Annotated in this window: 116 protein-coding genes and 2 tRNA genes (2 of these 118 only partly in view); 61 read left to right on the top strand and 57 right to left on the bottom strand. The window is 65.4% G+C overall.

Annotation, left to right across the window (positions count from 1 at the left end; genetic code table 11):
* Window positions 1-357 carry the 5' portion of a DUF7344 domain-containing protein gene (locus BLR57_RS05100; protein ID WP_089694781.1) on the bottom strand. The gene continues 189 nt to the left of window position 1, outside the view, so the window shows 357 of its 546 coding nt (coding positions 1-357); its start codon is at window positions 355-357; its stop codon lies off the left edge, out of view.
* 328 nt (window positions 358-685) lie between these two features.
* Here BLR57_RS05100 and BLR57_RS05095 point away from each other — a divergent pair, with 328 nt between their 5' ends.
* The 8 genes from BLR57_RS05095 to BLR57_RS05060 all read left to right on the top strand — a co-directional run bounded on the left by BLR57_RS05095 (window position 686) and on the right by BLR57_RS05060 (window position 8,019).
* A complete protein-coding gene (locus BLR57_RS05095) occupies window positions 686-1,705 on the top strand; it encodes a SipW-dependent-type signal peptide-containing protein (RefSeq protein WP_089694779.1) in 1,020 nt (339 codons plus the stop codon).
* Between the two features lie 9 nt (window positions 1,706-1,714).
* Window positions 1,715-2,212 (top strand): signal peptidase I, encoded by a 498-nt coding sequence (locus tag BLR57_RS05090; protein WP_089694777.1) that lies wholly within the window; start codon window positions 1,715-1,717, stop codon window positions 2,210-2,212.
* A 57-nt stretch (window positions 2,213-2,269) separates the two neighbouring features.
* Window positions 2,270-3,394 carry a signal peptidase I gene (locus tag BLR57_RS05085; protein WP_089694776.1) on the top strand — a complete coding sequence of 375 codons (1,125 nt, stop codon included), beginning with the start codon at window positions 2,270-2,272 and terminating at the stop codon, window positions 3,392-3,394.
* Window positions 3,391-3,951: a hypothetical protein gene (locus BLR57_RS05080; RefSeq protein ID WP_089694774.1), complete on the top strand. Its 561-nt coding sequence runs from the start codon at window positions 3,391-3,393 to the stop codon at window positions 3,949-3,951. Before BLR57_RS05085 ends, BLR57_RS05080 begins: the two co-directional genes overlap by 4 nt.
* Window positions 3,948-4,226, top strand: a complete 279-nt coding sequence (locus BLR57_RS05075) for a hypothetical protein (protein ID WP_139173279.1) — start codon at window positions 3,948-3,950, stop codon at window positions 4,224-4,226. The genes BLR57_RS05080 and BLR57_RS05075 overlap by 4 nt, the downstream gene beginning before the upstream one ends.
* A gap of 65 nt (window positions 4,227-4,291) precedes the next feature.
* Entirely contained in the window at window positions 4,292-5,680 is a 1,389-nt protein-coding gene (gene purB / locus BLR57_RS05070) for an adenylosuccinate lyase (protein WP_089694769.1), read from the top strand.
* Window positions 5,681-5,815: 135 nt separating this feature from the next.
* Window positions 5,816-6,967 (top strand): multicopper oxidase domain-containing protein, encoded by a 1,152-nt coding sequence (locus BLR57_RS05065; RefSeq protein WP_089694767.1) that lies wholly within the window; start codon window positions 5,816-5,818, stop codon window positions 6,965-6,967.
* Window positions 6,964-8,019, top strand: a complete 1,056-nt coding sequence (locus BLR57_RS05060; protein ID WP_089694765.1) for a halocyanin domain-containing protein — start codon at window positions 6,964-6,966, stop codon at window positions 8,017-8,019. The genes BLR57_RS05065 and BLR57_RS05060 overlap by 4 nt, the downstream gene beginning before the upstream one ends.
* A 178-nt stretch (window positions 8,020-8,197) precedes the next feature.
* Here the strand turns inward: BLR57_RS05060 and BLR57_RS05055 are convergent, their stop codons facing one another.
* The 6 genes from BLR57_RS05055 to dapA are packed head-to-tail and all read right to left on the bottom strand — an operon-like array spanning window position 8,198 to window position 13,987.
* On the bottom strand, window positions 8,198-9,310 hold the full coding sequence (locus BLR57_RS05055; protein ID WP_089694763.1) for a M20 family metallopeptidase: 1,113 nt from the start codon (window positions 9,308-9,310) through the stop codon (window positions 8,198-8,200).
* Window positions 9,307-10,191 (bottom strand): diaminopimelate epimerase, encoded by an 885-nt coding sequence (dapF, locus tag BLR57_RS05050; protein ID WP_089694761.1) that lies wholly within the window; start codon window positions 10,189-10,191, stop codon window positions 9,307-9,309. Before dapF ends, BLR57_RS05055 begins: the two co-directional genes overlap by 4 nt.
* Complete coding sequence (gene lysA / locus BLR57_RS05045) at window positions 10,188-11,453, bottom strand: diaminopimelate decarboxylase (RefSeq protein ID WP_089694759.1); 1,266 nt, start codon at window positions 11,451-11,453, stop codon at window positions 10,188-10,190. Before lysA ends, dapF begins: the two co-directional genes overlap by 4 nt.
* Entirely contained in the window at window positions 11,454-12,296 is an 843-nt protein-coding gene (locus BLR57_RS05040) for a 2,3,4,5-tetrahydropyridine-2,6-dicarboxylate N-succinyltransferase (protein ID WP_089694758.1), read from the bottom strand. It lies immediately after the preceding gene.
* A gap of 21 nt (window positions 12,297-12,317) precedes the next feature.
* A complete protein-coding gene (gene dapB / locus BLR57_RS05035; RefSeq protein WP_089694756.1) occupies window positions 12,318-13,079 on the bottom strand; it encodes a 4-hydroxy-tetrahydrodipicolinate reductase in 762 nt (253 codons plus the stop codon).
* Window positions 13,076-13,987: a 4-hydroxy-tetrahydrodipicolinate synthase gene (gene dapA, locus BLR57_RS05030; protein WP_089694754.1), complete on the bottom strand. Its 912-nt coding sequence runs from the start codon at window positions 13,985-13,987 to the stop codon at window positions 13,076-13,078. Before dapA ends, dapB begins: the two co-directional genes overlap by 4 nt.
* 355 nt (window positions 13,988-14,342) lie before the next feature.
* Here dapA and BLR57_RS05025 point away from each other — a divergent pair, with 355 nt between their 5' ends.
* Both BLR57_RS05025 and BLR57_RS05020 read left to right on the top strand, forming a co-directional pair.
* Window positions 14,343-14,840 carry a LabA-like NYN domain-containing protein gene (locus BLR57_RS05025; protein ID WP_089694751.1) on the top strand — a complete coding sequence of 166 codons (498 nt, stop codon included), beginning with the start codon at window positions 14,343-14,345 and terminating at the stop codon, window positions 14,838-14,840.
* 52 nt (window positions 14,841-14,892) lie between these two features.
* Entirely contained in the window at window positions 14,893-15,363 is a 471-nt protein-coding gene (locus tag BLR57_RS05020; RefSeq protein WP_089694750.1) for a PUA domain-containing protein, read from the top strand.
* 15 nt (window positions 15,364-15,378) lie between these two features.
* Here BLR57_RS05020 and BLR57_RS05015 read toward each other — a convergent pair whose 3' ends face one another.
* The 4 genes from BLR57_RS05015 to BLR57_RS05000 all read right to left on the bottom strand — a co-directional run bounded on the left by BLR57_RS05015 (window position 15,379) and on the right by BLR57_RS05000 (window position 18,407).
* Entirely contained in the window at window positions 15,379-16,425 is a 1,047-nt protein-coding gene (locus BLR57_RS05015; RefSeq protein ID WP_089694749.1) for a presenilin family intramembrane aspartyl protease PSH, read from the bottom strand.
* Between the two features lie 43 nt (window positions 16,426-16,468).
* Window positions 16,469-16,696, bottom strand: coding sequence for an H/ACA ribonucleoprotein complex subunit GAR1 (locus BLR57_RS05010; protein WP_089694747.1), 228 nt, complete (start codon window positions 16,694-16,696; stop codon window positions 16,469-16,471).
* Window positions 16,696-16,974 carry a signal recognition particle subunit SRP19 gene (srp19, locus tag BLR57_RS05005; protein ID WP_089694745.1) on the bottom strand — a complete coding sequence of 93 codons (279 nt, stop codon included), beginning with the start codon at window positions 16,972-16,974 and terminating at the stop codon, window positions 16,696-16,698. Before srp19 ends, BLR57_RS05010 begins: the two co-directional genes overlap by 1 nt.
* Window positions 16,975-17,267: 293 nt before the next feature.
* Complete coding sequence (locus tag BLR57_RS05000) at window positions 17,268-18,407, bottom strand: PGF-CTERM-anchored ABC transporter substrate-binding protein (RefSeq protein ID WP_089694743.1); 1,140 nt, start codon at window positions 18,405-18,407, stop codon at window positions 17,268-17,270.
* A 60-nt stretch (window positions 18,408-18,467) separates the two neighbouring features.
* Here BLR57_RS05000 and btuC point away from each other — a divergent pair, with 60 nt between their 5' ends.
* The gene (btuC, locus tag BLR57_RS04995; RefSeq protein WP_089694741.1) at window positions 18,468-19,574 is read left to right on the top strand and encodes a vitamin B12 ABC transporter permease BtuC; all 1,107 of its coding nucleotides are present in this window, start codon (window positions 18,468-18,470) and stop codon (window positions 19,572-19,574) included.
* Window positions 19,571-20,848 carry a heme ABC transporter ATP-binding protein gene (locus BLR57_RS04990; protein ID WP_089694739.1) on the top strand — a complete coding sequence of 426 codons (1,278 nt, stop codon included), beginning with the start codon at window positions 19,571-19,573 and terminating at the stop codon, window positions 20,846-20,848. Before btuC ends, BLR57_RS04990 begins: the two co-directional genes overlap by 4 nt.
* Window positions 20,849-20,875: 27 nt before the next feature.
* Here the strand turns inward: BLR57_RS04990 and BLR57_RS04985 are convergent, their stop codons facing one another.
* Complete coding sequence (locus tag BLR57_RS04985; RefSeq protein ID WP_089694737.1) at window positions 20,876-21,163, bottom strand: hypothetical protein; 288 nt, start codon at window positions 21,161-21,163, stop codon at window positions 20,876-20,878.
* A 96-nt stretch (window positions 21,164-21,259) separates the two neighbouring features.
* Here BLR57_RS04985 and BLR57_RS04980 point away from each other — a divergent pair, with 96 nt between their 5' ends.
* From BLR57_RS04980 to BLR57_RS04965, 4 genes are all read left to right on the top strand, one after another.
* Window positions 21,260-22,552 (top strand): FtsZ/tubulin family protein, encoded by a 1,293-nt coding sequence (locus tag BLR57_RS04980; protein ID WP_170830559.1) that lies wholly within the window; start codon window positions 21,260-21,262, stop codon window positions 22,550-22,552.
* A 137-nt stretch (window positions 22,553-22,689) separates the two neighbouring features.
* Window positions 22,690-23,235 (top strand): DUF7344 domain-containing protein, encoded by a 546-nt coding sequence (locus BLR57_RS04975; RefSeq protein WP_089694733.1) that lies wholly within the window; start codon window positions 22,690-22,692, stop codon window positions 23,233-23,235.
* 47 nt (window positions 23,236-23,282) lie between these two features.
* The gene (locus BLR57_RS04970) at window positions 23,283-24,269 is read left to right on the top strand and encodes a class I SAM-dependent methyltransferase (protein ID WP_089694731.1); all 987 of its coding nucleotides are present in this window, start codon (window positions 23,283-23,285) and stop codon (window positions 24,267-24,269) included.
* Between the two features lie 111 nt (window positions 24,270-24,380).
* Window positions 24,381-24,453, top strand: a tRNA-Thr gene (locus BLR57_RS04965).
* A 73-nt stretch (window positions 24,454-24,526) separates the two neighbouring features.
* Here BLR57_RS04965 and BLR57_RS04960 read toward each other — a convergent pair.
* Window positions 24,527-25,021, bottom strand: coding sequence for a GNAT family N-acetyltransferase (locus tag BLR57_RS04960; RefSeq protein WP_089694729.1), 495 nt, complete (start codon window positions 25,019-25,021; stop codon window positions 24,527-24,529).
* 115 nt (window positions 25,022-25,136) lie between these two features.
* Here BLR57_RS04960 and BLR57_RS19840 point away from each other — a divergent pair, with 115 nt between their 5' ends.
* The 3 genes from BLR57_RS19840 (at window position 25,137) to dph5 (ending at window position 26,402) form a co-directional block, all read left to right on the top strand.
* Entirely contained in the window at window positions 25,137-25,265 is a 129-nt protein-coding gene (locus BLR57_RS19840; protein ID WP_280140440.1) for a hypothetical protein, read from the top strand.
* A 72-nt stretch (window positions 25,266-25,337) separates the two neighbouring features.
* Window positions 25,338-25,571: a hypothetical protein gene (locus tag BLR57_RS04955; protein ID WP_089694727.1), complete on the top strand. Its 234-nt coding sequence runs from the start codon at window positions 25,338-25,340 to the stop codon at window positions 25,569-25,571.
* A 57-nt stretch (window positions 25,572-25,628) separates the two neighbouring features.
* Window positions 25,629-26,402, top strand: a complete 774-nt coding sequence (gene dph5, locus BLR57_RS04950) for a diphthine synthase (protein WP_089694725.1) — start codon at window positions 25,629-25,631, stop codon at window positions 26,400-26,402.
* Between the two features lie 44 nt (window positions 26,403-26,446).
* On the opposite strand, the gene artA is transcribed toward dph5, so the two are convergent.
* The 3 genes from artA to BLR57_RS04935 all read right to left on the bottom strand — a co-directional run bounded on the left by artA (window position 26,447) and on the right by BLR57_RS04935 (window position 31,328).
* Window positions 26,447-27,400 carry an archaeosortase A gene (gene artA / locus BLR57_RS04945; RefSeq protein WP_089694723.1) on the bottom strand — a complete coding sequence of 318 codons (954 nt, stop codon included), beginning with the start codon at window positions 27,398-27,400 and terminating at the stop codon, window positions 26,447-26,449.
* 150 nt (window positions 27,401-27,550) lie between these two features.
* Window positions 27,551-30,163 carry a BGTF surface domain-containing protein gene (locus BLR57_RS04940; protein ID WP_170830558.1) on the bottom strand — a complete coding sequence of 871 codons (2,613 nt, stop codon included), beginning with the start codon at window positions 30,161-30,163 and terminating at the stop codon, window positions 27,551-27,553.
* 373 nt (window positions 30,164-30,536) lie between these two features.
* On the bottom strand, window positions 30,537-31,328 hold the full coding sequence (locus tag BLR57_RS04935) for a VOC family protein (protein WP_089694719.1): 792 nt from the start codon (window positions 31,326-31,328) through the stop codon (window positions 30,537-30,539).
* 125 nt (window positions 31,329-31,453) lie between these two features.
* Here BLR57_RS04935 and BLR57_RS04930 point away from each other — a divergent pair, with 125 nt between their 5' ends.
* The gene (locus tag BLR57_RS04930; protein WP_089694718.1) at window positions 31,454-32,896 is read left to right on the top strand and encodes an MATE family efflux transporter; all 1,443 of its coding nucleotides are present in this window, start codon (window positions 31,454-31,456) and stop codon (window positions 32,894-32,896) included.
* Between the two features lie 45 nt (window positions 32,897-32,941).
* Here BLR57_RS04930 and BLR57_RS04925 read toward each other — a convergent pair whose 3' ends face one another.
* On the bottom strand, window positions 32,942-33,409 hold the full coding sequence (locus tag BLR57_RS04925) for a TIGR04206 family protein (protein ID WP_089694716.1): 468 nt from the start codon (window positions 33,407-33,409) through the stop codon (window positions 32,942-32,944).
* Between the two features lie 6 nt (window positions 33,410-33,415).
* Window positions 33,416-34,525 carry an OBG GTPase family GTP-binding protein gene (locus BLR57_RS04920; RefSeq protein ID WP_089694714.1) on the bottom strand — a complete coding sequence of 370 codons (1,110 nt, stop codon included), beginning with the start codon at window positions 34,523-34,525 and terminating at the stop codon, window positions 33,416-33,418.
* 181 nt (window positions 34,526-34,706) lie between these two features.
* On the opposite strand from BLR57_RS04920, the gene BLR57_RS04915 reads away from it, so the two are divergent.
* The 8 genes from BLR57_RS04915 (at window position 34,707) to BLR57_RS04880 (ending at window position 40,711) form a co-directional block, all read left to right on the top strand.
* The gene (locus tag BLR57_RS04915; protein ID WP_089694713.1) at window positions 34,707-34,907 is read left to right on the top strand and encodes a VNG_1110C family protein; all 201 of its coding nucleotides are present in this window, start codon (window positions 34,707-34,709) and stop codon (window positions 34,905-34,907) included.
* A 45-nt stretch (window positions 34,908-34,952) separates the two neighbouring features.
* Window positions 34,953-35,336 carry a DUF7541 family protein gene (locus tag BLR57_RS04910; protein WP_089694711.1) on the top strand — a complete coding sequence of 128 codons (384 nt, stop codon included), beginning with the start codon at window positions 34,953-34,955 and terminating at the stop codon, window positions 35,334-35,336.
* Window positions 35,337-35,481: 145 nt separating this feature from the next.
* Window positions 35,482-35,886: a DUF6684 family protein gene (locus tag BLR57_RS04905; RefSeq protein ID WP_089694709.1), complete on the top strand. Its 405-nt coding sequence runs from the start codon at window positions 35,482-35,484 to the stop codon at window positions 35,884-35,886.
* Window positions 35,887-35,984: 98 nt separating this feature from the next.
* A complete protein-coding gene (locus tag BLR57_RS04900) occupies window positions 35,985-37,727 on the top strand; it encodes a cbb3-type cytochrome c oxidase subunit I (protein ID WP_170830577.1) in 1,743 nt (580 codons plus the stop codon).
* 328 nt (window positions 37,728-38,055) lie between these two features.
* Window positions 38,056-38,331, top strand: coding sequence for a DUF7520 family protein (locus tag BLR57_RS04895; RefSeq protein WP_089694705.1), 276 nt, complete (start codon window positions 38,056-38,058; stop codon window positions 38,329-38,331).
* Window positions 38,332-38,356: 25 nt separating this feature from the next.
* Window positions 38,357-38,758 (top strand): universal stress protein, encoded by a 402-nt coding sequence (locus tag BLR57_RS04890; RefSeq protein ID WP_089694703.1) that lies wholly within the window; start codon window positions 38,357-38,359, stop codon window positions 38,756-38,758.
* 90 nt (window positions 38,759-38,848) lie between these two features.
* Window positions 38,849-39,601 (top strand): GNAT family N-acetyltransferase, encoded by a 753-nt coding sequence (locus BLR57_RS04885; protein ID WP_089694701.1) that lies wholly within the window; start codon window positions 38,849-38,851, stop codon window positions 39,599-39,601.
* A gap of 117 nt (window positions 39,602-39,718) precedes the next feature.
* Window positions 39,719-40,711, top strand: coding sequence for an NAD-dependent epimerase/dehydratase family protein (locus BLR57_RS04880; protein ID WP_089694699.1), 993 nt, complete (start codon window positions 39,719-39,721; stop codon window positions 40,709-40,711).
* Window positions 40,712-40,740: 29 nt separating this feature from the next.
* Here BLR57_RS04880 and BLR57_RS04875 read toward each other — a convergent pair whose 3' ends face one another.
* Window positions 40,741-41,433, bottom strand: a complete 693-nt coding sequence (locus BLR57_RS04875) for an HD domain-containing protein (protein WP_089695537.1) — start codon at window positions 41,431-41,433, stop codon at window positions 40,741-40,743.
* Window positions 41,434-41,673: 240 nt separating this feature from the next.
* Between BLR57_RS04875 and BLR57_RS04870 the strand changes: the two genes are divergently transcribed.
* Complete coding sequence (locus BLR57_RS04870) at window positions 41,674-42,420, top strand: alanyl-tRNA editing protein (RefSeq protein ID WP_089694696.1); 747 nt, start codon at window positions 41,674-41,676, stop codon at window positions 42,418-42,420.
* Between the two features lie 11 nt (window positions 42,421-42,431).
* On the opposite strand, the gene BLR57_RS04865 is transcribed toward BLR57_RS04870, so the two are convergent.
* A complete protein-coding gene (locus BLR57_RS04865) occupies window positions 42,432-43,238 on the bottom strand; it encodes an FkbM family methyltransferase (protein WP_089694694.1) in 807 nt (268 codons plus the stop codon).
* A gap of 111 nt (window positions 43,239-43,349) precedes the next feature.
* Here BLR57_RS04865 and BLR57_RS04860 point away from each other — a divergent pair, with 111 nt between their 5' ends.
* Window positions 43,350-43,658, top strand: a complete 309-nt coding sequence (locus BLR57_RS04860; RefSeq protein ID WP_089694692.1) for a non-histone chromosomal MC1 family protein — start codon at window positions 43,350-43,352, stop codon at window positions 43,656-43,658.
* Between the two features lie 158 nt (window positions 43,659-43,816).
* On the opposite strand, the gene BLR57_RS04855 is transcribed toward BLR57_RS04860, so the two are convergent.
* The 12 genes from BLR57_RS04855 to BLR57_RS04805 all read right to left on the bottom strand — a co-directional run bounded on the left by BLR57_RS04855 (window position 43,817) and on the right by BLR57_RS04805 (window position 56,406).
* Window positions 43,817-44,071: a hypothetical protein gene (locus BLR57_RS04855; protein ID WP_089694690.1), complete on the bottom strand. Its 255-nt coding sequence runs from the start codon at window positions 44,069-44,071 to the stop codon at window positions 43,817-43,819.
* Window positions 44,072-44,564: 493 nt separating this feature from the next.
* A complete protein-coding gene (locus tag BLR57_RS04850; RefSeq protein WP_089694688.1) occupies window positions 44,565-45,398 on the bottom strand; it encodes a hypothetical protein in 834 nt (277 codons plus the stop codon).
* Window positions 45,395-45,661: a hypothetical protein gene (locus BLR57_RS04845; protein ID WP_089694686.1), complete on the bottom strand. Its 267-nt coding sequence runs from the start codon at window positions 45,659-45,661 to the stop codon at window positions 45,395-45,397. Before BLR57_RS04845 ends, BLR57_RS04850 begins: the two co-directional genes overlap by 4 nt.
* Complete coding sequence (locus BLR57_RS19590) at window positions 45,648-46,637, bottom strand: hypothetical protein (protein ID WP_139173277.1); 990 nt, start codon at window positions 46,635-46,637, stop codon at window positions 45,648-45,650. The genes BLR57_RS04845 and BLR57_RS19590 overlap by 14 nt, the downstream gene beginning before the upstream one ends.
* Before the next feature lie 442 nt (window positions 46,638-47,079).
* A tRNA-Gln gene (locus tag BLR57_RS04835) sits at window positions 47,080-47,152 on the bottom strand.
* Between the two features lie 54 nt (window positions 47,153-47,206).
* Window positions 47,207-47,371, bottom strand: a complete 165-nt coding sequence (locus BLR57_RS19250) for a hypothetical protein (protein WP_170830525.1) — start codon at window positions 47,369-47,371, stop codon at window positions 47,207-47,209.
* 42 nt (window positions 47,372-47,413) lie between these two features.
* On the bottom strand, window positions 47,414-47,848 hold the full coding sequence (locus BLR57_RS04830; RefSeq protein ID WP_089694682.1) for a metal-dependent transcriptional regulator: 435 nt from the start codon (window positions 47,846-47,848) through the stop codon (window positions 47,414-47,416).
* Entirely contained in the window at window positions 47,845-48,342 is a 498-nt protein-coding gene (locus BLR57_RS04825) for a rubrerythrin (protein WP_089694680.1), read from the bottom strand. Before BLR57_RS04825 ends, BLR57_RS04830 begins: the two co-directional genes overlap by 4 nt.
* Before the next feature lie 290 nt (window positions 48,343-48,632).
* Window positions 48,633-49,844 carry a Fe-S cluster assembly protein SufD gene (gene sufD, locus BLR57_RS04820; RefSeq protein WP_089694678.1) on the bottom strand — a complete coding sequence of 404 codons (1,212 nt, stop codon included), beginning with the start codon at window positions 49,842-49,844 and terminating at the stop codon, window positions 48,633-48,635.
* A complete protein-coding gene (sufB, locus tag BLR57_RS04815) occupies window positions 49,845-51,275 on the bottom strand; it encodes a Fe-S cluster assembly protein SufB (RefSeq protein ID WP_089694676.1) in 1,431 nt (476 codons plus the stop codon).
* A gap of 25 nt (window positions 51,276-51,300) precedes the next feature.
* The gene (locus BLR57_RS04810; protein ID WP_089694674.1) at window positions 51,301-52,212 is read right to left on the bottom strand and encodes an ABC transporter ATP-binding protein; all 912 of its coding nucleotides are present in this window, start codon (window positions 52,210-52,212) and stop codon (window positions 51,301-51,303) included.
* A 198-nt stretch (window positions 52,213-52,410) separates the two neighbouring features.
* Complete coding sequence (locus BLR57_RS04805; RefSeq protein ID WP_089694672.1) at window positions 52,411-56,406, bottom strand: DNA polymerase domain-containing protein; 3,996 nt, start codon at window positions 56,404-56,406, stop codon at window positions 52,411-52,413.
* A 210-nt stretch (window positions 56,407-56,616) separates the two neighbouring features.
* Here BLR57_RS04805 and BLR57_RS04800 point away from each other — a divergent pair, with 210 nt between their 5' ends.
* Genes BLR57_RS04800 through BLR57_RS04795 form a run of 3 tightly spaced genes read left to right on the top strand, consistent with a single transcriptional unit; the run spans window position 56,617 to window position 57,801 of the window.
* Complete coding sequence (locus BLR57_RS04800; RefSeq protein ID WP_089695533.1) at window positions 56,617-56,802, top strand: DUF7331 family protein; 186 nt, start codon at window positions 56,617-56,619, stop codon at window positions 56,800-56,802.
* A gap of 47 nt (window positions 56,803-56,849) precedes the next feature.
* Window positions 56,850-57,353, top strand: coding sequence for a DUF7322 domain-containing protein (locus BLR57_RS18855; protein ID WP_139173276.1), 504 nt, complete (start codon window positions 56,850-56,852; stop codon window positions 57,351-57,353).
* Window positions 57,354-57,378: 25 nt separating this feature from the next.
* A complete protein-coding gene (locus BLR57_RS04795) occupies window positions 57,379-57,801 on the top strand; it encodes a DUF7346 family protein (RefSeq protein ID WP_089694670.1) in 423 nt (140 codons plus the stop codon).
* An 8-nt stretch (window positions 57,802-57,809) separates the two neighbouring features.
* Here the strand turns inward: BLR57_RS04795 and rad50 are convergent, their stop codons facing one another.
* The 4 genes from rad50 to BLR57_RS04775 are packed head-to-tail and all read right to left on the bottom strand — an operon-like array spanning window position 57,810 to window position 62,601.
* Window positions 57,810-60,503, bottom strand: coding sequence for a DNA double-strand break repair ATPase Rad50 (rad50, locus tag BLR57_RS04790; protein ID WP_089694668.1), 2,694 nt, complete (start codon window positions 60,501-60,503; stop codon window positions 57,810-57,812).
* Entirely contained in the window at window positions 60,500-61,915 is a 1,416-nt protein-coding gene (mre11, locus tag BLR57_RS04785) for a DNA double-strand break repair protein Mre11 (RefSeq protein ID WP_089694666.1), read from the bottom strand. Before mre11 ends, rad50 begins: the two co-directional genes overlap by 4 nt.
* Entirely contained in the window at window positions 61,912-62,298 is a 387-nt protein-coding gene (locus BLR57_RS04780; protein WP_089694664.1) for a DUF7966 family protein, read from the bottom strand. Before BLR57_RS04780 ends, mre11 begins: the two co-directional genes overlap by 4 nt.
* 42 nt (window positions 62,299-62,340) lie before the next feature.
* Window positions 62,341-62,601, bottom strand: coding sequence for a MarR family transcriptional regulator (locus tag BLR57_RS04775; protein WP_089694662.1), 261 nt, complete (start codon window positions 62,599-62,601; stop codon window positions 62,341-62,343).
* Window positions 62,602-62,738: 137 nt separating this feature from the next.
* Here BLR57_RS04775 and pan1 point away from each other — a divergent pair, with 137 nt between their 5' ends.
* Window positions 62,739-63,956: a proteasome-activating nucleotidase Pan1 gene (gene pan1 / locus BLR57_RS04770; protein ID WP_089694660.1), complete on the top strand. Its 1,218-nt coding sequence runs from the start codon at window positions 62,739-62,741 to the stop codon at window positions 63,954-63,956.
* A gap of 74 nt (window positions 63,957-64,030) precedes the next feature.
* On the opposite strand, the gene BLR57_RS19835 is transcribed toward pan1, so the two are convergent.
* Window positions 64,031-64,165 carry a hypothetical protein gene (locus BLR57_RS19835; RefSeq protein WP_280140438.1) on the bottom strand — a complete coding sequence of 45 codons (135 nt, stop codon included), beginning with the start codon at window positions 64,163-64,165 and terminating at the stop codon, window positions 64,031-64,033.
* 41 nt (window positions 64,166-64,206) lie between these two features.
* Window positions 64,207-66,651 (bottom strand): glycosyl hydrolase, encoded by a 2,445-nt coding sequence (locus BLR57_RS04765; RefSeq protein ID WP_089694658.1) that lies wholly within the window; start codon window positions 66,649-66,651, stop codon window positions 64,207-64,209.
* A gap of 185 nt (window positions 66,652-66,836) precedes the next feature.
* Between BLR57_RS04765 and nth the strand changes: the two genes are divergently transcribed.
* Together nth and BLR57_RS04755 are read left to right on the top strand one after the other, a co-directional pair.
* On the top strand, window positions 66,837-67,523 hold the full coding sequence (gene nth, locus BLR57_RS04760; protein WP_089695529.1) for an endonuclease III: 687 nt from the start codon (window positions 66,837-66,839) through the stop codon (window positions 67,521-67,523).
* Window positions 67,524-67,570: 47 nt separating this feature from the next.
* Window positions 67,571-67,798: a hypothetical protein gene (locus BLR57_RS04755; protein ID WP_089694656.1), complete on the top strand. Its 228-nt coding sequence runs from the start codon at window positions 67,571-67,573 to the stop codon at window positions 67,796-67,798.
* A gap of 103 nt (window positions 67,799-67,901) precedes the next feature.
* Here BLR57_RS04755 and BLR57_RS04750 read toward each other — a convergent pair whose 3' ends face one another.
* Complete coding sequence (locus BLR57_RS04750; RefSeq protein WP_089694654.1) at window positions 67,902-68,381, bottom strand: DUF7321 family protein; 480 nt, start codon at window positions 68,379-68,381, stop codon at window positions 67,902-67,904.
* Between the two features lie 97 nt (window positions 68,382-68,478).
* On the opposite strand from BLR57_RS04750, the gene BLR57_RS04745 reads away from it, so the two are divergent.
* The 7 genes from BLR57_RS04745 (at window position 68,479) to BLR57_RS04715 (ending at window position 72,670) form a co-directional block, all read left to right on the top strand.
* A complete protein-coding gene (locus BLR57_RS04745; protein ID WP_089694653.1) occupies window positions 68,479-69,366 on the top strand; it encodes a DUF7319 domain-containing protein in 888 nt (295 codons plus the stop codon).
* Window positions 69,367-69,429: 63 nt separating this feature from the next.
* Window positions 69,430-70,002, top strand: a complete 573-nt coding sequence (locus BLR57_RS04740) for a plastocyanin/azurin family copper-binding protein (protein ID WP_089694651.1) — start codon at window positions 69,430-69,432, stop codon at window positions 70,000-70,002.
* On the top strand, window positions 69,999-70,388 hold the full coding sequence (locus tag BLR57_RS04735) for a DUF7318 family protein (RefSeq protein ID WP_089694649.1): 390 nt from the start codon (window positions 69,999-70,001) through the stop codon (window positions 70,386-70,388). The genes BLR57_RS04740 and BLR57_RS04735 overlap by 4 nt, the downstream gene beginning before the upstream one ends.
* 3 nt (window positions 70,389-70,391) lie before the next feature.
* A complete protein-coding gene (locus BLR57_RS04730) occupies window positions 70,392-71,192 on the top strand; it encodes a cytochrome b (protein WP_089694647.1) in 801 nt (266 codons plus the stop codon).
* A gap of 4 nt (window positions 71,193-71,196) precedes the next feature.
* Entirely contained in the window at window positions 71,197-71,967 is a 771-nt protein-coding gene (locus BLR57_RS04725; protein WP_089694644.1) for a cytochrome b family protein, read from the top strand.
* A gap of 18 nt (window positions 71,968-71,985) precedes the next feature.
* Entirely contained in the window at window positions 71,986-72,402 is a 417-nt protein-coding gene (locus BLR57_RS04720) for a DUF7315 family membrane protein (RefSeq protein WP_089694642.1), read from the top strand.
* Complete coding sequence (locus BLR57_RS04715) at window positions 72,395-72,670, top strand: DUF7314 family protein (RefSeq protein ID WP_089694640.1); 276 nt, start codon at window positions 72,395-72,397, stop codon at window positions 72,668-72,670. Before BLR57_RS04720 ends, BLR57_RS04715 begins: the two co-directional genes overlap by 8 nt.
* Window positions 72,671-72,706: 36 nt before the next feature.
* On the opposite strand, the gene BLR57_RS04710 is transcribed toward BLR57_RS04715, so the two are convergent.
* The 6 genes from BLR57_RS04710 to proS form a co-directional block, all read right to left on the bottom strand.
* Window positions 72,707-72,916: a heavy-metal-associated domain-containing protein gene (locus BLR57_RS04710; RefSeq protein WP_089694637.1), complete on the bottom strand. Its 210-nt coding sequence runs from the start codon at window positions 72,914-72,916 to the stop codon at window positions 72,707-72,709.
* Between the two features lie 428 nt (window positions 72,917-73,344).
* Window positions 73,345-73,788 carry a DUF7313 family protein gene (locus BLR57_RS04705; RefSeq protein WP_089694635.1) on the bottom strand — a complete coding sequence of 148 codons (444 nt, stop codon included), beginning with the start codon at window positions 73,786-73,788 and terminating at the stop codon, window positions 73,345-73,347.
* Between the two features lie 24 nt (window positions 73,789-73,812).
* Window positions 73,813-74,523 (bottom strand): NAD(+)/NADH kinase, encoded by a 711-nt coding sequence (locus tag BLR57_RS04700; protein WP_089694633.1) that lies wholly within the window; start codon window positions 74,521-74,523, stop codon window positions 73,813-73,815.
* A gap of 98 nt (window positions 74,524-74,621) precedes the next feature.
* Window positions 74,622-75,926, bottom strand: coding sequence for a M28 family peptidase (locus BLR57_RS04695; RefSeq protein WP_089694631.1), 1,305 nt, complete (start codon window positions 75,924-75,926; stop codon window positions 74,622-74,624).
* 176 nt (window positions 75,927-76,102) lie between these two features.
* Window positions 76,103-80,644, bottom strand: a complete 4,542-nt coding sequence (gene gltB, locus BLR57_RS04690) for a glutamate synthase large subunit (RefSeq protein ID WP_089694629.1) — start codon at window positions 80,642-80,644, stop codon at window positions 76,103-76,105.
* Window positions 80,645-80,834: 190 nt separating this feature from the next.
* Window positions 80,835-82,313 carry a proline--tRNA ligase gene (gene proS, locus BLR57_RS04685; RefSeq protein ID WP_089694627.1) on the bottom strand — a complete coding sequence of 493 codons (1,479 nt, stop codon included), beginning with the start codon at window positions 82,311-82,313 and terminating at the stop codon, window positions 80,835-80,837.
* 153 nt (window positions 82,314-82,466) lie between these two features.
* On the opposite strand from proS, the gene BLR57_RS04680 reads away from it, so the two are divergent.
* Window positions 82,467-83,024 carry an HTH domain-containing protein gene (locus BLR57_RS04680; RefSeq protein ID WP_139173275.1) on the top strand — a complete coding sequence of 186 codons (558 nt, stop codon included), beginning with the start codon at window positions 82,467-82,469 and terminating at the stop codon, window positions 83,022-83,024.
* On the opposite strand, the gene BLR57_RS04675 is transcribed toward BLR57_RS04680, so the two are convergent.
* Window positions 83,005-83,493 (bottom strand): DUF7984 family protein, encoded by a 489-nt coding sequence (locus BLR57_RS04675; RefSeq protein WP_089694623.1) that lies wholly within the window; start codon window positions 83,491-83,493, stop codon window positions 83,005-83,007. The two genes, BLR57_RS04680 and BLR57_RS04675, sit on opposite strands and share 20 nt — an antisense overlap.
* Window positions 83,494-83,742: 249 nt before the next feature.
* Here BLR57_RS04675 and BLR57_RS04670 point away from each other — a divergent pair, with 249 nt between their 5' ends.
* The gene (locus BLR57_RS04670) at window positions 83,743-85,668 is read left to right on the top strand and encodes a beta-CASP ribonuclease aCPSF1 (RefSeq protein WP_089694621.1); all 1,926 of its coding nucleotides are present in this window, start codon (window positions 83,743-83,745) and stop codon (window positions 85,666-85,668) included.
* A gap of 70 nt (window positions 85,669-85,738) precedes the next feature.
* Window positions 85,739-86,104, top strand: a complete 366-nt coding sequence (gene mgsA, locus BLR57_RS04665; protein WP_089694618.1) for a methylglyoxal synthase — start codon at window positions 85,739-85,741, stop codon at window positions 86,102-86,104.
* 30 nt (window positions 86,105-86,134) lie between these two features.
* On the opposite strand, the gene BLR57_RS04660 is transcribed toward mgsA, so the two are convergent.
* Window positions 86,135-86,932, bottom strand: coding sequence for an endonuclease III domain-containing protein (locus tag BLR57_RS04660; RefSeq protein WP_089694616.1), 798 nt, complete (start codon window positions 86,930-86,932; stop codon window positions 86,135-86,137).
* Window positions 86,933-86,989: 57 nt separating this feature from the next.
* Complete coding sequence (locus tag BLR57_RS04655) at window positions 86,990-87,406, bottom strand: DUF371 domain-containing protein (RefSeq protein WP_089694613.1); 417 nt, start codon at window positions 87,404-87,406, stop codon at window positions 86,990-86,992.
* Window positions 87,407-87,752: 346 nt separating this feature from the next.
* Here BLR57_RS04655 and BLR57_RS04650 point away from each other — a divergent pair, with 346 nt between their 5' ends.
* The 4 genes from BLR57_RS04650 (at window position 87,753) to BLR57_RS04635 (ending at window position 91,467) form a co-directional block, all read left to right on the top strand.
* Entirely contained in the window at window positions 87,753-88,664 is a 912-nt protein-coding gene (locus BLR57_RS04650) for a coiled-coil protein (protein ID WP_089694612.1), read from the top strand.
* A 100-nt stretch (window positions 88,665-88,764) separates the two neighbouring features.
* The gene (gene sppA / locus BLR57_RS04645; protein WP_089694610.1) at window positions 88,765-89,763 is read left to right on the top strand and encodes a signal peptide peptidase SppA; all 999 of its coding nucleotides are present in this window, start codon (window positions 88,765-88,767) and stop codon (window positions 89,761-89,763) included.
* A 47-nt stretch (window positions 89,764-89,810) separates the two neighbouring features.
* Window positions 89,811-90,920, top strand: coding sequence for a DUF373 family protein (locus BLR57_RS04640; protein ID WP_089694608.1), 1,110 nt, complete (start codon window positions 89,811-89,813; stop codon window positions 90,918-90,920).
* Window positions 90,921-90,969: 49 nt separating this feature from the next.
* Window positions 90,970-91,467, top strand: coding sequence for a hypothetical protein (locus tag BLR57_RS04635; RefSeq protein ID WP_089694606.1), 498 nt, complete (start codon window positions 90,970-90,972; stop codon window positions 91,465-91,467).
* Here BLR57_RS04635 and BLR57_RS04630 read toward each other — a convergent pair.
* From BLR57_RS04630 to BLR57_RS04615, 4 genes are all read right to left on the bottom strand, one after another.
* Window positions 91,436-91,621, bottom strand: a complete 186-nt coding sequence (locus BLR57_RS04630; RefSeq protein ID WP_089694604.1) for a DUF7333 family protein — start codon at window positions 91,619-91,621, stop codon at window positions 91,436-91,438. The genes BLR57_RS04635 and BLR57_RS04630 overlap by 32 nt on opposite strands.
* A gap of 73 nt (window positions 91,622-91,694) precedes the next feature.
* Entirely contained in the window at window positions 91,695-92,447 is a 753-nt protein-coding gene (locus BLR57_RS04625) for a hypothetical protein (RefSeq protein WP_089694602.1), read from the bottom strand.
* An 84-nt stretch (window positions 92,448-92,531) separates the two neighbouring features.
* Window positions 92,532-93,314 (bottom strand): aldo/keto reductase, encoded by a 783-nt coding sequence (locus BLR57_RS04620; RefSeq protein WP_089695526.1) that lies wholly within the window; start codon window positions 93,312-93,314, stop codon window positions 92,532-92,534.
* A gap of 316 nt (window positions 93,315-93,630) precedes the next feature.
* Window positions 93,631-94,104, bottom strand: coding sequence for a redoxin domain-containing protein (locus BLR57_RS04615; RefSeq protein ID WP_089694600.1), 474 nt, complete (start codon window positions 94,102-94,104; stop codon window positions 93,631-93,633).
* 437 nt (window positions 94,105-94,541) lie between these two features.
* On the opposite strand from BLR57_RS04615, the gene BLR57_RS04610 reads away from it, so the two are divergent.
* The 3 genes from BLR57_RS04610 (at window position 94,542) to BLR57_RS04600 (ending at window position 95,921) form a co-directional block, all read left to right on the top strand.
* Entirely contained in the window at window positions 94,542-94,745 is a 204-nt protein-coding gene (locus BLR57_RS04610; protein ID WP_089694598.1) for a DUF8027 family protein, read from the top strand.
* A 117-nt stretch (window positions 94,746-94,862) separates the two neighbouring features.
* Window positions 94,863-95,546 carry a DUF6517 family protein gene (locus BLR57_RS04605; RefSeq protein ID WP_089694596.1) on the top strand — a complete coding sequence of 228 codons (684 nt, stop codon included), beginning with the start codon at window positions 94,863-94,865 and terminating at the stop codon, window positions 95,544-95,546.
* A gap of 39 nt (window positions 95,547-95,585) precedes the next feature.
* Window positions 95,586-95,921, top strand: a complete 336-nt coding sequence (locus tag BLR57_RS04600; RefSeq protein ID WP_089694594.1) for a hypothetical protein — start codon at window positions 95,586-95,588, stop codon at window positions 95,919-95,921.
* A gap of 134 nt (window positions 95,922-96,055) precedes the next feature.
* Here the strand turns inward: BLR57_RS04600 and BLR57_RS04595 are convergent, their stop codons facing one another.
* Both BLR57_RS04595 and BLR57_RS04590 read right to left on the bottom strand, forming a co-directional pair.
* Window positions 96,056-96,919, bottom strand: coding sequence for a 2-oxoacid:ferredoxin oxidoreductase subunit beta (locus BLR57_RS04595; protein ID WP_089694592.1), 864 nt, complete (start codon window positions 96,917-96,919; stop codon window positions 96,056-96,058).
* Window positions 96,916-98,661, bottom strand: a complete 1,746-nt coding sequence (locus tag BLR57_RS04590) for a 2-oxoacid:acceptor oxidoreductase subunit alpha (RefSeq protein WP_089694590.1) — start codon at window positions 98,659-98,661, stop codon at window positions 96,916-96,918. Before BLR57_RS04590 ends, BLR57_RS04595 begins: the two co-directional genes overlap by 4 nt.
* A 159-nt stretch (window positions 98,662-98,820) precedes the next feature.
* Here BLR57_RS04590 and BLR57_RS04585 point away from each other — a divergent pair, with 159 nt between their 5' ends.
* The gene (locus BLR57_RS04585) at window positions 98,821-99,459 is read left to right on the top strand and encodes an FAD-dependent oxidoreductase (protein ID WP_089694588.1); all 639 of its coding nucleotides are present in this window, start codon (window positions 98,821-98,823) and stop codon (window positions 99,457-99,459) included.
* Between the two features lie 52 nt (window positions 99,460-99,511).
* On the opposite strand, the gene BLR57_RS04580 is transcribed toward BLR57_RS04585, so the two are convergent.
* Window positions 99,512-99,697, bottom strand: coding sequence for a hypothetical protein (locus tag BLR57_RS04580; protein ID WP_089694585.1), 186 nt, complete (start codon window positions 99,695-99,697; stop codon window positions 99,512-99,514).
* Window positions 99,698-99,794: 97 nt separating this feature from the next.
* Between BLR57_RS04580 and BLR57_RS04575 the strand changes: the two genes are divergently transcribed.
* The 6 genes from BLR57_RS04575 to BLR57_RS04550 all read left to right on the top strand — a co-directional run bounded on the left by BLR57_RS04575 (window position 99,795) and on the right by BLR57_RS04550 (window position 106,739).
* On the top strand, window positions 99,795-101,495 hold the full coding sequence (locus BLR57_RS04575) for an acyl-CoA mutase large subunit family protein (RefSeq protein WP_089694583.1): 1,701 nt from the start codon (window positions 99,795-99,797) through the stop codon (window positions 101,493-101,495).
* Between the two features lie 238 nt (window positions 101,496-101,733).
* Window positions 101,734-102,009, top strand: coding sequence for a winged helix-turn-helix domain-containing protein (locus BLR57_RS04570; protein ID WP_089695523.1), 276 nt, complete (start codon window positions 101,734-101,736; stop codon window positions 102,007-102,009).
* Window positions 102,010-102,213: 204 nt separating this feature from the next.
* On the top strand, window positions 102,214-104,199 hold the full coding sequence (acs, locus tag BLR57_RS04565; protein ID WP_089694581.1) for an acetate--CoA ligase: 1,986 nt from the start codon (window positions 102,214-102,216) through the stop codon (window positions 104,197-104,199).
* A gap of 155 nt (window positions 104,200-104,354) precedes the next feature.
* The gene (locus BLR57_RS04560; protein ID WP_089694579.1) at window positions 104,355-104,798 is read left to right on the top strand and encodes a DUF4212 domain-containing protein; all 444 of its coding nucleotides are present in this window, start codon (window positions 104,355-104,357) and stop codon (window positions 104,796-104,798) included.
* Window positions 104,795-106,474: a sodium:solute symporter family transporter gene (locus BLR57_RS04555; RefSeq protein ID WP_089694577.1), complete on the top strand. Its 1,680-nt coding sequence runs from the start codon at window positions 104,795-104,797 to the stop codon at window positions 106,472-106,474. The genes BLR57_RS04560 and BLR57_RS04555 overlap by 4 nt, the downstream gene beginning before the upstream one ends.
* Window positions 106,475-106,523: 49 nt before the next feature.
* Entirely contained in the window at window positions 106,524-106,739 is a 216-nt protein-coding gene (locus BLR57_RS04550) for a DUF8119 family protein (RefSeq protein WP_089694575.1), read from the top strand.
* Between the two features lie 86 nt (window positions 106,740-106,825).
* Here the strand turns inward: BLR57_RS04550 and BLR57_RS04545 are convergent, their stop codons facing one another.
* Together BLR57_RS04545 and BLR57_RS04540 are read right to left on the bottom strand one after the other, a co-directional pair.
* Window positions 106,826-108,331: a sodium:solute symporter family transporter gene (locus tag BLR57_RS04545; RefSeq protein WP_089694573.1), complete on the bottom strand. Its 1,506-nt coding sequence runs from the start codon at window positions 108,329-108,331 to the stop codon at window positions 106,826-106,828.
* A gap of 74 nt (window positions 108,332-108,405) precedes the next feature.
* Complete coding sequence (locus BLR57_RS04540; protein ID WP_089694571.1) at window positions 108,406-108,654, bottom strand: DUF7576 family protein; 249 nt, start codon at window positions 108,652-108,654, stop codon at window positions 108,406-108,408.
* A gap of 180 nt (window positions 108,655-108,834) precedes the next feature.
* On the opposite strand from BLR57_RS04540, the gene BLR57_RS04535 reads away from it, so the two are divergent.
* Window positions 108,835-110,157, top strand: the 5' portion of a protein-coding gene (locus tag BLR57_RS04535; protein WP_089694569.1) for a long-chain-fatty-acid--CoA ligase. The gene runs 288 nt beyond the window's last position; the window shows 1,323 of its 1,611 coding nt (coding positions 1-1,323); its start codon is at window positions 108,835-108,837; its stop codon lies off the right edge, out of view.

The raw sequence follows: 110,157 nt of genomic DNA, 5'->3' as shown, positions 1-110,157 counted from the left end.
GTACTCCGCCCACGTGATGCCGTACTTCGTCACCACCTCCATGTAGAGGTCGACCTGTCTGACCTCCCTTCGCAGTGCGACCGTCTTTCTGTTCTTGTCGTAGTCGACGACGCCGTACGCGTCGAGTTTCGGCAGATGCGTCTGATGCAGCGAGTTGTAGACGCTGTCGCGGATACGCCGCGGCGGCGGCGATTCGCCCGTCTCCAACTCGGCGATGGTCTCCGCGAGCGCGCGGACGGTCACGACGCCGACGCGCTCCTGTAACTGTTTGAGCACTCGTCGCCGCCGCGAGTTCCGCAGTAGTTCGTGAATCTCCCCCTCCGTGATGTCCGATTTGCGCGTGGTCAGTTGGTTCATCGAATCGTTCACCGCCGCGTCACCCCCGTGACTGTCGGCACGTACAGGTCTGCGATACCGATGCATAGCTAATGTCTACTTTAGCGACGTTCGGCCAGCCATAACAGTCGTCAACGAGTGACACACGCCCGAATAATCACTGCTCTAGGCTTCTAAACCGCGGATTTAGCCCGAAATAACGGCTCCCATGCTATCCGAACGGCGGCGAGAACGACGACGAACGAGACCGATTTCATGTCTCTCGGCTGTTAACTAATGCGGCATCGCTCGTCGGTGAAACCACGTCCGACCCACTCAGGACGGGTGGCACTCGGATGGGTGAAGACCAATGTCCAAGAAGAAACTCAAACTGTCCCGGCGCAATATGCTCGCCGGGCTCGGCACGATCGGTATCGCATCGGCAGGCGCGGGCTTCGGAACGTGGGCGGCCTTCAGTGACACGGAAGAGGCGACGACGACGTTCACTGCAGGCGAGCTCGACGGTCACGTGGGCTGGTACGCGTCGTACAACGGTGAAGAAGTCAGCCAGGGAGACGAGATCGAGGTTCAAACCGGCGAGGACAACGGCACTCAGCATCTCGCGTACAGTTTGGATGATGTCAAGCCTGGCGACTACGGCTCCATCGTCTTCGAAATCGAGGTCGAGACCAATCCGGCGTGGGTGTTCTCGTGTCTCGACTTCGACAACAACGACGACAACTCCATCGAGGATCCGGAAGACGAGGTGGACAACGGAGCGATGAAGGAAGCCGAGGTGAGCGCGAATACCTACAACAACGACACCGTCACGGTCCAGTACGGCAACGGCGAACTCGCCGACAACCTCTACGTGCTTCCTTTCTACGACTCGAACAAGAACTCGAGCTTCTTCGACGGCGGCTTCCAGGGGAGCTTCAACCCGACCAGTCAGGGCGTGACCTCGCCCGCGTACTGGGACAACGCGACGGGGAGTCTCGTCCCTCGACCCCTCAGTGGGGCAGTCTTCTCACAGCTCGACCAGGGGACTGTCGGCTTCAACGACGACGGTGAGACGTACACGACGCCCGCCCCGGTCAACCGGCGCTACGCTGGCTGTATCCTCCTCAACGGCGAACAGAACGGAGATACGAACAACGAGCAGGGCTTCAGCCCGCTCCAGCCGGAGGGAACGATTCGGTTCGGTTACGACTGGTCGCTGCCGTTCAACGTCGGCAACGAGGCGCAGACCGACAGCATCGACATCTACTTCGGCTTCGACTTCCAGCAGGTCCGCCACAACGAGAGCCCCGCGCGGCCGTACATCTCGACGCCTGGCTACAGAGCCCAGGGTGAGCCGACCGAGGGAGACGCTGACAACGGCGGCGACTGACGGAGCACGATGGGCGCACGACGGCAGCTACACGGTGTCGTGCTCGCCCTCTGGCTACTCTCGAGTCCGTTTCTCGTCGTCGTACAGCCCGGATTGGTCGGTGCAGACGCTGGGTACGCGGTCGCATCCGGCAGTATGGAACCGGAGATCAAACGAGGGAGCCTCGTCCTCGTCGAGGCGGTCTCCCCCCGGACCGTCGAGGTGGGTGACGTCATCACCTTCCGTGGCGAGGGCAACGTTGGTCCGACGACGACTCACCGCGTCGTCGGTATCCAGCGAAACGACGCTGGGTTCGCCTTCGTCGTCAAGGGCGACGCAAACCGGTCGCCGGACAACGAACCGGTCGATGCTTCGCGGGTCGTCGGCCGAGTCACGGCGACTATCCCCTGGGTCGGCTATCCCGTGTTGGCTACCGACATCGGGAGCGCGCTCGTCTTCCTGTTCGTCGTGCCCGCGGCGACGCTGGCACTCGAGCGAGGCCAGTATCTCCTCTCAGCAGTCGAATAAGTCGGCCACGGTGGCCCTGAACCGACGGAAGACCACGACTACGATACGACTATTTCCATGACACGACCCAGACGAGCCGAACAGACGGCCGCCGAAGGCGACGCCAGCCGTGGGTGGGCGAGTTCTCGAACCGTACTCCACGCACTCGGCGTCCTCTTGCTCCTCGCCGTTCTCGCACCCTTCGTCGTCCAGGCGGTCCCACAGACCGTCGGTGCCGACCAGAGCTACACCGTCCTCTCGGGTAGCATGGAGCCATCCATCAGCCCAGGCGACGTCGTCGTCGTCGACGACGTCGGTGCCTCGACGCTCGAACGCGGTGACGTCATCACGTTCCGTCGAGACGGCGAGACGAAACCGACCACGCATCGCATCGTCGAGATACGCGAGACGGAGACCGGCCGGGCGTTCGTGACCAAGGGTGACGCCAACGAGGCCCGCGACGGCCCGACAGTCGCCCCCGAGAACGTCGTCGGCGAGGTGCTACTCGTCATCCCGCTCGTCGGCTACGTCGTCCAGTTCGCCGGGACGCGACTCGGCTTCGCCGCGCTCGTCGGCGCGCCCATCGCCCTGCTCGTCGTGAGCGAGGTCTGGAAAGTCGTCACGTCGTCGTCGGCCGAAGCAACCGACGGTCGGACTGACGAAGCCCAGCCGACGACCGACACTGGGGCGGCCGACCCAAGCGACTCGAACGACCCGGAGGACCCGAACGACAGCGACGAGTTCGAACTCGAACTGCCCGATCTCCGTGTCGCGCTCGTCCCGTTGGTCGCGCTCACGGTGTACAGCGCGGTGATGGCCTACACGACCCGAACGCCGTGGTCCGTCGCCGTCGCCGTCGCGTCCGGTGGGTTCCTCCTGCTCGGTGGCGGCCTCTCACGGATGGCAGAGGAGGTCGAAGAGGTCGAGGAGGACGACCCGATGGCGCGGGACGTCGAGACCTCACCACGCGACACGTCGCTCGTCCCGGTCACGGACGCGTCGCTTCCCGACGGCGGTCCGCGGCGGGTCGTCGTCGACTCGGCGGTCTCGCTGGTCGACGTCGCCGCCGAGTGCGGGCGGCCGATACGCCGTGACGAGGCGGGCGAGCGGCTCTTCGTGCGGGACGGCGCGCTCGTCTTCGTCTGGGACGGCACGCCCCCGGACGACGCCTCGCCGCCGGCCGACCGGGGTGAGGCGGGATGACCGACCCCGACCCGTTGCCCCGACTCGGCGTCCTCGTCGCCGTCGTCGTCGTGTTCGCGGCCAGTGCGGTCGGCGGCTACACCACGTACGCCAGCTACACCGACGAGGAGACGGCCAGCGCGACGTTCCAGGCGGCGGCGAACTTCGACGCGGCGGGTGCCGGGAACGTCGGGTCGCCGAATGCTGGGAACGCGGGATTGCCGAATGCCGGAAACACGGACACAGCGTCCGGGCTGCCGAGTGCCGGAGGCCAAGAATCGGGAGGCGGACCGTCGGAAGACGGTGAAGAGAGTTCCGACGGCGGGACCGACGGGGGGTCCGACGACGGCGAGCACAGCCGGGGGAGTGGACTCACCGCAGCAGGCAACAGCGAGGGTGAGCCGTCGACGCCCGAGGGAGGCGCGGACGGCACGGCCGGGACGGAGACTGTCTCGGATGACTCGTCCGGAGCCGCAGGAAACGCACCGAAGAACGACACCGCAGCGGCCGTACGGACGACGTTGCTCGGCGCGCCGACGGCTGGGACCGCCGTCGGTGTCGACCCGCTGGACCGATGATGCGGGCCGTTCCGACGTGGCTCACGGCGAGCGTCCGACGGTGTGAACGGGTCGTCTTCGTGCTGCCGGGGGTAGTCCCGCACGCACCGCGACGAAACGCGATCGTCGGTCTCCTCTATCTCCTCCTCCTGTTCGTCGCGATCAACGTCGTCTCCGCGGTCCTCGCGGTCTCGGCGACCACACCGGTCACAGTCCGACTCGGAGACGGACCGAGACGCGAGGCCTATACGTGTTGGTGTATCGTCGCCGGTTCTATCTCGGTGTTGTTCGGGTAGAAACGCCACGTACGTGCACACATTTCATCGACACGCTTTTGCGGCCACCTGTGGCACCTCCAGACATGACAGACCTGCCGCGGAGCGACCCACTCGCCGCCGTCTCGCCGCTCGACGGCCGGTACGCAGGCCGAACCGCACCGTTGAGTCCCTACGCCAGCGAGTCCGCGCTCATGCGTGCTCGCGTGCGTGTGGAAGTCGACTACCTCCTCGCACTCGCCGACCTCGACGCGACGCCGCTCACGCTCGACGAGGCCGAACGCGCCGACCTGCGCGCGCTCTACGAGGAGTTCGACGCCGACGACGCTCGGCTCGTCAAGCAGATCGAAGTCGAGGGCACAGAAGCGTTCTCCGCGACCAACCACGACGTGAAGGCCGTCGAATACTTCCTCCGCACGGCCGTCGACGAGTCGGTCTACCCGTGGATTCACTTCGGGCTGACGAGCGAGGACGTCAACAACCTCGCCCAGCGGCTGCTCGTCAAGCCCGCCGTCGAGGAGGTCCTGCTCCCCGCGCTCGCCGAGGTCCGCGACGAGCTGACCCAGTTGGCGCAGGACAACCGCGACCTGCCGATGCTCGCCCGCACCCACGGTCAGCCCGCGACGCCGACGACGTTCGGCAAGGAGATGGCCGTCTACGCCGCCCGCCTTGGGAAGGCGATGGCCCGCACGAACGAGGCCGCCGAAGAGCTATCTGGCAAACTCGCCGGGGCGTCGGGCACCTACGCGGCCCACGTCGCCGCCTACCCCGACGTCGACTGGCGGGCGTTCTCCCGCGAGTTCGTCACCTCGCTCGGTCTCGACCACACCGCGCTGACGACGCAGGTCAACCCGTGTGACGACCTCGCGACCCTCTTCGACGCGCTCCGCGGCGTCAACAACGTCCTCGTCGACCTCGACCGCGATATGTGGCTCTACGTCTCCGACCGCTATCTCGGCCAGCGCACCGTCGAGGGCGAGACCGGCAGTTCGACGATGCCGCACAAGGTCAACCCCATCGACTTCGAAAACAGCGAAGGCAACCTCTCGAAGGCGAACTCCGACCTGACGTTCCTCGCGGACTACGTCACCACCTCCCGGCTCCAGCGTGACCTCTCGGACTCGACGGTCAAGCGCAACATCGGCGCGGCCTTCGCGCACTGTCTCATCGGCTACGGCAAGACCACCAAAGGCCTCGACAAGGTCGTCCCCAACGAACAGGTCATGCGCGACGAACTCGAATCCACGCCCGAAATCATCGGCGAGGCCGTCCAGACCATCCTCCGTCGCGAAGGTGACACCGCTGCCTACGAGCGCGTCAAGGAACTCACCCGCGGCCGCAACGTCACCATCGAGGACTTCCACGACCTCTTCGCCGACCTCGACGTCGACGAGAGCGTCCGCGAGGAACTGCTCGCGCTGACACCAGCGACCTACACCGGCGTTGCGAGTGACCTCGTCGACGACCTCGACTAATTCGGCCCCGCGCTGACAGCCTCGACTACTCCGACCCCACACACCGACGACCTCGAAGGCCCACTTTTCACGGCGTTTCTCAGCGGCCGAGAACCAGCTTTCGGCTATATCGATATCCCACTCCTCGGTAGAGTCATGAACAGTGACAGAATCGGTGCCCCCGGAACCGGAATCTCACGACGCGACTTCCTCAAGGCCACCGGCGCGACCGGTGCCGTCGCGGTCGCTGGCTGTATGGATGCTCCCACTGCGCAGGTCCCCGCCGCCGGTGGTGCCGACTCGCTGTCGGCGTCGACGGCCGACCTCCCGCTGACCGGCCAGCCCGAGGTCGTCGACCTCGACGAACTCGGCGGCGAGGTGACGCTCCGGACCGTCACGGCGCGCCACGAGGCCCACCCCGGACAGGCGATGAACGGGCCTGTCACCCTCCCCGTCGTCTGGGCGTTCCAGGCGAACGACGGGACGCCCTCCGTCCCCGGTCCGGTCCTCCGCTGTACCGAGGGGACGGAGCTGAAGATCACCCTCGACAACACCGACAACGTGCATCCACACACGCTGCACTTCCACGGCGTGCGCAAGTCGTGGATGGACGACGGCGTCCCGACCACGACGGGCATCACCGTCATGCCGGGCGAGACGCACACCTACACCATCCCCGCGAACGTCGCCGGGACCCACCTCTATCACTGCCACTTCAACACCCCCTTCCACATGGACATGGGGATGTACGGCATCCTCCGGGTCGACCCCGCGGGCTACGAGGAGGCCGACAAGGAGTACTTCATGACGGTCAAGGAGTGGGACTCGCGGCTCTCGCGGCAGTACGGCGGCGAGAACGTCAAGTACTCGCTGCCCGACCGCATGGGCGACGTCTTCACCATCAACGGCCGGTCCGCACCGTACACGCTCAACCCCGAGATGGGGTCGCCGGTCATCGTCGACTCGGGTGACACCGTCCGCATCCATCTCGTCAACGCGGGCTTCATGAGCCATCCGATGCACACGCACAACCACCGGTTCAAGGTGGTCGAGAAGGACGGCTCGCCGATGCCGGAGCCGCTCCAGTATCTGCAGGACGTCGTCAACGTCGCCCCGGCCGAGCGCTACACCATCGAGTTCGTCGCCGACGCCGACCCGGGTATCTACCCAATCCACTGCCACAAGGTCGACCACGTCCGCAACGGCAACTCCTACCCCGGCGGGATGCTGACCGCGACGGTCTACACCGAGGCGATGGACTCCGACGTCTTCCGGAAGGTCATGGACTACGCGGGGTACGAGCTATGAGTGTCAGCCGCAGACACTTCCTCCGGACGGGCGCGGCCGCCGGGCTCGCGCTCGGAGCGACCTCGCTGACACCCGCTGTCGGATCGGTCGCGGCCCAAGAGTCCCCAACCCAGACCTTCGACGGCTGGCTGGACAACGTCGACAACTACGACGGCGTCGTCGACGCCCGCGGGAAAGCGGTCGCGCTGGTCGAAGTCGGCACGAACGCCAACGGTGGGGCGTTCGGTTTCGGTCCGGCGGCGGTGCAGGTCGACCCCGGGACGACCGTCCGCTTCGTCTGGACCGGCCAGGGCGGGATGCACAACGTCGTCGCCGACGACGGCAGCTTCGCCAGCGACCTGCTGAGCGAGGCTGGCGAGACGTTCGAGTACGTCGCCGAGACCGAGGGCGTCGTGAAGTACGCCTGTGAACCGCACGCGCCGATGGGGATGAAAGGTGTCGTCGTCGTCGGCGACGTGCCCGGCGTCGAGGTGAGTGCCAGCGCGGGCGACGGCGCGGCCGACCCGGCCGCCGTCTACGGCGACTGGTTCGACACCGTCGACAACTTCGCAGGCACCGTCGACCGCCGCGGCGAGTCGACCGTCACCGTCGAAGTCGGTGCGTCGGGCAACGGCGGTGCGTTCGGCTTCGAACCCGCAGCCGTGCAGGTCGACCCCGGAACCACCGTCCGCTTCGTCTGGACCGGTGCGGGCGGCGTCCACAACGTCGCCGCGGCCGACGGCTCCTTCGCCAGCGAGCTGACCGGTGACGCCGGTCACGTCTACGAGTACGTCGCTACCGACCGGGGTGTCGTCAAGTACGCCTGCGAACCCCACGTTGCGATGGGGATGAAGGGGGCGTTGCTCGTCGGCGACGACGCAGCCGCCGGACTGGCATTGCCGCAGGTGACCGGTCTCCACGTCGTCGGCGGCGGTCTCCTCGCGGCGGCGGTCTCGCCGCTCGCGCTCTGGGCGTTCCTCGCACTCCACGGCACGGGCGAGGAGTCGCCAGCCGCGGGCGGTGGCCGGGTGTACCGCCCGGACGGTGCCACGCCCGACACGCCGGCCGAGTAGTCACGGCCGGTCTGGTGCGTGCGCGTGCGACGCGCTGCCCTCGCTCTGTGTTAGGATGGACGACGAACAAGTTCTCGCGGCCGTGGTCGACTCACTGCATTTCGTGGTCGTGGTCGGCCCACCGCATTTCGTGGTCGTGGCCGACCCACCGCATTCAGTGAAATTTTCCTCGAAAACCTCAGAACAGATCGCCCAGCGTCGACTCGACGGCTGCCGCTGCGGCTCGCACGTCTTCGGTTTTTACGTACTCGCGCTCGGCGTGAGCGACGGCTCCCTCGTCGTCGGCGAGGTCGCCGGGACCGAAGACGACGGTCGGGGCGGGCGCGAAGTACGACGCCTCCGTCGCGGCGGTGAACGGCCGAACCGTCCCACCCGTCCGTCCGGTCGTCTCGCTCGCCTCTCGGGCCGCCGCGGCCAACGTCTCTACGAGCGGGTCGTCGGCGTCGGTCGCGAAGGCTTCGAGGAAGGGCGTCGGCCGGTCGGTGAGTGAGAAGTCGACGCCGACGTCGTCGGGGACGGCCGCGCGCAACTGGGTCGCGAGCGCGTCGCGGAAGCTCTCGGCCGTCTCCGGCGGGATGGTCCGGCGGTCGACGACGATGCGACAGTCGGCGGGAATCTGGTTCGTCGCGGAGCCGCCCTCGATGGTGGTCGGTGTGAGTGTCGCTGGCCCGAGCGACGAATGCGGCTCGCGGTCGGCGTCGAACGCGCGGAGCACCGAGAGCACCTGCTCGACGGCGAAGATTGTGTTGACACCAGATTCGGGTTCGGCAGCGTGGGCTGCGACGCCCGAGAGCGTGATGGTTCCCTGGAACCGCCCTTTCGCCGCGTTGCAGACGTCGAGACCGGTCGGCTCGCCGACGATGTACATATCGCCGTCGAGGTCGAGCGCGGCCGCGCCGGTCGACAGCACCTCCTCGTCGGGGGTGATAGCGAGGGTCAGCCGTCCGGCGTCGCCAGGGTCCGTGGCTAAGAACGCCGAGAGCAGTGCGGCGAGCGGTCCCTTCGCGTCACAGGAGCCACGGCCGCGAATCACGCCCGCCGCGTCGTCGCGTTCGAGGGGGACGTGCGGCGGGACGGTGTCGATGTGGGTGTTGAGGACGATATGTGGCGCGTCCGCGTCGCCCGACCCTTTCGTCGCAACCGTGTTGCCCGCGCCGTCGACGGTCGCCTCGACGCCGTGGGCCGCGAGCGTCTCTACGAGGAACTCCCGCATCTCGTCGACCGCCTCGTCGGTCGAGTCGATGGGGACGGCCTCGACGAGGAAGTCGACCGGGTCGAACGTCGCGCTCACTGGTCGGCCGACGGGTCGCGGGCGAGTTCGCCGGCGAACTCGTGGGCGACGGGACCACGGAGCGTCGCGGGCGCGTCGTCCGGGACGGTGATTTCGAGGTCGCCGCCGGGCGGGCTGACGGTGACCGGCTCGTTCGCGTCGACGAGTCCGAGCCGCTTCGCGGCGGCGACGATGGCGACCGCGCCGGTACCGCAGGACTGGGTCTCGCCCTCGACGCCGCGCTCGAAGGTCCGCTGTCGGATGCCGTCCTCGCCTACCGAGGCGACGTTCACGTTCGCGCCCTCGGGGAAGACGTCCGCGTGACGGACAGGGGGAGCGACGGCTTCGAGGTCGACGTCGTCGACGTCGTCGACGAACGCGACGGCGTGGGGGACGCCCGTGTTGACGGCCGTCACTCGCAGGCCTTCGACGTCCTCGTCGACGAGCGGTTCGTCGCGGGCCAGCGGCACGTCTCGCGGCTCGAACGACGGCACGCCCATCTCGATAGTGATGTCCGCACCGTCGACGGTGGCGTGGCGGGTGCCCGCCTGCGTGTCGACCATGACCTCGCTCGCGCCGGTCCGTTCGGCGGCCCACGCGGCGGCACAGCGCGCGCCGTTGCCGCACATCGCGGCCGTCGAGCCGTCGGGCTGGACGAGCGTCATGATGACGCGCGGTGGCGAATACTTCTCCTCTAAGGCGAGAAAGAGCACGCCGTCCGCGCCGATATGGCCGTCGGGACCGATGTCGAGGTCGACGCCGACGCCGCCCTCGCGGTCGCAGTAGGTGGTCGCGAAGGCGTAGCGGTTCGGGACGAACTCGTCGGCGTCGACGATGACGAAGTCGTTACTCGTTCCGTGGTACTTCTCGAAAGAGACAGTGGGGTCTGCTTGTAAACTCATACGTGGTCCTCCAGCTCGGTCAGTTCGCATAACTGCTCACGTCGGCGGACGAGTCGGGAGTCACCGGACTCGAGTGCGACTTCCGCCGGTCGGGGCCGCGAGTTGTAGGTGCTTGCCATCTCGTAGCCGTAGGCACCGGCGTTACCGATCGCGAACAGGTCGCCACGGGCTGGCCGCGGCAGTGGGCGGTCTTCACACAGTACGTCACTGCTCTCGCAAATAGGGCCGGTGACGGTGACAGGTATTGCCACGCGGTCGTCGTCGGCTCCGTCGGCTCCGTCGGCTCCGTCGGCCTCGGCAGCACTCAGGTTTGCGAGCGCGTGATACGAGCCGTACATCGCGGGGCGGAGCAGCGTAGTCATCCCCGCGTCGATGCCGACGACGGTCGTGTCGTCGGCCGGCTTGACGGTGTTGACCCGCGTGAGCAGGACGCCCGCGTCGGCGACGACGTAGCGGCCGGGTTCGACCGCGAGCGTTGCGTCGATGTCGCCGATGGCCTCCCGCGTCGCGTCGGCGACGGCCTCAAGATCCAGCGGCGGTTCGTCCTCGTGGTACGGGACACCGAAGCCGCCGCCGACGTCGACGAACTCCAGCTCGCCGACGTCGCGGGCCAACTCGCCCATCCGCCGGACGAGTTCGCGGTGGTTCTCGAGGTCATCTCCAGAAATGCCGCTGCCGGCGTGGGCGTGGATACCGACGACGTCGAAGTCTTCTCGGGCCTCGGCGAGTAGGTCCGGCACCCGGTCGTACGGGACGCCGAACTTGGCGTTCGCGCCGGTCTGGACCTTCTCGTGGTGGCCCGCCCCGACACCCGGATTCACTCGCACACAGAGTCGGCCGTCGAAGCCGCGCTCGCGCAGGCGGTCGACCGTGTCGGCCGCGCCGACGGTGATGGTGAGGTCGGGATGTTCCTCCCACGCGTCGACCACGTAGTCGAGGTCGACGGCGGGCGGGTTGACGGCGGTGTACTGGACCTCGTGGCCCTCGTAGCCCGCATCGAATGCGCGCATCACTTCACCCGCCGAGGCGCACTCGGCGGCGAGTCCGGCCTCGCGGACTGTTTCGAGGACGGCGCGGCCGGTGTGGGCCTTGACGGCGTAGCGGACCTCCTCGTCCGGGAACGCCGACTTGAGCCGCTCGCAGTTCTCGCGCACCCGGTCTAAGTCCATCACGTACAGCGGCGTGTCGTGCTCCGCAGCCAAGGCTCGCAGGGACTCGCCGTCCCAGTCTGCCAGCCGCCGGACGTCGGGGTTTTCGGACATTTACTCTCGCAGTGCTTCTTCGCGGCGGGTCGCGTCGATGGTATCCTCCTCGACGTCGAGCGCGACGACGGCGGGCTTGTACGCGCCACCGGCGAACAGGTCGTGGTCGCCGAGCGAGGACTCGACGAAGCGTGTGAACGCGCGACGCTCGGCCGGCAGTTCGCCGTAGAGGACTTCCTCCTCGACGAGGTCGTAGACCGGGATGCGCGGCGTCAGGAGCGTATTTTCGCCGACGATGGAGTTCTCGCCGACGACGAAGCCCGAGGTGACGCGGCAGCCCGCACCGAGCGAGACGCCGTCCTCGACGATGACCGGCGCGTCCTCGACGGGTTCGAGGACGCCGCCGATGAGCGTGTTCGCGCCGAGCTTGACGCCCTCACCGATCTGCGCACAGGAGCCGACCGTGTCACAGGAGTCGACGAGCGTGCCGTCGCCGACGTACGCGCCGATGTTGACGAACGAGGGACTCATCATGATGCAGTCCTCGCCGAGGTAGGCCCCGCGTCGGATGGTCGTGCCATCGGGTGTGTTGCGTGTTCCGCGCTCGGCGAGGTCGGCCGTGTCGCGCAGCGGCAGCACGTCGTGGTAGCGGACGTCGCCGTACTCGCGCGGTTCGGTCTCGCGCAGGCCGAAGTTGAGGAGAATCCCCTGCTTGACCCACTCGTTGACCGTCCAGGCGTCGGGACCGCTGCCGCCGTCGTTTTCGGCGGCACGGATCTCGCCCGCTTCGAGCGCGACGAGGAACTCGTCGAGCGTGTCGAGCGCGTCGGCTGCGTCGGCGGCGGCGAGGTCGTCGGTCTGATACTGGTGCCACAGGTCGGATACGTCAGATTGGAGCGTCATGTGTTGGTAGTTGAGGCGTGGTTAGTTGAGTACGTCGAAGAAGTCGTAGCGGCCGGTGTCGCGGTCGTCGAGCCAGACTGCTGCGTCGAGCGCGCCTTCGGCGAAGACGCCCCGAGACTCTGCGCGGTGGGTGAGTTCGAGGAGTTCGTGGTTGCCCGCGACGAGCACCTCGTGTTGGCCGGTGATGTCGCCCGCGCGTCGGGCGTGGACACCGACTTCGCCCTCCTCGCGGGGCTGGTCGCCCTCGCGGCCGTGGGTCCGGTGGGTGAGGTCTCCTCTGACCTCTTCGATGTCGTCGAGGATACTGTTGGCCGTTCCCGAGGGAGCGTCGCGCTTCGCGTTGTGGTGGGTCTCCATCACCTCGATGTCGTAGCCCGGCAGCGAGCCGACCGCCTCGCGGACGGCCTGCCGGAAGGCGGCGACGCCGCGGGCGAAGTTCGACGCCTTGAGCAGCGGCACCGACTCGCTCGCGTCGTCGAGTGCGGCCTCACCGTCTTCGTCGAAGCCGGTCGTGCCGACGACGGCGGCGACGCCGGTCTCGGCGCAGGCGGCGACGTAGTCGAGGCTGGACTCGGGCCCGGTGAAGTCGACGACGACGTCCGGATCGCGCTCGGCGAGGAGCGACGCGAAGTCGGCCGCGTCCTCGACGGCGACGCCAGCGACTGCGTCGACGTCGCTGCGGTTGACGGCGAGGACGACCTCGACGTCCTCGCGCTCGCTCGCGGCCTCGATGACCTCGCGGCCCATGCGCCCGCCGGCGCCGGTGACCGCGAGGCGTGTCATCGCTCGGCCTCCACGGGTTCCACGTCGCCCTCGAGTTCCGCGAGCAGCTGTCGGAGCCGGTCACGGTGCTGTTCGGAGAGCCGCGACAGCGGCGGCCGCATTCTGGCACTGCCGTGGCCGCGCATCTGCATCGCCTCCTTGACCGGGATGGGGTTGGTCTCGACGAACAGCTGGCGGGTCAGCGGGCCGAGTTCGTGGTGGATGGCCCGCGCACGGTCGTAGTCGCCCGCGAGCGCGGCACCGACGAGCGCGCAGGTCCGTTCGGGTTCGATGTTGGCGATGACGCTGATGGTACCCGTGCCGCCCACCGAGAGGACCGGCAGCGTCAGTCCGTCGTCGCCCGAGAGGACGTCGAAGGCCTCGTCGCGCGTGCGTTCGACGACCTCCGAGACGCGGTTGAGGTCGCCGCTGGCTGCCTTGTAGCCCGCGATGTTCTCGTGGCTCGCGAGCTCGACGACGGTGTCGACCGCGATGTTGCGGCCCGTCCGCGAGGGGACGTTGTAGACGATCTGGGGGACGTCGACCTCGTCGGCGATGGTCCGGTAGTGCTCGTACATCCCGGCCGGTTCGGGCTTGTTGTAGTAGGGTGAGATGAGAAGCAGTGCGTCGGCACCGGCGTCGGCCGAGCGCTTGGAGAGTTCGAGTGCCTCCCGCGTGGAGTTCGAGCCGGAACCGGCGATGACGGGGACGTCGTCGACCTCGTCGACGACCGCCTCCACCACCTCCACGTGTTCGTCGTGCGTCAGCGTCGCGCTCTCGCCGGTCGAGCCGACGGGGACCAGCCCGTCGACACCGGCGTCCACGAGTCGTTGTGCGTCCGTTCGAAGCTGTTCGAAGTCGATGTCGCCGTCGGGGGTGAACGGCGTCGTCATCGCCGGATAGACCCCGTTGAAGTGTGTGCGTGTCATGTGTCCTGTCTCTGGTTGTCGTACTCTCGTGTCCGTACCTCCGCCGGGGGTTCACCCGGGACAGGGTCGCCACCCCTGCCGCGAGCGAGGTTACGGACGTTTTTTGAGAAAAGCGAACGCGGCCGCTGTTGTCCGGGGCGTGCCCGACGCAACGACGGCGTGAATCACGTTTAGGCTACTGTGACTCTCGATATTATAACTTACGTCACGCACCAGAACTGCCTGCCATGGCCCGTGGTGACACGAACCGGGGCGTCTGTCGCGGCTCGTGGGGCTCCGAATCGGAGCCGTCCGAGACCACCCGGACGGGGCGTGGACGAAGCTTCTATGGCGCTCCGCCCGGACTGGCCGAGTAATGACTGAAATTCACCCGAACCAGCGCGTCGCGGTCCTCGCCGACGCGCAGAACCTCTATCACACCGCCCAGAGTCTCTACTCACGAAACATCGACTACTCCTCGCTCTTGGAGAAGTCGGTGCAGGGCCGGGAACTGACGCGGGCCATCGCCTACGTCATCCGTGCGGAGTCGCCCGACGAGGAACGCTTCTTCGACGCGCTCGTCGACATCGGCTTCGAGGCGAAGATCAAGGACATCAAGACCTTCGGCGACGGGTCGAAGAAGGCCGACTGGGACCTCGGCATCGCGCTGGACGCCGTCACGCTCGCGAACCACGTCGACACGGTCGTCCTCTGCTCGGGCGACGGCGACTTCGCCCGGCTCTGCTCGCATCTCCGTCACGAAGGGGTTCGTATCGAGGTCGCGGCGTTCAAGAACTCCACCGCCGACGAACTCGTCGAGGCCGCAGACGCCTTCATCGACATGTCCGAGCGCGAGGACACGTTCCTGCTCTGATTCGCCACGCGCATCCGAAGCCGCTTTCACCGCGCGTCGGCAACGACGCGCCATGAGTGACGCCGAGGATCTCGCCGACCTACGGACCGTTGCCGACTACCAGTTCGGCGCGGGCGCGGGCGACGGACTGTTTCCTGCCGACGAGCAGTTGCGGGTATCGCGGTCGACCAGCGGCCGCCCCCGCCAGATTCACGCCGGTGACGACCGCGTCGTCTCCTACGGCACCGACGGCCGGTTCACGCTCGGTATCGAGGGCGGTGCCCGCCTCGTCGCCGCCCGCGACGGACTGGCGAACCGCGTCGTCGTCGACGACGAGAGCGAACCGTTCGTCCGCGACGGCAAGAACGTCTTCGCGAAGTTCGTCTGCGACGTCGACGAGGAGATTCGCCCCGGCGACGAAGTGGCCGTCGTCCACGAGCGTGGCGACCTGCTCGCCGTCGGTCGCGCAGAACTCTCTGCGGATGCGATTCTCGACTTCGACAGCGGCATGGCCGTCAAGGTGCGCGAAGGCGCGGACGACTAAGCGACTGTTTCTCCCTCAGAGATACGGCCCGAGACCAAGTGCCTGCACGAGCGAGACGCCCGAGAGCACCGCACCAAGCAGGTAGCCGCCGATTGCACCGCCGTTGAGCAGCGGAAGTCCCGCGTGGGCACGGCCCTTCATCACCATCCACAGTAGCGTGCCGAGTCCGAGGAACGTCCCGACCATCGCAAGGAGGGCAGGAAGGTTGAGTGCCGGGAGGACGGAGAGCCCGAGGTTGCCGGCGTCGAGGAAGAACGCACCGCTTGCGACCATCACGGTCGGCATGACCGCGTCGCCGAGACCGATGAAGAAGACGTCGCGCTCGTCGGCGTCGGGCGAGACCTCCTCGCCGCGGGACTCGGTGTCGTCGGCCACTTCGGCGGCGTCAGCACTGACTTCGGCGTCGTCACTGGCGTCGCTGGCGTCGGCTGTGTCGCCACCGTCGGTGGCAGTGCTGGCAGATTCCTCGGCCTTCGCGTCGGCCTGTGCGTCCAACAGCGAGTACGACAGCGTGAGCGGGATGACGAGCACGACGGGGATGTTGAGGTCCATCACGCCCTCGGCGAGGTCGAGCATGTGTTCGGTGCCGTAGACGCTGATGGCGTCGTAGACCGCGAGCAGCGTGAGGAGGACGACGGCGGGCAGGAGACCGAAGCTGATGCCGAACAGCGCGGCCGCGGCCGCCCCCATCAACACGCCCGCGGTGTCGATGACGTACCACTCGGGGTAGACGAGCAGCGCGACCGAGACGGCGACGGCGAGCGCGACGGCGACGACCGGCGAGACGAGGACGTTGAAGACGTACCACGCGAGCAGGCCGCTCGTGAGGATGATGATGCCGCGGATGACCTGGTCGAGATTGTACTTGAACGCCGCGAGCATGAACCCCGTCATGACGAGGATGGCGGCGATGTAGTAGAGGCTGTTCGTCGGGTCCGAGGGGTCCTCGACGGTCTGGTAGCCGGCGGCCTCGAACGAGGGCACGAGTGCCAGCGCGCCCAACTGGACGAGGAGGAAGATGAGGGCGGCGAGGCCGACGCCCCAGTACGTGCGGGAGTTCATACGGGCCGTTCGGCCGCGGAACGTTTGGTGGTTGCGTTTCTCCCTATCGCGCGTAGAGCTTCTGTCCCAACAAATCGGTCAGGAGGACGCCCGAGTCGGTCGCGACGGCGACGTAGGGCTGGCTCACCGGGCCGAAGACGTCGACGACGCGGCCGACCCGCGAGAGCGACTCGTCGACGACGCTCGTGCCGATGTCGGGGTGGTCCTCGCCGTCACAGTGGATGATGGCGAGGTTCTGTGCCGTCTTCGAGACGGTGCCGACGCGCTGCATCAGTCCCGGAGGATGCCCACGTAGGCCGCCACGGCGGCCACGAGGTCGTTCTTGCTCGAATCGTCCGCTCCCTGTACGAGGACGCGTCCGCGCTGTTCGTACTCGCGGGAGTACGTCTTGTCGCGCTCGACGATGGCGTCGTAGCCGACCTGCTGGACTGCCTTCGCGATCTCCTCGACCGTCGGCTCCTCGACGGCGTTATCGAGGGGGACCCGTCGCCCTTCCGACCGCGTCAACTCCGCGTCGATGTAGGCGGGGTAGATGACGTTCTCGACCATATCCGAACTGGCGTGACCCGGCCGTAATACGGTTGTGGTCCGCTATTCTGGGGTGGTGCTTGGTCTGCTTCCAGGGGGAGTGTCGTGGGAACCGCCGAGAACACCTCGGAAGCCCCCGCGCTGTCGACTCCCGCGGCACACTCTGCGCTCCTCACTCGCTTCGCTCGTTGTGGTGCTTGAGGTACCGGGGTTCGTCGACAGCGCGGCCCCTTCCAGTCCCGCCCGTACCAGTCGCTGGGCAGTCGTCGACGGGAGAGTACGAAGCGTCGCGTGCGAGAAAGAGAGTCGAGTCGTCAGCGACGGCGGGTGGCGAGCAGCGTCGTCGCGACGAGCGCGAGGACGGCAGCCGCGACACCGAACCCGGGACTCGTCGCGTCCGTCGGTTCGGCTGTTGCCGGCGTGTCGTCGACGGGTGCCGGCGTGGTCGTCGTCTGGGTCGTCTCGGTCGGCTCGTCCGTCTCCATCGACGCCGCGACCTCCGCACGCGTCACGAACTGTGCCCCACCGTAGGCGTCGGGGTGGAAGCCCGCCGTCATGTTGCCGACCGCGTAGACCACGCTCCGCGGTGCGGGCTGATTGAGGTAGTTCCGCTCGACGTAGACGGTTCGGTTGTTCTCCGCAGCGGGCGTGCTGGCGTAGGGTTCCGAGTCGAGGATGGCGGCACCGCCCGGCGTGGAGATGAGCACGACCTCGGGCCCCGACTCGATGACCTCCTCGTCGCTCAGTTCGGGATAGCCCGCGAGACCGAAGTCGGCGACGACGTTGCTGCCGCCGGAGGCCGTGATCATCGCGTCGATGAACGTCTCGTCACCGGCGACGAAGCCGCCGCCGAGGGGGTAGATGACGCGGGGACGCTCCGCGCCCTCGACGGCCGTCTGGGCGGCGTCGACGTTCTGGGTCATCCACGCGTTCGCCTCCGCAGCACCCGCACAGTTGCCGGTGAGCTGCCCCGTCAGCGTCGTCTTCGCCTCGATTGCCTCGATGGAGGTGGCCGACTCGAAGCGGAAGACCGTCAGCCCGGCGTCACGGAGCGCGAGCACCGTCTCGTTGGAGATGGAGTTCGGCGCGAGGACGAGGTCGGGGTCGGTGCCGACGACCTTCTCGTTGTTGACGCCGAACCCGGCCGCCGAGACGTTCTGTCTCGACTCCGCGCCGTCGAGATAGAGCGCGAACTGCGAGAGGCCGACGACCTGCTCGCGGCCGCCGATCTCCCACATCGTCTGGGCCGCACTCGGGTTGAGCGTCGTCACGCGTTCGGGGCGTTCGTCTACCGTTATCTCCGTCCCGGTCGCGTCGGTCGCGGTGAACGGGAAACTACACTGTGTCTGCTCCTGGACGCTCGCCGACGCTGCCGCCGTGGCTGGCCCGAGACCAGCACCGACGACGGAGAGCGTCACGAGAAGCGCGATCAACATCGCTCGTGTGGTACGCATCGTCGGGTCGGACTCACTAATCCAATAAGTATTTATCTAATGCAAGTAGGCTTTCGTAGTATGCGCGTGACGACGAAGACCGGCGTCTGGTCGCTCGCCCTCACCGGCCTGCTCGCTGCAGTCGTCCTCGTGAGCGCGGGCATCGGCCCGGTCTCTATCCCCGCAGAGACGGTCGCGAAGGCCGTCCTCAACGCCGTCGCGCTGCCGACGAGCGTCGCCTTCTCCGTCGCCGACGTCTCGCTCGTCGGTCTCTCGGTTCCGGTTCCCGCCCCCGACGTGAGCGTCGTCCACCCCTTCGACTTCGCGGTGAAAGACACCCACTCGACCATCGTCATGAAGATTCGCCTCCCCCGCATCGTCCTCGGAGCCGTCGTCGGCTTCGCGCTCGCCTCGGCGGGCGTGGTGATGCAGGGCTTCTTCCGCAACCCGATGGCCGACCCCTCCATCATCGGCGTCTCCTCCGGCGCGGCCGCGGGCGCGGTCTTCTCCATCGTCGTCCCCTTCGCGCTCCCGTTCGGTCTCCAACTGCAGGGCGCGGCCTTCATCGGCGCGCTCGTGACGGCCTTCGGCGTCTATCTCATCGCGACCGAAGGCGGCCGGACGCCCGTCGCGACGCTCCTGCTCGCGGGCGTCGCGGTGCAGACGCTTTTGGGAGCCGTGACCTCGTTCATGCTCCTGCACAGCGGCGAGAGCCTCCGACAGGTCGTCTACTGGCTCATGGGCCATCTCGACAGCACCGCGTGGAGCGAAGTGCTCGTCGTCGCCGCCCTCGTCCCCGTGCTCTTCGTCGTCCTGCTCGCGCACGCCCGCGACCTCAACGTCCTCCTCTTGGGGGAAGAAGACGCCCACAGCCTCGGTATCGAGGTCGCCCGGACGAAGAAACTGCTCCTCGCCGTCGCCAGCGTCGTCACGGCCGCCGCCGTCTCCGTGACGGGCGTCATCGGCTTCGTCGGTCTCATCGTCCCGCACATCCTCCGGCTCGTCGTCGGTCCCGACCACCGGATTCTCCTCCCGACCTCGGCGTTGGCGGGGGCCTCGTTCCTCGTCGCCACCGACACCATCGCCCGTGCGGGCACCGCGGAGCTGCCAGTCGGCATCGTCACCGCCGCCATCGGCGCGCCCTTCTTCCTCTATCTCCTGCGGCGACAGGAGGTGCATCAGCTGTGAGCAAGCTTCTGGAAATCGACGACGTCGCCGTCTCCCTCGGCGGCGTGCGCGTCCTCGACGGCGTCACCGCGAGTGCCGACGCGGGCCGGTTCGTCGGTCTCGTCGGTCCCAACGGCGCGGGCAAGACCACGCTCCTCCGAGCACTGAACGGCGCGCTCACGCCCGACCGGGGCGAGGTGCGCGTCGCCGGTGAGACGATTACGGGGCTGTCGGCGAAGGCGGTCGGCCGCCACGTCGCGACCGTCCCACAGGACACGAGCCTCGCGTTCGACTTCACCGTCCGCCAGACCGTCGAGATGGGCCGGACGCCCTACCTCTCGCGGTTCGGCGGAATGCGGGGGGAAGACCACGACGCGGTCGACCGCGCGATGGAACGGACGGACGTCACACAGTTCGCAGACCGCTCCGTCACGGCCGTCTCCGGCGGCGAACGCCAGCGAGTGCTGCTCGCCCGCGCGCTCGCCCAGGACACGCCGCTGCTCCTGCTGGACGAACCCACCGCGAGTCTCGACATCAACCATCAGGTGCGGACGCTTGAACTCGTCCGCGACCTCGTCGACGACGGCAAGACCGTCGTCGCCGCCATCCACGACCTCAACCTCGCGGCGCACTACTGCGACGACCTCCTACTCCTCGGCGACGGCTCTGTCCTCGCCGCGGGCGACCCCGCCTCGGTCCTCACCGAGGAGACGCTCGAACGCGCCTTCGGGGCCAACGCGGTGGTCTCGAAGCACCCCGTCACAGGATCGGTCTACGTCACCGCGTTGCCCGAGCAGCGTGCGACGGGCGACGCCGAGGGCCGCGTCCACGTCGTCGGCGGCGGCGGGAGCGCGGCGCGCTACCTCTATCTCCTCTCGGCGGCGGGCTACGAGGTCTCCGTCGGCGCGCTCAACGAGGGCGACTCCGACACCGAGACGGCCCGCCAGCTCGGTCTCGACGTCGTGACGGTCGACCCCTTCGCCCCGGTGGACGCCGCCGCCCGCGAGACGGTCATCGACCACGTCGAACGCGCGGACGCGACGCTCGTCGTCGACGTGGAAGTCGGCGAGGGCAACGTGGCGAACCTCGAAGCCGCCCGCGCGGCCGACGAACTCGTCCTCGTCGAGACGCGACCCTTCGCCGAGCGCAACTACGCTGGCGAGTCGGCCGCGCGGATCTACGACGGGCTGCGCTCGCATGCGACGACGGTCGCGCCCGACGCGGTGCTCGGGGCGGTCACGGACGCGGTCGAGCGCGGCCGTCGCTCCGGAGTGTCTGCCGAAACGGACGATTAACGCGGCGCGGCCCTCGACGACATGCTCTCACCCGTCGGTTTCGAGATAGCGGTCGTAGACGAAGTCGGCGACGAGCGAGCCGACCACACCCGGCAGGACGAAGAAGGAGCCGACCAGCACGGTCACCAAGCCGAGCCACCGCGAGAGCGGGTCCGCAGGCGGCCAGAGAAGGGGAATCGCCGTCGCGACCAGCCCCCGGAACTGCACGAGCAACAGTGCCGAGAACAGGGCCGTACAGCCGAGTCTGAACGCGAGCCGACGCGCCGACGGGCCGGGCTGTGGATCGGGGAATCGGGGGTCGCTGTCGAGCGACATAGCGACCACTCGGGGTAGCACGCGTATAAACGAGTCGCGTTCCGAGTATGCGGCGAGTACTCTTCGCTGTCGCTCGCTTCTCTCCCGAGAGAACTCTTGGAACTCGCGCTCATCGGCGTCGGACGCGTAGGCGGACTTGTCGTCGACGCGCTGGTCGCACACGACCGGGCACACGGTGGCGGCCTCGTCGCTGGTGCTATCGCGGTGGATACGGCAGTCGCGGACGTCGCCGGTCTCCGCTCCGTCCCGGCCAGCCACCGCGTCGTCGTCGGCGCGGCGTATCCCGCCCGTGCGGGCGTCGACGGTGACAACGAACTCGCCGCGAGCATCGCTGCCGAAGACCTCGACGCTATTCTCGCCGGGGTCGACTGTCTCCCCTCGCATCGCGCGGACGCCTTCCTCGTCGTCGCCGCCCTCGGTGGCGGAACCGGCGGCGGTGGCGCGCCCGTCGTCGCCCGCGCTCTCACCCGGCTCTTCTCGCGACCGGTCTACGGACTCGGCGTCCTCCCCGCCCGCGACGCCGACGAATCGACCGCCTACGACACTGCTCGCTCGCTCGTGACCTTCGTCCGCGAGGTCGACAGCCTCGTCGTCGACACGGGCGACGGCTGTCATGGCTCGGATGTCTCGACGCTCGCGCGTCGGGTCGCGGCAGTGTTCGGGGGCGGAGGTCCCCACAGTCGGCCGCTATCGGCGTGGCAGGAACACGGCGGCGTCGACGGCGATGGCCGCGACGGCGTCAGCGACGCTTCCGGCAAGCGGGAACCAGCCGACGCGGCCTCCAACAACTCGAACAGCGAGGAGATCGCCGTCTTCCGCCCCGACGTGGCGGCGACGGTCTCCTCGGTGCTCGCGGCGGGACGGCTGTCCGTGCTCTCCGAGGCGCGGCTTCCGGCCGAGCGACGGCTCTTCGCGCGGCTCCGCGGGAGGCGACCCACGGGTCGGGAGACGATGGCGGTCGTCCGGGTCGTCCGCGATGCAGCCTTCGGCGTGTCGCCGTCGCACGTCGGCCGGTGGTCGGTGCGACGCGTCGCAACGGGCGAGGACACGTCGCTCGCGTCCCGGCCACCCGTCGCAGAGGCAGCGTGGCTCGTCCTCGACGGCCCTCCCGAGACGCGCCCACGCCACGGCGTCGACTACGCCGACCGGTGGCTACGCGACGAGGTGGGTGTGAGCCTCGTCGGCGGCGACGTCCGCGACACGGGCGGCGACACGCTGACGTGTACGTTGCTGCTCTCCGGCGTGCGCCACGTCCCCCGGCTCGACGACCTCTGGACAGCCGCCGCCGCACAGTCACGGCGTGCGGGGGATCTGCGGCTGCCAGGTCCAGACACGTCGGTCCCACCGACACTCGACGCCGTGGCCGAGACGGTCGATCCGCTGTTCTGAGTCGGCTCCGAGCCGCGGACCCCCCGAACCGGCCGACGAAGACCGAACGGTAGGCCGTGTCTATGCGGACGCTAGGCAGTTGCTGACGCTCAGTAACGGGTCCATACATACTGTCTCTTGCCAAGACTGTGTGAGATATGAGCACATCCGTCGCGACCACCCTCCCGCCCGAAACACAGCCAGCAGACCTCACCGCAGACACGGTGTTTTCCGCGCTCTCGAACGCGCGGCGGCGGGACGTGCTCGCCCTCCTCAGTACGGACGAGATGACCGAGACGCCGGTCGGCATCCGAGACCTCGCAGAGCGCATCGCCGCGTGGGAGAACGACGTCACCCCCGAAGCGGTGACCTACAAGCAACGCAAGCGTGTCTACACCTCGCTGCACCAGACGCATCTCCCGATGCTCCAAGACGCCGGTCTCATCGAGGCCGAACGGGCGTGGGAGAATCTGACGCTCACGCCGCGCGCGGAGGCACTCACCGTCTACCTCGACAAGCCGACGCGGCCGACGCCGTGGTCGAACTACTACTTCGGGTTCGCCGCCGTCGGACTCCTGCTCGCGGGCGTCGCGTGGGCGGGGCTCTACCCCTTCGACCTCCTCCCGGGGCTCGTCTACGCGACGGTCCTCGCGCTCGCGCTCTTCGCCACCGCTGTCGTCCACGCGGTTGCCGTCCACCGCTGAACTGAGAAAACGTCAGCCTTACTCGCAGCGGCCGCGTCGGTCGGAACATGAACGTACCCTGTGTCCGCGTCCCGCGCGAGGAGGGCGAGGCGACTCGTCGGACACTCGCCGACGCGGACCTCCTTGACCACGGCCACGACATCGTGGTCGACGACGGCGTCCTCTACATCCCCGTCGCCGACGCGACCGCCGTCCCCACCGACTACGACGTCGTCGACTACGACGCCCCAGCACGCGAGGGCCGGACGCTCCCCGAAGACGTCCTCGGCTTCGAACCCAGCTACGAACGCCTCGGTGACATCGTCATCGTCGACGAGGACGACCCCGAGCGTGCCCAGGCCATCGCCGACGCGCTCGTCGAATCGGACATCCGCGCCGAGACGGTCGTCAACCGCGCCTCGAAGATCAAGGGCGAACTTCGCGTCCGCGACTGGGACGTCCTCGTCGGCGACGACACCGAGACCGTCCACCGAGAGTACGGCTTCGAGTTCCTCCTGGACATCGCCTCCGTCTACTTCTCGCCACGGCTCGCAACCGAACGCCACCGCGTCGTCGAACAAGTCCACGAGGGCGAGCACGTCTTCGATATGTTCGCCGGTGTCGGTCCCTTCGCCATCCCCTGTGCTGCACGGGGTGCCGAGGTTGTCGGTGTCGATCTCAACGAGGCGGCCGTCGAGTATCTCCGCGAGAACGCCCGCCGCAACAAGGTCGCGGACCGCGTGACTGCGGTCCACGGCGACGTTCGCGACGTCGCCGCCGACTACACCGACTGGGCCGACCGCGTGATTATGAACCTTCCACACAGTGCCGACGACTTCCTCGACACCGCCGTCGCCGTCGCGGGCGACGACTGTGTCCTGCACCTCTACGACATCCAACACGAGGACGACCCGTTCGGTCCCGGGCTGGCTGCGGTTCGCGCCGCCGCCGAACCCGAATACGAGGTCGAGGTCTTAGGAGAGCAGACCGTCCGCTCCTACGCCCCCCACGAGTACAACGTCTGTCTGGACGTTCGCCTGACGCGACGGGCGTGAGGCGACGGCCGTGGCATGGCCCACCGCGTCACAGTGGCCGTATTCCGGAACCCTTATTGAGGTATTCGCGGTAGGAAGAGATGCGTTGGAACGGCCGACGTGTCCGCACGCGCCGGTGTAGCTCAGCTGGCAGAGCGATTCCTTCGTAAGGAATAGGCCGAGGGTTCAAATCCCTCCACCGGCTCTTCTCGCGCAACCCATCTCGTCCAGCGACGCCTTTCCGTGTGCCTTACTTCTCTCATCTACCCACTCGGCTCTCACTCCTCTGTCGCCGACAGCTTCAGCTGCATGAACAACGCTTCGTCGTGGAACTGCTCCGGAAGCCGCGTCTCGGGGTAGGGCGGTGTCCGCTCGAAGCCCAGTGACTCGTAGAGTTCGTGTGCGGCCGTCGCCCACGGTGGCGTCGTGAGACCGAGTGTCTCGTAGCCCTCCGTGTGGGCCTTCTCGGCGACCGTCTCGACGAGTGCTCGGCCGAGACCGGAACCACGGGCGGCCGGGTCGACCCACAGCCGCTTGAACTCGGCGACGTCGCCAGCGGTTCCGTACAGGAGGACACAGCCCGCGGGCTCCCCGTCGTGGGAGGCGATCCACGCCCACGACTCGGGGTCGTCGGCCAGTGACTCGACGTCGTGACGGAGCTCGGCGTCCGGGCCGTAGACGTCGCCAGCGTGCTCGTGCATCCACTCGTGGTAGTCCGAGAGGAGTGCTCGTAGTGTCGAGTAGTCCCCGTCGGACGCGACAGGCGTGATCACGTCTTATCTCCAGCGCGGCGGAGAGAATAACGGTGTGGTCGCGGAACCCCCTGTCCGTTACCTCTGTTGCCCCCGGCCGAGGGGTTCAAATAGCCTCGTTACCACTGCACACGCCATGAAGACCTGCTCGCAGTGCGGCAAGAGCGTCCGGCGGACCGAACTCGCCGAGCCGGAGTTCGGTCTCCCCTCCTTCGACGGCCGGAAGTATCCCGACGCCTGCCCGAAGTGCGATACCGCACTCTGAATCCCTGTCGGTGACGGCTTGACCCATTCAGAACCGTTTTAGCCCGCAGTCGCTTCCCGCAGGGCAGAGATTATGTACCGGTGTTCCCGGCCGGGCTGTGCGTGGCGGTCGTTCGCCCCCGCAGCCGCGGCCGCACGAGAGCAGTACGTCGAACATCTCGTCGACGCCCACACTGAGGACGTCGACGTCGACGTCCCCGAAGGGATGGTCCAGCTCCATGTCGACGACGAGTGGCTGACCGTCACACCCGAAGAAGCCCGGAGGCTCCACCGCGAGCGGCACGTCGACTCGCCCGACGAGGAGTGACGTCTCCGACGACACCGAACACGCGCCGCTTATGAATCCCCGCGGCCGAGAGCACGTATGCTCACCTTCATCGGACTCGGTCTCTACGACGAACGCTCCATCACTGTCGAGGGACGGGAGGCACTCCGCGCAGCCGACCGCGCCTTCGCAGAGTTCTACACCAGCAAACTCATCGGGACGACGGTCGAGGACCTCGCCGCCCACCACGACGTCGACATCGAAGTCCGCGACCGCGCGGGCACCGAACAGGACCCCGAAGCCATCCTCGACGCCGCCGAGGAGGAGGACGTCGCCTTCCTCACCGCGGGCGATACGATGATCTCGACGACGCACGTCGACCTCCGGCTCCGAGCCATCGACCGCGGTATCGAGACGCGCGTCATCCACGGGGTGACCGCACAGTCGGCGGCATCCGGTCTGACCGGTCTGCAGAACTACCGCTTCGGAAAAGCCGTCACGCTCCCCTTCCCCTACGCCCACGGCGGTGACGACGTTCCCCAATCTGTCATCGACAGCATCGAAGCGAACCTCGAACGCGGCCTCCACACGCTGGTCTATCTCGACATCAAGGCCCACCGCGACGAGTACATGAGTGCCTCGACGGCGGCGGAGATGTTCGCCGACGGCTGGAAAGACACCGTCGCCGTCGTCGTCGCCCGCGCCGGAAGTCCCGACCCGCTCGTCGCCGCCGACAAACTCTCCGCACTCGCAGAACGTGACTTCGGGGACCCACTCCACATGCTCGTGATTCCCGGAGACCTCCACCACGTCGAAGCCGAGGCACTCGAGCAGCTCGGTGGCTGTCCGTCGGATTTGCTGGAGCCGTTGTAACTGCCGTCACTGCTCGTCGAAAAGAGTCGTCTCGTTCTTCTCCGCTACTCGTCGACCTGTTCGCCGCCGTCGGCGCGCGGCACACGGACGTCGAGTGCCTCCTGTAGGTCGTACTCCTCTTTGGTCACCATGTAGAGGACGTCTTCGATGACGACGAGCAGTTCGGGTAGCTCGCGGACGACGGCGTAGGTCAGCCCGACGAGGACGACCACGGCCAGGAGCTGGCTAATGATGCGGTCGGAGATGAACCACGACACCATGTAGGGGTCGCTGGAACCGAAGAGGAACAGCACCTCGTCGACGAAGAACTGCAGATACTGGTTGCCGAAGGTGACGCCGATGAACGTCGTCCGCGCGAGGTTGAGCACGTAGATGATGGGCATCGAGATGGCCAGTGCGCGGAGCTTCCGCGAGAGCGGTGCCCGGACGGCAGCGATGAGTCCCGCGAAGATGGCCATGCTCCCGAGACCGGTACAGGCCAGCACGATCTCGAAGTGCAGCCGGTGACCCTCGGGCGTCGTAAAGAGGAACGCACTCGGGTAGCCGCTCTCGGTTCCCATGACGACCTCCGGGTTGTAGCCGAACAGACTCATCATGAACCCCGTCTGGTCGGCGACGGTCTGGATGAGAAAGCGTCGTGGTGCGGGGATGGTCAGGCCCGCGACCGTAATCGCTGGAATCGTCTCGAACGGGAGATAGACGAGTCCCATCACGGCGACGGCACGCGAGAGAATCATGAGCGTCGAACGGCCCTGATACAGGAGCCAGCCGGCGTAGATGCTGGCGGGGACGGCGACGATGGTGAGGATGCCCTCGACGTAGCTCTTGTGCTCGAAGATGAAGTGGGGGATGAGCTGGAGCCAGAAGAGGGCGAACAACACCCACGCACCGGTGGTGGTGATCCGTGCGGCACGCTCGTCGTACCGTTCGAGCACGACGCCCGCACCGAACAGGAGGATGACCACCCAGGCGAGGGTGTCGGAAAACACACCGGGCATACGCGTTGCAACGGCGTGGCGGAATAAATCCCTTGTCGTTGGTGGTGTTCGGACGCACGAGCGAGCGATGGAGCTGTCGCTGGCGGGTGTAGCGTCCCAAAGAAAAATTGCTGCAAGGGCCGGCGTGAGCCGGTGGTTAGTTAGCGCTGGTTAGTTCTCGCGGCGGAGTGCGAGGAGTGCAGCACCTGCGAGTGCGACGAGGGCGACGGCGATGCCGAAGCCGGGCGACGTGGTGGTCGTCGTCTCAGGCTCGTCCGTCGTCGTCGTCGTCTCGGACGGCTCTTCCGTCGTCGGCTCTTCCGTCGTCGGCTCTTCCGTCGTCGGCTCTTCCGTCGTCGTGTCCGGCTCTTCCGTGGTGGTCGAGTCGTCGATCTGCTCAACGACCGTACCATCGTACTCGACATCCTCGTCGAAGCTGCTACGCGAGGTGTCGGTTGCCGTCACGGTGAAGTTCGTACCAACTGCGCGGTCCGAGAAGTCGAACGAACCGGAGAAGGTACCGTCAGCCGAGACGTTGACCGTCTGGGTTGCGACGAACGGGTTGTCGGAGCCCGAGACGGACTGGACGCGAAGCTGGATCTCGCTGCCAGCTGCGATGGTCGACGTGCCGGAGATCGAAGCGTTCTCGCTTGCTTCGACTTCGACGATGTCGTCATCGTTGGCGTCGAGCGTGGCTTCACGCGTCACCATCTCGAAGGACGAGGTGACTTCCTCGTCACCCTCTGCGAGTTCGGAGGCACTGACAACGTCGAAGGAGACGTCGAATTCGTCGTTGTCGTCCCATTCGCTGGCGTCACCGTTCTCGCGCATGATCTGGTCGTTCTCGGCCGTGTCGATGACCGCGAAGACCTGACCGTTGTCACCGTCGACGATGTAGTCGATGGTCTGGTTGTTGACCATCTTGTTCGGACGGTTCGGCTCGGGGTTGGTCTGACGGATCGTCAGGTTGAGGTGTCCGTTGACACCCTCGTCTGCACCTTCGAAGGCGTCGGAGACCTCAGACGAGTCGGTCTCAGTCGAGACAGCCTCGATGTACCCGTCCAGGCCAGATGCCTGGATCTGGACGATGATGTGGTCGCCCTGTGCGATGGTGCCGTCCTGCGTGACGGTACCGTTCTCGATAGCGCTGGCGACGTCGTCAGCGTTCGAGATGTCGCTGCGAGCGTCTTCGGAGGCCGTCCACGTCTGGACGCCCGTCGTCGTACGGTCGGTCACTGCCAGGGTACCGACGTCATCGGAGCTGTCGTCGGTATCGTGGCGGTAGAATTCCTCGGGACCGACTGCGAGGTCGTAGTTCGCTGCTGCAAGCGGAACGTCTTCGCTGTCGGTGCTCGGGATGATCGTACCCGTCGCGTAGTCGTCTCCGTCGCCGACGATGTCGTCAGCGGAGGAGATCGTCTGGTCGTACGTGTTAATCGTGAAGTTGACGTAGCCGTCGTCGTTGTCGTCCTCGATGGACGCGTTGTAGACGAAGCCGTCTTCTTCACTACCGATGGAGACAGCGCCGGTCGAGGCGTCGCCCATCGAGATGTTGACTTCAGCGATACCACCGCGAGCGACAGAGACACTACCGTCTTCGAACTGGTAGTTCTTGTTCAGGCGCTCAACAGTGATGTCGTCGCTAGCTTCTGCGTCCGTGTCGGTCACGGAGAAGTTGAACGTGTAGTCACCGCGGTCGATGTCGGTGAAGTCGACAGTCTCGGTCTGGTCCTTGTTCAGGGTGACCGTGAGGATGTCGTCGTCGTCGGTCGTCGACGTGTCGTAGTCTGCGAAGATGTTCTGCAGGTCGCCTGCGTCGAGACCGTCCGCGGAGACGTTAGCCGTGAAGTCCCCTGCACGGTTCGCCGAGGAGACGTCGAGCTCCGTCTGTGCGTCGGAGCCTTCGTCAGTGACGGTGCTGTCGTCGAACTCGACGTCGAACCGCTGTTCGACGAGCGAGAAGCTTGCGACGAGGTTGTCGTCGCTGTCGAGGACAACGTAGTCGTCGGACTCGAGTCCGTCGGTGTCGATGAGAACTTCGCCGTCAGTCTGAGCCTCGAGGTCCAGCGCGAGCTGGTCGGGCTCATCGGCGTTGTCTTCGTCCTCGGTGTAGACCGTGATGGACTCGCCGGACGTGATCGAGCCGGTGTCCATGTTGTCGTCAGTGAACAGGAGCGTCTGGCCAGCGTAGTACGGGCCAGAGACACTGTCGGTGTCGACGTTACTGCTGTCCGTGTCCTGGACTCTCAGCACGACGACGTCCTCAGCGGACGCGGTCGGGCCGTCACTGTCGACGACTTCGGCGTTGATGCCGTAGTCAGTCGTGGACTGGACGTTCGGCTGCTCGACCGTCACGTCGACGGTTGCCGTGACGTCAACGGTATCAGCGTTGCTGTCAGGGCTGATAGTGAACTGGAGCGTGTCGCCGCTGTTGACGACGCTCGTGCCAGTGACTTCGATAGTGGAACTATCGTCACTGTTCTCGACCGAGACATCCTCCAGCGTGAGCGAGCCCTGGTACGCGTTAGGGAACTCGACGCGGAAGGTGTCCGTGTTGCCGTCGTCAGCAACGTTGTCTACCTGGAATGAAATCGTGTGCGATGCACTCGCCCCCTCATCGACGCTGACCGGTCCAGACGGGGTTTGCCCGTTGAACGTCACGTCGGAGAGGTTGTTGGCCGCAGCTGCAGTACCGGCGAACGCGATGGAGCCCGCGAAAACGGACGTGACCATCAGCGCAGCCAGCAGCAGGCCACGGATCTTCTGATTAGTATCAGATGTCATGGTTTGGTTGTAGTCTGTCGGCGGCGGCATCTTTCTCCCACCCTGGACCTCGGTGCCCACCGTGCCACCTCGGCGCGGCGGACTCGGGCTGGGATACTCACTACTGCCACCATGGGTAGGGGTACAGTCCAAACGTAAGCCTCTCGTTATAAATGCTTTGTGGTCAACAGTGTATCGCGTCAACGTTTCACACGGCCGATTTCAGGGGGTAGAAGCCCTCTCGCCGATTTCTCGCTTAAGTACTTTCTGGCAGTAACGGGGGAGATTGTCGGGCGTGTGTCAGTGTGGACCACGACCGACTTTCGTCGTCGACAGTCTGAAAAAACGAGACGTTTTGCCGCACTCACGCCGATGAGGTGTGTCGCGCGCTGCTCTACGCCGGGAACAGCGACTCGTCGCTCCAGTCGCGTTCGAGGACCTCGATCTCGTGGCCCTCGGGGTCCTTGGTGAACGCGTAGAGGTCGTCGCAGTCGGCGGGCGTGCGGTACTGCTCGGTCTCGCGGGTCTCCAGCGTCTCCCAGTAGTCGTGGAGGTCGTCGGCGCGGACGGCCAGATGCCCCCAGGCGTCGCCGAGGTCGTACGTGCGGCCGTCGTAGTTGTACGTCAGCTCGATGGCCATCGCGTGCTCGGACGCCCCTTCGGGCTTCATGAAGTAGTTCGCGAAGGTGTCGGACTCCCAGCGGCCCGTGTGCTCGTACTCGAACTTGCGGGTCCAGAAGCCGATTGCCTCGTCGACATCCTCAACGCGGATCATCGTGTGGTCGATGCTCCACTTCGCGCCCTGGTCGCGCTTGACGATCTCGATCTCGTGGCCGTCGGGGTCCTTGACGAAGGCGTAGCGGTTGCCACAGGACTCGGGGTCGCGGTAGTCCTCGACGCCCTCCTCCATCAGCTGGTCGTAGGAGGACTGTAGCTCGTCTTCGGGCACGCGCACGGCGATGTGTCCCCAGGCGTTGCCCAGCTCGTAGCTGTTGTCGCCGTGGTTGTACGTGAGTTCGAGCATCGCACCCTCGTCGTGCAGCTCCTCGGGCCCGATGTAGACGTTGGTGAAGGTGTCGGCCTCCCAGCGACCCTTCTCCTCGTAGTTCAGATGTGTGGTATACCAGTCGAGCGACTCCTCCAGATCCTCGACGCGGATCATGACGTGGTCGAACGTGCCAGACATACGCGGCACAACGCCACGAACGTGGAAAAGCGTGCCGAACGCGGAAGCCCCGCACCGCGTTCGCACACCGCTCACGCGAGCTGTGACGAAGTTCGTTTATACGCTCCGCCGGAAGGATGTGTACGGTGTCCTCGCTTCCGAACCCCTTCCGCCGTCTCATCGTCTCTATCGGTCTCCTCTTGGCCCGACTCGGGCTGATCGACCGCGAGCGAGCGGTCCGGACGGCCGACCTCTCGTGGCCCCGCATCGTCACCGGTATCGCCCGGATGTCGAAGAACGCCGTCGACGTGGCGATGGTCGGGATCGCCGCGGGGACGGCAGCCATCACCGGCGTCGGTATCGCCGGTCCCTTCTGGGGACTCGCCTTCTCCATCGGTGGCGGCGTCGCTGGCGGCACCATCGCACTCGTCTCGCAACGCTACGGCGCGGACGAGAGCGAGGGAATCGGTCTCGCCGTGCGCTCCAGTGCCCTCCTCGTCGTCCTCGTCGGTCTCCCCGTCACCGCTGTCTTCTACACGTACTCGACGGAACTCATCTCGCTCATCAACGGCAACGCCGCCGTCGTCGACTACGGTGCGACCTACCTCGCCGTGGTCGGCTTCGGAGTGCCCTTTGCGGGTCTCAACCTTGTCGGCAGCCGCGTTCTCGTCGGTGCCGACGACGCCTACACCGCAATGGTACTACGCGCGAGCGGGGCGGTCATCAACATCGGTCTCAACGCAGTGCTCATCTTCGGGCTGGACATGGGCGTCACCGGCGCGGCACTCGGCACCGTGTTCTCGAACGCCATCGTCACCGGCGCGTTCGCGCTCGGGCTCGTGCGCGGGGGACTCCCCGGTGTCGGCGCGTTCCCGGTTCAGATCGACCCGTTCGGCAGCTACGTCGACGCCGACAACCTCCGGGACCTCGTCCAGATCGGCCTGCCGGTAATGGGCCGAAACCTCGTCTGGACGGTCGCGGAGTTCCCGATGCTCGCCATCCTCGGCGGGATGCAGGAGGGCGTCCTCGCCGCGTTCGTCATCGCCCGACGCATCTGGGGCATCATGAACACGCCCGGCTGGGGCTTCGGCCTCGCCTCCTCCAGCCTCGTCGGCCAAGCACTCGGCACCGGCGACGAGGACATCGCGGAGACCTACGGCCGCGAGGTCATCCGGTTCGCCGTGGCAACCTACCTCGTCTCGGCGGTCGTCGTCGCCGTCTTCGCTCGCCCCATCGTCTCGCTGTTCGTCGAAGATCCGACGACACAGGTCTTCTCTATCGCCGTCTCGCTTGTCTACGTCGCCTGCGTCGCCGTCGTCTTCCAGGGCGTCTCCGGCGGGGCGGCCGGGCCGCTCGACGCCAGCGGCGACACGCGGTGGGCCTTCGGTAGTCAGTTCCTCGGGATGACGACCTCCATCGCCCTCGCCTTCGTCGGCGCGAGCGTCCCCGCCATCGGAATCACGGGTCTCTACGTCGCCTTCCTCGCCGAGACGACCATCCCCGCCGCGCTCAACTACTACCGCTTCCGGACGGGTACGTGGAAAGAGGTTAGCCGGAACTACCGGCCGGGCGCGACGGCAGACGACTGAAAGAAGGGTGACAAGGATGACAAACCGAGCGGCGGTCGGCTACGGCTACTCGGCGTAGTATCGGTACAGCAGATATCCGCCGACAGCCCACAGCACGACGGTTCCGAGCGGCCACGCGACGCGGTTCGGCTGGAGGGAGAAGCCGCGTGCGAGCTGGAGTTGGGTGACACCGGCCAACGCGAGTGCGATGGCCGTGAGTCGGACGTCCTCGCGACCGGTTACCGCACCGACCGCCGCGCTCGCGACGGCGACGAGATAACACGCCACGCCGAGGGGCCACGCGAGGATGTAGTCGGGGAGTCCCACCGTGAACCGGAGGAGGAAGTCCCAGATGGTGGTAACGTTCGGCGGGTTGGTGTTGAACAGCCCCCACGCGAACAGAAAGGTGACGTCACCCGTCGAGAAGACCTGGACCGACCACGGGACGGCAGCGAGCGCGACAATCAGAAGGAGCCGTCGGTAGCGACCCGTACCGACAGCCTCGTCGCCGGTGACGTGAGACGGAACGGCCACGTCCGTTCACCGGGTGATGGCGATGCGGAGGACGTCCTCGTCGGCCAGTTCGTGGTCCTTGCCGACCTGTTGGTCGTCGTGTTTCGCGCTCTCCCCGGAGACGCGGGCGAACCGGAACCGCTCCTCGAAGTTCTTTCCGAGCTTTTTGCAGGCCGTGCCGACGGTGTCGCCCTCCATGAGCACGAGCGGCTCCTCGTAGTCGACGCCGCGGCCCGGCTTGTCCATGTAGATGCGGATGAGACCCAGCGCGTCCCAGATCTTGTCCTTCAGCGCGTCGAGTCCCTTCTCCTTCTCGGCACTGATGAAGACGACCTCTTCGGGGTCGAGACCGATGTCGCGGAGGTCATCCTGGACGGTCGGCAGATAGTCCTCGTCGATGAGGTCCGCCTTGTTGGCGGTGACGATGGAGGGGAGATAGATGCGGTTGTCCATGATGCCGTCGATGAGTTCGTCGACGGTGATGTCGCCGCGGACGGTCACCTCGGCGTTGACGTAGCCGTGTTCCCGCAGGATTCCCTTGATGGTGTCCTCGTCCAGTTGGACCTCGTCGGTCTTCGTGACGCGGATTCCGCCGCGGCCCTTCTTGTTGATGAAGATGCTCGGCGGCTCCTTGTCGAGGCGAATCTTGTTGTAGTAGAGTTCCTCGCTCAGCCGCTCGTACTTCTCGATCTCGAAGACGGAGAGGACGAAGACCACCAGGTCGGCGGTCCGGACGACGGAGAGGACCTCCTTCCCGCCACCACGGCCACCCGCAGCACCCTCGATGAGACCGGGGACGTCGAGGACTTGGATGTTGGCCCCGCGGTACTGCAGCATACCGGGGTTGACGTCGAGCGTGGTGAACTCGTACTCACCGACCTCACTGTCGGCGTTGGTGAGGGCGTTGATGAGCGTCGACTTGCCGACGCTCGGAAAGCCGACGAGAGCGATGGTCGCGTCGCCCGTCTTCTCGACGGCGTACCCGACCCCCCCACCGGCGGAGGACTGGTTCTCCAGTTTCTCCTTTTTCTCCGCGAGTTTCGCCTTCAGCCGGCCGATGTGCCCCTCAGTCGACTTGTTGTAGGGCGTACTGGCGATTTCCTCTTGGAGCTCTTCGATTTCCTCCTCAAGACCCATTACCCGTAATTCCGCTTCGTCCCTCGAAAAACCCTTTCCTTCTGTGTTTGCGTGCGCGTGACGAGCACGCGGGCACGGCGCGCCACGTGCGCCCTCGCCTTCGCGTGCGTCCGCGGGAAGAATGTATATCGTGCGACTTCGACACGGTTAAAAGTCATCACAGAGTGCTGACGAGTACCGTATGCCGGACCCCTCCCGTCTCCGTGAAAGCACGGAGATCGTAGTCCCTTGTGACGCGCTCGACGGGATGCGTGACGAACTCGAATCGGAGTTCGTCGTCACGGTGTTCACGGCGAACACGCACTGCCGGATCATCGGCAGCCCCGTCGAAATCAAGGCGGTCAACGACTACCTCGCCCGACACGGTGTCTTCCTCCCCTGAGGCCGCTTCCGAAGTGCTTTGTAGGCTCCAGCCGTTACGACCGGTATGGACGAAGACCCCGGATTGAGCGACCAATACCGGATGGCGAGCCCGTGGCCGCTGTTTATCGCCCTCGGCATCCCGATCGCCGAGGTCGGTATCCTGTTCGACCTCGCACCGCTGTCGGTCGGCGGGCTGATCCTCTTCTGTGGGAGTGCCGCTGGGATGGCCAAGGAAGCTGGCTACGCCAAGACACCGTGGCGCGCGCTCGTCGTCTGTTCGGTCCTCTTGTTCGGACTCGGAGGACTCTTCCTCTACGCCGACACCCTCGTGACGGCCGAAGGCATCCAGCTCCTCGCTCGCGGCTACGCCGTCATCGCGGCCGCCGTCATCCTCCTCGTCGGGAGCCTCGTCGGCCGGACGGTCCTCCGCGACCCGAGTCCGTTCTGAGCCGCCGTCGACTGGCGGCTGCATCGTCACCGACGACTCCACCTCCCATCGCCTGCCTCGCTTTATTCTACGACTCCAGCACAGCCACGTCACACAGCAACGCGAACCAACAACCTATTTGCTTGGGCGTCTGCAACACGTCGGTATGGCCGCCAAAATCTTCGACAAGGACACACTCCTGGACTTGACGGTTAACATCGTCCCGCTCGGGATTATCGCCGGGTTCATCGCGCTGTTCGCCGTCTACGACCCCTTCGGCTACGACACGCTCGGAACGCCGATCATGTACGGGCTGATGCTGTTCCCGTTCGTCGGCCTCGCCATCCTGACGTATCTCTCCGGGAAGGCCATCGCGGGGGACGAGAAGCGTTCGGAAGTCTATCTCGCCGGGGCGGCGACGGTGCCCGGTGCGGAGACGCTCGAAGAGTACGAGGAGCGAGCTCACTCCGACGGTGCCGACGCACTCGAGGAGGCCGACGACGAATCGGCCGAATCGGACGAGACGTCCGAGACTGACGACGACGATCTCACCGCCGAAAGCAGCAACTGAGGACCGACCGCCCGCGGCTGTCACCCGAATCTTTCTTTACCTTCCACTCCTCACCCTCCTCCATGGAGATCACTGGACAGTTAGCACTGACGGTGTTGATGGGGGTCTTCCTCGTCGCCGTCGCCGCCTGGCTCACCCGGGTGGAGAACTGGCGCTCTTACACGCCGCTGGCGGGCGGCGGTGGGGGCGGATACGGACAGGAGAGCGGTCACGCACACGAGAAACCCGGCGGCTTGATCCGCTGGTTGACGACCGTCGACCACAAGGACATCGGGATGCTGTACGGTCTCTACGCCGTCATCGCCTTCCTCGTCGGCGGTGCGATGGTCATGCTGATGCGGGCGGAACTCGCCGACCCCGGCATGACGCTCATCTCGAACACGTTCTACAACTCGCTTCTGACGAGTCACGGTATCACGATGCTGTTCCTCTTCGGGACGCCCATCATCGCGGCGTTCGCGAACTATCTCGTCCCGCTCATCATCGGCGCGGACGACATGGCGTTCCCACGCATCAACGCCATCGCCTTCTGGCTGCTTCCCCCGGCCGCCCTCCTCATCTGGGCTGGCTTCCTCATTCCGACCAACGACATCATCCCCGCACAGACCGCGTGGACGATGTACACGCCGCTCTCGGCGGGTGTCGGCTCCGGTAACCAGGCCAACGCTGGCGTCGACTTGATGCTGCTCGGGCTGCATCTCTCGGGTGTCTCGGCGACGATGGGGTCGATCAACTTCATCGCGACCATCTTCACCGAGCGCGCCGAGGAAGTCACCTGGGCCAACCTCGACATCTTCTCGTGGACCATCCTGACCCAGTCGGGACTCATCCTCTTCGCCTTCCCGCTTCTGGGCAGTGCGATGATCATGCTGCTCGCCGACCGTAACTTCGGCACCGCGTTCTACGCCGGACCCGGCGGCACCATCCTCTGGCAACATCTCTTCTGGTTCTTCGGCCACCCCGAAGTCTACATCCTGGTGTTGCCCCCGATGGGTATCGTCAGCTACGTGCTGCCGCGCTTCTCCGGCCGGCGGCTGTTCGGGTTCAAGTTCGTCGTCTACTCCACGCTCGCGATCGGTGTGCTCTCGTTCGGTGTCTGGGCGCACCACATGTTCGCGACGGGTATCGACCCACGCCTCCGCGCCTCCTTCATGGCGGTGTCGATGGCGATCGCGATCCCCTCTGCGGTGAAGACCTTCAACTGGATTACGACCATGTGGAACGGTCGGATCCGGCTGACAACGCCGATGCTCTTCTGTATCGGCTTCGTCAGTAACTTCATCATCGGCGGTGTCACGGGCGTCTTCCTCGCCTCCATCCCCGTCGACCTCGTGCTCCACGACACCTACTACGTCGTGGGTCACTTCCACTACATCGTCATGGGGGCCATCGCGTTCGCCGGCTTCGCCGGGCTCTACTACTGGTTCCCCCTCTTCACCGGGCGGATGTACCAGCGGAAACTCGGCAAGTGGCACTTCTGGCTCTGGATGGTCGGGACGAACATCACGTTCTTCGCGATGATCCTGCTCGGCTACGGCGGGATGCCGCGTCGCTACGCGACCTTCCTGCCGCAGTTCGCCACGCTCCACCAGATCGCCACGCTCGGCGCGTTCATCCTGATGCTCGGCGGGTTCATCTGGCTGTACAACTTCGTCATCTCGTGGCTCGAAGGCCCGAAGGTCGAAGACGGCGACCCGTGGAACCTCAAGGAAGACGGTCTCTACACGTCCGAGTGGGACTGGTTCGACCGCAAACTGCAGACGAAGATCGCCGACGGTGGCGAGGAAGAAGAACTCGCAACTGACGGCGGTCAGGAAGCCGACGTCGAATCCGACGAATAGCGACCGACTGACTGCGGTTTTTCGAGCGTTGTTTTCGCCGTGTCTGCTAGCCCGGTAGCTACAGCGTTCGTGGTCCAGGCGGCCGCGCCGCTCGGCGAGAAAGTCTCGGTATGTCGGGCGGTGGTTCGCCCGTGCTCAGAACGCGACGTTCAGAACGCGAGGATGAGACCCGTCGCGAACATCAAGAACGCGACGCCGGTGAGCACGATGCCGAGGAGGTCCTTGTCGGACATAGTCGACAGTCGGGACCGAGCCGACAAAGACCCGTCGATACGCCGGATGAGGCGACTCCGAAAGCGATAATCACGACCGCCGCCGTGCTCTAGACGTGCCCAAACGAGGCTTCAGTGGTCAGCGGTTCGTGCTCGTCCTGTACGCCGGACTCGTCGCCGTCGCTGGCACCGCCGGCTTTCTGACGGCGACGTTCGTCGACAACCTGGAACCGCCGGCGTATCTCTTTCTCGTCGAGTTCCCCGCGACCCAACTCGGCTTCGCCGCCTACGGCGCGCTGACCATCGCGACTGTCCTCGGAATCCCGTTGCTCGTCGTCGTCTACGTCTCGCAGTACGTCGACGACCCCGACGCCGTCTCCCCAAAAGACTAAGCGGTCAGGCCGGGAAATTGTGGGTATGTATCACGTGGTACTCGGTGTCGATGAGGACGAAGCCCACGCCCGGCAGTGCGCACAGGAGATCGCCGACCTCCCCGGCGAGGGGTCCGAAAAACACGTGACGATCATCCACAGTTTCACCGACAACCCGAGCGGTGCGTCGGCGACGCAGATCGCGTCGGTCCGCGAGGCGGGCGACCTGTTCGACGAGGCCGGCATCGAGTATGCCGTCGAGGAGTCCAGCGGCGACCCGGCCGACGCAATCATGGAGCTCGCCGCCGACATCGACGCGGACCTCATCGTCGTCGGTGGCCGCAAGCGGTCGCCCGCCGGAAAGGCATTGTTCGGTAGCGTCACCCAGACGGTGATTCTCAACGCCGGTCGGCCCGTGATGGTGACGGGCGTGGCGAAGGACGCCTGAGCGAGAACGACCGACGGCAGACCGCAGCTGTCAGTCTGCGGGACGCCGAACGGCGGTTGGCTTTTTATGTCATCGAGTCACACACAGTGTATGGAAATCCGTGAGGCGACGGCGGCCGACACTGACAGCATCCGAGAGGTTGCACACGAGTCACTCGTAGCGTCCTACGGGCACGGTCTCGACGAGAGAGTCATCGACGACTCCGTCGACGAGTGGTACGGCGACGAGCTCGCCGATGAACTCGATGCCGACGACGCGGTCTACCTCGTCGCCGAAGACGACGGCGAGGTCGTCGCGTTCTCCCAGTGTTATCTCACCGGCAAGGGCGGCGTCACCGGCGAGATCAGTTGGCTCCACGTCCACCCCGACCACCGTGGCAGTGGCGTCGGTGCCCGGCTGTTGACGACGACGGAGGAGACGCTCGTCGACCACGGCGCGACCCGACTGACGGGGAAGGTCCTCGCGCTCAACGAGGCCGGGGCGGACTTCTACGAGCACCACGGCTACGAGGAAGTCGACGGCCGGAGCATCGACCTCGGCGACGAGGCCTACGACGAGCGCGTCTTCGCGAAGTATCCCGGAACCGAGGGCGAGGTGGCCGCACCGCTCGACCCACACGAAGTCGACGGCGAGACCGTCTACGTCGCCTTCGACGAGAGCGACCGTGGCTCGCAGGCCCCGTTCTACCTCGCCTACGTCGACGAGGACCGCGGAGACCGCTACGGCTACTTCTGTGGCAACTGCGAGGGATTCGAGGTCACGATGGACTCGATGGGACGGGTGCTCTGCAACGACTGCGGGAACAAACGCCGCCCGTCGCGGTGGGACTCGGCGTATCTCTGAGGCCAATACCGCCTCCGAGACGGTCGCGGCCGACGACCCGGACCTGTCGGCCACACAGCAACCGGCGGCACGGGCCGACACTGTCACACTTTTTTGACCGCGCGTGGTCCCTCCGGTATGAGCCACGCTCTCGTCATCGGCGGCACGCGCTTCATCGGCCGCCACACCGTCGAGGAGTTTCTCGCCCACGACTACGACGTCACCATCTTCAACCGCGGTACCCACGACAACCCCTTCGCCGACGACGACCGCGTCGAGCACATCCAGGGTGACCGCACCGACGACACCGACCTCCAGACCGCTTCCCTCGCGGCCCGACCGGACGTCGTCGTCGACTGCGTCGCCTACAAACCCGCCGAGGTCGAGCGCGCGACCGAGGTATTCTCGGACGTCGACGCCTACGTCTACATCTCCAGCGGCGACGCATACGGCCGCGAGGAGATTCCCAAACGCGAGGGCGAGACGCCGATGCGACCCTGCACGCCCGAGCAGGCCGAGGACGACACGGGTGAGACCTACGGCAACCGGAAGGCCGAGGGCGACCGCAAGGTGTTCGCGGCGGCCGAGAACGGCGTCAACGCGATGAGCGTCCGCCCCTGTATCGTCTACGGGCCACACGACTACACCGAGCGGATGGACTACTGGCTGGACAGAGTCGACAGCCACGACAGAATCCTCGTCCCCGGCGACGGGCAGAACGTCTGGCACCGCGCCTACGTCGAAGACGTCGCGAGCGCGTTGCGGGTCGTCGCCGAGGAGGGCGAGGCGGGTGAGGTCTACAACGTCGGCGACCGTCGGCTCGTGACGCTCGACGAGATGCTCCGCCTCATGGCCGACGCGATGGATACCGAGGTCGAACTCGTCCACGCTGGCGAGCGCGAACTCGCTGCGGGCGGGCTCGCCCCCGAGGACTTCATCCTCTACCGGGACTATCCGCACGTCCTCGACACGAACAAACTCGCGGGACTCGGTTGGGAGTCGACGCCGCTGGACGAGGCGATGGCCCAGACCGTCGCAGAACACCGCGAGAGCGACCGTGACGGGTCGGAGCACGACCCCGGACGCGACGCCGAAGAGCGGGTGCTCGACGTGCTCGACACGCTGGCATAATACGTCCGAAGAGGGTGACGACCTCGGCGTTACTCGATGTCGCTCCCGAACCGGTTCATCTCGGCGACCTCCTCCTCCAGCCACTCGCGGAACCACTTGACGCGCTTGAGTCGCTGGTGGGCGATGCTCTCGGCGGTGTCGCTGACGATGCGCGTCGAGTGGTCCTGCCCGCGTTCGAGCACGCGCTCGACCATCTCGGCGGCGTCCATGTGGGTCCGCGCCTCGTAGCCCATCCGGAGGAGCATCAGCGCGGTCCCGTTGGCTCCCACCTTGTCGAGGATGTCGGCTTCGATGAGACAACGCGCCTCGAGCGAGACGTCTTCGAGCGGTCCCTGATAGGAGTGGTCGGTGATGGACTGACACACCTGGTCGACGAACGACTCGGGGTAGTCCCCGCGCGAGGAGAGATACTCGCGGGCGACGCGGGCACCCTCTTCAGCGTGGACCTCCTGGTCGGCGTCGAGCTTGGCGATGTCGTGAAACAGCGACGCCACGCGGACGACGTCGATGTCCGCGCCCTCGCGTTTGGCGATGTAGCCCGCGAGGTCGACGACGTTCAGGATGTGGTTGTAGCGGTACTCGGCACTGTGCCACGGATACCACCGCATCCGTCCGCCGTCGTCCTCGTTCTCGACGCTCGCAGCCAGATAGTCGTAGACGAACTGCTTCATCTCCGTGAACTCGTCGTCGGAGACGGAGGACTCCTTGATCTCAACGCCCACGGGACCACCCCGCACGGCACTGTTCCTTGGTCATAGTTACTGGACAAGAGGGTTGTTTCGGTCTTAGGCGTTACGACAGGTTTTTGTTCTCTGACCGAATCGCAGTCTGCACAACTGAGCCGTCTGAACGGGACGATTTCGGCAACGTCCCCGAGCCAGGACACGCCTGCGACGGTCCGATCTGCGTTCCGACCGCGCCCGAAGCGAAGGGGTAAGTGAACCGGCGCACTCACCTCCGGCATGACCGACGCGCTGTATCTGGCCGACACCGAGGCGAGGACCTTCGAGGCGACCGTCGAGCGGGTCGCCGACGACCGAGTCGTCCTCGACCGGACCTGCTTCTATCCGACCGGCGGCGGCCAACCCCACGACACGGGCACGCTCGTCGCCGCCGACGGCACCGAGTGGACCGTCACCGACGTCCAGAAGAAGGACACGATCTACCACACCGTTGCTCGCGACGGTGTCGATGGCGGGACCGAAAGCGAGACGCCGACGGCAGGGTCGACCGTCACCGGCCACCTCGACTTGGACCGCCGCTTCGCCCATATGCGTTACCACACGGCCCAGCATCTCCTCTCGGCGTATCTCCTCGACGAGTACGACGCCGAGACCACGGGCAACCAACTCTACGCCGACCACGCACATCTCGACTGCGCCTACGACCGGTTCACCGAGGACGACCTCGCCGACATCGAGGCGGGCTTGAACGGTCTCGTCGACGACGCGCTCCCCGTCCGGTGGTACGAACTCGACCGCGAGGAGGCCGAGGCGACGCTCGACCCCGAGCGGACGCGGATCCACCTCCTGCCCGACTCCATCCGGGAGATCAGAATCGTCGAAATCGGCGACGAGACTGACCCCTACGACCGGACGGCCTGTGCCGGGACGCACGTCGCCGACACCGCCGACATCAGCACCGTCGACGTGACCGGCCGGAAGACACAGGGGAGCGAGCACGAACGAGTCCACTTCGAACTCCACTGACGGCCGCCACGTCACTCCCGGCCACTGGACCCGGCGTCCGTCTCTGTCGCCGTCTCGGGCCGACAGACCCAGCCGTTTTCTCGCTCGTGAATCCGGTAGCCGACCGACCGGAGTCGGTCGCCGACGGCGTCGGCGTCGCGTGTGGGGTCGGCGACGGCGTGGGGTTCGAAGTAGACGACGGGCCGGTGGTTCCGGATCGTCTGCAGGGAGCCGGTCACGACGTCGTAGCCGAACCCCTCGACGTCGATCTTCAGATGGTCCGGTGGCGGGACCTCGCCGTCGGCGACGAGATCGTCGAGACGACGGACGTCGACCTCGACTGTGTCCCGTACGCGCGCCTCCCAGCCAGCGGCGTTGTCGGCGACGAACGAGCCGAGTTCGTCGTAGGTCGAGCGGTAGAAGGTCGCGGTGCCCGACTCGGACCCCAGCCCCTCGGCACGAACGTCGACGCGGTCCTCGAAGTCGTTGAGCCGGACGTTCGTCCGCAACTGCTCGCAGACGGCCGGGTTCGGCTCGAAGGCGACGACCCGCGCTGTCGGCCGCGCTGCTGCGACCGCCAGCGAGTAGACCCCGGTGTTCGCACCGACGTCGACGACGGTCTCTCCCGAGTCGCAGTTCGCAAGTAGTGCTCGGAGGAGACCGTCACGGCCGTGTTTGTTGACGAGCTCGTAGCTCCGAAAGCGTGCGTCGCCGACGCGTTTTGCCGGTGCGTACAGCTCGTAGCGATGGTTGTAGCCGACCGCGGCGTAGTAGCCAGAGAAGACGAGAAAGCGGCCAGCCCGGAAGAGCCGACGGCCGACGTCACGGAGGGTGGTCATGACTCTCTCGTCGCCGACCGGCGACTTTGCAGTTCCGGCGGAGCCGTCGACCCCCGTTCCGTGGGGTGGTTATTTATCGGATGCCCGTGTCACGGTAAGCGAGGTCTACCCATGGTACGTCAAGACGGCAAGCGAAACTTCGTCCTCCGTGACGAATCGGGCGACACAGAACACGTCTACACCGGCAACACGCCCCGGCAAGCGGCACTGAAGGCGGCACGACGGCTCCCCGCGGCTCCGAGCGAGGAGGAGATCGACGGCAAGGCCGAACTCCGACTTCGGGAGAAGACGACCCAAAAGGTCCACATCTACGACGGCTGGGCCTGGCAGGAAGAGAAACCGGACGACGGCCCGGAGTGGATGCCGGACGTCGTCACGCGGGCGAACGTCTCCAAACAAGGTATCGAACACTTGGAGTGAGACGCCCCGGATTTTCGCGCCCCGCCACAGCGACGGTGAGCGACTGCTATCCGCGCACTCGCTCACGTGGCGACCGGGTTCACGCCGCACGGTATCGAACCGCACGGTGTCGAAGCGATGCGAACTGTCGGTGAAGTCACTGAGTCCGGTGACGGTACTCACCTGGACTCCTCTTCATCCAGATCGGCGTCGTACGGCCCAACCGGCGTGACGAGTCGGACCTGCCGACGGCCGACGGACCTGCCCGTCTTCTGGTCTCGGAGTTCGTCGAACGTCGCCTCGACGTCGAACGTCGACGCACACTGCTGACACCAGAAATGGTGGTTGGTTGGTTCCCAGCTTCGGTGGCCACGTGGACAGACGAACCGCCAGCGGTCACGTCGGTCCTGGATTCGGACGACTTCCTTCGTCATCGGTTGACCCGGACGGCGGGGATAGTAAAAACTCGAATCCAGACGTGCTCGGTGGAAGTGAACCTGGAGTTCGTGACAGCGACCGTCGGTCGTCCCCACCGACCGAATCTCGACGGAACAGCCACGACGACGGTATCTACCCCCTGATTCCGCCACACGGCCTCTCGGCATCCCGAGCGGACGAACCGAGCGGGAGACGGGTGAAAGTGGTCGCGGCCCAAGTACGACGGTGGAATTCATAGAACGGTAAGCGGGTTACTCCTCAAGCGCGCTCGTGACGTCCGTTCGCTCACGGTGTCGACGACGGTTCGCTCCTCCCCGTGTCGGCACGGCGTCTTTTCGTACTCCACGTCGCTCGAGTTCGGGTCCGACTCGAGAGTCGCGTCCGTCGGCCAGTTGTCGTGGCGTGGTCCAGTGGCAGAGAAACTGGCGTGGGGGCGGTTCAGTTCCCTCGAAGAACCGCAGTGCGAGAAGTCGATGTCGGTCGTCTCCCTCAGCGATTCAACTTCATGTAGAAGAACGACCAAAGTACGACACCAGCGAAGAACCCGAACGCACCCAGCGGAAGCCGCATCCAGTCGGGTATCGGGTTCTCCAGATACGGTGCTAACGCCCCGGTGAGATTCGAGAATCCGACAGGGCTGTAGAGGAACGCGCCGCTTGCCGCAATCACCAACCCGAGCGCAGCGGTGTAGGATACTCTGTGTGCGAAATAGCGGAAGTCGAATGCCACCCCGGCGATGGTGAGCAGGAGGAAACCGGTCCAGAACCGTTCGATTGCCTCGAGCACGTGCCCATCGCCAACGACGAAGACGGCAACGATGGTGAGTGTCGTGTATGCCGAGATGACACCGGTAACCAAGAAGATGAGGAGCCGGTCTTTCATCTTCCCGACCAGATACTCGACACCGAGAGTGAGATAGTGACGGACGGTGGCCGACCCATGCTGTCCAGGGCCTCCGGCCTCTCCTGACACCGCCTTCGATATCTCCGACAGCACAGTCACGATCTTCTCGATAACACGAGCAGCGACGGCACCCTGTATCAGTTGGCCGCTGACAAACGTGAAGAACACGAACAGAAGGAGCAGGTCCGATCGAACGATAGTCAGGTAGGTCGCACCAGCAACGCTTCCAGTGATTGACCCGGTCAACACGACCCCGACTAACCCGTTGTACGCTGGCCAATGGCCGATATACGACGAGAGATACTGGTTACTCATCCCCGTAAGGAGTAAGCAGATTCCGAGGGAGATCGTCACGACCGGCAACCACGCCGGAAGGACTTCCAGAAAAGTGGCGAGCTGGAGTGGTCCGTGTCCGATCATGCCTTATCGACGATATATCGGATACCAATGATGCTCATCGCGACTGGAGCGGCGAACCCGACCAGCGTAAGCGACACTCTGAGCGGGACCAGTACCGATGGCTGAAAGTGCCCCAGCAGTAAGAACCCGATTACGGCACCCGCACCCACGAAGCCTTTGGCTCTGGTGTACCCACCGCGCGAAACGACGAGTAGATATAGCAGAAATGCGGCAAGCGAAAACAGTGCGGGCCACAGTATCTCGACTGCCTCAGAGACGTTCATCACCGTTCTCCGGCCACGTCAAGACAATCATCACGACGATGACAGACATTCCGACGACGACGAGAGCCTCCGTTGAGAGAATCCCGGACAGTACGCTTCCGACGAAGCCTCTGAACGATTCGGAGTTGCGGGCCGGAACGACTCCATCTCTCGTTTGGCCACCTTCGATCTGCGACTCCGCAGAGGAGTTGGTCTGTTCAGCGGTAGAGGCTGGCGAAGATGTTGCTTCCGCCGTCTGAGCCGGTGCTCTGGTAGTAACCGATTCGGACTGCTCCGGTGTTGGCGTCGGCGTCGGCGTCGGCGTGGGTGTTGGCGTCGGCGTCGGCGTGGGCGTTGCAGTCGGTGTCGGCGTGGGCGTTGCAGTCGGGGTTGGCGTACTCGGTGCATTTTGCTTGTCGACGGTACCGTCGTACACGTCACAGAAGATACCATCAACCTGGTCCCCGGGGTTGACTTGGGTACGGTATTCTTCCCCATCACTAACAACTCGAAGCACGTTGCTGTTATCTACCGACACATCACCATTGGGGTACGCTCTCAGTAGCTCTTGAACAGCTGAATCTTCGTAGTGGTCCAGCAACTCGTCTCTCCCACCAAACTCGGAACCGGGTACCACGATGCGACCGTTCCTAGAAACCGCATCGACATTTCCACCAGGTCTGCAACCGTCGACGGGTAGCGGTATCGCACCTTCCGGGTCCACGTGTGGAGGTGCATTCAGCTTGTCGACAGTACCGTCGTACACGTCACAGAAGATACCATCGAGTTGGTCTCCAGGCTGAACCTGGGTGCTGTGCTGTTCTCCATCACTGACGACCCACAGTACGTTTTCAGTATCTACCCAGATTTCCCCATTAGGGAAGTCCCTCAGTAGATTCTGCACGTCTGGGTCTTCGTAGTGTTCCAACAGCCCGTCTCTCCCACCGAATTCGGAGACAGACACCCAAATGTCGCCGTTCTTCGCCTTCGTCTCCATGTTTTCACCAGGTTTGCATTCTTCATTCGGTAGCATCCATGGACTTGCCGAACCGCCAACGACGCCCAGAGAGCCGAGGCAAAGTATAGTCAAGACAAAGAGAACACGATACCTGTTCGACATACTGTGTTTCAGTTCGATTAGACGCCAATAAGTGTTAGCACTGTGTCAACACTACTTACAGCAGAGAGCGGCACCCTCGGGAACGGAACCACTCAATTACGCTATACGTTTTCCCGCCGTCTCTGTCCGATGGCGGGACCAGGCTGTCGCGACGCAGTTCGGCAGATCAATCGCCTGCAGTGAGTGATACGACAATCCCGACGGATGCCCTCCTCGTACGACTCCTCGAGGTCCGGTGGGTCAGCAGTCTATAGTCGCAGACGACCTCGGAGACGCGCCCACAGTAGTCTCGACTAATAGCTATTGTCGTTCGGAGAAATAGTCCCGACCGGATTCGAACCGGTGTCCTAGGCTCCAAAGGCCCAGATGATTGGCCGCTACACCACGGGACTCGGCACCTGTGACTCGGACCGTCACCCTCGAAAAGCTTCGGGTTTTCGTCGACTTCAGTCCCCGACGGCGTCGACGCGGTAGCTCCCACAGTCCGGACAGACATGGTACTGGACGTCGAATCCGACGCCACAGCCGTGACAGCGGTACGCCGATGTCTCTTCGTCACTCAAGCCTACCAGTCGTTTGAGACGGCCGAGTCGCTCTATGGTCCCACCCATGGGCGGGGCGACTCGGGCCACGGTAATAACGCTATGGACCGCTCAGTCGGCGGGGTTCTCGTTCTCCAGTTCGAGATACCGACAGGCGTCGGTCTCGGCGTCGAAACAGTCCGGACACTCGGTGTTACGGTCGATGATGGTGTCGAGGCGGTCAGCGACGGTGTCGTCGATGACGCTCTCCAGTTCGCGCGCTTCGGCACGGAACTCCTCGACGTCGAGGACGTTGGCGAGGAACCGCTCGATGATACAGTACGTCTGGAGCGCGTCGCGGGCGCGGACGATCCCCTCGTCGGTCAGTTGGACGCCTTTGTACTTCTCGTGCTCGGCGAGACCGCGGTCTTCGAGCTTCCCGATCATCTCGTTGGCACTGGCGGGACTCACGTCGAGCATATCCGCGAGCGCGCCTGTCGATGCCGGTCCGTCCTCCATCCGCTGGATGAGATAGATCGCTTTGACGTACTGGTCTGCCGTATTCATTCCCGAGTCTCCATAATCTTGGTCACTTCTTCGACACCCTTCGCCTCCTCTTCACGGATTCCCCGGAGCACGTCGAGCAGCTCCTCGCGGTCGACGGAGAACGTGGCATCACTGGTCTCGACACCGGCGATGAGGTCGTCGTAGAACTTGTACGCCGTCTCCTCGTTGCACAGCTGGTCGTAGAGCACGCCGTCGAAGTCCTCGGGCTTCGTCTTGCCGTACTTCGCCTCGACGAGCTTCTCGATGTCCTTGAACGGGATGCTCTCGGCGTCGAGGTCGTCGATGACGGCCTCGAGCCGCTTGCGGTGCTCGGCGGACTCCTCGGCGGCGTGTTCGAGCAACTGCTCTAACTCCTCGTCCAGTTCGCGGTCCTCCTCTTCGAGCGACTGGTAGTGGTGGTACGCCCGCGCCTCGACGACCTCCTCCAGGACGATACCGATCTGGAGCAGGCGAGCGAGCTGGTGGTCGGAGGTGACCTGGTTGCCCACGCTCACGCGAGACACCCCTGTTCGGCACACTGTTCGACGGTCATGGCACGAAGTGAGTGGGGGATTGACTTAACACCTCCACCTTTTGCTCTGCGGGTCGCTTGTGGCGACCCTCGGCAAAAGCTGGACCAAAAGCACTCCTCCTCGCTTCAGGCGACTTCGTCGCCCTCTGCTCGGTCGTCGGCCCGCTCGCTCCCTGCGGTCGCTCGCGGTGCAACAGCATGGCGGCTTCCGCACAGCAGACAGCACCGCCGCTCACGACGGCGGAAAGAGGGAGAAAGGTTCGAGAGTCGCGCTTACCGGAGACGCGCGGCGATGAGTTCTTGGAGGTCCTCGCGGAACTCGTCGACCGAGATCTCCTCGAGGACGGGCACGAAGAAGCCCTCCACGAGCATATTGCGCGCCTGCTCCTCCGGGATGGAGCGCGAGAGCATGTAGAACAGCTCTTCTTTGTCCACCTGACCGACCGTCGCCGCGTGCGACGCTTCGGTGTCGTGGTTGTTGATGATGAGCTTCGGGGAGGCGTCGGCCTCGGAGTCATCAGAGAGCATCAGCGTGTTCTCACGCTGGAACGAGCTCGTGTCCCAGGCGTCGCGGCCGACGTCCTGGACACCCTCGTAGACCGAGCGTGCCTCGTCGTCGAGGACGCCACGGGTCACGAGGTCGGCTGTCGTGTGCTCGGCCTTGTGCCAGACACGTGCGTTGACGTCGAGATGCTGGTCGTCGTGACCGAAGAACGCACCGACGATCTTCGTCTCCGAGGAGTCGCCGTTGAGTTCCGTCTCGATGTCGCTGCGGGTCAGCCGCGAACCGAGGTTGCCCTCGATCCAGTTGATCGTCGAGTACGTGCCGGCGTCGCCACGCTTGAGCGTGTAGGTGTAGGTCTCCTCGTCCAGGTTCTGCAACGAACCGTACTGGACGTAGGAGTTCTCACCGGCGACGATCTCGACGAGGTTCGAGAAGTACCGCGCACCGTCGACCTCGTCACCACTCTCGATGGCTTCGAGGATGGTGACCGACGAGGACTTCTCGGTGACGACGAGCGTGTGGCTGAACAGCGACCGGGAGTTCATCTCGGCGCGGATCTTCACGTCCTCGGCGTCGACGTCCTCGGGGACGTAGATGAGCGTGCCGGTGGTGAACAGCGCGGCAGAGAGTGCCGTCAGGTAGTTCGACTGCGGGTCGACGACCGAGCCGAAGGCGTCGCGGACGACGTCCTCGTGGCTGTCGAGTGCCTCCGTGAAGGAGAGCACCTTGATACCCTCGGCGGTGACACGCTCCGTGGTGTCGGCCGCGTTCAGCGGGTCGACGAGCTCCTCGAAGTCGAGCGCCTCGAGGTTCGTCCAGCGACGGCCGGGCGTCTGGATGACGTCCGGAAGGTCGAGCGTCTCGAGCGCGGAGAGCGCGTCGAGGCGTGCCTCGAGGAGCCACTCCGGCTCGTCTCGTTCGTCGGAGATCGCGCGAACCGTCTCTTCGGAGAGGTCCGCAGGAAGTGCCTTACTCGACATCTACCCGAGGCTCCCCTCCATCTCGAGTTCGACGAGGCGGTTGAGTTCGACCGCGTACTCGATGGGCAGTTCCTCCGTGATCGGCTCGATGAAGCCCGAGACGATCATCTGCTTGGCGTCGTCGTCGTCGAGGCCACGGCTCTGGAGGTAGAAGACGTCCTCGTCGCCGATTTTACCCACTGTTGCCTCGTGGGCGACGTCGACGGTGGACTCGTTGATCTCCATGTACGGCATCGTGTCCGAGGTGGACTCGTTGTCGAACATCAGCGCGTCACACTCGACGGAGGTCGAGGAGTTCTTCGCGCCGTTGGCGATGTGGACGAGCCCACGGTAGTTGGTGCGGCCGCCGTCCTTCGAGATGGACTTGGACTCGATGGTCGACTTCGTCTCCGGGGCGTTGTGGTAGACCTTCGCGCCGGTGTCGATGTTCTGCCCCTCGCCCGCGAAGGCGATGGTGATGTGGTTGTCCGAGGCACCGCGACCCTTCAGGATAGAGGCCGGGTAGAGCATGGTCGCTTTCGAACCCATGCTGCCGGAGATCCACTCCATGCGGCCGTTCTTCTCGACGATGGCGCGCTTGGTGTTGAGGTTGTAGGTGTTCTTCGACCAGTTCTGGACGGTCGAGTACTGGACGTGGGCGTCCTCACCGACGAAGACCTCGACACCGCCGGAGTGCAGGTTGAACGCCGAGTACTTCGGCGCACTGCAGCCTTCGATGTAGTGGACTTCGCTGCCCTTCTCGGCGACGATGAGGGTGTGCTCGAACTGGCCCATGCCCTCGGAGTTCATGCGGAAGTACGCCTGGACGGGCATCTCGACCGTCACGTCCTCGGGGACGTAGACGAACGAGCCGCCGGACCAGATGGCACCGTGGAGTGCCGCGAACTTGTTGTCGCTCGGGGGGACGCACTTCGTCATGAAGTACTCCTTGACGATCTCTTCGTGCTCCTGGACGGCCTTGTCCATGTTGCAGAAGATGACGCCCTTCTCCTCCCACTGCTCCTGCATGTTCTGGTAGACGACTTCCGACTCGTACTGGGCACCGACGCCCGAGAGGGCGTTCTTCTCGGCTTCCGGGATACCCAGCTTGTCGAAGGTGTCCTTGATGTCGTCCGGCAGGTCGGTCCAGTCGTCGACACCGCCGCGGGTCTCGACGTCGGGACGGATGTACGGGACGATCTCGTCGACGTCGACTTCCGAGAGGTCCGGCTGGCCGGGCCAGTCGGTCGGCATCGGCATCTTCTGGAACTGCTTCAGCGCGCGCAGTCGACGCTGGAGCATCCACTCGGGTTCGTCTTTGTCCTCGGAGATGACGCGAATCGTCTCCTCGGTCAGGCCCTTCTCGGCCTGGAACGACGACTTCTGCTCCTTCTTGAACTCGAAGCGAGCTTCCGTGTCTGTCTCTTTGAGGTGGTCTTGATCTGAGCTCATGATGTGTATGTTGTGTTAGACGGGCTTATGCAGCCTCGTAGACTTCCTCGCGGACCCAGTCGTACCCCTTGTCCTCAAGCTCTTCGGCGAGGCTGGCGTCACCGCTCTTGACGACCTTGCCGTCGAGCATGATGTGGACGTGGTCGGGTTCGACGTAGTCGAGGATCCGCTGGTAGTGCGTAATCTGGAGGATACCGGTGCCCTGCTCGTCGCGGAGGGCGTTGATGCCGTTGGAGACGTCCTGCAGACGGTCGATGTCCAGCCCGGAGTCGATCTCGTCGAGCACGGCAATCGAGGGCTCGAGGATGGCGGCCTGGAGGACCTCGTTCTGCTTCTTCTCGCCGCCGGAGAAGCCGGCGTTGAGATAGCGGGTCGCGAACTTGGAGTCCATGTCGAGCAGTTCCATCTTCTCCTGCATGATCTGCTGGAACTCTGCGACGCCGACCTCGCCGTCGTCGACGTTGCCCTCCATCGGGGAGGTGTCGTAGCCGGACTCCTCTTCTTCCGCGTCCTCGCCGTCGTCGTCCTCGAAGAGCTCCTCGCGCTCTTCGAGCTTGGCGTTGAGTGCCGTACGGAGGAAGTTCGTCATCGTGACACCCTCGATCTCGGCGGGGTACTGGAACGCAAGGAAGATACCCAGTGCGGCCCGCTCGTTGGGTTCGAGGTCGAGAAGGTTCCACGACGCCTTGTCCTCGGGGATGTCGAAGTCGTCGCCGAAGTCGCCCTGTTCGAGGTGAAGCAGTACCTCACCCTCGGTGACGCGGTACGCCGGGTGACCGGCGATGACCTTCGACGTGGTAGACTTGCCGGACCCGTTCGGACCCATCAGTGCGTGAATCTCGCCGGAACTGACCGTCAGATCGACGCCCCGGAGAATCTGTTCGCCGTCCTCCTCTGCGACCTCTGCGTGGAGGTTTTTGATTTCGAGTGTTGCCATTGTTGGTTCGTTGCCTCGTGGTCGAACCGAAGGGTGTCGCATCCATAATGCTTACGCATTCACCCCCTGCGAGTTTTGCCGTCGAGAATTTTATTTTCTGAATATGAAAAACGCTGGCACCCCGACGAGTCGGGCGGTTGGCCCCGTCGCCGGGCGAAAATACGGAGAGAACTGACCGAAGATGACGGTTGCCGACCGTTACATGAAGCTCCCGAGACCGGTCTGCTCCTGGCCCGACTTGACCTCGTCCCACGAGACGCCGAGTGCCTCGATGACCCGCTCGATGGGTCCCTGTAACGTCTTCTCCAACATCGTCTCCCAGTCGACTTCGAACTCCTCGGGGATCTGGTCGGCGTACTCGAAGCAGATGACGTCCGGGTCGCGCTTGAACTCCGCATACAGGAGGTCGTGCTGCGGGTCGAAGCCCTCCTCGGCTTCCATCCGCCGGAAGAACGCCGGATGGACCTTCTTCAGATACAGCCGCTTCGGCTTCGAACCACGCTGGAAGTTCGTTCCGAGCATGGTGTTGGCGTACTTCGCGCCACGGACCTGCGCCGTGTCGGTGTCGTAGCTGTCGAGCCGTTTGCCGATGCCGCCGGGGATACCGATGCGGTCCAGTTCCATGTTGCCTTCGAGGAAGTCCGTGATGACGTCGTGGACGTAGTCCTTCACGTCCTCGACGTCCTCCCCGTGGACGATCATCTCGAGGACCTGCTTCTGGACCTCCTTCGTGATGGGCGCGATGTCCGAGCGTTTGTACTCGAAGCCCGTGATGTCGATGTCGTCGACGTCCTTGCCCTCCTTCCAGACGATGTGGCCCGCGTAGCGTTTCTTCTTGCCCGCCTGGAAGAACCGGCGGTAGAGCTTCTCGAACTCGATCTGGAAGCGGTGCTCGTCGGCACCCAGACTGTCACGCGCGAAGTCGTCGTAGGCGGCGTTGATGTGCTCCTCGATCTCGAAGGACTGCTCGATAGCCTCCTCCTTCGAGACGTCCGGCCCGAGCGAGAGCATGACCGAGTCGGTGTTGTGAAGCAGGACCCCCCCGACGGCGTCGACAAAGTTCTCGTTACTGTCGACGCTCAGGTCGTACACGTAACCGTCGTAGTCGATTTCCGTCAGGACGGGGTCACGACCAGCGCGGTAGGACTCACACGTCCGAATCGTGTAGGAGTTCTTGCTGTCGCGGTACTTGAGCGAATGCTTCTGTCCTCGCTGGGTGAGCAACATCGACAGCCCCCCGACGAGTTCTCGACTCGTCGTCTCGAAGTCGAAATTCCGGTCCGCGTACTCGTCTGTGTATCGGGGGAACTTCCGAGACCCATCACCCTCGACGAGCAACGTCACGAACAGATCCTGTTTTTCCTCGGGGAGGTGGAAGACGAACGAGGGGATTCGTTTTCCGCGTGAAGTCTGTCCAGCGAACTCGCGGAAGAATATCGCTGCGAGTTCGTTCATCATCTGGAGTTTCAGCGTCGTGTCCTCGTACGTCACAGCGGACGCCCCCTCCTCCGTTTCGTATTCGACGGTTCGCTCGCTCCGTGAATCACTCGCGGTGATTCCAGCGGTCGTGTTCACGAACAGTCGGTGATAATCCGCCTGGAGCTGTTCCAACCACTCGCGGTCGGATTCGGCGATACTGGCTCCGAACTTCGACGTGGTCGTCTCGACCGTGGACGCGCTCCCTTCCGGGACGTACGCGCCTAAGAGTCGAATAAGCGCGTCGCCAGCCTCGCTGTCGATGTCTATGAAGCGCTTGACTTTGACAGTCGAATCTCCGTCTCCGTGGTGTTCGTGGCCGAACCAGACGTAATCGTCGTCTGCGTGCACACGCTTTTCTTTCGTCACCGCGTTCTCGCGCCCGACGCTTCGGCCGTCCTCGTACTCGCGTTCGTACCCACTGAGGACGTCGTAGACGTCGATCCGCTCTACGGTCTCCACTCCGGGCAGTCCTGAAACGCGATACGGTTCCGACACGTCGTCCGGTGAGACGTTTGCAAGTCCATCCCCGTCAGGGACCACGTACGAATGGTCGTAGGTCGTCGTCGACTCGCCGAACTTATGCTGGAGGTTCACGATCGGCTTATCGGTCTCGTGACGGATAGCCTGTGTAATCTCTCGCCATTCGGGGGTACCCGCCTCGTTCACAGAGAGGGCTTGCCACCCCTCCAGTGTCCGACGAGTCTTTCCGGGGGTGGCACTCGCGACGACGTCACCGTCAGCGGCGATGAGTACCTCGGAGTCGGTCTCACCGCGGGCGAACAGTTCTTCGATTGGGAGGATCCGAACCGTCCCGCTCGGGTCACGAACGACGACTGGACGGTCGCCGGTGACACTGTCACCGTAGGCCACGTCGTAGCCGATCTCGTTGGCCGCCTGCTCGGTGAAGTTGATGACCTCGCGACCGGTCGCGGTGACTGCCGCGCCCATCTCCTTGTCGTAGAGACGGAAGCGGTCCCAGCCCAGCACGCCGTACAGCGAGTTCATGATGACCTTCACTGCCGCCTGCTGCTGGTCGAACCGCTCGTAGGCCTCGCTGCCGGGTTCGTGCTCGTTCCGCAGGGCCTTCTTCTCCTCACGCTCGCCGAGGAGCTCGTCGACCATCTCCCGAATCATGCCGTCCGGTTTCTGTCTGAAATGCGTCCCGTTGGGCGCACGGAAGGTCTCCCCGTCGTACGTCTCGGGGTCGACCTTCGTCTCGGGCGACGCGTTGACCGTCACCATACACATCGGATACAGCGACTTCAGGTCGAGCACGGTGACGTTCTCCTTGACGCCGGTGATGGGGTCGAAGACGGCCCCGCCCTCGTAGTCCTCGGACTCCTGTTTGCCCTTCGAGGGCAGTGCCCACTTGCCGTGGACCTTGTGGAGGACGTAGACGTCGACCGCGTCGCCGGCCGTCGGTGCGTCCTCCAGTTTACAGCCGACGAAGGTGCTCACTTCGTCGTAGAAGGAGACGATGTCCTGCTTGCGGTCGATCTCGACACAGAGTTCCACGTCGCGAACGTTGTACTCCAGTAGTTTCGCAGGGTCCTGCTCCCAGAGGTCGCCGATGTCGCCGGAGTAGCGTTCCTTGCCCGCGCCGAGTTCGGTCTCGCCGACGGCGTCGAGCCGGTAGGAGTCGAGTTCGGTGAACTGCCGGCTCTTGTAGGCGTACAGCAGGTCGAAGACGACGCGCCCTTTGATGTCTGGACCACCCCAGCCGCTCCGCCAGACCTCGCCGACGCGAGAGAGGCGGCCGATGGAGAGGTCGAAGTCGCTCGTTGGGTTCAGCAGTTCCAGTCGGTCGAGGAAGTAGGGCGCGTCGAAGTCCTCGAAGTTCCAGCCGGTGAAGACGTCCGGGTCGGTTTCCTCGATGTAGGCGATGAACGCATCGAGCATCGCATCCTCGGTGTCGAACGTCCGGACGGCGATGCCCGTGTCCTCGCGGAAGGCGTCGTAGTCGGGCAGCGAGTCGGGACGCTCGCCTTCGCCGTCGGGGGCGACGTAGTGCCACGCGATGTACTCGTCGCGGTAGGAGTCGTGGCTGGTGAGACAGATGATCTCCTCCTCGCCGTCCTCGGGGAAGCCGTTTCGGTCGTCGACCTCGATGTCGAAAGTGTTCACCCGCAAATCGGCGTCGACCTCGACGGCCTCGACCTCGGGATGGGGAACCTGGAGGGTACCGTCGTCGAGGCGGCGTTCGGGGAGGCGGATGCCGCTGCCGATGTCCTTGTCGATGAGAAATCGGTTCGGAAAGAGGATGTCGGCCTCGTAGTGGTCGAACTCGTCACGCATCTGGCCGACGTCGCGGGGCGTCCGGCCGTAGATGCGCGTCAGCTCGTCGCCGCGGATACTCTCGAAGCCGTCTTCGGTCCCCGTAATCGTATCGCGGTCGAGTTTGTCGTCGGTCAGCGAGTCCGTCGGTGCGTAGAAGTAGGGTCGAAAGCCGAGGACGCGAACGTGTTCGGCCTCGTTGTCGGGCGTCCGGCCGAAGACGTGGATGACGGGATACTCGTTGGCACCCGACCCCTCGATGGTGTAGTCCACCTGCGTGACCGCGAGGTCGACACTGCCGTCAGCGTCGGGGAACTTCAGGTCGGCGGCGTCGACGACGTCGTCGACCGACTGACCGGCGTTGCCCGCGATGGCAGCTGCCTCCGCCTCCGGTCGGTCGTCGTCACCCCCTGTGAAGTCTCCAAATCCGCTCTGTCTCATGTTGCCGACCCTTTGCGTCCGTGTGTAAAAACCCCCGCGGTGTCCGCTCTCTCACCCCCACAACCGACCGCCACGTCCACTCGACGGCCACCGCGGAGACCCGGAACGGCTCTCGAAACGCCCTGCTCTCGTCGGCCGGTTTCGACGACGAACACGGTGTTACCGTATCCACAAGACCTTTACTATGTCATGACATACCACGATTCACAAATGTCCGACCACGCCAACGACGAGCAGTGGGACAGTCCAGGAGCTTCGGCTCCTGAAGCACAGGCTGACGGGGTCGGGACAATCGAGTCGTACGACACCGACGAAGGGGTGGTGTTCTACGACTCGGAGAATCCGCTTGCATGGGTCCAGGCGTCGGCGACAGTTCGCCTCGAAGAGTCCGTCTAGACCGGCGAAGCCGAATTCTTTTCCGCGCTTGTGTCGTCCGGTGAGGTGTGGCTCCCGACCCGTGGCCCGACGAACCGGACGAACCCGACCCCGAGGCACGCTGGGGAGATCCCGAAGCGCGCTGGGGGGATCCGGAACGCGACCTCGAAAAGCGCGTCCGTATCCCGGAGGTCTCGACTCCCGAGCCGAGCGGCGGTTCGGCGGACCCCGAACTCTCACGGGCGTTCTGGGCCAGCGTCCTCTTCGTCAACGTCGCCGTCTTCATGCTGAGTCTCGGGCCGCTTCTCGTCTTCTTCCGCGGCCGGTGGACGCTCGGACTCGGTCTCGTCGCCGGTGGCGTCCTGCTGCTCGGTCGGACGTACCAGCTCTATCAGTCGGTTGCGGATCGCTCGGGGAGTGCGGACGCAGACGACACAGACGACGCCGACGCAGACGTAGATGTAGACACCGACGCCGATGCAGACGCCAACGCGGATGCAGACGCCAACGCAGAAGCAGATTCTGAGACAGATACCGACGCAGACGACGACAGCCCCGAACGCAACCCCTAACCGACTCCTCGCCCTCCGCCCGACTATGCGAACGGTCCGCGACGACACCGGCAAACGCTACCTCCTCGTCAAACAGTCGAGCGACAGCAGTCGCGTCCGCGACCCCGACACGGGAGAGGAACGCTACCTCGACAACGCCGAGCTGGCGGTCGTCGACGGGGAGTCGCCGCTGGAGACGGTCGCCGGAGGGATTCCGGCGTCGGTCCGACGCGTCATGACCGCCGTCCCGAACGACCGCGCGCTCGGCTTGCTCATCGACCTCGTCGACCGCGGGCCGGTCCCGGTCGTCGACCTGCTCGGCTCCTACGACCTCTGTGAGTCGGACCTCCACGGCCTGCTCACCGAGTTCCGGGCGGCTGGGCTGGTCGAAGAAGTGCGAGTCTACGGCGAACGCGGCTACGGCGCGACCGACCTCGCAAAAGAGGGCGTCGGCGAACTGCGCGACTGAGTTCTCCTCTAATCGTCGTTCGCCAGCGTCTCCGCCGCCGCCAACGACGCTGCGTCCTCACGGCGGACCGACGAGCGGTTCGTGGTGCTGTTCTTCTCGACCGTGACGAGTTCGTCCGCCGCGCCGACGAGTTCGTCGTCGTGGCTGACGATGATGATCTGTCGCACCCCGAGGCTCCGCATCTCCTCGACGAGGTCGACGAGCCGCGAGACGTGTCCCGAGTCGAGGAAGACGGTCGGCTCGTCGAGGATGAGCGGCGGGAGCGGCGCGGTCCCGTCGATGCCCTCGGCGAGCAGCCGGTAGATGGCACACCGGAGGCTCAGATTGAACAGTGCGCGCTCGCCACCCGAGAGCTGCTCGGGGTCGAGTGCCTGCCCGTCTTTCTGGAAGACAGTGAGTTCGTACTCGCCGTCGAGTCGGATGGTGGAGTAGGCATCGTTGCCGTAGACGAGGTCGAAGGTCTCATTGAGCATCCGTTCGAGCGTCTCGACGTTGCGCTGGCGGAGGTCCGCCCGCAGGTCGCCGTACAGCCCCTCCAGCTCCTCGGTCTCGTCGTGGAGCGATTCGAGCGCGGCGACACGCTCGGCGGCGGCCTCGCGTTGCTCACGGAGCCGTTCTAACCCCTCGATGGCGTTCTGGACGCCGCCACGCTTGCTCTGGAGGTCGTCACGCTTCTCGGCGAGCCGTTCGAGTTCGTCTTCGACCTGTTCGAGGTAGTCCACGGCCTTCTGCTTCCGTGTGCGTGCGGACTCGACCTGTTCCTCGTCGACCTCGGCGCGGAGGTCGTCGCGTTGCTCACGCTTGTCCGCGAGATGGCCCCGCCGCTCGTCGTTGAGGTCGTCGAGGCTGGCGCGCTTCTCGCGCAGTCGCTCGGCCGTCGACTCCGTCTCCTCGATACGCTCTCGGAGGTCGGTCAGGCGGTCGAGCCGCTCCTGCCGTGCCTCGACCGTCTCCAGTTTCTCCTCGTGGGTCTCGACGGTCTCTCTCGTCTCGGCGGCCTCGGCGGCTTTCTCTTCGGCGATTTCACGGGCGTTCTCCGCCCGCGTCGACAGCTCGTCGGCCTCCTCGCGGAGCGTTTCGGCCTCCTCGCGTTTCTCGGCGACCGAGTCTGCCTTCTGGTCGACGAGTTGTCCGATACTCTCGCGTCGCGACCGCAGGGACTCGACCTCCGACTCGGCCTCGACCAGCGATTCGGCTTCCTCGATGGCGGCGTCACGTTCCTCGCGCTCGGCCTGCAGCTCCGCGAGGTCGGCTTCCAGCGACTCGACACGCGCGCGGTCCTCGTCGAGCGTGTCGACGTGCGGCGAGTCCTCGACGGGCTGGCCGCACTCGGGGCATTTGCCTTCGTCGAGCAACCGCTCGGCCTCCTCGACGCGATTGCGGACGGTCGACAGCTCGGTCCGGACGTCTTCCATATCGTCCCGAAGCGACGACCGCTCCTCGCGCAACTCGGCGAGTGTCTCGGACGCGTCGCCGAACGCGACGTCGACGTCGCTCTCCTCGAACCGCGCTTCGAGGTCGGCGATCTCCTCGGCCATCTCTTCGAGCGTCTCGCGGCGAGTTTCGAGTTCCTCGGTCGCAGTCTCGACCTCGCTTTCGAGACGGCTGGCCCGCTCGCGTTTCTCCTCGGCGCGCGACTGCAACTCGTCGGCGTTGTTCCCGAGGTTCGTCGACTGGGTCTCCAACTGCTGTGCCTCCATCTTCGCCTCGTTCACCGACTCCGAGAGCGTGGATTCGCGCTCGTCGAGTTCGGCGCGGCGAGCGTCGATGGCCTCGTCGGTGGCGGCGTCAAGCGTCGTCTCCGCGAGCAGCGTCGAGACCGTCTCCTCCAGTTCGTCTTTCGTCTCGCGGGTTTCGCGGAGCCGGTCGCGGAGCTCCTCTCGCTCCTGTTCGGTCTCGCCGATCTTGTTCTCTAACTCCGCAATCTCCTCGTCGAGCGCGTCGAGTCGTTCGCGCTTCTCCTCGTGGCTGTCGAGGACGGCCTGTGCCTCGTCGCGGCTCTCCTCGGCCTTCCGCTTTTGGGCCTCGTAGTTCTCGACCCTCGAATCGAGGTCGTTGAGCTGGCTCTCCAACTGATTGAGCTTCTCGTGGAGGTTCTGGGACTCTCGCTCCTCGATCTGGGCATCGAGTTCGTCGAGCGCGCCGCGCTTGGTGGCGAGGATGTCCTCCACACCGAGCCGGGCCTGTCCCGCCCGCTCGCGGTAGTCCTCCAGCTTGCCGAGTTGGAGCAGGTCGTCGATCATGTCCTGTCGCTGGCTCGGCGTCGCGTTGATGAGCTTGTTCACCTCGCCCTGTCGGACGTAGGCACAGTTGACGAACGCCTCGGCATCCATCCGCAGGAGGTCGGTGACGAACCGCCGCACGTCGCGCGCGCCGTCGACCGTCACGTCCGGGCCTTCGAGCACGCACTTCGCGGTCGTCGTCCGCTCACCCGACGAGCGCAGGCGACGCTCGATGTGGTACGAGCCGCCGTCGTGGACGAACCAGAGTTCGATCTCGGCCTCTTCCTCGCCGTTGGTGATGACGTCGTCGAGCGTCTCGTCCAGTGCCTTCGCGCCGTAGAGCGCGAAGAAGCAGGCTTCGAGGAGCGAGGACTTGCCGCTGCCGTTCAGCCCGTGGATGACGGTCACGCCGTCGTTCAACTGGAGGTCGGCGTCGGCGTAGGGCTTGAAGTTCTGCAGGCGGACGCGCTCGAACCTCATTGGAAGTCCTCCATGGAGACCTGGCCGTTGCTCACGGGGTCCGAGTCGTCGGTGCTGGTCTCGTCGGCGTCAGCGGCGTCGTCGGCGTCAGCGGCGTCGTCGGCGTCAGCGTCCCCGTCGACATCGTCGGCCTCGTCTACCGATTCGACTTCTTCGGGCACGTCGTCGAGATCGGTGGTCTCCTGGACTGCGTCGACGTCGTCCGGAACGTCGTCGAGGTCCGTGGTCTCACTGCTGTCGTCGCTGTCATCGCTCCCGTCGCTGTCATCGCCGTCGTTGCCGCCGCTGTCCGTGGCACCCGGCGCGCGCTCGAAGGCTCCGTCGTCACCGACGAGCGCGTCGACGCGGGCTTTCACCTCCTCGCGGACCTTGCTGTCGGGCGTCTTGCTCGCGCGGACCGTCTCGTCGATGTCGAGACCGGCCTGCGAGAGCCCCATCTCGGAGAGCCGCTCGCGGACGGCGTCGTCGGGGTCGGCGAAGCTGACCGAGAGGTCCACCTCGGCCGCGTCGATCTCGCGGCGGTCCTTGACGCGGGCGATGAGGGCGCCGCGTTCCGTGGCGAATTCCTCGATACTGGCCGGGGTCACCGGGTCGCCGTCGCCGGTGATGCTGACGATGACCACCGCCTCGTCGAGGTCGTGCTGGCGGACCTGCTCACGGACGCGCTCCGCGCCTTCACCCTCGGCGAGGTCGACGTCGACGAAGACGAACGGTCGCGTGTCGAGCGCGCGGCGGCGGATGTCGACGCCGTCGTCGAAGGTGACGACGTTGTAGCCGCGGCCGGGTTCCTCGCTCGCGCTCGCGCGCTCGGTCGACCCACAGTAGGTGACCCACGTGCCGTCGACCTGTGCCTCGTCGGCTTTGTGGTTGTCGCCGAGGAGGACGGCGTCAAAGGCGACGTTCGATTCGGCGAGGACGGTCTCGGTCTCCCAGTTCGCGTGCGCGAACGGGGTAAAGAGACCGTGGCTCACGAGGGCCGCGTGGTCGACGTCGTGGGGCGTGAACTGATAGTCGAGGTCGTCACGTCGGGACTCGGGGACGTGGTCCAGCCCGTAGAAGGCCGTGTCGCCGAGCACGTAGGGGTCCGCACCGAGGCGGACGGCCAGCCCGAGGTTCTCGAAGAGGTCGAGCCACTGGCCGCCGCGCGTCGACTCGTGGTTGCCGACGACAGCGAGGAAGGGAATCGCTGCGTCAGAGAGCGTTCGGAGGGCCGAGAGCGTGCCGAGCAAGTCCTGTAGGTCGGGGCGGCGGTCGTGAAAGAGGTCGCCCGCGTGGACGACGGCGTCGACGTCGTCCGCGACGGCGTCGTCGACCACCTGCTCGAAGGCAGCGAGGAAGTCCTGGCGGCGCTCCGGCGAGTGGTACTGTCGATACCCGATGTGGGTGTCGCCGGTGTGTATCACCCGTGTCATCTGTCACCCCTTTGGCCAGCCCCCGGTAAAGTCGTTCCGCGAGCGTGGTGGAAGTGGTCGTGGGCATCGTCCGCAGGAGGCGTGGCTGCCGTGTCGACGCCCGCGGCCGCTCGCCGGTAGGCAGCCAGTTCGTTCGCGGCCTCTCGCCCGCGCGAGGCGAGGTCGTCGTCGCCGTGGGCCGCCGCGACCCGGACTGCGGTCCGGAGGTCGTCCACGCCGTGGTGCTCACAGAAGCTCGCAGCGTCGGCAACGGCCGTCAGCGACGCCGTCGCCGCGGCGATGACACGGCGGTGGTCGATGGCTCCGGCCGCTTCCCCGGTGTCGGCGTATTTGCCGTAGGCCAGTCCGTGGAGCGCGCGCTTGACGGTCGTCGGGTCGGCCATGGTTCGGGATGGTCCCGCTCTCGGACAAAAGGCTTCGCCCGCTCAGAGCGAGAGGGTGTAGAGCCGCTTGCGGGCGTCAGAGAAGGAGAAGCGCGAGTCGACGACGCCCTCGTCTTCGAGTCTGGTCAGCGCGTAGCGGACTGTCCGCGGCGGGAGCAGCGTCTCCTCGGCGAGTTGGCTCTGCGTGAGTGTGTCGTTGTAGTCGAGGACTTTCGCCACGAGCTTCGCGCTGGGTGGAAGCTCACGGACGGGTGCCCAGCGGTCCGACGTGCTGTCGACGGTGACTGCCTCTGAACTGCTCATCTTGAGTTACCCTGGAGCATACAGGGTGATAATAATTTCTATGTGGGAATATGCACGTCAATCATTTATCCGGCCGAGGCGCGGCGAGGTGGGCCCCGACCCGAAGCCTCTTATTCGGGAGTGCCTTATTCCGGATGATGAGCGATACTGTGGACGACGTCGATATGCCATTCGACGAAGAGTCGGCGTCGCAGCAGGAGAAAGTCGAGACGCTCCAGGAGCGCCTGGAGGTCTTGGAATCCCAAAACGAGGAGATGCGAGACAAGCTCCTCGACGCGAACGCAGAGAACAACAAGTACCAGCAGAAGCTCGAGCGTCTCACTCACGAGAACAAGAAGCTGAAGCAGTCGCCGCTCTTCGTGGCGACGGTTCAGGAGATCACCGACGAGGGCGTCATTATCAAGCAGCACGGTAACAACCAGGAAGCCCTCACCGAGGTCACAGACGAGATGCGCGAGGAGCTGGAACCCGACTGCCGAGTCGCGGTCAACAACTCTCTCTCTATCGTCAAGCGCCTCGACAACGAGACGGACGTGCGGGCGCGGGTCATGCAGGTCGACCACAGCCCGGACGTCACCTACGAGGACATCGGCGGTCTCGAAGAGCAGATGCAGGAGATCCGCGAGACGGTCGAGATGCCGCTCGACCGTCCGGAGATGTTCGCCGAGGTCGGCATCGACCCGCCGTCCGGCGTGCTCCTCTACGGCCCGCCGGGCACCGGGAAGACGATGCTCGCGAAGGCCGTCGCGAACCAGACCGACGCCACCTTCATCAAGATGGCTGGCTCGGAACTCGTGCACAAGTTCATCGGTGAGGGCGCGAAGCTCGTCCGGGACCTCTTCGAGGTCGCCCGCGAGAACGAGCCTGCCGTGCTCTTCATCGACGAGATCGACGCCATCGCCTCGAAGCGGACGGACTCGAAGACCTCCGGCGACGCCGAGGTCCAGCGGACGATGATGCAGCTGCTGGCCGAGATGGACGGCTTCGACGAACGCGGCGACATCCGCATCATCGCGGCGACGAACCGCTTCGACATGCTCGACCCCGCCATCCTCCGCCCTGGTCGCTTCGACCGCCTCATCGAGGTACCGAAGCCCAACGAGGAGGGTCGTGAGATCATCTTCCAGATCCACACCCGCAACATGAACGTCGACGACGACGTCGACTTCGCGGAACTCGCCGAACTGGCCGACAACGCCTCCGGTGCGGAGATCAAGGCGATCTGTACGGAAGCCGGGATGTTCGCCATCCGCGACGAGCGGACGGAGATCTATATGCAGGACTTCGTCGACGCCTGGGAGAAGATCCAGGCCGAGAGCGACGAGGACCCCGACACCTCCCGCGCCTTCGCCTGATCGGCAGTTCGGTTCCTTTCCGTTTTCACGATCCGTGAGCGGCCGCGCTGTCTCTCCGCACTCGGACCCGACGTTCAGAAGGCGAGAAAGACGAGGAACGGGAGGACGAACAGTGCGACGAAGAGGACGAAGAGCATCAGGCCGTAGCCAGCACCGAGACCGGCGACGGTACGCCACGACTCGTGGCCGAGGGTCTCTCGAAGGTTCATGGCCGAGAGATGTGACGGCCGACGCTTAACTGTTCACACCGCTACTTCTTCCCGTTCCCTCTGCCGTTCGATGCCTGCTGTTCAGATGCTCTTTCGTCGACGCTCGGGAACGCCCCCGACAGCGTCGGCGACTCGACCGTTCGGGCCGTCGTCGCCGTCTCGCCCGCGGGAACCGTCAGCTCCGTCCCGTCGGAGAACGTGACGGTCTCCGGCTCGTTGCCGGCGTTGTGGGCGACGTAGGTCCGCGTGTCGCCGTCGCGGAAGACCGCGTAGAGTGCGGTGTCCGCCGAGACCGTCGCGTCGGGCGTCCCGACGACGTCGAGCGTGTAGAGCCAGTGGGCCGTGTGGGCGCGCGACTCACCGAAGTCGCCAGTGCTGTAGCCGTTTTCGTACCAGGACAGTGCCTCGTCGGGGTCAGAGAGTGCCCGGAACTCCCAGAGGACGTCGGTGTACCAACCGAGGTCGAACTGGCCGTCACCGCCGTCGTTTTCGAGGAACTCCTGCCAGTTCGCGTCGGCGGCCTCGCGGTTCCAGCCGAGATAGAGCGAGTGGCCACCGACCGGGAGATAGTTGATGGCGTGAATCGCCTCGGCGTCCTGGTTGAACCACGTCGCGTACTTGTAGCCCGACCCCCAGACGATGGCGGCGTAGTCGTAGCCCCATTGGTCAGGAATGTTCTCGTCGGCGACGTCGAACCAGTACTCCAGTGCCGCGTGTATCTCGTGCGTGTAGAGGTAGATCCCGACGTCGCGGAGTTCCTCGTTGCCGGTCGCTTCGCCCCAGAGGACGAGCGCGGCGTAGGCGTTGATGGCCTCCGAGGAGGACTCCTGGTTGCAGCCAGCGGGAAGTTCACCGCTGCCCGACGCCCACGAGTGGCCCGCGTAGGGGCTGAAGTTCCGGAGGAACGGGTAGCGGTCGTCGTCGCGGTCGGGGTTGGCGTAGTCGCGGACGAGTTGGTTCACGACGCCGCCGTACTGGTCCTCTGCGGCCCATTCGGGGTCGACGCGAGCGAGTTCCGCGGCGGCCTTCACCCAGTAGCCGTAGTGGAAGTGGTGGTCGTTGAGGTCGGCGTCGGCACCGAAGCCCATCGGCGTTCCGTTTAACGTCCCCCAGACGTCGTCGTACCAGAAGAGGTCCGTCTGGTCGACCTCGCCGTCACTGCCGGCAGAGAACCACGTCTCCAGTTCGTCGCGCATCGCCTCGTGGAACGTGTCGGCAGCTGCATCGTCGCCGACCTGCTCGGCGATGGGAGCGAGCTGAAGCAGCCGTTCGAAGTTCTTGCCGGTCCAGTAGGTTCCCTCGCCCTGCCAGTCGCGGATGAGCGGCGACGACTCCTCGACGCTGTCGACGTGGTCTGCGAGGTTCGGCACGTCGGCGACGTCCGGCAGGAAGGGGAGCAGCCCCCGGTAGGGATGCTCTGTCGTGAACGACGACCCGGCCCGGACGGGCATCTCCCCGCGCGGGGAGACATAGGACCAGTCGGTGAGGTCCTCCTGCACCCAACGCGCTTGGTGCGGGTAGAGTGCCGTGAGCGTCTCCTTCGATCCGCCGTGTTTCGCGTCCAGTTCGTAGCTGTACTCGGTGACGACGGCCGAGCGGTCAGCGTCGTACTCCCACGAGACGGTCGTATCCGTCACGAAGGCGTAGGCGCGGCGACGGTAGGCGTTGAGGATCTTCGGCGACGCCTCCGGCAAGAGAGCCACGGAGGCGTAGCCTTCGCCCTTCAGGTCGGAGGTTGCGACGCCGTCGTCGACGCCATCCCACGAGGCCCCCGGCGGCGCAAACAGGCCGTAGTGGTGGCCGTTCACCGTCACGCCGAGGACGTGCTCGCGCTCGTGCCAGACCGAGACGTCGTTGTCGACGTCATCGCCGAAGGCGACCTCCACGCCGCCGTTCTCCGTCTCGCAGTAGACGAACGGCGACCCCTGCGTCAGGGTCACGTCGATGCTGGCGTCGCCGTCGGTGCGGCGGTAGGTCGCGGACCAGTCGCCGTAGTCGGCGACCCGTGCTTCGGTGCCGTCGCCGACGGCCGGATGGCCCAGGGTGAGGTCGGCGTCGATGGGGCCGTTGGGACCCATCGTCGCGAAGTCGTCCTGCCGCGGTCCCGACGAGAACGGCGCGTCGCGGACCTCCCACTCGTCAGGGTAGGTCACGGCGAGACCGGACTCGGTCACGCGGGCCGCCAGCGGGTGGACCCAGAGGTTCTCCGATAGCTCCCGCCAGAGGAGCGTCGTCCACCAATCGTTGGAGGGATACGGTGCGTCGAGGTCTTCGGTCGCGTAGACCGTCCGCGGCGGCGCGCCCGCCGACTCGGGTTTGACGTGCGCGATGCTGCCCGCACCGAGCTGTTCGATGTCTGCACTCTCGGCCGCGCTGGCCGTGAGACTGCCACCGGCTGCGAGGACGCCGCTGGCAACCAGCCCTTGGAGGTACGTTCGTCGTGTGAGCCGGCTTCTGTCTGTCGCTGTAGGTGTGTCGTCGTTCATAGCGGTCGCTGTGTGTGTCCGTGGCAGCCTGTCACTGCCTGTCACTGGACAGCAAGCATTTGTTCTGCATAAATCTTTATCGAATTAAAAGACGGATTTCTTGTAGGCGACTACTGAACAGCTACGTGATACTTCTCGCTGCCGACTCCGAACCACTCAACACACCGTCGTCCTATCTCCTCCCTATGGGAACGCCGCTCGACAGCCGTGAGGAACAGGTCGTCGAGGTGCTCGACCGCCTCTACGACGCCTACCCGGACACGACCATCTCGCTGAACTTCTCGAGCCGCCTCGAACTGCTCGTCGCGGTCATGCTCTCGGCACAGTGCACCGACGAGCGTGTGAACAAAGTCACCGCCGATCTCTTTGAGAAGTACCACTCCGCGGAGGACTTCGTGAACGTGCCACGGGAGGAACTTGCCGAGGACATATCCTCGATCACCTACTACAACAACAAGTCGAAGTGGATCCAGTCGGCGTGCCAGACCATCATCGACGAGCACGACGGCGAGGTGCCGGACACGATGGAGGCGTTGACGGACCTCACCGGCGTCGGCCGGAAGACGGCGAACGTCGTCCTCCAACACGCCCACGACGTCGTCGAGGGCATCGTCGTCGACACGCACGTCCAGCGCATCTCGCGGCGACTCGGCATCACCGAGGAGGAGTATCCCGAGAAGATCGAACAGGACCTGATGACGGTCGTTCCCGAAGACGACTGGCAGGAGTTCACCCATCTGTTCATCAGCCACGGCCGCGCGACCTGTACGGCCATCAACCCCGACTGCTCGGACTGCGTGCTCGAAGACCGCTGTCCGTCGTCGAAGGTCGACAACGAGGTCGACCTCGCCAGCGACGAGGCGTGGGACTGACCCGGTCGGCCACCACTTCTTTTTGGCTGTCAGTTCAACCGACGAGTATGCCCGACGACGAACACGGCATCGACATCGAGGAGGATACCGACCTCGACGTGCAGGGTGACGACGTCGAGGGCGAACGAGTCGAAGAAGAGCGCGAGGACGCGCTCGAAGACGCCGAGGCCGAGCGCAAAGAGACCGAAATCGAAGAGCGTTCCGAGGAACGCGAACACGAGGCCGCCGAACAGGAGAACCCCGACCGCCACCGCGACGAGGAGCCGTACCAGTAGTCTCGGTCGGACTGCCGCGTGACGTTCGCGTCACTGTCGTTCCACTCCCACGCTATCGCACGCCTTCTTTTTCGGTGTCAGGTTGCGACCGGTGAGCGTTGCCTCAGACCACGTAGCCGGTGAGATACTGGTAGACGCCGAGGACGTACGCACCGATCCAGAACAGCACGTAGCCGAAAACGCCGATACGGAGTCGGCCGCGCCAGGCACCCATGTTCTCGTGGAGGTCGTCGAGGTCGACGTCCTGGTCGGGGTCGCGATAGAGGTTGGCGTTGTGTTTGGCCTGGAAGATGCGGACGATACCCGTGAGTGCGAAGATGAGCATGGCGTAGGCTTGCAGCCCGAGGACGGCGTGAAGTGCAAAGAGACCGCCGAACTGTTCGAGCAGCCGCGGAGCCATCCACGTCACGACGGGGACGGTGTTGAGCGTCAGGCCGACGACGATGAACTTCAGGTGGTAGGTGAGGACGTCCCAGGTGACGGTCTCGGCGTCGATCATGATCCACGCCCCGTAGAGATAGAAGGGGAAGCTCGCGGTCACGAGCACCGCCGCCGTCGTCGCGAACGTCGTGTCGCTTACCATCGGTCGCACTAGGGAGAGCGACGGGGTAAATGACCCGACTCCGGCCGACACCGCGAGGTCGCAAAGCGTTTACTCCTCGCGCGACTAGTCGAAGCCAATGGCAGACCCGTCATCCTCGTCGACCGGTACGGACGAAGACGGCCCGGATGGGCCAGCCCGGCCGACAGACGGTGCGAGCGAGGACGCTTCGGAGCACTCCGACCGGCCGGAGCAGTCGGCCACCGCGGAGACCAGCGACGCCGACTTGGAGGCCCTCCGCCAGCAGGTCGAAGAGAAGTACGACTTCGACAACTTCGGCCCGGCCGACATGGCGGAGATGAGCCTCGACGAGTGGGAGGCTGTCTTCGACGCCGACTCGTGGGTCACCGGGGTAGAACTCTTAGAGCGGGTCGAGAAGGACCTCAAGAACCAGATCGCCCGACGTGACGTCTTCGCAGTCGTCGAGCGGCTGGAAGACGACGGCGAACCGCGGCTCGTCGCCTACTCCGACGAGGGCTTCGCCGTGGTCTATCCCGACGGCAGCGTCGACGGCCGTGGGACCGTCCTCCGCGACGTCAAGCCGACCGTGGCACTCTGTTCGATGGAGGACTACGAGGTCGAAGAACCGCCCGAGAACGTCTCGTTGCCCAGCCCGGACGACGTCCCGGAGGGGACGGGCCAACTCGGCAACAACATGCTCCAGCTCGTCGCAGTCGGACAGATCATCGCTGGACTCGGTCTGTTTCTCGCGTGGGTCCCGCCGATTCAGCTCATCACGACCATCGTCGCCCCCATCATCGCGGGTGTGTTCGTCCTCATCGGACTGTTCCTGTTCGTGACGGTCGCCAACGCGCGACTGTCGGACCGATTCCGCGCCGAGGAGTACCGCAACCGGCTCCGCGCGGTCAGTCTGGAGGAGGGGGAGAAACCCGACTTTTTGAAGCTGGTCGAGGAGGGGTCGGCGACGACGCGAGATGACCGAGAACAGGGCGTAGAAGGGTCCTGAACAGGGTCTCCGTCGGGCCACAGTCGGTGGGTTTAAGCACGCTCCATCCTGAGGGCAACGTGTATGAATAGGCGGGAATTTCTGAGAGCGGCAGGTGGTTCTGCCGCGGTCGCAGCCGCGACAGCCCAGTCCGCCTCCGCACAGGAAGGCGAAGGTGGCGGTGGCGGCGGTACCCAGACCGTCGCGGTTGGGCCGGGCAACTCGCTCGTGTTCGAACCGGCGGAGCTGGAGATCGCTCCCGGGACGACGGTCAACTTCGTCTGGGAGTCGGACACCCACAACGTCATCCCCTCCTCGACTCCGGAGGGCGCGACGTGGGAAGGGACGGGTCCCGAGTCGGAAGTGTTCGACACGGGCTACGAGTACTCACACACGTTCGACACGCTCGGCACGTACGAGTACTACTGTCAGCCGCACGAGTCGGCCGGCATGGTCGGCTCGATCACGGTGACGGAGAACCCCGGCAGCGCGGGTGGCGGCGGCGAGAAGGAACTACACGAACTCGGTGTCCCGATCCAGGCCCACTGGGTCGGTGCCGGGACGATCCTCGGCATCATCGTCACCATCGTGTACACCTTCTACATCCTGAAGTACGGCGAGTCGCCGAACACCGGTAACACTGGAGGGAGCCAATGAGCTCCACCGGCAGTACCTACGGTGACATCCACCGGTACGAACCGGCACGCGAGAGCACCGCAGCGGCCATCGCCATCGTCCTCCTGACGGTCATCGAGGTCCTGTTCGTGTTCCTGTTCACGTACGGTCTCATCTCGGGATGGGCGTTGAGCGACACCGGGAACATGTTCCTCGGTGGTATCCTCGCGGTGGTCTTCGTCGACCTCGCGTTCATCCTCGCACTGTACCGCAAGGAGTTCCTCCCCGACGTGATGATCGTCAAGAAGCGTCGTCGCAAGTGGGAAGACCTCTACGTCCGCGAGGAGGACGTCGACGGCAACCAGATCGGTAGCGCGGACGCCTGGGACACGGTCAAGCGCGCCGTCTACCCCTACTACAAGAGGTAACCAATGAGTTTAGAGAAGAAAGACGACTACGATCACAAGGGCTGGATGAAGACGAAGGATCTGTCGCCCGTCGAGACGACGTTCCTGACCACCCTCATCTGGCTCGACAAGCGACTCCGCATCGTCGACTATCTGGAGCTGCTGGAGACCCTCTACTACCGGGTCAACCTCCAGATGCCGAAGAGCCACACCGAACAGTACAACCTCGACAACAAGTTCTGGTACTGGTATCCGCTGTATACGCTCGGGTTGTTCTCGACCCTGTCGTATATTGTGGCCGCCGTGAGCGGCGCGTTGCTCGGGTTCTACTACTCCCCAGCACAGGGGAACCCCGAGGAGGCGACCGTCGCCTACAACAGCATCGCGTTCATCATGCAGGACCTCCAGTTCGGGTTCATGCTCCGTTCCGTCCACCGCTGGGCGGCACAGGTGATGGTCGCGGCCGTGTTCCTGCACATGCTGCGGGTCTACTTCACCGGCTCGTACAAGGAGCCGCGTGAACTGAACTGGATCCTCGGCATCATCCTGATCAGCCTGACGATGGTGTTCGGATACACCGGCTACCTGCTGCCGTGGGACCAGCTGGCGTTCTGGGCCGGCCAGATCGGCGTCGAGATGTCGCTCTCGATCCCGCTCGCTGGCGAGTGGGTCGCCCAGCTGCTCTTCGGTGGCTTCACCCTAAGCCAGGCAACGTTGCAACGGATGTACATCTTACACGTGTTCCTGCTCCCCTTCGTGGTGACGACGCTCATCGCGATCCACATCGGTATCGTCTGGGTGCAGGGCATCGCGGAACCCCACTAAGACCATGAGCGAGAACGAACCCAACGACGAGGAAACCGAGGTTCGCACCGACGGGACCGGCATCGTCGCACCGGACGACGAGACGCCGACCTGGAGCGAACGCAAAGAACGCAAGACGGGGCTCTCACGGCTCACCTACGAGTACTTCGAGCGCTCCCGTCGTGAAGACCAGGACCTGCGGATGGAGTCCGACTACGTCGAGCGCGACGTGCTCGGCTTCCCGACCTGGCCCCACGAGACGGTCCGGAACCTCTCTATTGCGGCGTTCTTCGTCGGGATGATCTTCTTCCTCTCGGCGACGATGCCGCCGCACATCGGCGCACCGGCGAATCCCAGTAGTACGCCGGCCATCATCCTGCCCGACTGGTATCTCTACTGGTCGTTCGGCCTGCTGAAGCTGAACCCGCTGAACCCCGAGCTGGCCATCCTCGGCGGCTCGAAGATCATGGCCGACCGGACGTACGGTGTGCTCGCGAACGGTGTCGTCGTCGGTGCCATCGCCATCGTGCCGTTCCTCAACAAGGGGAGCGCGCGGCGTCCCGTCGAACAGCCCTTCTGGGCTGCCATCGGGGCGTTCGGCGTCACCTTCGCACTGACGCTCAGCCTGCTCGCGATCAAGAACCTGATGCCGATGAACACCGACCTGCTGTTCGACCTGACGTTCCTGTTGCCCGGCGTCGTCGGTATCGTCACCTACGCGGTGCTGAAGACGATGCGCGAGGGCTACATGTACGACCTCAACCGTCGCTACTACCGGCTCCGTCCGCCGAAGTAACGACATCTCTCCTCTCTCATGTCTGATTCAGATACTGCAGCGCGTCCAACCGAGAGTGACGCCTCAAGCGACCGCGACGCCGACCGCGACGGACGCTCGTCGGGCCGCGGCAGCCGCGACATCGTCGTCCCGATGCGGCTGTACAAGACGGTGACCGTCTTCTCGACGCTCATCGCCGTCGTCTCCGTCGTCGTCGGCTTCGTCCTACTCGACGCCGCAACGTTGTCCGTGAGCTTCCTCAGACGGGCCATCACGAGCCTGCTCGGCGCGCTCGGCCTGACTGTCGCCGCCGACGTGTTGACGGCGGTGCTCGCGCTCGCCGGACTCGCAGTCATCGGCTTCGGTGCGGGCGTCTACATCATCGGCACGCGGTTCCGTGCCCAAGGAATGGGAAAGTCTCAAGAGGACTCCGACGAAGACTCAGATAATGGCTGACGAGTTCATCAAGGGGCTCGGTATCTTCACGGGCGCCGGTCTCGCGTGGATGGTACTGGCATCGTGGTACCAGACGGAATCCTTCGAGAGCACGCGACAGCTCATCGCAGCACCGCCGGAGGCGGCGAACCTGTTCGACGCGGTCGCTATCGGGATGATCGACGTCCTGCTGTGGTTCGCGCTCCTCGGCGCGCTCACCTTCTGGATACTCATCCCGGCCGGCCGCGAGGCCCGCAAGGCGATCGAGAACCGCCGCTCGAACAACTGAAACCGACCGTCTTCTGCCTTTCTCTCCCTGTCCGAGCTACGGGTTCGCGTCGTAGCCCAACCGCTCCATCGTCGCGCGGAGGTCACCGACCGAGACGTCGCCGTCGACGAGGACCTCGACCGTTCCGCTGAGATGGTCCACCGTGGCTCGCTGGACGCCGTCGACCCGCTGTAGCGCGCGCAGGATCGTCTCCTTGCAGCCGGTACAGTCGATGGCAGTGACTGTGAGTCGCTCCCGGTGGCTCATATCCTATGGTACGTACGGAACCCCCAATCCGGTGTTACGGTGTGGCAGCGGCCGTGCAGTCCCGTCGCCACCGACGTGGCACACTCGTCGGCCGCTCACTCAGCTCCCGTCATCCGACATCGTCGGTATCGGCCAGTCGTCGGGAGTGGTCAGTCCTGTGACGTCGCGCACGTCGCCGTCGCAGGCAGTGAGTCTCGCGCTAGCATCCGGTCTGTCGTCCGCAGTCGTCTCGGCGTGCTGCTGCTGTTCGGAGCAGGATGGAAACGAGTCAGCCTCGAACCCGTGCGGAGCGGTTCGGCGCGTGACGGCCCGAGTGCTACGCTCGTGCGGCGTGGTAACATTTGAAAGCCGCTGTCCGTCGGTATCGGACCGGACCCTCGGAGAGCAACCGCTCGGGGGCCGAGAGCAGACCGAAAAAAGGTGTCAGCTCAGACGATGAGTTCCCAGTAGTCTGCGACCAGGAAGAAGAGGCTCTGGTACGCAGCGTACAGGAGAACGACCAGCGACGCCGTGATCGCCGCTTTCGGCCGTTCGAACTTCATGTCGTTTCGGACCTCGACCTTGCGGGACTCGAACTCGAAGAGGTCCGCGACGAACACCCCGAGGACGAGCACGGACATGACCATCCCGCCGTGCGGTTCGACGATGAGGAACGCGAACGACGCGAGGACGAGCAGCAGCGTCGTCACCGAGTGTGGCAGCCAACGCGTGACGTCTTCGTGGTCGCCCGACGCCGCTTGCTGCTTCTGCTTCTGGTGTGCGACGATGCGCGTAACCATGTTGACGAGCACCAGCCCCAGAATGACGTACTTGAGCAGACCCTCGAACGCCGCGAGCGCGTCGACAGGGACGAGGAACTGTAGCGGTTGCATAGTTGTCCTTCGGACGAGGAGTCTTTAGAGTTTTTCCAATCGGTCCAGCCGCATCTCGGGCAGTCGCCACAGGTCGACGGTGTCGACGACGCGGAGTCGGACCGACTGGTGCGGTTCGACGAACTGGAGTTCCGCGCCGTCGACGACGAGCGAGACGGGACCGTCGTCGCGGGCGACAGTGAGCGTCACGTCGTCGTCGGCGACCCACGTGCTCGACCGCGTCGAGAACGGCGAGACCGGGACGACCGCGAGCCCGGTCCCCGACTGGAGCACCGGTGCACCAGCGGCGTGGGCGTAGCCGTGCGTCCCGAGCGGGGTGGCGACGACGACGCCGTCCGACCGGAAGTCGGTGACGCGCTCGTCGCCGAAGTCCACTTCGTACTCCGAGATGCGCGCCGGCTCGCTCGTGACGAGCATCGCATCGAGGACGCCGCGGGCGACCTCATCGCCGTCGACGGTCGCCGAGAGAACCGGATGCGCCACGGCCGACCCCTCGGCCGCGGCGAGGCTGTCGAGCGCGTCTTCGAGGTCGTCGCGAGCGGGTGACAGCGAGAAGGGACCGAGGTCCGCCCCGACAGGGAGGACGGGCGTCTCGGGCGCGTCGCGGGCGACGGCGACGAACTCCGCCTCGCCGACGGTGACGACGAGGTCCGCCGTCTCCGCGTCGGTCAGAGTCGCCCCCGCGGCCGCGGCTGCCTGCGCAAGTTCGTCGTCGCCGCGGACGGCGAGCTTCACGGTGACTCCTCCCCTGCGTCGGTCATCATCGGAGGTAGCTCACGCGGGGGTAAAAGACTGCGTGATTCGGCGGTCACAGCGGGTTCGGTGCGCCCTGTTCAGTACGGCCAATCGCCGGTGACGCGCATCCCCTCAGCGAGGTCCTCGTCTTCGAGCGTCGCGGCCATCTCCTCGGCGGACTTGTGGGTCGTCTCCACGTCCTCACCGGCGAGTTCGACGACCAGCTCCGTCAGGACGATGGCTTGCTCGCGGAAGGTTCGCTTCTCCAGTTTGTCGAGCGTGTCGGCGGGCGTGTGCGCCCAGCCGCGGCCACGACCCTCCTTCTCCGCGGAGACCATGTAGCCCGGCACGCCCCACTGCACGAACGGCCAGTGGTCGCTGTGCGGCACGAGCTTCGGGTTCGTCGTCACCGGCTGACCGAGGCGGTCGGCGACGGTCTCGGCGGCGGTCTCCAGCGCGTCGAAGCCGTGGGTGTCGAACTTGAGCGTCCGCCCGCGGACCGTGCAGTCGACGTTAACGACGGCCTTGACGGCGTCGCGGTCGACGCGCTCGGACTCGTGCTCCGAGCCGACGAGACCGACCTCCTCCGAGCCGAAGCAGACGAACCGCACCTTCGTCGACAGTTCGTCCTCGCGGTCGGCGAGCGCGCGGGCCAGTTCGATCACGGTGGCCGTCCCGGTCCCGTTGTCGGTCGCACCCTCACAGATGTCGTGGGCGTCGGCGTGGCCCGTCACGAGAATCTCCTCGTCCGTGTCCGGACCGAGTTCGGCGTGGACGTTGCCGCTCGTCGCCTGCGGCGTCTCGCAGCTGACCTCGATGGCGACCGGTTCGCCCTCGAAGCGACGCTTCAGGCGGTCGCCGACCTCCTTGCTCACGCCGACGGCGGGGATGTCGCCGATAGGAGCCTCGGCGGTGCCGACGCTGCCGGTGATGGGCAGGCCACCCGCGGCGTTGTTGGCGAAGACGAAGCCCACGGCTCCGTGTTCGACGGCGTAGTAGTACTTCTCGCGACGGTGGACACCGCGCGGGTAGTGACTTGGAACACTCGACGAGACGACGACGACCTTCCCCGCGACGTCGGTTTCCTCGAACTCCTCGGGCAGGCCGTGGCCCACGTCGACGAGGTCGGCTTCGACGGTCTCGGCAGGGCTACGTGGGAGCGCGATGCAGTCCTGTGTCGTCTCGCCCGCGTAGAGCGCGCTGTTGCCGCGCTCCCAGCCTTGGATGTCGAACGGGTCGATACGGGCGTTGCGCGCGCCGACAGCCGACAGCGCGTCGCGTGTCTCCTCTAAGGCCTCGCGCTCGCCGGGCGAGCCAGCCATCCGGTTGCCGATGTCGACGAGGGTTTCGAGATGGTCCCAGCCGACGTCGCTGGTGAAGCTGTCGCCGATCCAGTCAGACATGGCCCTGTGTGGGGGTGGTCGCAGGGTAACGATTTCGGTCGTTCAGCCGGACGACGCGAAAAGAGTCGGTCGCACGCGACGAGACGCGTGCTCGTCGGGTGCCGTGAGTTAGTCGTCACACGTCCGCGACTGTGGCGTCGCGCACGCCGAGACGTGCGCTTGGCAGGTGTCGCGGACTAGTCGTCGCTCGACACGGCTTCACCCTTCACCCGCGCGCCGTCGACGGCACTGGCGGCCTCGGGGAGCACGTCGCGGACGTCCTCGCGGTCCTCCTCTTCGAGGACTCGCGCGTAGGCATCGGGCATGATCTTCACGAAGTTGCCGACCTCGCCCGTCCAGTCGTCGAGCAGCGCGGTCGCACGGTCGCTGTCGGTGTACTCGGCGTGGTTCTGTACGAGCCGGTGCAGCATCGCCTCGTCCTTTTCGGACAGCTCATCGTGGAGCGTTACCATCCCGGTGTTGGCGCGCTCGTGGAAGTCGCCATCCGGGTCGTAGACGTAGGCCACGCCGCCGGACATCCCCGCGGCGAAGTTCTTGCCCGTGTCGCCGAGGACGGCGACGACGCCGCCGGTCATGTACTCACAGCCGTGGTCGCCGACGCCTTCGACGACCGCCTTGACGCCCGAGTTGCGGACGGCGAAGCGTTCGCCAGCGACGCCGTTGATGTAGGCCTCGCCCTGCGTCGCGCCGTAGAGTGCGACGTTGCCGATGAGGATGTTCTCGTCGGCGGCGTAGTTGGCCGTCGGCGGCGTCTGGACGATGACCTTGCCACCCGAGAGCCCCTTGCCGACGTAGTCGTTCGAGGCACCGGTGAGGTTCATCGTCACGCCGCGTGCGAGGAACGCGCCGAACGACTGGCCTGCGATACCGTCGAAGTCGACGCTGATGGTGTCGTCCGCGAGTCCCTCACCGCCGTACTGCTTCGAGATGCGGTTCGAGAGCATCGCGCCGACCGCGCGGTCGACGTTCGAAATCGATTCCTGGATGTGGACCGGCTCGCCGTGGTCGAGGGCGTCTTCGGCCGCCTCAATGAGGTCGTGGTCCAGCTGCGTCTCCAGGTCGCTGTGGCCCTGTTCGCTCGTCTTGGTGCGCGAGTCACCCGCGGGCTGGGCGATGACGTCCGAGAGGTCGAGATGCTTCGCCTTCGGGTGGTCCGTCTCACGCTGGCTGAGATGCTCGGGGCGGCCGATCATCTCCTCGACCGAGGTGTAGCCGAGTTCGGCCATGATCTCGCGGAGCTCCTGGGCCATGAACGTCATGTAGTTGATGACGTGGTCCGGCTGGCCGGGGAAGCGGTTGCGCAGGTTCTCGTCCTGCGTCGCCACGCCGACCGGACAGGTGTTCTCGTGGCACTGCCGGGCCATCACGCAGCCCGAGGTGACGAGCGAGGCCGTCCCGAAGACGTACTCCTCGGCACCGAGCAGGGCGGCGACGGCGATGTCGCGGCCCGTCTTCATCCCGCCGTCCGCGGTCACGCGGATGCGGTCGCGGAGGTTCGTCGCGCGGAGCATCTGGTTCGCCTCGGCGAGGCCGAGCTCCCACGGGAGACCCGCGTTCTTGATGGACGTCTTCGGCGAGGCACCCGTGCCGCCGTCGTAGCCCGAGATGTGGACCACGTCGGCGTTGGCCTTGGCGACACCGGCGGCGATGGTGCCGATGCCGGCCTCCGAGACGAGCTTGACGTTGATGTCGGCGTCCGGGCTCGCGGTCTTCAGGTCGTGGATGAGCTGCTTCAGGTCCTCGATGGAGTAGATGTCGTGCAGCGGCGGCGGCGAGATGAGCCCTACACCCGGCGTCGAGTAGCGGACGTGCGCGATCATCTCGTTGACCTTCTTGCCGGGCAGATGGCCACCCTCACCGGGCTTCGACCCCTGCGCCATCTTGATCTGAATCTCCTCGGCCGACGAGAGATAGTGCGACGTGACGCCGAAGCGGCCGGAAGCGACCTGCTTGACGGTACACTCCTTCTCCGTGCCGAAGCGTTCCGGCGGCTCGCCACCCTCACCGGAGTTGGACTTGCCACCGATGCGGTTCATCGCGATGGAGTTGTTCTCGTGGGCCTCGGGCGAGAGGCTCCCGAGACTCATCGCAGCCGTCGAGAAGCGCTCGACGATGTCGGAGACGGGTTCGACCTCGTCGATGTCGACGGGGTCGCGGTCGCTCTGGAGTTCGAGCAGGCCGCGGAGCGACTGCAGCTCCTCGGTCTGGTCGTTGATGAGGTCGGCGAACTCCTGGTACTTCTCGTAGCTACCCGACCGCACTGCCTGCTGGAGCGTCCCGACCGTCTTCGGGTTCCACTGGTGGCGAATCCCATCCGAACGGTTCTCGAACTCGCCCTGCCGTTCGAGCGTCGGGTCCTCCTCGCTCCCGAATCCGACCATATGCCGCGTCAGGAGGTCGTCTTCGATCTCGGGGAGACCGATCCCCTCCGTCCGGATCTCCGTTCCCTCGAAATACTCCTGAACGAGACCGGAGTCCAGTCCGACCGCCTCGAAGATCTGGGCTCCTTGATAACTTTCGACCGTCGAGATTCCCATCTTGGCCATCGTCTTCAGCAGGCCGTCTTCGAGCGCCTTCTTGTAGGCCCCGATGGCCTCCTCCTCGTCGGCCCCGTCGGGACCGGCGACGATGTCCTCGATGGTCTGGTAGGCGAGGTAGGGGTTGATCGCGTCGGCACCGTAGCCGACGAGGGTCGCGACGTGGTGGACCTCGCGGGGGTCGCCGGATTCGAGGACGAGTCCGGCGTGGTTGCGCAGGCCGTTGCGAACGAGGCTGTGGTGGACCGCGCCGGTCGCGAGCAGACTCGGGATGGCGACGCGGTCCTCGCCGATGTCGCGGTCCGAGAGGACGACGACGTCCGCGCCGTTCTCGATTGCTTCCTTCGCGTCCACGCGGAGGTCCTCGATGGCGTCCTCGAGTGTCGTGCCCTGCTCGTAGGTCATGTCGACGACGGTCGACGAGATGTCGCCGTCCATCGCTCTGATGCCCTCGGCCTGTGCGTCCGTGAGGACGGGCGAGTCGAGGACGAGCTGACGGGCGTGTTCGGCCGTCTCGTCCAGCAGGTTTCGCTGGTGGCCGAGCCGGGATTCGAGGGAGGTGACGAGTTCCTCGCGGATGTAGTCCAGCGGCGGGTTCGTCACCTGCGCGAACAGCTGCTTGAAGTAGGTAAACAGCGGCCGGTTGAAGTCCGAGAGGACCGACAGCGGCGTGTCGTCACCCATCGAGCCGACGGGGTCCTTGCCCTGCTTGGCCATCGGTTCGATGAGATGGTTGAGTTGGTCGTGCGTGTAGCCGAAGGCGGCCTGGTGCGCACGGAGCGTGTCGACGCGGCCACGGGTGGCGTAGTCGTCGGTGTCGACCAGGTCGTCGAGCTGCTGTTGTTCCTGGTTCACCCACTCGGTGTACTTGTTGTCGACGAGGCCGTCGAAGACCTCCTCGTCGGGGATGACGCGACCCTTCTCGGGGTCGGCCATGAAGATCTCACCGGGCTGGAGGCGACCGCGCTCTTCGATCTCCGAGGGGTCGGTATCGAGCGCGCCGGCCTCGCTTGCCATGATGAGGCGGTTGTCGGTCGTCACGTCGTAGCGACACGGCCGCAGCCCGTTACGGTCGAGGACGGCCGCGACGCGGTCGCCGTCGGTCGCCGCGACGAGCGCGGGACCGTCCCACGGCTCGACGAGGCTGGCGTGGTAGTCGTACCAGTCTTTCCGCTTTGCGTCCATCGAGTCGTCGCCCTCGAACGCCTCGGGGATGAGCATCCGGAGGACGTGCGGGAGTTCCCGCCCCGACTGGAGCAGGAGTTCGACCGCGTTGTCGACGGAGGCGGTGTCCGACTGGTCGGCGACCGTGACGGGCTTGATAGCCTCCAAATCAGCCTCGGTCAGCGGCGAGTCGTCGGTCGGCGCGAGGTCCGTCTCGCGGGCGCGCATCCAATTGACGTTGCCGCGGATGGTGTTGATCTCGCCGTTGTGGACGATGTTGCGGTACGGATGGGCGAGATGCCACGCGCCGAGCGTGTTCGTCGAGAACCGCTCGTGGACGAGCGTCAGCGTCGTCTCCAGCCGCTCGTCGGTCAGGTCCGGGAAGTAGGTCGGCAGCTGCTCGCCCTTGAGCAGGCCCTTGTAGACCAGCGTCTTGCGGTGCAGCGAGCAGACGTAGAAGCGACCCGAGTTCGGAATCCCGGCGTCGTCGACCGCGTTCTCGGCGGCGCGGCGGGCGACGTAGAGTGCTTTGTCGAACTCGTCGGTGGTGGTGGTGTCGTCAGTCGGTGCGACGAAGACCTGATAGACGTCAGGTTCGGAGTCGAGGGCGGTCTGGCCCAGTTCGCTGTTGTCGGTCGGGACGTCGCGCCAGTGGAAGACGTCGAGACCGTGGTCGGCGAGGGCGGCCTCGAAGACGTCGGCGACGGCCTCGTGGGCCTCTTCCTGGGTCGGCATGAATATGCTGCCGACGGCGTACGTCTCGGGAAGTTCGGCGTCGACGACGCTCTCGAAGAAGCTGTCGGGACGCTGAATCAGGATGCCTGCCCCGTCGCCTGTGTTCTCCTCTGCACCGGTGGTGCCACGGTGTTCGAGGTTCTTCAGGAGCGAGAGGCCGTCTGCAACGGTCTCGTGGGACGCGCCGCCGTCGAGGTCGATGACGGCACCTACCCCACAGTTGGACCGTTCGTCGGTCGGATCTGCGAGTCCGACATGGGTGTCTATGTGTGGCTTGGTCATACGGAGTAGCTAGGACTTCCCACTTATCAGCGTGTCCCTGATAGGATAAGGGCGTAATAATGTCATATTAGGGAATATTAAGAGATTGTATCGAAAGGATAGACCATTACAGTCTACCGTAGAATATTCGCCTCGGCTGACACGCGACCGACCTGACGAGGCGGCGAAACGAGGATTTCGACCGGACGGGTCAGTACGACTTCGCGAAGAAGGCCGTCTCCGTCGCCTCGTCGTCGCAGATAGCGCACTCACAGCCCTCGGCGACGTCGGGGTGGTGACGCTCTTCGTCGTCCTCGAACGGGACCATCACGATCTCCGCGGAGATGGTCTCCTTGATCTCCTCCTCGCACTCCTCTTTGCCACACCACGGCGTGCGGACGTAGCCACCGTGCTGGCCGATGGTGCCGAGGATACCTGCTCTGTCCTCGGCGTCACGGACGTTCTCCGCGAGGTTCTCCTCCGCCTTGGCGTAGAGCTTCGCGTAGACCTCGTCGAAGTGGTCCTCGATGCTGTCGACGACCTCGTCGCGGGCCTCGACCGACTCCTCGCCGTCGGGACGGTGAACCACGGTGACTTCATCGTCGTCGACCTCGTACGGGCCGATCTCGAAGCGGACGGGGACGCCCTTCAGCTCCCACTCGTTGAACTTGAAGCCGGGGTTGCGCTCGTCGCGGTCGTCGAGTTCGACGCGGACGCCCGCCTCCGCGAGGTCGTCGCGGAGCTCTTCGGCGTAGTCGAGCACCTTCTCCTCGGTGTCCTCCTGGTAAATCGGGACGATGACGACCTGCTCGGGCGCGATGGTCGGCGGGACGACGAGTCCCTGGTCGTCGGAGTGCGTCATGATGAGCGCGCCGAGCGAGCGCCACGACAGCCCCCACGACGTGGTGTGGGCCGGCTGTTCCTCCTCGTCCTCGTCGGAGAAGGTGATGTCGAACGCGGCCGCGAAGGAGGTTCCGAGATAGTGGCTCGTGCCGGCCTGGACGGACTTGCCGTCGGGCATCAGTGCCTCGACGGTCGTCGTCGTGTCCGCACCGGGGAACTTGTCGTGTTCGGGCTTCTTGCCGCGCATGACCGGCATCGCCAGCACGTCCTCGTACAGCGAGCGGTACTGGCCGAGCCGCGTCATCGTCTCCTCGAATGCGTCGTCGCGCGTCCGGTGGGCCGTGTGGCCCTCCTGCCAGAGGAACTCCTTCGTCCGGAAGAACGGCTTCGTGTCCGTCGCCTCCCACCGCACGACCGAGCACCACTGGTTCACTCGGAGGGGAAGGTCACGGTGGCTGCGGACCCACTGGGCCATGTACGGCGCGATGATGGACTCGCTGGTCGGGCGGACGGCGAGTCGCTCCTCCAGTTCTTGGTTACCGCCGTGGGTGACCCAGGCGACCTCGGGGTCGAAGCCTTCGACGATGTCCTTCTCCCGTTCGAGGTAGCTCTCAGGGATGAACATCGGGAAGTAGGCGTTCTGGACGTCCGTCGCCTTGAACTCCGAGTCCAGATAGTTCTGGATGCCTTCCCAGAGGGCGTAGCCGCGGGGGCGGGTAATGATGAAGCCGCTCATGCCGTCGGGGGCGTAGTTGGCGAGGCCAGCCTTCTGGACCACTTCGGCGTACCATTCGCCGGTGTTGTACTGCTTCGACTCGGTTATCCCGAGTTCCTGGTCGTCGCTCATTGCCGCAACCTTTCCCCACGGAACTCTTAAAGACCCCGAAGGTATGCGAATCGGTCTCCGGGCGTCGTCTGCTGTCGTCGACAGTCACGCCGGCTGAGAGCTACCGTACGGATAGATGTCCACGCGGCGCGTCTCTTTACTCGGTGGAGAGTAATGACACAGACACCAGAGGGGGAAACGAGGGTTGAACTGTGGGTGAACGCGCCCGACGATGCCGAGTACGAGCCGTTGGTCGCGCATCTCGAACGACTGGAAGCCGCGGGCGAGGTCGACGCGTACGTCGTCTACCACTGGGGCCACGAACTCGACGTGTCGAGCGACCGCCTCCAGTGTGTCGAGGACCAGCTCGCCCGCGAGCGCGTCGCCGCGTTCAAACAGTGGGCGACGGAGAACGGCTGTACCGTGCTCGGTCTCGGTGAGCGTGCGACCGTCGGCGTCGGCCGGATGGGTCCGGAGGTCACGGTCGAACAGCTGCCACCGGTCCTGTTGGCCGAATACGTCGACGACGACCTCCGGCGGGTGACGCCGTGCTCTGCGGGCGACGAGCACGTCTCCGAACGGCTGGCGACACTCGACTCGACTGAGCTACCAGTGGACGGGAGAGAGACCAAGACGAGGGCCGAGGTCGTCGAGTCGGCCGAACCGGCCACGGCCGAGGCCGAGGCGGGTCCGCAGCCGTCGCGGAGACGACTCACTCGCTGGCGACGCTGAACGGACTCTCCGTCTCGCGCCACGACCAGCCGGGGAGCCGCGTCTGGAAGCCCGCCGCGAGTGCGGCGTCGAGGTCGTCGGCACCGGCGGCCTCGTCGGCGTCGCCGTGGGTGTGGACGTCCGCGAAGTGGAACGTTGCCTGCGCGAGCAGCGCGAGCGGCTGACCGCCCGCGACGGTCGCCGCCAACTCCCGGCCGAGGATCTCGTCGACGACGAAGCCGGGATAGTCGCCAGCGACGTCGAGGTCCCGCAGGAGACCGACGTAAGCGGCGACGTTGACGGCGACCTCCCCGTCGGCGAACACCTCGTCGACTTCCTCGCGGAACTGTGCTTCGGTCACCTCGTCGACCTCGGTCTCGAACAACTCGCCGAGTCGGCCGCGGGTCTCGTTGATGAGTTCGACGACGACGGGAGCGCGGTCGAGCAGCCACTCGTACTCGGCAGCGACTGTTTCCGGGGTGATGTCCATACGTCCCCAATCGCCTCAGCGTCCTTGCCTTTTGCGAAGGCTTTTATAATAACGGGGGTATACTGCCGAATAAGCGGGTTTTCACTGCCTCTTCCCGCAGTTGAGCACCTAATCCACCGTATTGGATTCACTATGCTGTCCCGAACGGCCGGTCACGACATCGACGGACCCACGCGGGTCTCCCGACTCCGTTCGAGCCAGCAGGAACCCGACCCCGCCACCGAGTGAACGGACGGGAAATTTCGACCTATGAGTTCCGTAGACAAGCAACTCGACCAACTGAAAGCAGAGATTGAGAGCGAACTACCGAGCGATATCACGGTGTCCGACGTCAAGTACGAAGGACCCGAACTCGTCGTCTACACACGACATCCGAAGGAGTTCGCCCGTAACGGCGACCTCATTCGGAAGCTCGCGAGCAAGCTCCGCAAACGAATCACGGTCCGCCCCGACCCCGACGTCCTCTCCGACCCCCGCAAGGCCGAAGAGAAGATCATGGACGTCATCCCCGAAGAAGCGGGCGTCACCGACCTCGACTTCCACGCCGACACCGGCGAGGTCGTCATCGAGGCCGCCAAACCGGGCATGGTCATCGGCCGTCACGGCTCGACGCTCCGCGAGATCACCCAGGAAGTCGGCTGGACGCCCGAAGTCGTCCGCACGCCGCCCATCCAGTCCTCGACCGTCTCGAACGTCCGGAACTTCCTCAAGCAGGAGCGCGAGGAACGCCGCGACATCCTCGAACGCGTCGGCAGACAGATCCACCGCGAGGAGATGTCGAAAGACGAGTGGGTCCGCATCACCACCCTCGGCTGCTGTCGCGAGGTCGGCCGCGCGAGTTTCGTCCTCTCGACACCCGAGACACGCGTCCTCATCGACTGCGGCGACAAGCCCGGTGCCGAGGACGAGGTCCCCTATCTCCACGTCCCCGAGGCCCTCGGCGCGGGTGCCAACACCATCGACGCCGTCGTCCTGACCCACGCCCACCTCGACCACTCCGCGCTCATCCCGCTGCTGTTCAAGTACGGCTACGACGGTCCCATCTACTGCACGGAGCCGACGCGCGACCTCATGGGGCTGCTCACGCTGGACTACCTCGACGTCGCGGCCAAGGAGGGCCGCACCCCGCCGTACGAGTCGGGGATGGTCCGCGAGGCCATCAAGCACTGCATCCCGCTGGAGTACGGCGACGTGACCGACATCGCGCCGGACGTCAAGCTTACCTTCCACAACGCGGGCCACATTCTCGGCTCCGCCGTCACCCACTTCCACATCGGCGACGGGCTCTACAACGTCGCGTTCTCGGGCGACATCCACTACAAGGACACCCGCCTGTTCAACGGCGCGGTCAACGACTTCCCGCGCGTGGAGACGCTCGTCCTCGAATCCACCTACGGTGGCCGCAACGACTACCAGACCGACCAGGAGGATTCGGAGCAGAGCCTCATCGACATCATCAACGAGACCCACGACAAGGGCGGGAAGGTCGTCATTCCGGCCTTCGCCGTCGGCCGCTCCCAGGAGATCATGCTCGTCCTCGAGGAGGCCATGCGCTCGGGCAAGATTCCGAGTATGCCGGTCCACCTCGACGGGATGATCTGGGAGGCGACGGCCATCCACACCACCTACCCCGAGTATCTCCGTGACGACCTTCGGGACCGCATCTTCCACGAGGACGAGAACCCCTTCCTCGCCGAGGAGTTCAACCACATCGACGGCGGCGAGGACGAACGCCAGGAAGTCACCGACGACGGTCCCGCCATCATCCTCTCGACCTCCGGGATGGTCACCGGCGGTCCCATCATGTCGTGGCTCCGCCACCTCGGGAGCGACCCCGAATCGACGCTCGTCTTCGTCGGGTATCAGGCCCAGGGGACGCTCGGCCGCCGCATCCAGACCGGCTGGGACGAGATTCCCGTCTCGGACCCCAACGACCCCGGCCGTTCGAGCACCCTCACCCTGAAGATGGACGTCGAGACCGTCGACGGCTTCTCCGGCCACGCCGACCGCAACGGCCTGATGAACTTCGTGAAGACGATGAACCCGCGCCCGGAGAAGGTGCTCTGTGTCCACGGCGACGAGCGCTCCGTGCAGGACCTCTCCTCGTCGCTCTACCACGAGTTCAATATGCGGACCTTCGCGCCGAAGAACCTCGAGACGTTCCGGTTCAAGTAGTCACAGTCCTCGCTTCGGAGGACCGTGGAGACGACGAACCTTCTTACCACTCGCTCACACACTGAGACGTATGTCCGTCGCACTCATCGCTCACGACGAGAAGAAGCCCGAACTCATCGAGTTCGTGCAGGAACACGCCGACGTCCTCGAAGAGTACGACCTCATCGCGACCGGGACGACCGGCAAGAAGCTGATGGAGGCGACGGGTCTCGACATCGAGCGGAAGGCCTCCGGCCCGCTCGGTGGCGATATGCAGATCGGCGGCGAGATCGCCGACGGCGAGTGTCGGGCCGTCGTCTTCCTCCGTGACCCGCTGACCGCCCAGCCGCACGAGCCGGACATCACCGCCCTGCTCCGCATCTGCGACGTGCACGACGTCCCGCTCGCGACGAACCTCGCGAGCGCGGACGCGCTCGTTGCCCAGTTGGCCAAGTAAGCGGCCGCCGCTGCAGTCGGCGTCGGGCCGTCAGTTCGCCTCGGCCGGGTCGGTGACAGTCCCGTCCAGTTCGTCGATTCCGACCTTGTCACACAGGTCGTAGAGCGGACACGCCTCCGGGCCGTCGAGACACGCTGGCTTGCGGGCCGAACAGTATTCGCGGCCGAACTGGATCATCGCGGTGTGGCCGAAGCCACATTTCTCCGGGGGGACGTCGCGCTCGATGTGTTCGCGAACCTCCTCGTGGTCGGCGTCCGGCGGGGCGAGCCCCATCCGACGAGCGATGCGGTGGACGTGGGTGTCGACGGGGAAGACGCCGCCGCGACCGCCCGCGAAGAGCAGCACGCAGTCTGCCGTCTTCGGGCCGACGCCGTGGATTTCGAGGAGTCGACTGCGGACCGTCGACGGCGCTTCGTCGCGGACGAACTCGTCGAAGGCCGCCGCGCCGCCGAAGTCGGCGACGATCTCTTCGGCCGCACCGATGATCATCTCTGACTTCTGGTTGTAGAGCCCCGCAGACTGGATAGTCTCGGCGAGTTCGGACTGCTCGGCGTCGGCGAGCGTCGCCGCGAGGTCGCCGCCGCCGTAGCGGTTCATCAGGCTGTCGTGGGCCGGTTGGCTGGCCTTGTCGCTCGTGTTCTGGCTCAGGATGGTGCGGACGAGACAGGTGAAGGCGTCCTGGCCGCCGTAGGCCTTCTGCCAGTACATCTCGCCGAGGGCGTCGACGACTGCCGCCGCGCGGGTGTCGGCCTCGCCGGGGACGAACGCCGCGTCCGCGCCACCGCCGTCGTCGCCGCCGCTGATGTTCTCTGCGGGTTCCTCGGGCATGGGTGCCGATGGGGACGCAACGGGCAAAAGCGGCGTGGAGGCGGCGAGGAGAGCGGCCTATTCGACGGAGAGCGTCAGCGTCAACTCGGCCCCATCATCGAGAGCGGCGACGAGGTCGCGGTCGAAGCCCTCGGCCGCGAAGTCGGCACCGAGCATGACCGTCCGGTCGTCGGTGTGGTCGCTCGTCCGTCCGACCAAACTCCGGTCGCCCTCGAAGGTGAGGTCGGGGTGGCCGTGGCCGGTGACGGTCTCGGTGTACTCGCCGACCTCGACGGTCGCCGTGATCTCGGCGTCGGTGTCCTGGCAGGCGTCGACGAACGCGGGGTCGAAGTCCGCCGGGGTGCGGTCGGCCTCGATGGCGAGGATACAGTCTCCTGCGGGTGTCAGCCAGTCGTCGCTCGTCACCTCGAACGTACTCGCGTGTGCCGCGGAGACGTGCTCGTGGCCGCGGGCGCGGACGACTTCTTCTTCCATATCCCAGAGACGACGGTTCGAGGGCAAAGAACTGGCGTTCCGTCGGTGCCGCCCGACCCATCGGACGGACTACCATGTGCATTGTTGGCACAATCTGTTTATATAGTCACCACGAGTCGTGTGATGGCCTCACATGGCCGAATTCCGCGGTGTGGTAGCTCCTTTCACCCGTCCACCCCACCGAAGTATTTATATGCTATCCTCGTATATGATGAGGTACCAGAGCGCCTCCGGCGTTCCGGCGGCATCGCACGCAGAATGATCGGAAATTCTTATTCACGGCCGGTCGCACTCCGACAGCTAGCCGCCGCTCCCGGAGCGGGTATGGTATCGAGGTTTGATTAACATGGCAGTAGTAGAAGAATTCGACATCAAAGAACTCGACGAAGCGAACAACGTCGAACTCACAGACGAACAGCTCGAAACTGGTTCTAAAGGACAGCTCATCAAGCTCGCCGGTCAGCTCCGCGACCGACGAAACGATCTCAACCAGATGGCATCCGAGCGTGCCTCCAAGCGCGACGACCTGAACGCCAAGACGCGCGAGAAGGTCGACGAGGCACAGGAGCACCGCGAACAGCGCGACGAGCTCAACGAGCAGGTCCAAGAGCACAAGGAGAGCCGCAACCAGCTCAACGCCGAGGCCAACGAACTGTTCGACAAGGTCGACGAGATGAAGGGCGACCTTGACATGGACGACGGCAAGGGTCTCGAGGAGCTCAAAGAGGAGATCGAACAGCTGGAGTTCCGCCAGCAGACCGAAGTCCTCTCGACCGAAGACGAGCGCGAACTCATCGAGAAGATCGAGAACAAGCGCGAACAGTACCAGCAGAAGAAGGACAAGGTCGACGACAGCGGCGAACTCGAAGAGCTCGTCGAAGAGGCCGAAGAGGTCCGTTCCGAGGCGTCCCAGCACCACCAGAAGGTGACGGAGCTGGCAGACAAGGCCCAGGAACACCACAACCAGATGATCGAGGCCTACCGCGAGGCCGACGACATCCGTGACAAGGCCGACGAGATGCACGAGCTGTTCGTGCAGGCGCAGGAAGCCGCCGACCGCCACCACGAGGACTTCGTCCGCGTCCAGAAGCGTCTCCGCGAACTCGACAAGCAGGAGGAGGCAGAGCGGAAGGACGAGCGCGCAGAGAAGCGCGAAGAGGCCAAGGCAGAGGCCGAAGAGATCTACCAGAAGTTCAAGGAAGGCGAGACCCTCGACACCGAGGACCTGATGAAGCTCCAGAAGACGGGGCTGCTCTAAGTTCGCTTCCGAGAGTTGCTTTTAGTTTTATACGTACGCCCCCCGGAGCCGTAGGCATGGCTCTCTCTCAGAACCGTCTCCCACTCGCGGGTGAGTCGCTGTGAGCGACCGCTCGACGCGAATCGTCCAACTGCTCATCGTCCTCGTCGCGGTCGCCGTCGCCGCCGTCGTCGGCTGGCTGCTGTTCTACGCCGTGCCCGACGACATCGCAGAACTGCTCGGCGTCCTGTTGACTATCGCTCTCGTCGTCTTCGGGGCCCGCGCGGGTTCCCGTCTCGCAAGTCGACGGTATCCCGACTACAACGTCGCCGAAGTCGCCGTCGAGGGACCCATCTCCCGTGACGGCGGTCCGGGGCGTCTGCCGACGAGTCCCGGCGGGGCCAGCGCGGACGAGATCGCCGACCTCGTCGAGGCGGCCGACGAGGACGACAACGTCCAGGCACTGCTCGTCAAGCTCGACACGCCCGGCGGCGCGGTCGTCCCGAGCGACGACATCCGGCGGGCTGCGGCCGCCTTCGACGGGCCGACCGTCGCCTACACGACCGACGTCTGTGCCAGCGGCGGCTACTGGATCGCCAGCGGCTGCGACGAGCTGTGGGCACGCGAGGGAAGCATCGTCGGCTCCATCGGCGTCATCGGCTCGCGGCCGAACGTCTCGGAACTCGCCGACCAGCTCGGCGTCAGTTACGAACGCTTCGCCGCCGGGAAGTACAAGGACGCCGGGCAGCCGCTGAAGGAGATGTCCGACGACGAACGCAGCTACCTCCAGGGCATCGTCGACGACTACTACGAGCACTTCGTCGAACGCGTCGCCGAGGGCCGCGACATGGACCCCGAGGCGATCCGTGAGACCGAGGCTCGTGTCTATCTCGGCACCGAGGCACTCGAACTCGGTCTCGTCGACCAGCTCGGGACCCGCGAGGAGGTCGAGGACCACGTCGCGGACCGCATCGGCGAGGAGGTCTCCGTCTCGGAGTTCCAGCCCGACCGCGGTCTCACGTCACGGCTCCGCGGTGGGTCACAAGCCGTCGCCTACGCGCTCGGTGCGGGCGTCGCGAGTGCCGTCGACCCCGACGACGGCTTCGACTTCCGTTTCTGACTGCTGCGACCGGGAGGGTTTTCACACACGCCGACGACGCGGTAGGTGTGACCACGCTGGTCGTCTGTGTCGACCGCTCGAACGACATCAGTCGTAAGACCGGCCTGCAGATGCCGGTCGCCGGCTGGGAGGCCGTCCACGCGCTGGTGACGGACGTCGGTCTCGCCGACCCCGAAGACTCCAGCGTCAACTGCCTGCTCGAAGCCCTCCGCGTCGCCCGCGACCTGCGTGACGAACAGGAGGACGCCGTCGTCGCGGTCGTCGGCGGCGTCGGCGACTCGCTCGTCGGTGCCGACCGCTCGGTCGCGGGACAGTTGGACGACCTCGTCGACCGCTATGATCCCGACTCCGCCATCGTCGTCATCGACAGTGCCCAAGACGAACGCGTCATCCCCATCGTCGAGAGCCGCCTCACCGTCGACTCGGTCGACCGGGTCGTCGTCCGGCAGGCCCACGACATCGAGTCCACCTACTACCTGCTGAAGCAGTTCCTCGGCGACGAAGAGCTGCGCTCGACGGTGCTCGTCCCGCTCGGGGTCGGTCTCCTCCTCTTGCCCCTTCTCCTCACGCAGTTCGGCCCGCAGGTCGCGCTCGCGGCGTTGGCGTCGCTGCTCGGTGCCGTCCTGCTCTACAAGGGCTTGGCCATCGACGACCGGCTGGCGGCGGCCGTCGACCGCGCCCGCGACGCGCTCTACTCGGGACAGGTCTCTATCGTCACCTACGTCGTCGCCGCGGGGCTGACGCTCGTCGGGCTCTTTCTCGGCGCGCTCGCCGTCGGCGACCTCCAGACCGACGTGCAGTACGTCCGAATCCTGCTTTTCACCTACCGGAGCGTCCCCTGGCTCGCGCTCGCCGCGTTGACCGCGAGTATGGGACGCTTGCTCGACGAACTCATCCGCGCCGACGGCGCGCGGCGGCCCTTCATCAACCTCCCGTTCGGCGTCTTTGCGGTCGGCCTCGTCGTCCGGGGTTTCTCGGGCTACTTCCTCGAACAGGAAGGCGTCCTCGGCAACCTCCGGCTGCCGAACGGGCTGGTACTCACACCGCTCGAACGGCTGGCGATATTCATCGTCGCGGGACTCGTCGTCAGCCTCGTCGGCGTCGGTGTCGCCGCGAGTGTCCGCGAGGAGACGCTCGACGAAGTCGTCGAACAGTAGCGAACCGAGAGACGCACTGTTTTTCGTCGGCCACGACGTATGGTAGCACGTGAACGCCAGCCGGGAGTCGCTCTATCGGGAGGTCCAGCGGTTCCGCCAGCCACGGCACTGGCTGCTCGTCGTCGCGACCGTGACGCTGTTCGTGCTGTTCGGAATCGGGGAAGCGGAGACGACGTTCGCGCGGGCGGTCTGTCTCCTCGTCGCGGCCGGCGTCGTCGCCGCCTTCGCGGTGATGCGGCTGACGACGGAGGTCACGGAGGAGGCCATCGAAGTCAGTTTCCTCCCGTTTCACCGTCGCCGTGTCATCCGCTTCGAGGACATCGACCGGGTCGAACACCATCCGTACCGGGCGGTGACACCGCTCGCCCACTGGGGACTGCATCTGGGCTTCGGGACGTCGGCGTACAACATCGACGGCGACGGGGCGGTAGAGGTGGTCTACGGCGACCGCTCACTGGTCGTTGGGTCCCAGCGGTCGGCCGAACTGGCCGACTTGGTCCGTCGGATGCAGCGGTTCAGTGCGTCGCGCGGAACTCGCCGTGTTTGATGCCGACGACGAGCGCGAGGACGCCGAAGAGTGCGATGCCGACGCTGACGCCGATGCTGATGGGCTGGGGCATCGGACTCGTCACGGTCCCGCCGATGATGACGAGGAGTGGAATCGTGAACAGCAGCACGGTCTTCTGCAGGTCGAACTCCATGGTCGATGGTAGGCCGCGGCGAGAGTAACGGTTACGGAGGCGGAAGGACGGTCAGATCAGCGTGGTGGTTCGATCAGATCGGCGTGGTGGTGTCGTCCTCACGCGGGCGGACGATGTCGGCGAGCGTGACGACGACGCCGAGGAGCCAGCCAAGGGGGACGGCGAGACCGAACCACATTCCGACGTAGGCGACGCCTCGGAGGTCGAACTGCTCACGCAGCAGGACGTTGAGGTCGCCGACGGTGAGCACGGTGTCGAGCAGCCAGACGGCGAGCGACTGGCTGCCGGGGAAGACGACGGCGGCCACGCTCGGTGAGTAGAGCGCGGCGACGACCGGCGGGAGGAAGAGCGCGGTCATCGCACTCGGATACGCGAGAAGGACGCTCGTCCCGCGGCCGCCGATTCGGGCGAAGACGACAGCGAGTCCGGCGGCGAGCGTGGCGACGAGGCTGGCGGCGAGGACGGCCAAGAAGCCGCTCTGGCTGAACCGAAAGCGGGCGAGGACCGTCAAGCCGCCCCAGACGACCAGCGAGAGCGCGACTACGCCGAGGACGCCGAGGCGTGCCCCCGCGCTGTCGAGCTGTCGGGAGTTGAAGCGGATGAGCACGCCGAGGATGAGCAGCGGATAGCCGACCGCGACGAGCGGGACGCCCACCGACGCCCAGCCGTAGTAGCCGACCTTCTGTGCCGTCGTCTCGGGCCGCCACTTTCCGAGGACGCGGCTCGGGTCGAGTTGGCGCGGAAACAGCAGTTCCATCCACGTCGCGTGGAGCCGTGCGAGGTCGATTCGGATCGCACCGAGCACCCCCGGCTGTGTCGATTCCATCGCACACGACTGTCTGGGCGGGCGACGTAAAACTGTGCTTTCGGGGCGAAAAAGCCGGGAGAACGTGTCGGAGCGCGGACGTTCCTACCAGGGGGCGAAGCCGGGGTCGACGCGACGGTCAGTCACGTCGATGGCGTCGAGCGTCTCGACGTCCTCCTCGTCGAGGTCGACGGCGAGCGACTCCCAGTTGTCGCGGATGTGGTCGGTGCCCGTCGCCTTCGGGATGGCGGTAACACCCTTCTCGCGCAGCCATGCGAGGCTGACCTGTGCGGCACTGGCGTCGTGCTTCTCGGCGACCGCCTGGATCGTCTCGTTGTCGAAGACCTTCCCGCGAGCGAGCGGGGAGTAGGCGACGACCTCGATGTCGAGTTCGTCGGCCTTCGCGCGGATCTCCTCCTGCGGGAGCAGCGGATGGAGTTCGACCTGGTTGGCGAAGATCGGCTCGTCGGAGATGTCGACGGCCTCCTCCAGATGCTCGGGTTCGAAGTTACTGACGCCGATACGGTCGGTGAGACCCTCCTCGACGAGTTCGTTGAACGCCGCGAGCGTCTCCTCGGCGTCGTAGCTGCGCGACGGCCAGTGGACGTAGAGCAGGTCGACGGAGTCGACACCCAGTTTGTCCAGGCTCTCTTTCGTCGTCTCGACGACACCGTCGTGGTCGAGATGGTCGATCCAGACCTTCGTGGCCAGGAAGACCTCCTCGCGGTCGACGTCGGCGGCGGCGATGCCGTTACCGACCTCGTCCTCGTTGCCGTAGATCTGCGCCGTGTCGATGTGACGGTAGCCCATCTCCAACGCCTCCTTCACGGAGGTCGCACACTGGCCCGCCTCGGTGTTCTCCCACGTCCCGAGACCGAGCACCGGCATCCCGTTTGCGCGCGGCACGTCGTCTGCAGGTTCTTGTTTCGACATATACGACACATCGCCTCTGAGCTGAAAAGGGGTTGCGACCGGGTAGTATCCTGCCGGTACAGGTGTGGTATCGAACGCCACGATAAACTGCATACGACGATAACAAATCACCGCCACGGGGTCCAGAGCCAGACACCCCCACAGGAGAGACAGCGACCCACCGCGGACGGGCGTCGCTGGCAACCGTCCAACGCCGACCGCTCGGGCACCGCCGCTCGCACGCGTGACTAACAGCAGCAAGAAAACTGCGGGAAGAAACGAGATCGGGCCGTTATGCCGACTGGACCGCGTCGAGGAGTTCGTCGTAGTCCGGTTCGTTCTCGGGGCTGTCGGCGATCCAGTCGTAGACGATCTCGCCGTCGTCGTCGAGGACGTAGACCGCGCGGTTGGCGACACCGTGGAGACCGAGGTCCGCGATGTCGATCTCCAAGTCGTACGCGCGAATCGTCTCGCGGCTCATGTCGCTGACGAGATCGAACGAGAGGTCGTGCTCGTCACGGAAGGCGTTCAGTGAGAACGGCGAATCGGCACTCACTCCGTAGACCGCTGCACCGGCGGCCTCAAAGTCGTCGAGATGGGCTTCGAGCGCGACCATCTCGTTGGAACACGGCGGGGTGAACGCGCCGGGGAAGAACGCGAGGACGACCGGTCCGTCTCCCGTCGCCTCGGAGAGGGTGAACTCCGCTACGTCGCCGGTTGCGACCTTGTTCGTGAAGTCGGGGGCTGCGTCTCCGGTTTCAGGCATCACTGTCGTTTGGTGCTCGACAGGTAAACCGGGGCACTTCGACCACGCATTGACCGGAGGCGAGAGGTTTTTCCCGGTTCACGCCGCCGGTGCGGGAGTCGGCGCGCTCTGCTCATGCCACCGACCGACTCGGCGCGAATCCAGCAAACGAACGCCGGGCAGAGTTTTTCTTCGGCTAATCACTCGGCCGACAGGAGCGTCGAAACCGTCGCTCGGTTCTCGTCGGCCGGACTGGCGCGCAAGTTCCACGCCGAACTCTCCTTCCTCGACGTCGGTCGCGGCGTGACGAAGACGTGTTACGAAGATTCTCTATCGCATTATATGGTTTATTGCCCAGAGTCGGACGGTTGCTCCCTCACTGACCCCCACCACTGACCACCGGCTGCCGAAACCCGCCGAACCCACCCTATATGTGGTTTGTTAGCATACACACTCTCATGGTCATCCCTGGCTACGACCCCGACGACCTCGAACAGACGCTGCAGGACCTGCTCGAAGCCCACGGCGACGACCTGTTGAGCGCGGACAAGCGACGGCGCGTCGAGGAGGGTGAGAGTGTCCTCGACGTCCTCGACAGCCACGAGATCGAGCAGCTTCTCCGCGCAGGAGGCCAGCGGTCGTCGGAATCGGCGTCAGGGTAGGCTGTGCGCGTCGGCGATGCGACTCGCCCCGACCGAGATATCCGCGGCCGACACGGCGGAGTCGGCGGCAACGGTTCCTGACAAACGCTCATCGTCTCTCGTCGCGTCAAGAGAGGTATGAGCGTCTCACGCGTCGCTTCGACGGTCGTCCTCACAGTCGTCTTGGTCCTCGCGGGCTGTACCGGGACCCTGTTCGCCGCAGAGGCGTCGCCAGCGACGATTCCGCAGTCAGCGTACGAGTCCGTCGGCTACGTCCACGGCAACACGACCGCGGTTCCGCTGGGCTACACCGTCGGCACGGCGGGTATCTCACGGAACGTCACCGTCACCAGCCAGCTCTCGGGCTACTCGCGAACGGTCGCCGACGACGAAGTCTCACTGCTCCTCGTGCTCAGCACGCCGAACGTCGAGGTCGCGGGCGAGTCAGTCAACCCCTTCGCCCGGATGGCCGACGGCGTCCTCCTCGACCGCGTGCTCAACGCGACCGCGACGCTGAACGTCACTGGCTACGTTGGCGACGCTAGCGACGCTGGCGATGTCGCCGCTGTCGCTGACGTGGGTGACCTCCGCCGCGTCGACGCCGTCGAGCGCACGGTTCTCGAGACGCCGACGACGGTCACGACCTACGCAGGCACCGTCGAAATCGAGGGAACCCGGGTCGCCGCCCTCGTCCACGTCGCCGTGGTCGAACACGGTGACGACGTGGTCGTCGCCGTCGCCGTCCACCCCGAGTCGATGGACGAGACGGCGCGGATTCACGCACTCGTCGAGGCGATCGAACACGAGGCGACGAGTGAGTGACGGGGAAAAGTCGATAACGCTCCACGAAGCAGTCGTCGTGTGACGACGCCACCTTCACTCGTCCTCCACGTCGCGCTCGCTGGTCTCTCACTCGTGGGGTCGGTATCGTGGTTCATCTGGGTTCGCTATCGGCGACCGGGCTACAGCCGCCGCCGACTCGGTGTGAGTGTCACCGGCCTGCTGGTGACAACGACGATTCTACTGCATGGCTTGCTCGTCTACGGCTATCTGTTCGGGTACGGCTGGTCGAACACGTTCGGGGACGGCTACGGCCCGGCGTTCCCGCTCGTCGCAGTCGAGTTCGTAAGTGTCGCTCTCTTCGTGGCGACAGCTCAGTCGCTTCGAATGTCCAAGGGAACCAGCGTCGAGAGCTGAGAAACCGGTCGCTGTCCAGCGTGTCGTACCGCGAGGCTCGCAGTGCTCGCCTCGCGGCCTTTTTCATCGACGTTTTTACCGGGGGTTGAGCGAGCGCCAGAGGCGCTCGCGAACCCCCCGGAGAAAAAGGTCGGTTAGTAGAACTCGCGAACGAGGTCCATCGCGTCCTCGGGCGCGCCGTCCGGAATCTCCGACATGTTCTCGGTCAGGCCGTGCTGTTCCTCGTAGGAGACCGACTCCTCGTCCTGGTAGATGACTCCCATGTACTCCTTCGAGGAGTCGAGGATCATGTCCTTGGCGGCGTCGTAGTCGGTCGGGTCGTGGCCCTCGTCGTCAAGGTCCACGAGCGAGTCGCGGAAGTAGTCGTAGGTGTCGACGTCGTTGAACGTGACACACGGACTGAAGGTGTTGACGAAGGCGAAGCCGTCGTGCTCGATGGCCTTCTGGATGATCTCCTGGTGACGCAGGGCGTCAGAGGAGAACGACTGGGCGATGAACGTCGCGCCAGCGGCGAGTGCGAGCGCCATCGGGTTGACCGGCGGCTGCTTCGAGCCGTCCGGCGTCGTCGACGTCTCGAAGTCCTCGCGCGAGGTCGGCGAGGCCTGCCCCTTCGTCAGCCCGTAGATACGGTTGTCCATGACGACGTAGGTCATGTCGACGTTGCGGCGAACGGCGTGGACGAAGTGACCGGCACCGATGGAGTAGCCGTCACCGTCGCCACCCGCGACCATCACTTCGAGGTCGGGGTTGGCGAGTTTGACACCCGTGCCGACCGGCAGTGCACGTCCGTGGACGCCGTGAAGCGCGTAGGAGTGCATGTAGGTCCCGATCTTGCCGGAACAGCCGATACCGGCGACGACGAACGTGTTGTCCGGGTCGTTGCCGGTTTCGGCGAGTGCCTTCATCATCCCGTTCATCGTGCCGAAGTCCCCACATCCGGGGCACCACGTCGGCTGCTTGTCCGATTTGAAATCGGTGAATCTGACTTCCGAGCTCATGCTTCCAGGGTCTCCTTGATGTCGTCTGCGAGTTCGTCCGCCTTGAACGGCACGCCGTTGTACTTGTTGATACGCTTGACGCGCGTGAGCGTGTCGTGCTCGACGACGTCCGCGAACTGGCCGGTCGCGTTGGCCTCGATGACGACCACGTCGTCGGCGGCCTCGACGTCCTCGGTCAGGTCGGGACGCGGGAAGATGTAGGGGACGGAGAGGAACCGGATGTCGACATCCCCGTCTTCGAGATACTGCATCGCTTCCGCGATGGTTCCCTCGTTGGAACCCCACGAGATGACCAGCTGGTCGGAGTCCGGATTGCCGAACTCGCGCGGGCTGAAGTCCTCGCGCTCCTTTGCGGTCTCGACCTTCTGGTTACGCTTGTCGACCTGCTGGACGCGCATATCGGTGTCCTCCGTCCGGCGACCGAGCTCGTCGTGCTCGAGACCGGTGGACATGTGGGCACCGCCGTCCGTGCCGGGGAAGGCACGCGGGCTGATGCCGTCTTCGGCGAGCGCGTGGGGCTTGAACTGCCCCTTCTCGTTCTGCCACTCGCCGATGGTGTCGTCGTCGACGACGTTGCCGCGCTCGATCTCGACTGCGTCCATGTCGAACGCTTCCGGCGGGAACGTCTGTTCGGTGACGGCCATCGCGAGGTCCGAGAGCAGATAGACCGGCGTCTGGTACTTCTCGGCGAGGTTGAACGCCTCGACCGTCTTCCAGAAGCACTCCGACACCGACGTCGGTGCGAGGACGAACCGCGGAATCTCGCCGTGGCCGCCGTAGAGCGCCATGTTGAGGTCGCCCTGCTCCTGCTTCGTCGGCATCCCCGTCGAGGGACCCGAGCGCATGACGTCACAGATGACGAGCGGCGTCTCCGAGGTCGCGATGAGACCGAACGTCTCGGCCATCAGGTCGATCCCGGGACCGGAGGTCGCCGTCATCGAGCGGGCACCGGCGCGTGCGGCACCGAGTGCGACGTTGATGGCGGAGAGTTCGTCCTCGGCCTGCAGCACGTGACCGCCGTACTGCTCGATGCGTCCCGTCAGATACTCCATCACGTTCGTCGCGGGCGTGATGGGATATCCGGCGTAGAACCGACAGCCAGCCGCGAGCGCGCCCATCCCGATGGCTTCGTCGCCGTTCAGGAGGACGTAGTCGTTGTCGGTGGTCTCCAGATCGTAGTCGAACTCGTGGTCGTACTCCTCGGCGACGTAGTCCTGCCCCGCGCGGGCGGCTTCCTTGTTGTTGTCGACGAGTTTCTGCCCTTTCGAGCCGAAGCGTTTCTCCAGTGCACTGTCCAGGTTTTCGATAGGGAAGGAAGAGACTTCGCAGGCCGCACCGAGTGCGACGACGTTGCGCATGATGGCACCGCCAGCCTCTTCGGCGAGACTCTTGAGGGGGACGTCCAGCCCGATCATCCCCTCCGGAATCTCGACGTTCTGCATCGAGGTGCGCTCACCATCGTAGATGATGACGCTGCCCTCGTGCAGTTCCTCGAGGTTCTCGTCGATAGTACGCGGTGTGAGCGCGATGAGAACGTCAAGGCGGTCCACGACACTTTGGACCTGGTCGACGGACGTGCGGACCTTGTACGCCGTGTATCCGCCGCGGATACGAGACGCGAAGTCCTTCGAGGTAAACACGTGCCGGCCAGCCCGTGAAAGTGCCTGAGCGAAAATCTTCCCTGTGGAATCTATCCCATCGCCGGCTTCGCCGCCGATGGCCCAGTTGAAGTCCGCAGGCATGTGTGTCGGGGGTTCCCTTGCTCGGATGAAAAGCCTTCTGAAAAGGGCGGTTAGTGTCTGTTTGACCAGTGCCCATTTTGCCGCTATTCCCGACGACGGACCGTGAGACACCGGGACACGATGGGAAGGTCCTTCTGTCGCCGACGAGAACTGCCGGCCATGGACGCCACAGTCACTGTCGCCGCCGCGCAGTCGGTCGGCACCGACACGGTTGCCATCGAGTTCGAGTCGCCCGACGGCTTCGAGGCCGAACCCGGCCAGTTCGTCAAACTCTCGACCACCATCGACGGCGAGGGCTACGCCCGCTTCTACACGCTCTCCTCGCCCACCGTCTCCGACACCTTCGAGGTCACCGTCGGCATCGACTCCGCGGAGGGCGGTCCGTTCAGTGGATTCCTCGCCGACCTCAGCGCGGGCGACGAGGTCGAGATGTCCGGCCCCTACGGTTCGGACCACTACGAGGGCGAGGCCCGCGTCGTCGTCCTCGCGGGCGGTCCCGGCGTCGGTCCCGCCGTCGCCATCGCCGAGCGCGCGCTGGCCGACGGCAACGAGGCCGCCGTCGTCTACCAGGACGACGACCCGGCCCACGAGGAACGGCTGACCGCACTCGAAGCCGCCGACGCCGACGTAGTCGTCACTGACGGCGACATCGCCGACGCCGTCGCCGACGCCCTCACCGGTGCAGACGGCGAGCAGGTGTTCGTCTACGGCTTCGCCGCCTTCGTCGACGAGGCGGTCGAGGCCATCGAGGCCGCTGGCGGCGACGTCGACGCCGCGAAGATCGAGAACTTCGGCTAACTCACCGACCCGTCGAGACGAGCCCGTCGCCGATGCACGCCCCGATTTCTTTTCATTCTCCGCGTCGGAGCGCGAGGACCGCTCCGATGGCGACGAGCGTGAGACCAGCGACGAGACCTGCCGCGAGTGCCGCACGGCCGTCGAGGACGAGCAGTGCCGTCGTCACCAGGCCGAGCGCGACGGGGACGACGACGCCGAACAGTGCCGTCTCGCTACCGAGCAGCCGTCCGTCCGTCATCGTCCACGTGTAGTCGCTCGACGGCCGAAAACGTGACGTCCGAGCCACGCGGTCTCCGACCAGAATCCTTAATCAATAGTCCGGCAAAACTTGCACCATGTACGACGAGGACGACCTCGCGGCAATACGCGAGGCCAGAGACGAGTGGGAGTCCGAGACCCGTGACCCGCTGCTCGACCGCCACGGCGAGCGCAAGGACCGCTTCGCCACCGTCTCGAACCTCGAGATCGACGACCTCTACACGCCCGACGACGTCGCCGACCTCGACTACGAGGAGGACCTCGGCTTCCCCGGCGAGTTCCCCTACACGCGCGGGGTGTATCCAACGATGTACCGCGGCCGGACGTGGACCATGCGGCAGTTCGCCGGCTTCGGGACCGCTGAAGAGACCAACGACCGGTTCCACTTCCTCGTCGAAAACGGCCAGACCGGGCTGTCGACGGCGTTCGACATGCCCTCGCTGATGGGCAAGGACTCCGACGACCCGCTCTCGGACGGCGAGGTCGGCAAGGAGGGCGTTGCCGTCGACACCCTGCGCGACATGGAGATCCTCTTCGACGGCATCGACATCGGCGAGGTCACCACGTCCTTCACCATCAACCCCTCCGCGCCCGTCGTCTACGCCATGTACGTCGCGCTCGCCGACCAGCGCGGCGTCCCCCGCGAGCAGATCGGCGGCACCTTCCAGAACGACATGCTGAAGGAGTTCATCGCCCAGAAGGAGTGGGTCATCCCGCCGGAACCGTCGCTGAAGCTCGTCACCGACACCGTCGAGTTCGCGGCCGAAGAGACCCCGCGCATCCGCCCCATCTCCGTCTCGGGCTACCACATCCGCGAGGCCGGGTCGACGGCCGTCCAGGAACTCGCGTTCACCCTCGCCGACGGCTTCGCCTACGTCGAGGACGCCGTCGACCGCGGGCTCGACGTCGACGAGTTCGCCCCGCAGCTCTCCTTCTTCTTCAACTCGCACAACTCCATCTTCGAGGAGGTCGCCAAGTTCCGGGCCGCCCGCCGCATCTACGCTCGCGTGATGGACGAGTGGTACGGTGCCGAGGACGAACGGTCGAAGCAGTTGAAGTTCCACACGCAGACGGCGGGCCAGTCGCTGACCGCCCAACAGCCGCTGAACAACATCGTCCGCGTGACGATTCAGGCACTCGCGGGCGTCCTCGGCGGCACCCAGTCGCTCCACACCAACTCCTTCGACGAGGCGATGGCACTCCCCTCCGAGGAGGCTGTGCGGGTGGCCCTCCGGACCCAGCAGATCATCGCCGACGAGTCCGGCGCGGCCGACAGTGTCGACCCGCTGGCCGGGAGTTTCATGGTCGAGTCACTCACCGACGAGGTCGAGGCCGAGGCGATGGCCTACATCGAGGAGATCAGAGAGATGGGAGACGGCTCCGTCCGCGACGGCGTCCTCCACGGCATCGACGAGGGCTACTTCCACCGCGAGATTCAGGAGGCTTCATACGAGTACCAGACGCGCGTGGAGGACGGCGAGGAGACCGTCGTCGGCGTCAACAAGTACACCGTCGACGAGGACACCCAGCCCGACCTCCTGCACGTCTCCGACGAGGTGCAGGAACGGCAGCTCGCCCGACTCGACGAGGTCAAAGCCGAGCGCGACGACGCGGCCGTCGAGGCCGCCCTCGACGAACTCCGCGAGACCATCGAGGCCGAGGAGAACGTCATGCCCGTCCTCGTCGACGCCGTGAAGGCGTACGTCACGATGGGCGAGATCATGGACGTCTTCGAGGAGCAGTTCGGGGCGTACCGCGAGACGATCCGGCTGACGTAGGCGAGTTTACACGGTCCAGCCGTGCAGTGTCGTTAGTGTCGGTGTCGGTGTCGGTATCAGTCACCGAAGACCGATGCTAGCGACGAACCTTCGGAGCACCTTCCCGAGTCCGGGCGAACTCTCGGCCGACTGTCGACCACGCTCGGTGAAACGTGACGGAGATGTGCCGCGGTTTCGTCCCTTTCGCACGCTTCACGTGTCGATGCACTTACGGTCGTGGTGGGGGTCATGAGACATGATGGAGGGGGTGTTGTGGTACGTGCTCACGGGAACTCGCGGCGGGGAGAACCGTGTCCGTATCATGCGTGCCATCGACGACCGCCCTCGCAACGCGAACCAACTCGCCGACGCGCTTGACCTCGACTACACCACCATCCGCCACCATCTCGACGTCCTGATGGACAACAACATGGTCGACCGGCAGGGCGACAACTACGGGGCCATCTACCTCCCGTCGGGACAGGTCCGCTCACACTGGGAGACCGTCGAGGACATCATCGAGCGTATCGACTGACCCACCTGGAACCATTCGCTTTCTCTCCGGACGGGCCGACAGCCCTCGCCTTGTCGCAATCCGGTCGCCCGTCCCCGAGATTTCGACCGTCTTGGGAGGATTTTCCCCTCATTGTTTGTCGGGGTAAATAACTCCTGTCATCGGGACACTCTGGGGCGATTCAAATAAGTTTATCATGTATGATTCGGTTAGTTAGCACGACTTATGGCAGAAGGTGACGCAGAACTCGAAGCACGGCTGGCTGAACAGGAGGCTTTCGAGCCCTCTGATGACTTCGTTGCGCAGGCGAACGTCACCGACGAAGGAATCTACGAGGAGTTCGAGGAGAACTGGCCGGAGTGTTGGGACCGTGCCGGTGACCTGCTCGACTGGGACTCCGAGTACACCCAGACGCTCGACGACTCGAACCCGCCGTTCTACAAGTGGTTCTCGGACGGCACCCTCAACGCCTCGTACAACTGTATCGACCGCCACATCGAGAACGGCGAGAAGAACCGGGTCGCCATCAAGTGGGAGGGCGAACTCGGCGACACGCGCACGTACACCTATCAAGACCTCTATCGCGAGGTAAACGAGTTCGCGGCCGCGCTCCGCGACCTCGGCGTCGAGGAGGACGACGTCGTCACGCTGTATATGCCGATGGTGCCGGAACTCCCCATCGCTATGCTTGCGTGTGCCCGTCTCGGCGCCCCGCACTCGGTCGTCTTCGCGGGCTTTTCGGCGGAGGCACTGGCGACTCGGATGCAGTCCGCGGACTCGGAGTATCTCGTCACGTGTGACGGCTACTACCGCCGCGGCGACGCACTCGACCATCTCGAGAAGGCCAACGAGGGGCTGGAGAGCGTCGACCACGACACCGAGACCGTCGTCGTCGACCGCCTCGGCGACGCGGGCCACGGCCACAGCCTCACGGAGAACCAGTACGACTACGACGAACTCGTCGCCGAACAGAGCGGCAACCGCATCGAACCCGTCGAGCGCGGAGCCGAGGACATGCTCTTCTTGATGTATACCTCGGGGACCACGGGCCAGCCGAAGGGGGTCAAACACACCACCGGCGGCTATCTCGCCTACGCGGCGTGGACGGCCCACTCGGTCCTCGACATCGAAAAGGAGGACACCTACTGGTGTGCGGCCGACATCGGCTGGATCACCGGCCACTCCTACATCGTCTACGGGCCGCTCGCGCTCGGGACGACGACGGTGATGTACGAGGGGACGCCCGACTATCCGGAGCGCGACCGTCTCTGGGAACTCATCGAGAAGTACAGCGTCGACATCTTCTACACCGCGCCAACGGCCATCCGCGCGTTCATGAAGTGGGGCAGCAAGTTCCCCGAGAGTCGGGACCTCTCGTCGCTGCGGCTGCTCGGGACGGTCGGCGAACCCATCAACCCGCGCGCGTGGAAGTGGTACTACAAGCACATCGGCGACGAGGACTGTCCGGTCGTCGACACCTGGTGGCAGACCGAGACGGGTGGGATGATGATCACGACCCTGCCCGGTATCGGGACGATGAAACCCGGCTCTGCGGGACCGCCGCTGCCCGGCATCGACGCCAACATCGTCGACACGAACGGTGAGAAGGTCGAGGCCGGCCGCGCGGGCTATCTCACGGTCAACAAGCCGTGGCCCGGAATGCTCCGGACGCTCTACAAGAACGACGAGCGGTTCATCAACGAGTACTGGGCGGAGTACTCCGACCTCGACAGCGACGACGCCGACGACTGGGTCTACTTCCCGGAGGACGGCGCGAAGATCGACGACGACGACTACATCACCATCCTCGGCCGCGTCGACGACGTCATCAACGTCTCCGGCCACCGGCTGGGGACGATGGAGATCGAGTCAGCCATCGTCGGCGTCGAGGGCGTCGCCGAGGCCGCCGTCGTCGGCGGCAACCACGACGTGAAGGGCGAGGCGGTCTACGCCTACGTCATCCTCGAAGACGGCTACGAGGGCTCCGACGAGATGAGCCAACGCATCGTCGAGGGCGTCGAGGACGGTATCGGTCCCATCGCCCGGCCCGAACAGGTCATCTTCACGCCCGAGCTGCCGAAGACGCGCTCGGGGAAGATCATGCGTCGCCTTCTCGAAGAGATCGCTAACGGCGAGGAGGAACTCGGCGACACGACCACGCTGCGTAACCCCGAAATCGTCGCAGACATTCAGCAGAAGGTCCAGAAGTAGCGACTCGGACGGTCCGACCTCGGCGCGCGTCCGGTTTCGGCGCGCTCGACGCGGGACCCGTCACGGGGCTTCAGTCCCGACAGATCACAACGTACAACGACGAAGTCGAGTCTCCCAACGAACTCACACACAGGACGGATTCCAAACTCAAACCAATGGCAGACAACGACACACACGATTCGGCAGCAGAGAAAGAGACTGCACCGGACGGTGGCGCGCTCACGCAGGCTGCGCGCGACCACCGAAACACCGACTATCTCGACCGGGAGGTGAACCTCCTTCGGCCGAGCACGCCGTTCATGCGTGACCACCTTCGCGTCATCTGGACGGGCTTCGCCCTCTGGGCGGTCATCGTCTTCGGGCCGGTGACGGCGACGGCGCTCGTCCCCGGCGTGATGACGACGCAACTGCCCGTCATCGGCTTCCCGCTGCACTACTTCCTCGTCGCAATCGGTGCACCGGGCGGCGCGCTGGTCTTGTCGCTGTGGTACGCGCGCAAGCGCGACCAGCTCGACCAGAAGTACGGTATCGACCACACGCAGACGGCGGCCGAGGCGAGCGGAGCCGCGGCCGCGGCTGACGGAGGTGTCGAACAGTGACGCTGGAACTGCTCCTTCAGACCGGACTGCTCCCCGAGGGGCTGAACGTCTCGTTCAAGCTCCTCCCGGCAATCCTGGTCGCCGGGATGCTGGCACTGTTCCTCGGTATCGGCTACGCCTTCCGCGTCGCCGACACCGAAGGGATGTGGGTCGCCGGTCGTTCCATCGGTAACGTCGAGAACGGGATGGCCATCGGCGCGAACTGGATGTCCGCCGCCTCGTATCTCGGGATGGCGGCACTCATCGCGCTGTCGGGCTTCTACGGGCTCGCGTTCGTCGTCGGCTGGTCGACGGGCTACTTCATCCTGCTCATCTTCCTGGCCGCGCAGATGCGGCGGTTCGGGAAGTACACGGCCCCCGACTTCGTCGGAGACCGCTTCAACTCCGACGCCGCCCGCGCCATCGCCGCGGTGACGACGTTCCTCATCGGCTTCGTCTACGCCATCGGCCAGGCCCGCGGGATGGGTCTCGTCGGTCTCTACATCTTCGGCGACATCGGTCTGCCGGGGCTGAGCGGCTACCAGTCGATGGTCGTCCTGATGATGACCATCACCGTCGGCTATCTGACGCTCTCGGGGATGCTCGGCGCGACGAAGAACATGGCCGTCCAGTACGTCATCCTCATCTTCGCGTTCCTGGTCGGTCTCTACGTCGTCGGCTTCTCGCAGGGCTACTCGACGGTCCTGCCGCAGATCGAGTACGGCCAGATGATAAGCACCCTCGGCGCGGAGTTCAGCCAACCCTTCGTCAACGGGGGCTACTATCTGTGGATCGCGACGGCCTTCTCGCTCGTCGTGGGGACTTGTGGACTTCCGCACGTCCTCGTGCGGTTCTACACCGTCGAGAGCGAGCGGACCGCCCGCTGGTCGACGGTCTGGGGACTGTTCTTCATCTGTCTCCTGTACTTCTCGGCACCGGCGTTCGCCGCGTTCGGGACCGACCTCTACGCGCAGAACATCGGTGCGGTGTACGGCGACCCCGGCATGACCAGTGCGGCCGGTGACGTCATCGTCGTGCTCGCCGCACAGCTCGCGAACCTGCCGCAGTGGTTCGTCGGCTTCGTCGCCGCGGGTGGTATCGCGGCGGCCATCGCGACGACCGCGGGGCTGTTCATCGCCGGCTCCTCGGCCATCTCGCACGACATCTACGCGAACATCATCACCGACGACGCGACCCAGCGCGAGCAGGTCCTCGTCGGTCGGCTGAGCATCATCGCGCTCGGCGTCATCACGACGCTCGCCGCGCTCGACCCGGCGGCACCCATCGCCGCGCTCGTCTCCTACGCGTTCTCGCTCGCCGGTGCGGTGCTGTTCCCGATGTTCTTCCTCGGTCTCTGGTGGGAGAACACGAACCGTCAGGGCGCGCTGGCCGGGATGACGACCGGTCTCGTCGTCTGGCTGATTCCGATGATCAACGAGGTCCTGCCGGTCTACGTCGGTACGGGCGAGCCCTACTCGGCCGCGCTGGCCCAGTGGCTGCCCGCCATCGGCTCGGCGCTCGTCGCCGTCCCCATCGTCTTCGCGGTCACCATCGGCGTCTCGATGGCGACCGAGGAGCCGGACATGGAAACCAAGCGGCTGGTCCGGCAGTGTCACAGCCCGGAACCGATGTCGAAGATGCAGTCCGCCGAAGAGGTCGCCGCGACCGACGGCGGGCAGTCGCCCGCGGACGACTGACCATGACACACGACCCTCGCCCAGATAGAGAAAGCCGCCGAGGTGGCGCGTGAGCCGCCTCGAAGCCATCGGCGAGCACGTCCGCGAGCACCGCTCGGGGATGGTCGTCGACCTGGTGTTCGCGATGGCGTGGGTCGCGGTCGTCTCGCTCGTCTTCGAAGTCGTCGACGGGCCGCAGTGGGCCTACTACTTCACCATGGCCTGCGGCGTCCTCGCCTACTACGGCTTCTTCTGGTCGCTCGACGTCGCCGAGGGGCGGACGTAACTGCCCCACCGGCCCCATTGCCGGGCCGCGTCGTCGTCGACAGCGACCCATTATTCATCTACACTCACAGCGACCGCGCCGCCGACTCAGTCGTCGGCGACGGCCGCCCCGTCTGCGGTCTCGCTCGACTGGTCGAGCCGTCCCACCTCGTCGCCGAGGCGGTCCAGGTCGTACCGGTCGTCGCCGACGCGCGTCGAGAGTGCCGCCAGCCCACAGGAGAGTCCGGCTGCCGAGAGGAACGACACGAAGAACGACGGTGCCGGGAGGAACGAGGGGGCGAGCACGCCGCGGGCGGGCGGGAAGAACGCGAGACCGACGACGAGTCCGACGGTGCTGGCGGCGAGGACGCCGCCGGAGCGCGCGCGCTCGGAGTAGAGTCCGAGGAGCAGCGGCCCGAAGGTCGCCGCCGCCAGCAGGTCGGCGAGGAGAAACAGCGTCAGGACGCTGTAGCCCTGCGCGCCGACGACGATGGCACCGAGCGCGACAACGCCCGTGAAGCCGCGGGCGACGAGCAGCAGGCCGTCCGGGGAGACGTCGGCGACGCGAGGCAGGTCGGTCGTGACGACGCTCGCGATGGCGTTGAACAGCGTGTCGGCACTGGAGACGACGAGCAGGAGCGCGAGCAGGGCGAAGACGAACGTCACCCACTCGGGGAGCAGCTGTTCGACGACGAGAAAGAGCGCGACGCTCGCATCCGCGGAACTCTCGACCAGCCCGCGGCCCGCCGCGACGGGACCGAACAAGCCGACGACGAGGACCATCGGAAGGACCAGAAGGGCGGCCAGCCGGAACGACCGCGTGACGGTCGCGTCGTCGCGACCGGCGTAGACCCGCTGCCACCACGCCTGGTTCAGGAGTTCCGCGCCGAGAATCGCGACGGCGACGTAGACGCCGAACTCCAGGCCGGGGAGGTAGCCGAGCGAGAGCAGTTCGGGACGGGTCGCCGTCACCGAGCGCGCGGCCGCCGTCGGCCCGCCGAGCGCGACGAGCGCGACCGCGACACCGACGAAGAACAGCGGGAGGATGACGAGCGTTTGGAGTCGGTCAGTGACGATGCTCGCGCGGAGGCCGCCGTAGGCGGTGTAGGCGAGGACGGTCACGCCGACGAGCGTCGCGGTCTGCCAGCCGGGAACGCCCGCGAGCCGCTCCATCACGAGCGCGATACCGGTGAACTCGGCGGCGAGGAAGATGAACATATACGCGACCGAGACGACGAGGACGTAGCCCGCCATCGCCGGGCCGTAGCGCGCGGCGGCGTACTCGGTCAGCGAGTGGCCGCGGGGGAGGAGTCGCCGGATCCGCGGGCCGAGCGAGGCGTAGACGGCGAGCGGGAGTGCCGAGCCGACGGCGTAGCCGACGACGGCCGTCACGCCGCCGAAGGCCGCGCCCGCCTCGGCGGGGCTGAAGAGGATCCACGCGCCCATGCTCGACGCGACGACCGTCGCGGTGAGCGTGCCGGTCGCCGCGCTGTCGCGGGCGGTGATGAAGTCCTCGACGGAGCCGACCCGCCCACGGCTGTACCACGCCCCGACGGCCGCGAACCCGACGAGGACGAGCGCGCCGACGCCGAGGAGGGCTGCTGTGCTTACCACGGTCTGTCACCACTGAGAGCCATGGCTGTCTCACCGTGGCTGACTGAGTAATAGTTTGTGGTAGTAGCCAGTAATTAGTCGACGAGCCACTCGTCCAGACAGGGCTGGCCGCAGAGATGGTGTCGTTCGGCGTTCCGTCCCGGCTTTCGCGTGAGCGTCACGAGCAGATGCTTCTCGCGCAACTGGAGTTCGTCGCCGCAGTTGCTGCAGTCACCCTGTCGTTCGCCGTCGACGTCCCACCGTTGGTGGGGGGCGACGCGCTCGACGGTCGTCTCCTGGTCGTAGCCGCGCGGCGTCCGGCCGGTGTACTCCGAGAGTGCCATATCCGGGAATCGACCCGGAGCAGTATGATATTTTCCTGAGTAGTGCTACAGAGAAATATAGTCCGTCCGGACGGATTTCTGGAGTATTGAGCACTCGGGAGCCATCAGACAGCCACCGGTTCGCGTGGCTTTTGCCACCATCCGGCAACCTATATCATGAACCTTCATCAAGAATACTGCATGGAGAAACCCCTCCTCGTGACCGAGTTTCTGGACAGAGCGCGGCGACACTACGGCGACAAAGAGGCGGTGTTGGCGACGACGGGCGAACGGTACACGTACGACGAGTTGGGCGAGCGCGCCGACGGCTTCGCGGCGGCTCTGCAGGCGCGCGGCATCGGGAAGGGCGATCGGGTGGCCGTCTTGGACCCGAACACCCACTACCATCTCGAAGCCGCCTACGGCGCGATGCAGGTCGGGGCGGTCCACACCCCGCTGAACTACCGACTCGTGCCCAAGGACTTCGAGTATATCCTGAACGACGCGGGGGTGACGGCCATCTACGCCGACCACGAACTGGCGGAGAAAATCGAGGCGGTCCGCGACGACGTGCCGACGGAGGTGTTCATCACCAACGACGTCGACGCCGTCGAGGGACAGTGGGAGTCCTTCGACGATATCGTCGCCGAGTCGACCGACTACGAGCGGCCGGAGATGGCCGAAGACGAGGTCATCACCATCAACTACACGTCGGGGACGACCGGCGACCCGAAGGGTGTCTGCCGCACCCACCGGACGGAGACGCTCCACGCCTATCTCATCACGGCCCACCAGGAGATCAGTGACGACGACGTCTATCTCTGGACGCTGCCGATGTTCCACGTCAACGGCTGGGGCCACATCTACGCGATCACCGGCAACGGGGCGCGACATATCTGCACCCGCGGCATCGACGCGGGCGAGATATTCGAGCGGATTCAAACGGAGGACGTCTCGTACTTCTGTGCCGCCCCGACGGTGCTCAACATGCTCGGGGAGTACCACGAGGAGCACGAACCGGCCACTGTCGGCGCGAACCCCGTCCGGGTCGCGACGGCTGGAGCCGCACCGCCGGAGGCGACCATCCGCACCGTCGAAGACGAGTTCGGCTGGTATCTCAAACACGTCTACGGCGCGACGGAGACGGGGCCGCTCATCACGACGTCCGACGCCCGACGCTTCTTCGACCAGGAGAGTCCGGACCGCTTTGCGGTGAAGAAGAGCCAGGGCATCGGCTATCTCGGCACCGAAGTCCGCGTCGTCGACGACGACGGCGAGGACGTCGCCCGCGACGGGGCGACCGTCGGCGAAATCGTCGTCCGCGGTAACCAGGTGATGGACGGCTACTGGGAGAAACCCGAGGCGACGGCGGAGGCCTTCGACGACCGCGTGGAGGGCTACTACCACATGGGCGACCTCGCGACCGTCGACGAGGACGGCTTCATCACCATCCAAGACCGCAAGAAGGACATTATCATCTCCGGCGGCGAGAACATCTCCAGCATCGAACTGGAGGACACCCTG

The sequence above is a fragment of the Halogranum gelatinilyticum genome (genome assembly GCF_900103715.1).
Lineage (GTDB): Archaea > Halobacteriota > Halobacteria > Halobacteriales > Haloferacaceae > Halogranum > Halogranum gelatinilyticum.
Note: the sequence above shows the minus strand (reverse complement) of the source record. Positions and strands in the feature narration are given on the sequence as shown.

What these genes read in the sequence shown, in the direction of transcription:
- BLR57_RS05095 (WP_089694779.1), top strand. Translation starts at nt 686, where the DNA reads ATGTCCAAGAAGAAACTCAAACTGTCCCGGCGCAATATGCTCGCCGGG.
- BLR57_RS05090 (WP_089694777.1), top strand. Translation starts at nt 1,715, where the DNA reads ATGGGCGCACGACGGCAGCTACACGGTGTCGTGCTCGCCCTCTGGCTA.
- BLR57_RS05085 (WP_089694776.1), top strand. Translation starts at nt 2,270, where the DNA reads ATGACACGACCCAGACGAGCCGAACAGACGGCCGCCGAAGGCGACGCC.
- BLR57_RS05080 (WP_089694774.1), top strand. Translation starts at nt 3,391, where the DNA reads ATGACCGACCCCGACCCGTTGCCCCGACTCGGCGTCCTCGTCGCCGTC.
- BLR57_RS05075 (WP_139173279.1), top strand. Translation starts at nt 3,948, where the DNA reads ATGATGCGGGCCGTTCCGACGTGGCTCACGGCGAGCGTCCGACGGTGT.
- purB (WP_089694769.1), top strand. Translation starts at nt 4,292, where the DNA reads ATGACAGACCTGCCGCGGAGCGACCCACTCGCCGCCGTCTCGCCGCTC.
- BLR57_RS05065 (WP_089694767.1), top strand. Translation starts at nt 5,816, where the DNA reads ATGAACAGTGACAGAATCGGTGCCCCCGGAACCGGAATCTCACGACGC.
- BLR57_RS05060 (WP_089694765.1), top strand. Translation starts at nt 6,964, where the DNA reads ATGAGTGTCAGCCGCAGACACTTCCTCCGGACGGGCGCGGCCGCCGGG.
- dapF (WP_089694761.1), bottom strand. Translation starts at nt 10,191, where the DNA reads ATGAGTTTACAAGCAGACCCCACTGTCTCTTTCGAGAAGTACCACGGA.
- lysA (WP_089694759.1), bottom strand. Translation starts at nt 11,453, where the DNA reads ATGTCCGAAAACCCCGACGTCCGGCGGCTGGCAGACTGGGACGGCGAG.
- BLR57_RS05040 (WP_089694758.1), bottom strand. Translation starts at nt 12,296, where the DNA reads ATGACGCTCCAATCTGACGTATCCGACCTGTGGCACCAGTATCAGACC.
- dapB (WP_089694756.1), bottom strand. Translation starts at nt 13,079, where the DNA reads ATGACACGCCTCGCGGTCACCGGCGCCGGCGGGCGCATGGGCCGCGAG.
- dapA (WP_089694754.1), bottom strand. Translation starts at nt 13,987, where the DNA reads ATGACACGCACACACTTCAACGGGGTCTATCCGGCGATGACGACGCCG.
- BLR57_RS05025 (WP_089694751.1), top strand. Translation starts at nt 14,343, where the DNA reads ATGACTGAAATTCACCCGAACCAGCGCGTCGCGGTCCTCGCCGACGCG.
- BLR57_RS05020 (WP_089694750.1), top strand. Translation starts at nt 14,893, where the DNA reads ATGAGTGACGCCGAGGATCTCGCCGACCTACGGACCGTTGCCGACTAC.
- BLR57_RS05015 (WP_089694749.1), bottom strand. Translation starts at nt 16,425, where the DNA reads ATGAACTCCCGCACGTACTGGGGCGTCGGCCTCGCCGCCCTCATCTTC.
- BLR57_RS05010 (WP_089694747.1), bottom strand. Translation starts at nt 16,696, where the DNA reads ATGCAGCGCGTCGGCACCGTCTCGAAGACGGCACAGAACCTCGCCATC.
- srp19 (WP_089694745.1), bottom strand. Translation starts at nt 16,974, where the DNA reads ATGGTCGAGAACGTCATCTACCCCGCCTACATCGACGCGGAGTTGACG.
- BLR57_RS05000 (WP_089694743.1), bottom strand. Translation starts at nt 18,407, where the DNA reads ATGCGTACCACACGAGCGATGTTGATCGCGCTTCTCGTGACGCTCTCC.
- btuC (WP_089694741.1), top strand. Translation starts at nt 18,468, where the DNA reads ATGCGCGTGACGACGAAGACCGGCGTCTGGTCGCTCGCCCTCACCGGC.
- BLR57_RS04985 (WP_089694737.1), bottom strand. Translation starts at nt 21,163, where the DNA reads ATGTCGCTCGACAGCGACCCCCGATTCCCCGATCCACAGCCCGGCCCG.
- BLR57_RS04975 (WP_089694733.1), top strand. Translation starts at nt 22,690, where the DNA reads ATGAGCACATCCGTCGCGACCACCCTCCCGCCCGAAACACAGCCAGCA.
- BLR57_RS04970 (WP_089694731.1), top strand. Translation starts at nt 23,283, where the DNA reads ATGAACGTACCCTGTGTCCGCGTCCCGCGCGAGGAGGGCGAGGCGACT.
- BLR57_RS19840 (WP_280140440.1), top strand. Translation starts at nt 25,137, where the DNA reads ATGAAGACCTGCTCGCAGTGCGGCAAGAGCGTCCGGCGGACCGAACTC.
- BLR57_RS04955 (WP_089694727.1), top strand. Translation starts at nt 25,338, where the DNA reads ATGTACCGGTGTTCCCGGCCGGGCTGTGCGTGGCGGTCGTTCGCCCCC.
- dph5 (WP_089694725.1), top strand. Translation starts at nt 25,629, where the DNA reads ATGCTCACCTTCATCGGACTCGGTCTCTACGACGAACGCTCCATCACT.
- artA (WP_089694723.1), bottom strand. Translation starts at nt 27,400, where the DNA reads ATGCCCGGTGTGTTTTCCGACACCCTCGCCTGGGTGGTCATCCTCCTG.
- BLR57_RS04940 (WP_170830558.1), bottom strand. Translation starts at nt 30,163, where the DNA reads ATGACATCTGATACTAATCAGAAGATCCGTGGCCTGCTGCTGGCTGCG.
- BLR57_RS04935 (WP_089694719.1), bottom strand. Translation starts at nt 31,328, where the DNA reads ATGTCTGGCACGTTCGACCACGTCATGATCCGCGTCGAGGATCTGGAG.
- BLR57_RS04920 (WP_089694714.1), bottom strand. Translation starts at nt 34,525, where the DNA reads ATGGGTCTTGAGGAGGAAATCGAAGAGCTCCAAGAGGAAATCGCCAGT.
- BLR57_RS04915 (WP_089694713.1), top strand. Translation starts at nt 34,707, where the DNA reads ATGCCGGACCCCTCCCGTCTCCGTGAAAGCACGGAGATCGTAGTCCCT.
- BLR57_RS04910 (WP_089694711.1), top strand. Translation starts at nt 34,953, where the DNA reads ATGGACGAAGACCCCGGATTGAGCGACCAATACCGGATGGCGAGCCCG.
- BLR57_RS04905 (WP_089694709.1), top strand. Translation starts at nt 35,482, where the DNA reads ATGGCCGCCAAAATCTTCGACAAGGACACACTCCTGGACTTGACGGTT.
- BLR57_RS04900 (WP_170830577.1), top strand. Translation starts at nt 35,985, where the DNA reads ATGGGGGTCTTCCTCGTCGCCGTCGCCGCCTGGCTCACCCGGGTGGAG.
- BLR57_RS04890 (WP_089694703.1), top strand. Translation starts at nt 38,357, where the DNA reads ATGTATCACGTGGTACTCGGTGTCGATGAGGACGAAGCCCACGCCCGG.
- BLR57_RS04885 (WP_089694701.1), top strand. Translation starts at nt 38,849, where the DNA reads ATGGAAATCCGTGAGGCGACGGCGGCCGACACTGACAGCATCCGAGAG.
- BLR57_RS04880 (WP_089694699.1), top strand. Translation starts at nt 39,719, where the DNA reads ATGAGCCACGCTCTCGTCATCGGCGGCACGCGCTTCATCGGCCGCCAC.
- BLR57_RS04870 (WP_089694696.1), top strand. Translation starts at nt 41,674, where the DNA reads ATGACCGACGCGCTGTATCTGGCCGACACCGAGGCGAGGACCTTCGAG.
- BLR57_RS04865 (WP_089694694.1), bottom strand. Translation starts at nt 43,238, where the DNA reads ATGACCACCCTCCGTGACGTCGGCCGTCGGCTCTTCCGGGCTGGCCGC.
- BLR57_RS04860 (WP_089694692.1), top strand. Translation starts at nt 43,350, where the DNA reads ATGGTACGTCAAGACGGCAAGCGAAACTTCGTCCTCCGTGACGAATCG.
- BLR57_RS04855 (WP_089694690.1), bottom strand. Translation starts at nt 44,071, where the DNA reads ATGACGAAGGAAGTCGTCCGAATCCAGGACCGACGTGACCGCTGGCGG.
- BLR57_RS04850 (WP_089694688.1), bottom strand. Translation starts at nt 45,398, where the DNA reads ATGATCGGACACGGACCACTCCAGCTCGCCACTTTTCTGGAAGTCCTT.
- BLR57_RS04845 (WP_089694686.1), bottom strand. Translation starts at nt 45,661, where the DNA reads ATGAACGTCTCTGAGGCAGTCGAGATACTGTGGCCCGCACTGTTTTCG.
- BLR57_RS19590 (WP_139173277.1), bottom strand. Translation starts at nt 46,637, where the DNA reads ATGGAGACGAAGGCGAAGAACGGCGACATTTGGGTGTCTGTCTCCGAA.
- BLR57_RS19250 (WP_170830525.1), bottom strand. Translation starts at nt 47,371, where the DNA reads ATGGGTGGGACCATAGAGCGACTCGGCCGTCTCAAACGACTGGTAGGC.
- BLR57_RS04830 (WP_089694682.1), bottom strand. Translation starts at nt 47,848, where the DNA reads ATGAATACGGCAGACCAGTACGTCAAAGCGATCTATCTCATCCAGCGG.
- sufD (WP_089694678.1), bottom strand. Translation starts at nt 49,844, where the DNA reads ATGTCGAGTAAGGCACTTCCTGCGGACCTCTCCGAAGAGACGGTTCGC.
- sufB (WP_089694676.1), bottom strand. Translation starts at nt 51,275, where the DNA reads ATGAGCTCAGATCAAGACCACCTCAAAGAGACAGACACGGAAGCTCGC.
- BLR57_RS04810 (WP_089694674.1), bottom strand. Translation starts at nt 52,212, where the DNA reads ATGGCAACACTCGAAATCAAAAACCTCCACGCAGAGGTCGCAGAGGAG.
- BLR57_RS04805 (WP_089694672.1), bottom strand. Translation starts at nt 56,406, where the DNA reads ATGAGACAGAGCGGATTTGGAGACTTCACAGGGGGTGACGACGACCGA.
- BLR57_RS04800 (WP_089695533.1), top strand. Translation starts at nt 56,617, where the DNA reads ATGTCCGACCACGCCAACGACGAGCAGTGGGACAGTCCAGGAGCTTCG.
- BLR57_RS04795 (WP_089694670.1), top strand. Translation starts at nt 57,379, where the DNA reads ATGCGAACGGTCCGCGACGACACCGGCAAACGCTACCTCCTCGTCAAA.
- rad50 (WP_089694668.1), bottom strand. Translation starts at nt 60,503, where the DNA reads ATGAGGTTCGAGCGCGTCCGCCTGCAGAACTTCAAGCCCTACGCCGAC.
- mre11 (WP_089694666.1), bottom strand. Translation starts at nt 61,915, where the DNA reads ATGACACGGGTGATACACACCGGCGACACCCACATCGGGTATCGACAG.
- BLR57_RS04780 (WP_089694664.1), bottom strand. Translation starts at nt 62,298, where the DNA reads ATGGCCGACCCGACGACCGTCAAGCGCGCGCTCCACGGACTGGCCTAC.
- BLR57_RS04775 (WP_089694662.1), bottom strand. Translation starts at nt 62,601, where the DNA reads ATGAGCAGTTCAGAGGCAGTCACCGTCGACAGCACGTCGGACCGCTGG.
- pan1 (WP_089694660.1), top strand. Translation starts at nt 62,739, where the DNA reads ATGAGCGATACTGTGGACGACGTCGATATGCCATTCGACGAAGAGTCG.
- BLR57_RS19835 (WP_280140438.1), bottom strand. Translation starts at nt 64,165, where the DNA reads ATGAACCTTCGAGAGACCCTCGGCCACGAGTCGTGGCGTACCGTCGCC.
- BLR57_RS04765 (WP_089694658.1), bottom strand. Translation starts at nt 66,651, where the DNA reads ATGAACGACGACACACCTACAGCGACAGACAGAAGCCGGCTCACACGA.
- nth (WP_089695529.1), top strand. Translation starts at nt 66,837, where the DNA reads ATGGGAACGCCGCTCGACAGCCGTGAGGAACAGGTCGTCGAGGTGCTC.
- BLR57_RS04755 (WP_089694656.1), top strand. Translation starts at nt 67,571, where the DNA reads ATGCCCGACGACGAACACGGCATCGACATCGAGGAGGATACCGACCTC.
- BLR57_RS04750 (WP_089694654.1), bottom strand. Translation starts at nt 68,381, where the DNA reads ATGGTAAGCGACACGACGTTCGCGACGACGGCGGCGGTGCTCGTGACC.
- BLR57_RS04745 (WP_089694653.1), top strand. Translation starts at nt 68,479, where the DNA reads ATGGCAGACCCGTCATCCTCGTCGACCGGTACGGACGAAGACGGCCCG.
- BLR57_RS04740 (WP_089694651.1), top strand. Translation starts at nt 69,430, where the DNA reads ATGAATAGGCGGGAATTTCTGAGAGCGGCAGGTGGTTCTGCCGCGGTC.
- BLR57_RS04735 (WP_089694649.1), top strand. Translation starts at nt 69,999, where the DNA reads ATGAGCTCCACCGGCAGTACCTACGGTGACATCCACCGGTACGAACCG.
- BLR57_RS04730 (WP_089694647.1), top strand. Translation starts at nt 70,392, where the DNA reads ATGAGTTTAGAGAAGAAAGACGACTACGATCACAAGGGCTGGATGAAG.
- BLR57_RS04725 (WP_089694644.1), top strand. Translation starts at nt 71,197, where the DNA reads ATGAGCGAGAACGAACCCAACGACGAGGAAACCGAGGTTCGCACCGAC.
- BLR57_RS04720 (WP_089694642.1), top strand. Translation starts at nt 71,986, where the DNA reads ATGTCTGATTCAGATACTGCAGCGCGTCCAACCGAGAGTGACGCCTCA.
- BLR57_RS04715 (WP_089694640.1), top strand. Translation starts at nt 72,395, where the DNA reads ATGGCTGACGAGTTCATCAAGGGGCTCGGTATCTTCACGGGCGCCGGT.
- BLR57_RS04710 (WP_089694637.1), bottom strand. Translation starts at nt 72,916, where the DNA reads ATGAGCCACCGGGAGCGACTCACAGTCACTGCCATCGACTGTACCGGC.
- BLR57_RS04705 (WP_089694635.1), bottom strand. Translation starts at nt 73,788, where the DNA reads ATGCAACCGCTACAGTTCCTCGTCCCTGTCGACGCGCTCGCGGCGTTC.
- BLR57_RS04695 (WP_089694631.1), bottom strand. Translation starts at nt 75,926, where the DNA reads ATGTCTGACTGGATCGGCGACAGCTTCACCAGCGACGTCGGCTGGGAC.
- gltB (WP_089694629.1), bottom strand. Translation starts at nt 80,644, where the DNA reads ATGACCAAGCCACACATAGACACCCATGTCGGACTCGCAGATCCGACC.
- proS (WP_089694627.1), bottom strand. Translation starts at nt 82,313, where the DNA reads ATGAGCGACGACCAGGAACTCGGGATAACCGAGTCGAAGCAGTACAAC.
- BLR57_RS04680 (WP_139173275.1), top strand. Translation starts at nt 82,467, where the DNA reads ATGACACAGACACCAGAGGGGGAAACGAGGGTTGAACTGTGGGTGAAC.
- BLR57_RS04675 (WP_089694623.1), bottom strand. Translation starts at nt 83,493, where the DNA reads ATGGACATCACCCCGGAAACAGTCGCTGCCGAGTACGAGTGGCTGCTC.
- BLR57_RS04670 (WP_089694621.1), top strand. Translation starts at nt 83,743, where the DNA reads ATGAGTTCCGTAGACAAGCAACTCGACCAACTGAAAGCAGAGATTGAG.
- mgsA (WP_089694618.1), top strand. Translation starts at nt 85,739, where the DNA reads ATGTCCGTCGCACTCATCGCTCACGACGAGAAGAAGCCCGAACTCATC.
- BLR57_RS04660 (WP_089694616.1), bottom strand. Translation starts at nt 86,932, where the DNA reads ATGCCCGAGGAACCCGCAGAGAACATCAGCGGCGGCGACGACGGCGGT.
- BLR57_RS04655 (WP_089694613.1), bottom strand. Translation starts at nt 87,406, where the DNA reads ATGGAAGAAGAAGTCGTCCGCGCCCGCGGCCACGAGCACGTCTCCGCG.
- BLR57_RS04650 (WP_089694612.1), top strand. Translation starts at nt 87,753, where the DNA reads ATGGCAGTAGTAGAAGAATTCGACATCAAAGAACTCGACGAAGCGAAC.
- BLR57_RS04630 (WP_089694604.1), bottom strand. Translation starts at nt 91,621, where the DNA reads ATGGAGTTCGACCTGCAGAAGACCGTGCTGCTGTTCACGATTCCACTC.
- BLR57_RS04625 (WP_089694602.1), bottom strand. Translation starts at nt 92,447, where the DNA reads ATGGAATCGACACAGCCGGGGGTGCTCGGTGCGATCCGAATCGACCTC.
- BLR57_RS04620 (WP_089695526.1), bottom strand. Translation starts at nt 93,314, where the DNA reads ATGCCGGTGCTCGGTCTCGGGACGTGGGAGAACACCGAGGCGGGCCAG.
- BLR57_RS04615 (WP_089694600.1), bottom strand. Translation starts at nt 94,104, where the DNA reads ATGCCTGAAACCGGAGACGCAGCCCCCGACTTCACGAACAAGGTCGCA.
- BLR57_RS04610 (WP_089694598.1), top strand. Translation starts at nt 94,542, where the DNA reads ATGGTCATCCCTGGCTACGACCCCGACGACCTCGAACAGACGCTGCAG.
- BLR57_RS04605 (WP_089694596.1), top strand. Translation starts at nt 94,863, where the DNA reads ATGAGCGTCTCACGCGTCGCTTCGACGGTCGTCCTCACAGTCGTCTTG.
- BLR57_RS04595 (WP_089694592.1), bottom strand. Translation starts at nt 96,919, where the DNA reads ATGAGCTCGGAAGTCAGATTCACCGATTTCAAATCGGACAAGCAGCCG.
- BLR57_RS04590 (WP_089694590.1), bottom strand. Translation starts at nt 98,661, where the DNA reads ATGCCTGCGGACTTCAACTGGGCCATCGGCGGCGAAGCCGGCGATGGG.
- BLR57_RS04585 (WP_089694588.1), top strand. Translation starts at nt 98,821, where the DNA reads ATGGACGCCACAGTCACTGTCGCCGCCGCGCAGTCGGTCGGCACCGAC.
- BLR57_RS04580 (WP_089694585.1), bottom strand. Translation starts at nt 99,697, where the DNA reads ATGACGGACGGACGGCTGCTCGGTAGCGAGACGGCACTGTTCGGCGTC.
- BLR57_RS04575 (WP_089694583.1), top strand. Translation starts at nt 99,795, where the DNA reads ATGTACGACGAGGACGACCTCGCGGCAATACGCGAGGCCAGAGACGAG.
- BLR57_RS04570 (WP_089695523.1), top strand. Translation starts at nt 101,734, where the DNA reads ATGGAGGGGGTGTTGTGGTACGTGCTCACGGGAACTCGCGGCGGGGAG.
- acs (WP_089694581.1), top strand. Translation starts at nt 102,214, where the DNA reads ATGGCAGAAGGTGACGCAGAACTCGAAGCACGGCTGGCTGAACAGGAG.
- BLR57_RS04560 (WP_089694579.1), top strand. Translation starts at nt 104,355, where the DNA reads ATGGCAGACAACGACACACACGATTCGGCAGCAGAGAAAGAGACTGCA.
- BLR57_RS04540 (WP_089694571.1), bottom strand. Translation starts at nt 108,654, where the DNA reads ATGGCACTCTCGGAGTACACCGGCCGGACGCCGCGCGGCTACGACCAG.